The organism is Mucilaginibacter sp. UYCu711, from assembly GCF_050433825.1.
Classification (GTDB): domain Bacteria; phylum Bacteroidota; class Bacteroidia; order Sphingobacteriales; family Sphingobacteriaceae; genus Mucilaginibacter.
In genome coordinates this window covers 173,015-288,357 of record NZ_JBNPWM010000005.1, presented here as the reverse complement: position 1 = coordinate 288,357, position 115,343 = coordinate 173,015, and the positions used below count along the sequence as shown (strand labels likewise).

The following is a 115,343-nucleotide window of genomic DNA, read 5'->3' as shown; positions in this document are numbered from 1 at the left end:
GTCTTACAAAATCTATATATCGCTGTTCTGCATTGTCGAATTGAAAGCTTTCAATTCTTTGTTGCTGCTTTTTTAATGTTTCTTCTGCAATTAATCGTCCTGTCCGCTCAAAGATTGGATACATTTTATATCCATTTTGTATATACGAATATGGTATTGTAATAATAATTGTAGGCTCCAGGCACTGAAAATAATATCTGCTGGGTTTTTGTGTAATAAGAGATAAATAATCTGTAGCAAATTCCTGCTCTTTAACAAACCTGATCGTAATATCGGCACCTTGGTCATTGATATAATAGGCCCTTAAAAGCCCTTTTGTCAAAAAACCAAGCTGATGATTTCTTTTGCCAGATTCAATAAAAAAATCGCCTGAATTAAATATTTGAACGATAAGGGCACTTTGGAAATAATCCCATTCTTCATATGTAATAGATGGATTAAGCCGTGTGATTATTTCCCGATAAATCTCAAATTCTTTTCGCATACGTTGTTTATCGGCAAATGTGGTCTTAAAGCTGTTGCTGATGAATAGACTATGATAAATATACTAATCTTGAATTAGAATAAGAATTAATCATAACTTTGAATTAATTAGGAATGTTAAACTATTTATTTTTTAATAATGACTGGCGTTGGCTAAGTGTATGTTGGAGTTTATCATACGGCAGATATTTTTGCGATTGCAATGATCACTATTCCAGTTACCTTAGTTTTGCCTCGGTTGCTCAACCAGGCATTAACTTATTGCTTGCTATTTTTTTCGAAGGTAAGTTATCATTTTTAAAATAGACTGATCTTTTTTGCTGTACAATGATCATTCGACTAATTTATAAATGTTATGGAGTAGGCCTATAATTAATAACCATTTTACGGGTGGAATAAGTATATCAGCAGTCAGATTAAATGCAAAACGACTGTCGGTTATAAATTAAAAAGTATATCTCAAGTAAGGAACAGGTAATAAACCCTGTTGATATTGTAGGTTCACTGTATTAGTTCTCCTGTTATAGATTTGGCTGGCTATATTTTTATTAGCAGTTATATTTTGAATATCTAAGCCATACTCCAACGTCGATTTGCTGCGGTTGGCGCGGTAGCCGATCTTGAAATCTGTCCTGAAATAAGCTTTCTGTTGTAAACTATACGGGCTGTTTATTTCATCATACCTGGTATCGTTGTAAGCTTTCGATGCAGCGATATCAACCGGAGATGTATGTTTACCACCTACCGTTGAAAGTTTTAAATTTAAAGTTAGAACATCTTTCTTCTGTGCATTCACCGTAAAGTCTTTTCCGGCAAGCAAGTTCACTACATACCTGCTGTTATATGCAGTGTTTCGCTGAATACCATCACTGCCTTTATATTTTGAATCGAAAAGACTAGTGGTAAATAAGAAATAGGTTCCATGATTGTAATATTTTTCAAGGGTGAACTCCACGCCGTAATTGGTACCCGTTCCATTATTGATTAGGTTACTTTTTCGGTCTGTTCCGAAAGTATCCCCTGAATTCAGTACCGAATAACCACTCGATATGATTTCCACCGGAACGTTGGTAAGCGCCTGGTAATAAACTTCGGTTTTAAAATGAAGGCTGCTATTAATATTGTAATCATATCCTGCCACAAGTTGCTGGCTCTTAGTAAAACCAAGATTTTTATTAGTATAGTCAATATTCCCATTAACACCTGTCTGTTGGTTAAAATACACTAGTAGGTTTTGAGCTTGGGAATATACGCCATAACCCAGAGAAAGCGAGTTGCCGTCATTTAGTTTATACTTTAAACCTAACCGTGGTTCAATAACGCTTGAATGATTAAGCGTCAAAAACTGTGCGTGAACACCTGCATTAATATAAAAGGAGTTATTAAACTTATGTTTTAACTCTGCATAACCCTGAGATAAAACTGTATTACCGGATTGATCGATGTTGGTTTTTTCATCTGTGCCACTGTTAAAAATGCGCTTGCTGTAGAGAGTGAAAGAGTATAAGTTATTGTCGACACCAACTGTTAAATTATTTTGAGCGTCGAACTTGAGCATCAATTTATATACCAACGAGAAAGTATTGGTGGTGTAATCAGTTGTCATGCTTGGATAGGCAATGTGGTTGGCCGAACTGATGGAATCTGCACTTACTTTTTCGGATGTATTGCTATATCCAACACTTAGCTTGCCGAATGTCTTGTCATCAAAATTAGTTTCAAGTGTCGTTCCCAATATAGCTTTAAAATATTTGGTGCGGAGATTCCGGTTTTCAGAACCATCAGTGGTTTTATGGTTTGTGGTATCCACGTCATTACCCAAAAAATCGATGCTGCTTGGTCCGACTAATCCGAAAACTGCTACCTTGTTTTTCGCTGATAAAGGCATAGATACCCTAAAGTTAAGGTCCTGGTATCGTGGTACACCTGTTCCTGTACCCAATTTAAATCCCAGCGTTTTAAATAGGGCAAGGGACGAATAGCGGTAATTTGCAACATAAGATCCGCCTTTCTTACCCAGCGGCCCTTCTGCGCCTAATTCCAACCCATTAAAACTTATCTGACTTAAAAATTCATTTTTGTCCGTATTTCCATCGCGCAAACGTAGGTCAAACACGCTCGATATTGCGTTACCAAATTGTGCAGGGAACGCACCGGTTAAAAAATCAGATTTACCGAGATTGTTGACATTTAACAGCGTTACCGCACCTCCTGTAGAACTTAAAGATCCATAATGATTAGGATTTGGGATATCAATACCTTCCAGTTGCCACAGCACACCGGCAGGGGAATTGCCTCGAACGATGATGTCGTTTCGCCCGTCATTAGCGCTGGATACGCCTGCAAAACTGGATACCATCCTGGACGGATCGCCTAGGGCACCAGCATAGCGTTTGGTATCATCAATATTAAAGGAACGTCCGCTGACGGTGATCATATCATTATTGGTAGCACGCTTACTTGGTGCTGAAATTATTATTTCTTTTAGAGATCCTATTTTTTCCGTCATCAAAATACTAAGCACAGTTTCTTTACCACCTGTAACGAGTATTTCGTTAATGAGCTGCGGTTCATAACCTGTAAAGGTAATTCGTAAACTTTGCTGGCCAACCGGAACTTTGGACAATGTAAACGAACCGTTCATATCTGAGGATGTAGCAACAGAGGGCTTAGATCCCAAGATGTAAATGGTGGCACCTATGATCGGTGCATGGGTAATGTCGTCGACAATTTGTCCCCTTATTGTTTGTGTTGCATTGTCTTGAGCTTTTCCTGAAGAAATGCTTAACAAAAAAGTGCTGATGGATAGTATGATAAAATTTTTCATCGTCTATATTTAAACAAAATTACCATTTCAGAAAATACAGCGCCTGAAACATTTGTTACATAAATACAAGCCAAAAAAATCTTGTGCGGATTAACGATGGTTAATATAATTTCAGTAAGCTCAGTAAAAACGAATAAAAAAGGGTTATTTATATTAGGTCTTATTTTCTTAATTTATTCTTAAATCTGCATGTATAACTTGAAGCAGGTCGCAAAATCGGTTAAATATAATTTCTTGAAAAAGCATGATGCAAAAGGTTTATATCTATCCTCCATAATTGGTAGGCTAATTAGGAGCGTATTTACTGACTTGCTCGTTGAATAAATTGAGCTGATTGACATTTAATACTCAGTTTTTATCCATATAATTCTTTTAAAGCCTTATTAAGGCTGGCGTATTTAAATGTATAATTTTCCTGTAGCAAACCCTGAGGTAATGCATTGGTACTATTCAAAACAAGAGAACTCATTTCCCCATAATCATTTTAATCACAAATTCAGGTATAGCAGTGCAAAAGAAGCCCTTAACATCGGGAGGCGATTTTGGTCTGTAGTTATGGAAAAAGGATTTGTTCTATATCAATCACCTGAATTAATATTACCAGCCCATCAGGAATAACTACGGAGATATTATTGGAAAGAGCAAAGTTCAATTGGGAAAGGTGGGGTTAAACAGGGCAATTAGTTTTAGGAGGCGCAGAGTTGTAGTTGTTGCAAACATCCGTTGTTCAAAGAATGAAAGCAAATCACAACTTAATACCTGTTGAGCATTCGCAACCCTCAGTTGTTGCAAATACCAGTTGTTCAAAGAATGAAAGCAAATCACAACTTGCAAGTGGCGTGGTTGGATCAGGGAGTGTAATGATCCGACGCCCCGACCATTATCTCTCTGAAAGATTAAAGATTATCGTCCGATGCCTCTTCGTTTTCTTCTTCTTAAAGCATCATCCTCGTCATCCGCAATTTGAACAGCAAAAGGAGGAATATAGCGATTACCCCAATTATCAAGAAGAGTCCTATCATTATCGTTAGTATGATCAGCTGTTTCCAGTCCGCTTTCTGCTGTGTTACTGTTGTTTCCATCTGGTTCATTCTCCGCCATATTTTTTCCTGGGTGTTCGCTATCTCGTTCATCCGTTTGGCATTGTTCATTGAATTCTGTTGCATCAGGTAAAGCAGATTCACCATCGTTTCTTCTTCCGAGTTCTGCGCGTTCGCTTGCTGGTCCGTGTTGTCGATATACTGTTCTTGTGCTATTGTTTGCTTCGCTAATTGCTTTGCTGTCTCTAATTTGTTCATAATCTGCTTTTTTAATAATTTCCGCCCATTTGAACTGATTTCCTAATGCCTGACCCTTTATCTTAAAATTTTCATGAAAATAAGTGATCCCAGTTATTCTCCCGGTAGAGGCCTGGTTGAATAAAAAGTGAATGCCTTCCTTTTTACCCAATTTTAGCATATCGGTAATAGTCAGGTTCGTTTTGGTCAGCAATGTTTTCATTTTTTCCTGTAATAGCATTTTGTCTGAGGGCTTACCGGTACGAATGACCATTTCCAGTTCGCCCTTTTTGACTGCTTTTATTTCAGCCTGTTGACTATTCAGTACTCGTATCAGTCCATACTTTATTTCAAGCTTACGCAGAATCGATTCACTATTTTTATAGTTATTGCTGTCGGATACGACAGTTCCATCAAAACCGATTCGATTGACCAGTAAATGGATATGCGGATGATCCGCATCATGGTGCCGGAAAACGATATACTGATTGTTGGTGTAGCCGCTTTCTTTCAGATAGTCGTGGGCAATTGCTAGCAGCTTAGTATTATCAACGTTATCTTCCTTGGAAAAATTAATACTGGTATGATAAACATACCTGCTCAGGTTAGGCTTCATACTTGTCACCATTTCCACTTCCTGTTTGATGATAGCAGGATCAATATCGGCAAAATTGGTTGCCAGCAGTTCTGCTCTCGTCTCGGGGTCGGGATGATTGAGCTTCTTCAGGTTGTAATTTAATGCGCCCATAAAGCTTTTACCTATTTTCTGGCTTGCTATCATCTAACAACAATTTTATCATGAGGTTAAGCTGTTCGACTAACTGCTTCAGAATAGTAGGCATTCCGACAAGCATTCTACCTGCATTGGCGTGTTTTGCCAGCTGATTTACATTTACGCCGATCCGCTTTAATTCGAGGTAGGTGTCCAGGTCAAGCTTTGCTTTTTTCGGTTCCGGGAAACGTCCCTTAAAAAGCTTTTCACGGATCAATACTCCCGGCACCTGCCCCGTAATTTCAGACAAACGGAACAGCTTTTTTTGTTCTTCTTCAGTCAGGCGAAACGTAAAGTTTACTGACCTTTTTTCTTCTTTTGTTAATGGTGGTTTTCCCATAAGATATGCTGAACGGAGTGAAGTATATCGGGTCCGGGGTATCCCCGGCAAGCCGTATCCGCAAGGCGGATACATGGCTTGCTTTAAACAGTGGCGATATATATGTATATCTGTTTATACTTCTGAACCTTTTTAATTTTCTTCAATAATTGTTTGCTATTTTGACTATAATATTAGGTTTAGGAATGCAAAAGCATCGACAATATTTCGTTTGAACCTTTACAACTTTCACTTGCATAGAATCACCTATTCGCTCATATCTTCCTTTTATTATTTAGATGCAAACCAGAATTCATGATATCAGATCTTTTGAAATACACTCTGGAATTGATGACCTGATACTTAAGCAAGCCCATATCACGCCAGTTTTTTATTGTGGTTCGCGACCGGCCCAATAATTTCATGACTTGATGAGTTTGCATCAGTTCTTCCCGCTCTCTTGTCTTTGTTTCAACAAGCTGAAGCTTAGAAATAACGGCATCCGCTATCTCATTAATGAGTTCATCTTTTTCAATGGGTGATAGAATAATATTGTTCATAACTGTACCTATTAGTTGTTAATGGCACAATAATGAGCAAATCACATAAGGGGTAGTTAGCGTGGGTAGTACCCTGATTTACATAACCATACTTATATATTTATAATATAGCTGACCGTCAACTATTTATTTAACATCGCCTACCATAGTTTATGTAACCTCCACTTAATGTGTCTGATCTGTATTAGGTAAACACTAGTTATTATATGTTTATCAGTTAAGATATTTCTTAAACAAATTTGTTTTTTTCAACTGGGTGTGTATATTTGTAACTAAATTTTAGTTACAAAGTATTGAGTAAACTTGATAAATTAGTTACCCGCTTTTTGACCAAGCCAAAGGATTTGACTTGGGATGAACTGATTTCAGTATTGGGTTATTATGGTTATACCGAAATTCCAACAGGAAAAACAGGTGGCTCAAGGAGAAAGTTTAGCGATACAGATAAGGTAATTATTAGTTTACATAAGCCACACCCGAAGCCTATTGTGAAATCCTATGTGATTGAACAGGTATTGGATCACTTAAAAGAGAAAGGGAAATTGAAATGATTGATTCTTTAAAATATCAGGATTATACTGCTACTATTCATTATAGTGCGGACGATGAAGTATTTTTTGGTAAAGTGATCGGAATTAATGATCTGATCACATTCGAAGGAATCTCCGTAGCAGAACTTAAATATGCTTTTAAGGAAGCAATGGAAGATTATATAGAAACCTGTAAAAGTATCGGTAAATCACCCGACAAAACCTACAAAGGGGTGTTTAACGTTCGGGTTCCGGCAGGCCTGCACAAGAAAGCTGCTATATTCGCCTTGCAGCATCGTATCACCTTGAACGATTTTGTCAAAACGGCATTGGTTTATGCTGTTAAACATGAAAAAGATATCAGCGCTGAATTATCTAACATAGACAGTGGCTATGCCCTCAAGGCTTAATTGATAAATAGCATACCAATCATAAGTACAATTAATTTGGTAGCTGATATTATGATTGATAATCCTTTATCACCTTATCTACCTCATTAGCGAGCAAGGGAAGATTTGCATCTGCGAATATGGATTTTACGGCTAAGAGTTGTTTTATCCTTGCAGGAGACGGAACTGTGCTTCTGATTATAAGCAGGTCTTTTTCAATCATAGATTTTATGTTATCGCTGGAAGCCCCCAGTATTTTGCCGATAACTTTATAAATGCCTGCTTTGGTTAACTTATTATCAGAATTTGCTTGAAGTTTATTGATAAGTTCCTGCATTGCTCCAGGAGAACCGAAAATAAAATCAAGGGTCAATAGTCTGACAGTCTTATCCAAAACATTATCCACTTCACTATTAACAACATGCACATCTTCCTTTTTGAGTAACTGCTTATATAATACCCCAGCTGATTCATAATCATTTATATTCAGGCTTTCAAAATATGCAAAATTAGCCTTCTTCTTTTCAGGATCAACAAACGCCAAGAACTCTTTAGTCTGCATCCCGTTGTTTGAAGCTCTGTTCAAAAGATAATGTCTGATCCACAAGAGTGTGCTAATAAATCCTAAAGCGAAAATAAAAACTATCCAATTGATCTGATGTCTAAATACTATGAGCAAAATAACGATCGCTCCTATAAGAATATAGAAGGGTACGTTCAGCAAATAGTTCTTAACCCGGATCCTACTATTTAAAAAAGCGGCATATTGATTAAATGATTTGCTATTAGTAAAGAATATATGCCAGCCTAAACGATAAAAAAGGATTCTCTCAACTCCTGTATGCTCATCATAAAGTGCCAAATATTCAGCAAGCTTGTAATTGTTTAATGAAATATCGTAACTAAGCTCTTTCATATTCAAGCGTTATTATAAAACCATTACTATTAATACTTAGTGAGCCGCTAAATCTGGCGTTCCCCAGGCTTTGTGCATTTCATTACGCTTCCTTTCTTCTGTAACCTTAATGTATCTTTGAAAGCTCTTATAATCGGTATGTCCAGTAATACCCATGACCGTCTCAGCCGGTATGCCTTTTTCAAGCGACAGGGTAGCAAATGTTTTTCTTCCGGTATGAGCACTGATCAATTCATATTTTGGATACAATTTGGCAATCTTTTCAGGGCCCTTGTAACGAATGATCTCTGTAGGTTCATCGATTTCCGCCAGCTTACCTATCTCTTTAATATATTTATTGAAATTATTGTTAGCTATGATAGGCAATGGTCGGGTTTTGTCCAGGTATTTATTTAAGATCACAACCGAATAACCGTTTAGCGGCACTATTAACGGTTCTTTTGTTTTTTTGACTGTGATACGAATTTCTCCTGGAAAGATGTGTCCTCTTTGTAATTGAACCATATCCGAATATCTGAACCCAGTAGCACAGCTAAAGCAAAACACATCACGTACTTGCGCCAATCGCTTATTTTTCTCTAAGTCTAACGCAAATATTTTTAAGAATTCAGTATTAGTAAGTGCGATGACTTCCAGCTTCTGCCTTTTGATTTTGAAGTTTTTATAGCCTTCGGCTACTGTAATGCCGTTTTTAATAGCATATCCAAGAAAAGTCTTAAGCGTACTAAGTTGCTTGGCTATAGTTATGTTATTGATGGCGCGGTACTTGATCAGAAAATTTTGGAACGATTGAAAAAAAGCATAGTTTATTTCAGAGAATCTCACTTTCGTCCTCGTATGTTTTTGATAGGCCTCTAAGTGACGTTTTAATGATTTGTATACACCCATGCTTCCCTTTTCCCTGCTGGGTTCGTTGACGGTTATGTATTTGTCAATAAAATCAAACACCAGGTTATTTGGTTCTGTTCTTTTCGTCTTCGGAGACGTTAGTAATTTATATTGATCTAACAGCATATCCGCGCTATAGGTCAAACCATCCAGCTCAAACCGGGCGGCAATAGCTTCAATTCCACTGTTTAGCTCTTCTAAAGACAAATTTGATCGTTTAATGTCAGCATTTGCCATCAACTCCATTTCAGGATATGTCTTTAGGAGTTCCTTTTGAATTTTTCCCGTTATTAATTGTATCCTCTGTGTGTGATTGTCCCATAATTCCGGGACAACGGTAACGCCGGTGGCAAGTTTCCGCCGCTGGGATGATACCCTCAATATTAGTGTTACCGGGTGTTCGCCCTTCTTATTTAATGTATCTTTCCTAAGTTCGAATCTTGATGTTAAGTTCATATCTTAAACTACTTAAATTGTAATTTAAAGTTAGGAAAATAAACATTCATAACCAATTTTGTGGGGCTATTTGTGGGGCTAAATTTCCTTACATAAGTGTTCAAAACTGTTTTTAACTTGTCATTAAAATAACATAACTATTTGTTTTATAGACAAATAAGTCAAAATAGGAATAGCAAAGGGTACTAATCCCAATCCCTCCGGCTCCACTAAGTTCAATGTTAAAACAGACTAAAAGCCTGCAAATCAAATGATTGCAGGCTTTTGTTTTTTAGTCAAAAGGCTAAATTATTCACCGATTCGCGATAAAAAGGGGCGTAATTCGGTGAGTAACTTTTTAAAAATTCTAACTCACCAAATCGTGTTATCAATTTGATAATCAAGCTATTCAATAATTGAACATCTTGTACAGACCCAATTGCAAGCTTAATTTTGTTTCACTTTTTAATGCTTTAAACATTATGAAAACTACTTTCAGCTTGCTTTTTTATTTAAAAAAGCCAAAAAACTATCTAAGCGGCTTAGTGCCGATTTATCTGCGTATCACAGTGAATGGTCAACGTTCCGAAACGACGACAGGACGAGAATGTGAACCCGGTACTTGGAATAGTATTGCCGGGCGATTAAAAGGAACTAAGGAGGATACAAAATCCATTAACTCGTATTTAGACAACCTGCAAAAACAAGTATACGAGGCACACAGTAGATTAACCGAAACCAAAAGCAACATTACTGCTGAAGCTTTGAAAAATGAATTTTTAGGTAAAAGTGAAAAGGCACGAATGCTAATTGATATTTTTAAAGACCATAATAAAAAAATTGCTGCATTAATTGGAAAAGAATATGCCGTGGGTACATACGTCCGTTATCAAACCTCTTTAAAGCATACTCAAAATTATTTGCAATGGAAATACAAAATATCTGATATTGATATTAAGAAAATCGACCATGAATTTATTACTAATTATGAATTTTATCTGCGTTCGGAGCGCAATTGTGCCAATAATTCGGCCTTTAAATACATTAAAAACTTTAAAAAAATTATAGGTATTTGTTTATCAAGCGGTTGGTTAGATAAAGACCCATTTAGTAGTTACAAAATAAGAATTAAACAGGTTGATAGAGTTTTTCTCAATGAGGGCGATTTACAAGCCATGGCAGACAAAGTTTTTTTAACCGAGCGCCTCAATCAAGTAAGAGACATTTTTTTATTTTGTTGTTTTACGGGTCTAGCTTATGCTGATGTAAACAAGCTCAAACGAAACGAGATAATTAAAGGCCATGATGGAGAAATGTGGATATTTACTAAACGAAAAAAAAACCGATACCCCAAGTCGTATTCCATTATTACAAACACCTTTGACCATCCTTAATAAGTATGACGATCACCCGATTTGTTGCAATTTAGGCAAAGCCCTTCCAGTAAGTACCAACCAAAAAATGAACGCCTATTTAAAAGAGATAGCTGGAATATGCGGTATAGAAAAACCTCTTACCTCACATTGCCCGACACCCTTTTGCAACGACTGTAACACTATCTAATGGCGTTCCTATTGAAAGTGTAAGTAAAATGCTGGGGCACACCAACATTAAAACCACCCAACACTATGCTAAAATACTAGACCTGAAGGTTGGCCAGGACATGGCTTTACTTAAACAGAAATACGCAAAATCATAACTACACCATAATCTTTTTTTAAATTTTAATTATATTTGTATGAGAACACACCAAAGTATGAGCAGCACTACTACAAGCCATTTACATTCTGTTTCGATCTTCGATTTATCGCAAGATGAGTTGCGGGAACGACTGCGTCCAACCTCTGCAGCAGTGAAACTTAAAAAGTTTGCAAAGGGCGGCTACTTCAGCTATTATGATCGGTTAATCTGTCCGACCAGTGCCCATACTATACACGAATATAGGGATAGGAAGGAACTGATGAGTATTGATGAAAACGGAAAAGAACACTTTGTAAAAACACTTTGATCATATGTCAAATAACCCGCAGCTATTATTTGTCGCGGGGCCGAATGGCGCAGGGAAATCGACTTATTCTAAAGATCTGTCGGAACCGGGTGCTATTATTTTTGATGTGGACAAAGTTATTGCCCGCATAGAGGCCCAATCACCTAATATGCCTAAAAAACAAGTGTATGACTCAGCGACCCAAGAGTTTTTTAAACAAGCTAACGAAGCTGTACGACATAAGCAGCACTTTACCTTAGAGACTAATTTCAGAGATAAGGAATTGGTGGATATCGCCAACGAATTCAAGCGATATGGTTATACCGCAAACTTAGTCTATTTGACCTTAGAAAATATTGACCAATCTACTTCCAGAGTGAACGAAAGAGTTTTAGACGGCGGTATTTTGTAGATCGTAAAAATATCCTGCTAAATTATAATGAAGGCTTACAATACCTTGAACTGTTTGCGGACCGCTTTGATATGCTTGAAATCATTGATGCTTCAAAGGGTCTCGGTGAATTAGTATTATTACTGAAAATAAAACAACAACAGCTTGTTTACCTGAACGCTGATTTACCTATTGGCGTGGAGCAGACTATTATCGATATTGCTAATAAGTATAGAGATAATTCCAGGGATGAAGATAACGATGAAGAACGTGGCTGGGATTTTAACAGAGGAAGGTAAAGAGCTTATCAGGAAAAGCCGTTTCCCATTCCGCCATACTACATGGTGGAAACAGCTTTTCCTTTCCCGCGAAAGGACGTTGCTCGCTCCCTCCCAACAACCTTTCAGAACCCACTCGTTTAATCCATATTCACCAGTTCGCGAACGTAGGCCAATACGCAAAAGAACGGCAGTTTGCAGGAACGGGTGGAAATGAATACGTTTGAAATGGAAGTGTCTAATTCTACGGATAGCTTGCCGAAGGAAGAAAACATAACCCAGCAAGCTGCTGATACCAGAGAGTCGTATTCCCCATTAAGAGAACATATTCATCTTAATATAACCGATGATGTGGATGATGAAGCAGTATATGGCAGACATCGCCACCAGCGTCGTGGAAGGTAACCGCATGTGATGTGCAAATAATCGCTTAATTTACTTGTATAGGCTACGTCGCCGACGGTCGGTATTCAAATACAGAATAACAGATGCGAAATTAGAGATCAAATGATTCAAATCACTTTCAAATCTGTTTATAGTCATCACCGGATAAATTTGTAGTAACGAAATTTGCTGTCATTAAAAGGAAGGTATAGTTCCCTATAAATTGATTATTGCATTGAACGGGCGGTAATTTGTTATATTTGAAATACTTTCTTTTTTTTTAATCATACTCCACTTAACGCGGCGGTAATCGCCAATAAAACCTTACAACGGTGCAAAACGGTAAAAGATCAGTCAGGTTGGTGCCCAAAGGATTTTCGGCAAACGACGCACAAACAGCCGTTCTTGAAGCCGCAGGACTGTGCGGCGTTTGCACTGATCAGCAGCTTACCGTGGTGAAAGCTTTTGGGAATACTGCCGACTACCTGAAAAATGAGAACTTTAATTTTAACCTGGGCGAATTACTGCCAGAGGGGGTAGCGATTATAGTTAAAGCTGCTGCGTACCAGGCCTTGAAATTACAGCAGCTGGCAACGCTGAGCGATCTGGATTTTGGTGTTAAAAATTCGGTAAACATGGTCATCAGCCCGTTTTTAAGCGACGGGCTTGAGGCCAGGCAGTTGCTCATCCTGTTTACCAGTAATAAACGAAAACCGAAGAACAGGTCGCTAATTGCAGCCGGAGACATCAGGCAAGTAACCCTGGCCCACGTGGTCAGTTTGGAACAGGAACTTGCAGAGACAAAAAGCAGCCTGCAAGCAGCGAACGAATTGATCGACGCATTTAATGAAAATATACAATCTTTTCACGAAGAATTGCAATCTGCTAACGAGGAGATGCACAGCGCCAATGAGGAACTGCAATCTGTCAACGAAGAATTACAGACCATCAACAAGGAACAGCAGGAAACCAATGCAGAGCTGACAGATTCAAATGATGATCTGAATAACTATTTCCGGAGCAATACCAATGGACAGTTATTTGTTGACCATAACCTGTTATTAAAAAAATATTCGCCAGGCGCGGTCAAACATATCAATCTGCGGGAAAGCGACATCGGCAGGCCATTGGCGGATATCACCACAAATATTAAATTTGAAACGCTGGTTGCCGATATTCAGCAGGTTATGCAGGACGGCCACACTATTACCAGGGAGGCTGAATCTTCCGAAGGGAAAACATACCAGGTTATGACCATGCCGTACATCCGGCAAAACACCGGTAATACAGATGGTGCAATTATCAGCTTTTATGACATTACCGAACTGAACAAAATACTGGCTGCGCTGGGTATCAGCAATAAAAGCCTGATAGATTCTGTTACAGCGATCGAATTGAGCAGTGAAATAATTAGCAAATCCCTCGAAAAGGAAAAACACCTGAATATGCTAAAAAGCCGTTTTGTGTCTATGGCATCGCATGAATTCAAAACGCCACTTACAGCCATTCAGTTGTCTGCTGATTTGATCGGTAGGCTTGCAGTTGAATTTGACCACCCGGCTGTTAAAAAGTACACGGAGACTATTAAAAACGCGATCAAAAACCTGACCAATATCTTAAACGATTTTTTATCCCTTGAACTGCTGGAAACAGGTAAGATCAACCCGATACTTAGCGAATTTGATGTCGTAAAATTTGCGGAAGATATTACAGAAGACATGCAGTCTCTTGCGAAACAAGAACAACGAATTGTATACCAACATACCGGCCGGGGCCGGATGGCTACACTAAATCCCTCATTGCTTAAAAACAGTGTCATTAACCTGATCAGCAATGCGATCAAATACTCGGGACCTGCTTCTCTGATCGAATTTATTACTACCATAACCAAAACTGAATTGATCATTGTGGTTAGGGATAATGGCATTGGCATACCGGAAGATGACCAGCAGCATTTATTCGAAGCATTCTTCCGGGCACATAATACCGGCAATATACCCGGAACCGGATTAGGCTTAAATATTGTTAGCCGCTACACAGAACTGATGAACGGAACGATATCGTTTGAAAGCAAGGTTAACGAAGGTACTGTTTTCACGATCACATTCCCGGTAAAACCAGTCCCTATCAAGGTGTAAATACCTGAAAATAAATAAATTAATATTTAATAATAGCGTTACATTTACACGCTTACACCTTGCAGGTGTAAAAAACAACCTCAATAACCATGGCTAAAATTGTCGATCAACAGTACATTATAGCCATCGGCGCGTCTGCCGGCGGTTTGGAAGCTATCTCTGCCTTCTTTGATTACACACCGTTAGACTCCGTGTCTTATATCCTGATACAACATCTTTCAGCCGACTTTAAAAGCCAGATGGTTCAAATATTGGCACAACACAGCAAACTACAGGTTGTTGAAGCTATTGAAAACGTGGATATCAAAGCCAATACCGTTTACCTGATCCCAAGTAATAAATTCATGATCGTTAAAAATGGCAGGCTGATCCTTTCGGACAAAAAGGATCAGCCGCGACCACACATGACGATCGACTATTTTTTTAACTCGCTGGCTGAGGAACGTGGTAATAAGGCTATTGGCATTATTTTATCAGGTACCGGTGACGATGGGTCGAAGGGCATCCAGGCAATAAAAAAAGCTGGTGGTATCGTACTGGTACAAGATCCAAATACCGCGGGCTTTAACGGTATGCCGCTGGCCGCGATCGCTACGGATTGCGCGGATAAAATACTTTCCCCCGAAGCTATGCCCCAGGTTATCGAAGAATATGTTAATGATGGCCTGTTGGAATTACTAACCGATGAACCTGCGGGCCACATCAGCGAGGAAGAACTTGGAGAGATATTTAGCCTCATCAAAGGCAACCAGCCGTTGGATTTTAGCGATTACAAGCGACCAACCATCATCCGGCGTATCAAACGGCGGATGGTTGCAAATAATTTTAATAAGGTTAGCACTTACCGGGATTTTTTAACAAATAATACTGCTGAAATAAACTTGCTGACAAATGACTTCCTGATCAGTGTGACGTCTTTTTTCCGTGATCCCGAAGCCTTCAAGATCATCGAGGAAATTGTTATACCCGATATCATTAAAAAGAACAATGGTGATGCCTTGAAAATATGGGTGGCTGGTTGTGCCACGGGCGAGGAAGCTTACTCTATAGCTATTCTGATTAAAGAGTATTTAAACAACACTCCAAAAAATATCGAGGTTAAAATTTTTGCCTCTGATATTAGCAAAGCTGCGCTGGATACCGCTTCCAAAGGCATTTACCCGGAAAGCATTACTAAAACCGTTTCGAAAGCGAGGCTGCAGCAATTTTTTACGAAAGAAGGTACGGCCTATAAAATCAAACATGAAATCCGAAAAATGCTGATCTTCGCCCAGCATGACCTGACGAAGAACCCTCCCTATTGTAACATCGATCTGATCAGTTGCCGTAACTTGCTAATTTATCTCAATACGGCTTTACAGCAAAAAGTATTTGCATTGATACATTTCGGGCTTAAAAAAGGCGGATACCTTTTTTTGGGGCCAAGCGAGAGCGCGTCTGTGATTAAAGATGGCTTTGTAGAGATCAGCGGCAAATGGAACGTCCTGAAAAGCAATAAAACAGGAAAAGCCATCCGGTTAGATGCCTTTTCATCCCATATGATAGGCGACATAAAGACAACGACTGTAGAAGTAAATAAAAAAGACATTGTACCTGTGTCGAAATCCGAACTCACAGACCAGGTCAATTCGGCACTGCTCAAGGAGTCCGGATTTAATGGTGTTTGTACCGACGAAAATCTATCGGTCGTTCAGTCATTTGGTAATACAAAAAACTACTTAAAAAATATCAACTTCAATCATAACCTGAACGACCTGTTACCGGATCATGTTTCTATAGTGTTGAAAGCGGCTGCCCACAAGGCGCTAAAACTGGATGAGAGAGTAGTGCTCGACAGTCTTAACTTCGAAGTTTCCGATAAAGCGAAAATCAAACTGATCAATATAATAATCAGCCCCTTTTACTTAAACGGATCGGAAGAAAGGCTATTGCTGGTTTTGTTTACGGACAGCCAAACAAAAATACCGGAGAAAAACGTGATCCACATAGCGGATATTAACGAAGTTACCAAAGAGCATGTGATCAGTCTGGAGCAGGAGGTGGCCCAGCTTAAACATACGCTGGATGTAGCGCATGAACGCATCGCCTCCTCAAACGAAAATATGCAATCTTTTAACGAAGAGTTGCAATCCGCCAACGAAGAAATGCAGTCGGCAAATGAAGAAATGCAAAGCACGAACGAAGAGTTGCAATCAGTAAACGAAGAACTCCAAACGGTTAATAAGGACCACCAACTGACTATTGACGAGTTAACCGACCTGAATGATGACCTGAACAATTATTTTCGCAGCAATACTAACGGCCAATTATTTGTTGACCGGGATCTACTGCTAAAGAGATATTCGCCAGGGGCAGTGAAGCATATTAATATCCGCGAGGGCGATATTGGCCGGCCGCTCAGCAATATCACGACGAATATAAAATTTGAAACGCTGATCGATGATGTCAGGAAAGTTATTGATGATGAGGAGTCCATCACCCGCGAGGCTGAAGCAAGGGACGGAAAGATCTACCAGGTCATGACCATGCCTTATCTGAAGAAAAACAGCAAAAAAGCAGATGGGGCCATTATCAGTTTTTACGACATTACAGAACTGAAAAAGCTGTTAAAGGAACTTGACATCAGCAACCGGAGCTTAGATAACGGTAATAAAAGCCTGCTCCGGATCAATGCCGACTTAAATAATTTCGTATTTGGTGCTTCACATGATCTGAACGCGCCAATTGTGAATATAGAAATGCTGCTGGAGATACTCAATGATAAACTGGACACTAAAGATCCTGAAGTGATGGAATTATCAGGTTTAATGAATAAAGCGGTAACTAATTTTAAAGCGATCATCAGCGACCTTGCCAGGGTAGGATATATCGAATCGGAAGATACGGATGATACCCACGAAAGCTTCCCGGCAATTTTTGAAGAGATCAAAGAAATACTGTCCGAAAAGATCAAGGTTTCGAAAGCCGTTTTTCATACCGATTTCAAAATAAAAGACGTTCGGTTCGCTAAAAAGAATTTGAGAAGTATAATTCTTAACCTTATTACGAACGCTTTGAAGTTTAGCTCTCCTGACCGTATACCCGAGATAAGAATCCAAACCGAAAAAAAGGATGAGTTCATCGTATTAATGATCACAGATAACGGTATCGGCATTCCCAAAGACCAAGTAGATCAGATATTTAAGAAATACAAGCGGGTTAGTGAGACGAGCGAAGGAACGGGCATTGGATTATATTTGATTCGAAAGATAGTTAATGCTTCAGGTGGTAAAATTGAGGTGGATTGCGAAATGGGCAAAGGATGCGTTTTTAAGGTATTTTTTAAAATATAACCGTCATGCCCCCCTAATAGTTAAACGCTAAACTATCTTTTAGCAGTTAACCATATCACAAAAAGATCGGATTCCAAATAATTTACCGACCTCTCTTTTTATAATCGAAACTTATTACATTAAATATGCTTACTATAATACATGAATAATGCATTATACCCCTTAAAATTCGAACCAATCTATCAATACCGCCTTTGGGGAGGCAGAAAATTAGCGAACTTACTTTCCAAACCGCTCCCTGATGATGAACCCATAGGTGAAGCTTGGATATTGAGCGACAGGAAAGATCATGCCAGTAAGGTCATTGAAGGTGCCTTGAAGGGGTATTCCATCACTCAATTGATGAAAGAATATCCCAATGAACTCATGGGCAAACTTGCTGGCAAATTTGATTATTTTCCTCTTTTGTTGAAATTCTTGGATTGTAAGGAAGTTTTATCCGTACAGGTTCATCCTTCAGACGATCAAAAAAGCTATTTGCCTAAAGGTGACACTGGAAAAACGGAAGCCTGGGTGGTTTTAGAGACAGATAAAGATAGCCGTATATATGCCGGGCTAAAGAAAGGTACCGATCAGCAAAATTTGCGTCAGGCTATTCAAACCCATAGTGTAGCTGACAAACTTCATAGTTTTATACCAAAACCCGGGGATGCTGTATTTATTCATTCCGGCACGGTACATACGCTTGGCGGAACCGTAGTTTTTGAAGTGCAGGAAAACAGCGACGTTACTTTCCGCCTTTACGATTGGGATCGAACCGACTCTAAAACCGGAAAACCACGCGATCTCCAGGTAGATGAAGCGATGGCCTGCATTGATTTTGACCAGGTTGATATTGGGCCGGTAAAGCCGGTTACAGAAACTCATCATACGAACACCGAAAAATTATTCGATAACGAGCATTTTATATTATGGCGCATGAAATACAAGTCGCCTTTAAAGGTTGGTTTCAAAAATGAGCCGACCATTTTAGTTTGTTTGGAGGGGTCCGCAAAGGTTGTTTCAAATGCCAAACATTACCCGATCAGTAAAGGTGACGTGGTTCTGCTGCCGGCTGCTATAGGAGAATGCGACGTTCAACCCGATAACCAAATTAGTTTATTGCAAATAACCATACCTGGCAAGGATAATAACAAAAGATCATGAACCCATTCCAGCTACAACGCATCGGCACCATAATGGAGCCCGAACCGGGCAATGAATTGGAAACCGAAGGGGTACTTAACCCGGCAGCAACCCGTGGCCCGGATGGCGCCCTTTACCTTTTCCCGCGTTTGGTGGCAAAAAACAATTATTCCCGTATAGGTATAGCGAGAGTGAAATTTAATAAAACCGGGGAGCCTACTGGCGTAGAATGTTTGGGTATAGCGTTACAACCTGAAGCCGAATACGAAAAACGCCCCAACGGTGGAGGTGGCTGCGAAGATGCACGGGTAACTTATGTAGAACCTTTAGCGCATTACATCATGACCTATACCGCCTTCGGGCCGGATGGGCCGCGCATTGCTGTGGCCAGGTCAAAAGACCTTTTTAATTGGGAACGCTTAGGGCTGGTAAAGTACCTTTCATATAAGCACGTTGACTTTAATGGTATTAATAATAAAGATGCCAGCATTTTCCCTGTCGTTATTCCCAGCCCTCACGGACACCCGTCTATAGGTATGTTGCACCGCCCGCTTTTTCCAGGCACAACTCCCGAGGAAACCGTTAAACATAAGAACCGGGAAATAGATTCACATAAGGAGAGTATTTGGATCTCCTATTATAATTTAGGAGAAGACACTACCATACAATATGCCAAATTCACATCCAACCACCGTCTGGCTATACCGGTAGAACCATGGGAAAACTTGAAGATAGGTGCAGGAGCTCCCCCTTTATTAACCAAACATGGATGGCTTATTATTTATCATGGTGTACATGAGTTGGAGGGATCAACGGCTGACAAACCAAAATTGTGCTATTCTGCCGGGGTAATGGTCCTTTCGGAAAAAGATCCACAAAAAATATTGTATCGTTCGCCTAAACCTATATTAATTCCCGAATTACCAGAGGAAACGATTGGAACGATCGCCAACGTGGTGTTCCCGACCGGTATAGATCGTCGCGACGATATTGGACAACCTAACCGCATAGATGTTTACTATGGGATGGCTGATAATCGGATCGGCGTAGCCAAAATGACAATTCCCGATACTCTGCCTGGTATTATATAATAAATAGAAGGTTCAGCCTGTCAATAAACAATTAAATTATAATCAAGATGAAAGCTTTCGGAAAATTATCCTACGCCGAACAACAGGAATTCCTGAAGTTCCCTATTTATATTTCTTTACTGGCAGCTAATGAATATGGTCCGACGGACAAAGTAGATATTAAAACAGCCGTCGAATTTGATCACATGAAAACTTATACCTGCGTTCCACTGCTCAGCGGGTTTTATGCGAAAGCCGACGAGCTATTTAAAGACAATTTCACTAACCTGGATGCAGAATTGCCAAAAGGTAAGTTAGCCCGCACAGAGGCGATTAAAGCCAAGTTGGCGGAATTGGAAATATTGTTGTTAAAATTTGACAAAGACTATGCTGCCGCCATGCATCAAAGTATGAAATCATTTAAGGATCATGTGTCGTCAGCACACTGGAATGTTTTGGACAGCTTTTTATTCCCCATCCCGATAAAGGGAATTTCATCTTAGCCTATATGGAAACCTTGATTCTAAGACGTCATCTAACTTTGAATACATCAACGAACTTGCAAAGTTGGTCATAACCAATGCCGGACTTCGCCGTTACACAACCTAATAATCAATTTCAACGCTGGTAAATAATCTGTTTGGCGTTAAAATTAATTATTAAAGCTTTTGACAATTACCTGTTTTCAAATCGTCCGGTTTTTTTACTTACTACGATCTTGTAAATAATCAATTCAACAGTAGTCCCGATATCACCTTCTTTATCAACGAAGCCGTGTTCACGGGTAATTGAATCATCCATTATGTACGGTGTAATTCTGTCTGTCAACTTTTGGAGAACTTTTTGTTTTTCTTCCATTTCCGTGATCTCTTCAAACTTTCCCCAGGCGATGACACTTTCCCAGTTGGTAATTTCTTTGATGTTATCCACTTCAAAACAAACTAATGGATTCTCGCGCATCATTTCAATCTTCATCCCCTTAACAGAATGACAATAAATATCTGTACCGTCATATACATAATTTACCGGAACAATGTAGGTAACGCCAGCTGCGTGGCACCCGATTCGACCGACCAATTGATCTTTCAACAAGGCCTCTATTTGATAATCATTTAATTCTCTTAACATCTTCTCTTTTTTAGTTGTTTACTTTATTTACATGGAAAAGTTTATTACTCGCATTTTGCCTTAAGAAAATCACTTAAATGACCTTGTAGTAATGCTGAGTCATAATCGATATTATCTTCATTTTTTTCAAGTGATACCTCATCAACGGAGACGATAACGGTAAAGGCGATACCTGTTATAACTTCGGGAAATGAAATATTGATCACGTCATAAACATGCGCATATTCAATAGTTAAACCCGAATCCAGTTTTGAATTGATGTAAGGGGCAAATTCCTTTTTTAGCAGGTCGAAAAGTTCTTCTGCACTTAATGGTTTGATGTTTTTAATTGTGGTCATATCGTTGTTTGATAATAATGATTTATGTTATTGATGTTCTTTCTTTAAAGCTTCAAATCCGGAAACCACGTCAAAAAGCTCTTCGTCGATCATGCTTTGGCGCAAACTCTGGAATTTCTTCCCCAGGCTTTCCAGCATATCACTTATGCTTTTTTCCGCCCGCTGCATCGCTTCCAGGCGACTGGCATTTTCTGCCGCTAATGACTCAGTACTTGCTCTAAATACCGAAACGAACAGATAGGCATTGATAAGTGCGCTTAGAGTTGTCACCGTATTGCCAATAACTTCGGGTATAGTATTTGTCGGCCATTGTATAGCCATCAGATCCTGCATCCATTTTTCGTCAAGCGGCAATAACCTTTGCAAAACCGGCTCATAGCTCGACCCTCTTTCGGGCTGATTATGAAATACATAAAACTGCTTTATATGCCTGGTTTCACGAATTTCCTCAATTTCGATCAAAAGACTTTGAATTAACGGCGTAACGGCATCAATAGAAACAGGAACAGCGTAAGACTTCGTAATATTAAGCCCTGCGTCTGCTAAAAGCGCCTGGATACGTTCGCCGATCACCCAAATTTCCTTTTTACCGGTAATAACATTCAAAGATTGTTGCACGAAACCGGATAGCAGGTCATTGAACTGGCCTACCAGCCCAAGATCCGATCCGAAGACAATAACACAAACTGTTCGATCTTCATCTTTTCCGGCTCCCGGCTTTTCAATTACCGTTTGTATTTTTTCCGCTTTTAAATAAGCCTTAATACCCAGTGTAACGGTATGATAGTAATCGCCAAGTGAAGCTACCGCCGCCTCATATTGTGAAATATTGGCAGCAGCCATCGCCTTCATGGCTTTAACAACAGATTTGATATCTTTTGCACCATCCAATTTCCGGTTCAGATCTTCCAGCGTATCCATTACTTCGAGGGTTTATCAGGTTCTGGTTTATCCGGCTCTGGTTTATCCGCTTCCGGCTTTTCGTTAAAAGGAGCAAGAAGTTCGCCGGCGATTTTCAGGATCGTATCATGGTCTGCGTCGTTTAAAGGTTTGTCATCAAAAAGCCGTTTGAACATCTCCGCAGGAAATCGTCCCATATCTTTAAGAATAACCGCTTCGGCATCGGCGATCTTATCTACGGGTATAGCATCAAAAAGCCCATTCGTTAAAGCCAATAATATGACTATTTGTTCTGAAACTGTTAAGGGATGCAATTCGTTTTGTTTGAGGCAACTTCGGATACGCAGGCCATGATCGATCACTTTTTTAGTATTTTTATCCAGACGGGTGCCAAAGCGAGAAAAGTTTTCCAGCTCTTCAAATTGCGCGTATTGTAATTTCAAGCTGACAATAGATTTGTAAGCGGGTAACTGCGCAGCAGACCCGACACGGGAAACTGATTTACCAACATCAACTGCCGGTAAATTCCCGGCTTCAAATAGTTTGGGCGATAGATAGATCTGTCCATCGGTAATAGAGATCAGATTGGTTGGGATATAGGCGGAGATATTTTGCGCTTCAGTTTCGATAATAGGTAAGGCCGTCAGCGATCCGCCTTTTAATTGAGCACTAAGGTGCGTAGCCCGTTCCAGCAACCTGGAGTGAATATAAAAAATATCACCCGGAAATGCTTCTCGTCCGGGTGGTCTGCGTAACAGCAGCGAAAGTTCACGATAGGCCCGCGCGTGATGCGTCAGATCATCATATACAATGAGTACGTTACGGCCTTCTTCCATAAAATATTCGGCTATGCTGGTTGCCGCGTAAGGAGCAATATATTTCAATCCCGCAGCATGGTTACCTTCGGCCACCATAACTACGGTATAATCCATAGCACCTTTTTGTTCCAGGTTGGCGATAACCTTGGCGACGGCGGCAGCGCGTTGCCCAATAGCACAGTATATGCAAACCACATCTTTTCCTTGCTGGTTAAGTATGGTATCAATTGCTATTTGTGTTTTGCCGGTTTGCCGGTCGCCCACGATCAGTTCACGCTGGCCACGGCCAATTGGAATTAGTGCGTCAATAACTTTTACTCCGGTTTGTAAAGGCGCATTTACGGCTGTTCGGTCCATGATAGCGTGCGAAGGCCGTTCAATGGGTAACCTTTTGTTGGTTGCGATATTGCCTTTCCCATCAATGGGTATCCCCATGGGATCAATTACCCGGCCGATCAAATGGTCGCCTACAGGGATGTCCATTACCCGTCCGGTACGCTCTACTTCGTCTCCGGCATTCAATAAGGTATCTTCACCAAGCAGGATAACGCCGATCTCATCTTCATCCAAATTATAGGCAATGCCGTACAGGTCTTCCGAAAATTTAAGCAGTTCTTCAAAGCCGGCACCTTCAAGTCCCGAAATTTTTACAATACCCGTGGCCACGCTGGTCACATAGCCAACCTCGCGGGGTGCGAATGCGAATACGTGCTCCGCCAAACCCTTATCCAGCTGGTGGAAAGTGTCGGTTATACTATTTTTTAAAGTACTTGAAGGCATATTGTTATTACTTTACAGCTTGATGAGTTTTGTTTATTGTCGTCGCTACACTCTTTTCCAGTGAATTAACATACGCGGCTAAACTCCAGGATAGTTTGTACCCATTAGCTGCCAGTTCGATCCCGCTGATCATTTTAGGATCCGTCTTAAACTTATATTTAACTTCATCTCCAAGTATATCCGCAATTGCGGATCGTATGCTTTTGTGATCCTTTTCAGCTAAGTCATAAGCACTTTTAATCGTTATCGGGGCCGAATCCGAATGGAAAGCGTCGATGAACTGTTTTTTATCTTTGTCAGTGATCGCTTTTATCTTCTTGATAAAAACATGAACGGATTGTTCTTCAAGGTCAGTTGAAGCCAATTCGGCGAGGGCTTTTTTTGCGATAGCGAAAACCTCATCCTGTGTTTTCTTTGAGATCTCATCGCTCAAATTTTCTTGTAATTCCTTTGATGCTGCTTCCAGTTTTTCTTTTACACCCGCAGCTTCCTCTTTTGCAGCATCCAAAAGCTTTTCCCGTTCCTTATCAGCATCTGATGTTGCCTGGTCCACTAGCTTTTTTTTGTGCTTATCAAAATCGTTGTTTTTTTGTTTAAACTCATCCTGTTCTTTCTGTGCCTCAGTCATTTTGCTTTTGGCGTCCGCAAGCTCAGCAGCTATCTTTTTTTCGCGCTCATCAATAGCCGCCAGAATAGGCTTATAGAGATATTTTTTCATAAGCCAAACCAGCACCAGGAAATTGACGATCTGCGCGATTACCGTAAACCAATTAATTTGCATGGTGTGTTATTTAGCAATAATGTGTGTCCAGAATGGGTTTGCAAAGATCAGGATCATGGAAACCACGAAACAATAAATAGCCGTGGATTCGATCATGGCCAGGCCAACAAACAGGGTCCTGGTTATGGTGGGCGCCGCGTCCGGCTGTTGCGCTATGGAACTTAAAGCGGTTGCTACCGCCTTACCTTCACTTAATGCCGGGAACATACAACCGATGCCTGTTGTAAGGCCGGCTGTAATAATTGATGCTACTGCTATTACTGATACATTATCCATTTTTATCTATTTAATTGGTGCTTTTATTTACTAATTTTTTCTTTTTGATGCTTTCCTGTACCGCTGCCGCGATATAAACCGTAGCCAGGATACTAAAGATATAGGCCTGTACCATCCCGGTAAGGAGGCCAAGGGCCTTCATGACAATAGGAATAAATAAAGGAGATATGCTTAACAAAATGGCGATGATCATTCCACCGCTCATAATATTCCCAAATAACCTGATGGCCAGTGCCAGCGTTCTTGATAATTCGCTAATGATATTGAAAGGCAACATGATGAAAGTCGGCTTAATGTAGGTCTTCAGAAAGGCGAAGAAGCCGCTCTTTTGAATGCCAAAAAAAGGCACGGCCAAAAACACGGCGATCGCCAATGCGGCAGTGGTGGAAAGGGAACCTGTCGGCGGCTGATACCAGGGTAAAACGATCCAGAAGTTACACATGGCAATGAATAGAAAAAGTGTACCGATAAAGCCAATGTATTGTTCGGGGTTTTCGAGCCCGACTTCTTTGATCTGTTCATTGATGCCCGTTACGATCATTTCGAGGATACACTGCCATCGGGAAATTTTATGCGTAGTTTTCAACTTGCGCGTAATCAGTATGGCACCGATCACCATAAATAACATAACACCCCACGTAGTGACGATGGTGAGGTTGATGGTGATAAAACCATTGCTCCAAAATATGGTCTGATCTGGCGTTAAATTCATAATGGGCTGCTTTCTGTTACGATAACTTGCTTTTGCTCGATCTGCCTGGTGAGCCTTAAAATTAAAAGGCGGCCCGCAATAAACCCGGCGACACTTACCAGTAATCGTAACAAACTGCCCTGGGCCATGAAATAAAACCCGGTTAATACAATACCCGTTCTTATCAGTGAGCTTCCCAAAAGCCATAATGCAACGTATGGCGAACCTAAAGTTCTTTTTACAGTCAGCCATAAACCGCCAAAAAACAGGATGCCTAATATCAATCCGCCTATTAATGCTACTACTATCATCATCAAATTATTTTATACTATTTATCTTCTTTTATTACCCAATTCCAGGCGATAATACAACCTACCACCAAGCCTGTTATCAGGCAGGTTACTGTCCATGAGAAGGATTGGGGATAATTTTTATCCAGCCAAATTCCGCCCATTGTGCTCAAAAAAGTTGGCGCGGTAACCGACCAGCCAACCATACCGAACATGCCGAAACCAAACCACTCCGCTCTTTTTTTTTCGTCGAGGGCCTTTAATTTTCTTTTTTCCTTAGTCGAGATCATCCGGCCAAAAAAGTCGGCCTCATTTTCCGGTTGTGCCATTTTATAGCTGTTGAAATTTCTTTAGCCTGGAAAGAAACCCACTTTCCAGTTGTGAGGCCATATGCCGAACTTTTTCTTCATTTTCATCTGCATTCTTAAACTCATTTTTTACCGTTTCGGCTAATTTTCCTAACTCAACGCCGCCAACCGCATGTCTAACGGAAACCAGTACCTGCGACCCGGCTTTTACAAAAAGGCCTTCGTCCACGGCTAAATAATGTACCTTGTCTGTTTTGTAACTGAAAATACCAGGGACTAGTATCGCAACGCAATCCAGTCTTTGCGGCAGAAAGCCGACCGACCCCTCGATTGTCTCTGCAACGATGTTACTGACGTTTTTTACGTCGGCAAAAACTTTATAGGGAAGTAATATCTTAAGGTCCATATTTTTCGTTTCTATTTGATCACAGGTTTTGCGGCAACCGGGCCGTCCTTATTGACGTCTTTATTCTTTATAGCTTCGTCTATATTTCCGATCATGTAAAAAGCATTTTCAGGCAAGTCTTTAAATTCGTCTGCCAAAATACGTTCACAACCGTCGAGCGCATCTTTCAAGCTAACCACTTCTCCTTTTACGCCACTAAATTGTTCGGTAGCAAAAAAGGGTTGTGTTAAAAACCGCTCCAGCCGTCTGGCGCGGTTTACAACGAGCCTGTCGCCTGTTGACAATTGCTCCATACCCAGCATAGAAATAATATCCTTCAGGTCTTCATATTGTGCCAGCGTTTGCCGGATCTGCTGGGCGAGCTGGTAATGCCGGTCGCCAATAATTCCCGGCGTAGCCATTTTTGAATTAGATTGCAGAAAATCAATAGATGGATAAAGGCCTTCGCTGGCCCTTTCGCGCGAAAGCACAATAGTTGCCGAAAGGTGCGAAAACGCATGAACGGCAGCCGGATCAGTTAGGTCATCGGCCGGTACATATACCGCCTGTATAGAAGTAATTGCCCCGGCATCTGTATTAGCTATCCTTTCCTCAAGGGCCGATAATTCCGTCTCCAGCGTAGGCTGATAACCCAAACGCGACGGCATTTGCCCCATTAAGCCTGAGACTTCCATGCCCGCCTGGATAAACCGGAAGATATTATCGATCAATAATAAAACATCTTTATGCTCATCATCCCGAAAATATTCGGCCATTGTTAAAGCTGCATGGCCAACCCGGAAACGGGCGCCTGGCGGCTCGTTCATCTGCCCAAACATCATGATCATATTTTTAAGCAGCCCGGCATCTTTCATTGCTTCGTATAGCTCATTACCTTCACGGCAGCGTTCGCCTATACCGCAAAACATGCTAACTCCTTTATTCTGGCCCACCATATTGTGGATCATCTCTGTTAATAAAACTGTTTTGCCTACGCCTGCTCCGCCGAATAAACCGGCTTTGCCGCCACGTTCCAACGGTATCAATACATCTATCGCCTTAATACCTGTTTCAAAAACCTGCGAATTTGTCGCCCTTTTATCTAACGGTGGGGGGGATTGGTGGATATTCCGTTTTTCGCCTTTTGCCAATGGTTTTAAATGGTCGATGGTGTTTCCGAACACATCGAACATCCTGCCAAGCGTACGTTCACCAACAGGAACCATCAATTCGTTTCCGTCAGTTTCTATTTGCATACCCCGCGCAAGGCCCTGGGTAGGTGTTAGCGCTATTCCCCTTACGGTATGCTCATCCAATTGTGAAAGCACTTCGATGGCAATTTCCCGTTGTTCGCCTGCATGGAGCAGGGCATAAACGGCAGGTAACGGATGCTCAAAGCGGGCATCTATAACGCTGCCCCGTACCGAAACAATTTTTCCGCAATTCAATTTATCATCCGTATGTTTTAGAATAGCCTTCATTTTTTGGGTTGGGATTATTGGAATAGCTTTTCCTTTATATTTTTAGGCGTGGCCGGATAAACAAAGTCACAAGCGTGTGATAAAGCCTTGCCATCTTTGTGCTTATAATCGCAACGCTTCAGTAAATGCGTGATCAGGTTGATATGGGTGTCGTCTTTATCATCAGCACTAACGATAAACCAGGGGGCATGTTTAAAATCGGTTTTGAGCAGCATTTCATCCCTCGCATCGGAGTAATTTTTCCAATGTTTGGTCGCAGCCTCGTCAATCGGGCTTATTTTCCACTGTTTAAGCGGGTCTTTTTCACGTTCATCAAACCTCTTTTCCTGTTCTTTCTTACTGATATCGAGGTAGTATTTCACAATAATAAAACCGGCGTTAACCAGCATTTCCTCGAATAATTCAACTTCTTTAAAAAATGATTTATATTGTTGATGAGTGCAAAACTTCATTACCTTTTCTACTCCTGCACGGTTATACCAACTTCTGTTGAACAGAACCAATTCTCCTGAGGCAGGCAAATGCGCGATGTATCGCTGAAAATACCAATCCTTTTCCTGATGGTCAGACGGTTTTCCTAATGCCACCACGATCGTTTCGCGCGGGCTTAAATGCTTAACGATCCTTTTGATCGTACCGTCCTTCCCGGCTGCATCTCTTCCTTCTAAAATGACAAGTAATTTAAGTCCGGACGCGATGATCTCCTTTTGCAACTTGACCAATTCGACGTAAAGGCCGTGCAATATATCTTTATCCTTCATTAATTGACTGTTTGAACTTGCGGGTAATCGGCCTCTTTAAAAAGAATGCTTTTGTCAACAACAGAGGAGGTTATATCAAGGTGTATTTTATTTTCGCTCCAATTTATTTCTTTAACGTGTGCTACCGGGATCAATACTTTTTTGCCTCCGAACCAGTTATGAGTATCTATAACGATAAATTTAATTTGCCAGGTTTGATCATCAACGATAAAATCAATGATATGGCCGATCTCTCCGTTGGTCGTATGAATATGGTAGCCTATTATGCTTCCCGTGCTGCGTAAATGGATGTCGTCGTCAGTATGTTTATCCTGTTTGTCGGCTTCAATTAAAACCTTTTGATCTAAAACCGGGAACGGCATACTCACTCCTAGGGAACCGCCACCGTAAAAGCCGCTTCCCCAATAGCTTTCCCATTGGTAATGGCCATATAGTTCTATTTCCTGCTGACGCGATACCGGTTTATCGGTATCAATATCCGGGCTGTTTTCGATCTGTTTCTTTGCTAAATTAACTGGGAAGAAACCATCTTGCCAGGGTTGTTTAAGAAGGACATGCGGCGCGATCAATACCTTTCGTCCGGATAGCCAGTTACCGGTTTTAACAACCAGGTATCGTATTTTCCAGCTTTTATCATCAAAGTAAAATTCTTCCACTTCGCCGACTATACAATCGGTTGCCGCGAGGTTATAATTTATTATGCTTTTAATATTGCGTTGCATGTTTTTTGATTTATGTATGCCGATAGTCAAATTTCAAGTTACCACTTAGATAATAAATGATAGCAGAGGTCTGAAAAAGTGAGTTTAATCAGTTTATCCGACTTCCCTGGTTTTAAAAGTCAGTTACCACTAATCATTTTTTTCTTTTCCTGGTATTCGTCATTACTGATTAGACCAGAAGCAAAACGTTTGTTCAGTATATCTAGAGGAGAGTCTTTTCTTGTCCGCTGGCCGGGAATGTTGTAAGGTGTTGCGAATATCCAAAGGATCATGACCATCCAGATGATCCACCAAACGAAGTTCATACCACCAAAGTTGTTATAAAACATAATTTTAAATGTGAGTCAATAAATACAATGCAAAGGTGGGGGCTAGAGATTGTAGAGGGTTACGCAATTCTTAGAATAAGTTACATCATTCACACCTTTGATGTTAAAGCTGATAATTGGTGTGAATGATGTAACTTTTAAGGCAAGTTATGTAACTGCTATGAATTGAAAATCTGAAACTTTGCACATGCATTTAAATGCTGCACTGCGAACACTAATACATATTCCATGATCGAAAATCTTATTCCTCCAATATACCGTTCCGAAAAAACGCTTAAAAGATCGATTGCAAAAACGTTCAGTTACAGGGTGATCGTAGTTGTACTAGATTTTATCGCTGTTTACCTGTTTACCGGAAAATTAAAAACCGCATTGGGCTTCACCATTGTTAGCAACATCTATACTACCATTATTTATTTCTTTCACGAACGGATTTGGGACAAAATAAAGTGGGGCAAAAAAGTATATGTAAAACCTATTGAACAATAATTAGCACTGTACGTGCTAAACGGTCTTTACTTTTAGCAAACTGGCATTTACGGCAACTACAACGGTACTTACTGTCATTAAAATTGCACCTACTGCCGGGCTTAATACTACACCCTGGTTATAAAGTACCCCCGCGGCCAGCGGTAGGGCAATAACATTGTATCCTGTGGCCCAAACCAAATTTTGGATCATTTTACGATAAGTAGCCTTGCCGAATAGAATAAGATTGACAACATCATCAGGATTGCTGTTCACAAGGACGATTCCGGCAGTGTTTGCCGCGATATCACTTCCCGAACCAACCGCGATACCAATGTCTGCCTGAGCAAGTGCCGGGGCATCGTTTATCCCGTCACCTGTCATGGCGACAAATTCTCCCTTTGACTGTAATTCTTTGATCTTCGCCAATTTTTGATCCGGCAAAACACCGGCTAAAAAACTATCCATTCCTAAAGTTTTACTCACACTCTCCGCTACTTTAGTGTTATCGCCTGTAAGCAAGATGGATCTGATGTTGTTTTCCTTTAACTTTTTAATGGCTCCGGCAGATTCAGGTCTGACTTCATCGGATAAAGCAATATAGCCTACAAGTTTTTTATCAATGATCACAAAAACGACTGTCTCCGTATCATTGGATTTAAACCCCTCGGGTACATCGATATGTTTTTCTTTCAGATAACCGGGACTAACAACCAGTACCTTTTTGCCTTCAACCATCGCTTCAACACCTTGCCCGGTAATAGCTTTAAAGTTTTCGGCCGATGGGGCAGTTAATTTAAGGTCAACTGCTTTTTGCAAAATCCCTGTCGCAATAGGGTGTTCTGATTTTTGCTCCAGCGCCGCCGACAGCCGGATGATATCATTTTCCTTAAGCTCTTTATTTAAGGACACTACTTTCGATACTTCAAATTTTCCGATAGTCAGTGTGCCGGTTTTATCAAATACCACAGTAGTGATTTTCCTTGAATTTTCAAATGCTGTCCGGTCTTTGATCAACAGGCCATTTTTGGCAGATAAGGCGGTTGATTTGGCAACCAATAATGGCACAGCCAGCCCTAACGCATGGGGACAGCATATCACAATAACCGTCACCATCCTTTCCATCGCAAATGCTAATGGATGTCCCGTCAGATACCAAAACAAGAACGTGGTAATACCAGTCCCTAAAGCGATAAATGTCAACCATTTGGCGGCAGTATCTGCCATTAATTGCGTTTTAGATTTTGAATTTTGGGCATCATCGACCAATTTGACCACCTGTGACAAATAAGAATCCTTTGCCGCGTGTGATACCGTAACTTTAAAGGAACCATTGCCGTTAATTGATCCGGCAATAACTTTATCGCCTTTGAGTTTTTTAACCGGTTTTGACTCCCCGGTGAGCATCGATTCATTAACATAACTTTCACCTTCGGCGATGATGCCGTCAGCCGCCACTTTTTCTCCGGGCTTAATAACAATAACATCTCCTTCTTTCAGCGTATCTGTTGTCACATCGTGTACCTTTCCGTCTTTTTCAAGGTGTGCATCGGCAGGCATTAACTGTATTAACAATTCCAGGTCTTTTGATGCACCCATTATAGAGCGCATTTCAATCCAATGTCCTAAAAGCATGATCAGGATAAGCGTATCCAACTCCCAGAAAAAATCCATCCCTTTTAGTCCAAAGACAATGGCTACGCTATAGGCATAAGCAACGGTGATTGCAAAGCCTACCAAAAACATCATGCCCGGATTTTTACTCTTTATTTCTTCTACAAGGCCTTTGAAAAAAGGCCAGCCTCCATAAACAAAAACAATTGTAGCGAGTACAAATAAAATATAAGAAGACCCATTGAACGACCAGTTTACCCCGATGAAGTGCTGGATCATTGTGGATAAAAGCATGATGGGCAGGGTAAGAACCAGCACTACGTAAAAGCGTTTCTTAAAATCTGCTATCATCATCGCATGGTGATCATGCCCGTTCATCTGCATGTGAGGATCCGCCTTACCGGGTTGTTTATCTGCTGAATGTTGATGTTCCATATTTTATAAAGGAGTGATTGTTAAACTATGTTTTCCATTGCATTGTTATAATTACCCGCACAAGCCGCCCGGTTACAGTTGGCACGATGGTTTAATGCTTCTTGAGCCGCCGGGATGTTTGAATTATCCCCACGCCAGATTTCTAAAGCTGGTTGCTGCAAAGCACGGCCAAACGAAAACGTAAGCGCCCAGGGAAGAACTGCCTTGTATTGCTTATTCATCTGATCAAGGCGGACCGATGCGAGTTCTGCAGATTGTCCGCCTGATAAAAATGCGATGCCCGGGACTGCCGCAGGTACAGCCCCTAACATAAATTTCACAGTATTTTCAGCAACTACCTTTTCAAGATCTTGAACCTTTGCCGCTAACCCTGGCAATATCATGTTAGGTTTAAGCAACATTCCTTCGAGGGAAACATGCTGTTTATAAAGTTGGTCAAAAACGGTGTAGAGTACTTCTTTTGTTACAGCAAGGCATTGTTGTAGGGAATGTGCGCCATCCATCAGCACTTCAGGCTCCACTATAGGAACCAATCCCGCTTCCTGGCATATTGCAGCATATCGGGCCAGTGCATGTGCATTGGCTTCGATGCACCCACGACTGGGGATCCCATTGCCAATCGCCATCACCGCCCGCCATTTGGCAAAACGTACACCTATTGCCCTATATTCAGCAATGCGCGCACGCAAGCCGTCGAGCCCTTCGGTTACTTTCTCGCCGGGAAAACCAGCCAGCGGTTTGGACCCCATGTCTACTTTGATGCCAGGAATAATGCCCCCATCTAATAGGACTTTAATAAATGGGGTTCCATCTGTTTTTTGCTGCCTGATGGTCTCATCAAACAAGATAGCCCCACTGATGCTTTCGCCAAGGCCCGGCGTAGTTACGATCATTTCACGGTAGCTGCGCCGCATTTCAATTGTTTGCGGTATGCCGAGTGCTGCAAAACGTTTATTGCAGGTTCCCACGCTTTCATCCATAGCCAGCAGGCCCTTGTTGTTTGCAACAAGGGCCCGGGCAGTATTTATCAATTGTTCAGTAATCATTGGCTATTATTACTATTCCATTTCCAATTGAGGATCTCTGGCATGTCCATGCCGTGCGCGTCGATAAAGTGCTTATGTTGTATCAACTTATCCTTCATCATTTGTTTCAGGTAATCGCCTTTGGCACCCAGGTTGGGTACTCGGTCAACAACGTCCTGTACCAGGTGAAACCTGTCCAGGTCATTCTGTACCCGCATATCAAAAGGTGTGGTTATCGTGCCCTCTTCCTTATATCCCCGTACATGCAAATTACGGTTGGTACGGCGGTAAGTTAAACGGTGTACCAGCCATGGATAACCATGAAAGCCGAAAACAATATGCTTATCCTTAGTGAATAACGAATCATAATCCTGATCGCTTAAACCATGCGGGTGTTCACTTGCCGATTGCATTTTCATCAAATCGACAACATTAACCACCCGTATTTTTAAATCAGGCAAATGCTCGCGCAGAATGGAAACAGCGGCCAATATTTCCAGTGTCGGCGTGTCGCCGCAACAGCCCATCACCACATCCGGTTCCGATTCCTGGTCATTACTGGCCCATTGCCATATACCAATACCTTCGGTACAGTGGATCACTGCCTCATCGATAGTTAACCATTGCGGCAATGCATGTTTACCCGCGACAACGACGTTTACATAATCCCTGCTGCGGAGGCAATGATCAAAAACAGACAAAAGACAGTTAGCATCGGCCGGTAAATAAACACGAACGATATCTGCTTTTTTATTGATCACATGATCCAAAAACCCCGGGTCTTGGTGCGTAAACCCATTATGATCCTGCTGCCACACATGTGAGGCAAGCAGATAATTCAAAGAAGCGATACTCCGGCGCCACGGAAGCTCCTTAGTTACCTTCAGCCATTTGGCATGCTGGCTGAACATGGAATCGACAATACGGATAAATGCCTCGTAACTATTAAAAAGGCCGTGCCTGCCGGTAAGCAGATAGCCTTCCAGCCAGCCCTCGCATTGATGTTCACTAAGCTGCGAATCTACAATCCGCCCTTCCGGTGCCAAAAACTCATCATATTCAGCTTCCCTTGCATCCCATTGCCGGTTACTGACTTCAAAAACCGCGCTTAATAAGTTTGATAATGTTTCATCCGGGCCAAAAACACGGAAGTTATCCTGGTTAAGTTCTATGACATCCCGCAGAAATTTTCCTAATACCGTGGTGTCTCCAAGTTGTACAGCGCCCGGCGAAACTACATTCACAGCGTGCAAACGAAAATCGGGCATAAGGAGATCTTTTAACAAAAGACCGCCATTGGCGTGAGGGTTCGCACCCATTCTACGATCCCCTTTCGGAGCGAGTTCTGCCAGTTCAGCCATCAACGCACCGTTTTCATCAAACAACTCCTCCGGTTTGTAGCTTTTCATCCAACTTTCCAACTGTGCTACATGATCCGGATGTGCTGCATCTACCAATAGCGGAACCTGGTGAGAGCGAAACGTTCCTTCCACATGTAAACCATCAACCATTTTTGGGCCGGTCCAACCTTTAGGTGATCTCAGGACGATCATTGGCCAGCGTGGCCGGGTGGTATCATTGTTTTCTCTGGCGTTATGTTGGTAGGTTTTAATATCTTCGACTGCCCTATCCAATATCCCAGCCATTAGCTGGTGCATGGTTTCAGGATCGTCGCCTTCTACAAAGTAAGGCGTCCAGCCACAACCTTGCAGGAACTTTTCTAATTCCTCATGTTCAATTCTGGCAAGCAGGGTTGGATTACTAATTTTATACCCATTTAAATGAAGAATAGGCAATACAGCACCGTCGGTGATCGGGTTAAGGAATTTATTTGATTGCCACGCTGTGGCAAGCGGACCTGTCTCAGCCTCTCCGTCGCCAATCACACAGGCTACTATCAAATCGGGATTATCAAAAGCTGCACCAAAAGCGTGGCTAAGTGAATAACCTAACTCGCCCCCTTCATGGATAGATCCCGGTGTAGTGGGTGCAACATGGCTGGAAATACCACCCGGAAAGGAAAACTGGGTGAAGAATTTCTTCAATCCGGCTTCATCTTTGGTAATAGCCGGATAAACTTCGCTCCAGGTGCCTTCCAGGAAAACATTGCCCACGATGGCAGGGCCGCCATGTCCCGGGCCGGCAACATAAAACATATCCAGATCGTATTTATTGATGACGCGGTTTAAATGCACATAAATAAAATTTTGACCGGGGGTTGTTCCCCAATGCCCAACAACAAGTGGCTTTACATGCGCTAATTTTAAAGGCTCCCTCAACAGCGGGTTATCATATAAATAAATTTGTCCGACAGAAAGATAATTGGCTGCCCTCCAATAGGCATTCATCTTTTGCAATAATTCAGTCGATAATGTATCAACCTCGGGGTTGTTTAATACTGATTCCATTTTATTTATGTTTAATGTTGTAATTCAAAGTAGTACATACTGACCTCGCGATCATTAATTCTTCGTTGGTTTTGATCACCTTGACCAATACCTTGCTGGCATCGGTTGAAAGTACCTTATCGTTATTTGTATTTTTTTTCTCATCCAGCTCAATACCAAAAAATTGGAGCCCCCTGCATATTCGCTCCCTTATCTCGGGTGCGTGTTCGCCAATACCGCCCGAAAATATCAGCGTATCTAAACCGCCAAGCACAGCAGTAAACGCACCTATCCATTTGATACACTGGTAGCAAAAAAAATCAATGGCCTTAGCAGCACGTTTATCTTGATGTTGTATTTGAAGTAATCGCTGCATGTTGGCCGTAGTTTCCGAAATCCCTATTAAACCTGATTCATGATTGACCAGATGGTTAAATTGCCCGGGAGTAAGCTTTTCAAATTTTTGTAAATACCAAGCTACGCCCGGATCAAGGTCGCCGGTACGGGTGCTCATCGTTAAGCCCGATGCGGGTGTAAAACCCATGCTGGTATCCACGCTTTTGCCATTCTTTACTGCGACAAGACTTGCACCGCTGCCTAAATGGGCAATAATGATCTTCCCTTTTGCTTTTTCTGCTCCTTCGGTCCGTTTAAATTCTTCAATAAGGTAGGAATAAGATAGACCATGGAATCCATATCGCTTTATTCCCTTATCCCTGTATTTTATCGGGATGGGTATCAATTTGGCAATATCTGGCATTGATGCGTGGAAAGAAGTGTCGAAGCAAGCTACCTGGTGAATATCAGGGTAGTGTTTTCTAAATACTTCGATCAACTTGATTTCGGCAGGCAAATGTTCAGGGTCATAAGGGCTTATGGCCTTGAGTTCTTTCAATAACCTGTCGGTGATCTTTTCTGGTGCAGTATGTTCCATACCCTGTACTATGCGGTGCCCTATTGCCTTCACCCTTATAAATTCTGTTTCCTTTTCCAGCCAGTTGCTCAGCCAACGTCCAGCCGCAGTGTGGTCGGCAACAGGGATGTCAACATGATGCTTAATACGACTTTTTAAGTGTATAAAACTGAGCTTGGCTTTACCACTTCCAATGCCTTCCATTTCGCCGGATAGTAATTGATCAAGCGTATCCTTAATTTCATATAAAGCATATTTTATACTTGAGGAACCTCCATTTATGGTAAGGAGGCAGTCTTTAGTAAGCTTATTCATTAGCACGGAAATAAGGCTTAGTGAGCAAAATGCTGCCGATGTCAAGAAATAAGATATTGATATGATTTTCTTTTTTCATAGGGTATGTCTAATATTAGTTTAGCGCAGCTTAGCTCCAAAGTTATACGCGGCCTGTCGATAAAAATTTGATGATCAATACATTATTTGATGATCTTGGTCATATAAACTTATTCATAACCACTTTTAATTATCGTTTGGATCATTTTGAAACGCCCGTTGGGTTTAATAAAATGAGAAAGATGTGCCGGAAGAATCATACCCTGTCCTGTATTCAAAAGATTGGAAACACCGTCAATAACAAACTCTGCCTCACCCTCAATTATTTGCACAAAAGCATCAAATGGCGAGGTTTTTTCAGTCAACCCCTCGCCGCTATCGAACGACATCATACTAATATTGCCTGTGGATTTTTTGATGATCGTTTTAATCACTACAGCATTGGGCACATATTCGATGATCTCGACAATGATGTGCGACTTAGCCTTTTCAATCTCTGTGCTTTCAGGATTATATTCAATGCGTTTTTTGTTCATGGTCAAGCATATTATGGTGCTTTGTGAAGCACCTATCAAGCCCTAATAGTTAAAATCAATAAAACAGGTCAATTGCAGTTCTATTAAGCATGGTAAAGGTGAGGTTATGTCTTTCAGAAGAGTTACATAACTCACCGAATAAGTTACATTATTCACACCTCCACATTAACTTTCTCGTATTCTCACAACCTATAGCGATATTTAACTTTTCAAAATGAAACATTAAGCTATGTTTCTGCTTCTACTCATGTGATCGGTACAAAACAGCTTTATCAAGTAGCTGAATTCTCTCTTCATTATCTTAGTCAGATAACTATCTAACCGGCTCAAATAATCAACAGGTAATATCATGAAGCTCTACGTTAGGAATATGGTATGCATTCGTTGCAAAATGATTGTCAGGCAAGAGCTTAAAAAACTTTCCCTACATTGTGTTATTGTGGAGTTAGGGGAAATAGAAATACTGGGGAATATTTCTAAGATTCAAATTGATAAACTTAATGCAGCCCTTTTAAAATATGGCTTAGAGTTAATGGATAGCAGAAAAAGCATCCTGATAGAGAAGATTAAAAAAGTAATAGTGGAGCTTATCCATTACACTGATGAGCCGGAAAAGATAAATTTCTCTGATCACTTAAGCGAAAAGTTAAACCATAACTATACCTACCTGGCTAACTTATTTTCAGAAACAGTAGGTATAAACATTGAGCACTATATCATAACCCACAAAATTGAGCGTGTAAAAGAATTGTTAGTTTATGATGAGTTGTCTCTTACAGAGATTTCTTATAAACTACATTATAGCAGCGTAGCGCATTTATCTAATCAATTTAAAAAGATAACCGGTTTAACCCCGTCGCACTTTAAAAAGTTAAAGGTACACAGGTGTAAAGGCATTGTAAACCCAGGCTGATTGATATTCAATATCAATTGATGTGCGTATCGTTAAATCCAGTATAATTACTGAAAAATAATATAACTACTTAAATACAAGATTTAAATAAGTTTTTCAAGTACCGCTAATTAAATTGTCTATTCATTAATTGCATGATTATTCTAAAAGTTGTATCTTTATCTTTATAAGATTTGCAATTAATCTGTACTCAAAAAAAGTGGTGAGTGTTTCGGTGAGTAAGAAAATAAGCCATTGTAAAATATTGAATATCAGCGCGGTACAAGGGTAATACAAATCCCTCCGGCTCCACGATTACAGCCTCAAAACAGGCCAAAACGCTATAAAACCCGGTTTTATAGCGTTTTTTTATGAATTATACCTCAAAAGAAGTCAAAAATGCTCTACGTTCTGGCAGCGCCCCGGGCGGCAAATCCAGCCAATAGCATCCAGGCAAAAATCATTTTGATTAACCTTTTCATGATCATCAATTTATTACTCAAAGTTGAGTTGAATATGGTTAATAAATAATAACGGAGATCACGTCAATTATTAATACCGGGCATACTTAGTCGTGTTCAAAGAGCCATCTAAATGGTTTCACTTTATTTTGAGGTTTTAATCCATACTGTTTAATACTCTTTGTTAAAATAAGCTGTACCGCCTCATCAATATCATCCGTTACTAAATAAAGGCGCGTATCATTCTCGCTGATAGTACCGTTATTTTTCATCGTTTCTATATAATTGATAAGGTTCTGGTGGTATTTTTTGCCAAATATAATAACAGGGAAATCTTTTATTGTATGGGTTTGGATAAGTGTTAATGCCTCAAAATATTCGTCCATAGTACCATAGCCGCCCGGCATCACCACAAACGCAAACGAATATTTAACCAATAATACTTTCCGCAGGAAAAAGTGTCGCATATAAACCCATTTATCCAGGTAAGCGTTGGGCTGTTGCTCAACCGGTAATTGTATATTGCATCCTACTGATCGCCCACCAACATCTTTTGCACCCCGGTTGGCCGCTTCCATTAATCCAGGACCACCGCCCGTTAATATGGTAAAGCCTAATTTGGCAAAGGCGGCTGCCGCCTTTCGGGTTAATTCGTAATAAGGGTGATCCTCCTTAAATCTGGCCGAACCAAATACGGTAATACATGGCCCAATAAAATGCAGCGCTCTAAGGCCCTGCATTAAATCAATTATGGTTTTAAATGTAAACTTCAGTTCTTTTAGCCGGGATTGCGGACCGTCTAAAAACTGTATATCAGAACCATCTGCCATAATTTTAGTTAGGTTTGGCAATTTCTAAAACAACACGTCCCTCAATTTCTCCTTTTTTCATTTGGTCAAATACTTCGTTAATGTTTTCCAGTTTTGTGGGGTGTACAGTCGCTTTAACTTTACCTTCTACCGCAAACTCTATTGCTTCCTGCATATCCTTTCTTGTCCCTACTATTGATCCCCTAACGGTGAATCTATTCAGCACAGTTTCAAATATGGGCAAGTCAAAGCTCCCTTTAGGCAAACCATTTAATGCGATAGTACCTTTTCGCCTTAAAACTGATAAGCCTTGTTTAAACGCAATTGGAGATGGCGCGGTAACCAATACCCCGTGCATGCCACCTGTTTCTTTCTTTAAAAACTCTCCGGGGTCTTGTTCCCTGGCGTTTACCACCAATTCTGCCCCCAAGCTCTTAGCAAGGTTCAGTTTATCGTCAGATACATCAATAGCGGCTATGTGCAGCCCCATTGCTTTGGCGTATTGTACAGCCAGATGGCCCAAGCCGCCAATGCCTGATATAGCAACCCATTCGCCAGGTTTTGCTTCTGTTTCTTTTAAGCCTTTATATACGGTTACACCGGCACAGATAATTGGTGCCATTGCTGTAAAGTCTATACTTTGCGGGAAATGAGCAACGTATCTTGAGTCGGCCACTACATATTCTGCAAACCCGCCATCTACACTGTAACCTCCATTTTGTTGCGTATCGCACAGTGTTTCCCAACCGGTTATGCAAAACTCGCAACAGCCGCAGGCGCTGTATAACCAGGGGACCCCTACTATATCACCTTCTTTAACATTTTTAACGCCACGGCCCAATGCAACAACATAACCCAGCGCTTCATGACCCGGTATCAAAGGCATTTTTGCCTGTACCGGCCAATCACCCTCACAAGCATGCAAATCGGTATGGCATACCCCGCAAGCAATTACTTTAACCAATATTTGATTTTCGCCGGGCTCTTTAACCGGCATTTCTTCTATTTGCAATGGTGCACCAAACTGTTGTATCACAGCTGCTTTCATTTTTTTAGGTATCATGGCATTAATGATTTATGTAATGCAACAAAGATTGCCAGATCAACTAACCTAAAAAATGACAGCAATCATATAAATAAATGATTGGCCGACCCGTAATATGGTCATAATTAAAAAATGATCATCGTCACTTTTTCAATTGAAAAATATTATATTTTCTGTGACACACATTGTTGATATTTGTGACAACTATCATATATCAGGATATATTTAACTATGGAAAATGCCGCGCTTTTAAATGCTATTATCCAAAACGCTATTGATGGCATTATTACCATTGATGAAAGAGGAAAAATAGAGACTATTAACCCGGCAGCTTGCAAACTATTTTTATATGCCCCCCAGGAAGTAATAGGCAACAATGTATCTATGTTGATGCCCCCCCCTGATAGAGATCAACATGATGAATATATTAACCGTTACCAACGTACGCATAAACCTCATATAATCGGAACCGGCCGTGAAGTAACCGGCCTTCGGAAAGACGGCACGCGTTTTCCGTTTAGGTTGGCTGTCAGTGAAGTACAGTATTCAGGCCGTAAAATTTTCACGGGTTTTATTCATGACCTTAGCTTACAAAAAGAAGCCGAAGAGCAACTTAAAGAATACGCTATACATTTGGAGGAACTGGTAGAAGAACGTACCTTATCGTTACGCCACTCGCTTGAAGAGTTGCAACATGCAAAAGAAGAGGTCAGTCAGTCTTTAGAAAAAGAAAAAGAGCTGGGTCAGTTAAAAAGCAGGTTTGTATCTATGGCATCGCACGAGTTTAGAACACCTTTAAGTGCAGTGCAGCTATCGGCCTCATTGATTGATAAATATGCTGCCCCGTTTGACAGCCCCAATATTACCAAACACGTGGCACGAATAAAAAGTGCCGTAGGAAACCTTACGACTATATTAAACGACTTCCTGTCTTTAGAAAAATTAGAAGCCGGCAAGGTTGAACCGGCATTTAATAGTTTTGATCTGGTTAAGCTATCCGAAGAGATAACCGAAGAAATGCAAATGGTTGCCAAGCAAAACCAAAACATTATATACCAGCACACCGGGATAAACAGCATCATCACGCTTGATCAAAACCTCTTAAAAAATTGCATACTCAATCTAATTGCCAATGCAATAAAATACTCGGGCGAAAACACCTTTATTGAGTTTAACACAGAAGTAAATGATGATAGCTGTATCATAACCGTAAGGGACAATGGTATAGGTATCCCGGAAACAGATCAAAAACATTTATTTGAAGCATTTTTCCGTGCGCACAACACCGGTAATATCCCTGGCACCGGGTTAGGCCTTAATATAGTTGCCCGTTATGCCGATTTAATGAATGGCAAAGTGGATTTTAAAAGTGATGTTAACCAAGGGACAATATTTACCATATCATTTCCAATATTATGAGTAAAAAAGTACTGATTATTGAAGATAATAACGAGATCCGCGAAAACATAGTTGAAATACTTGAGTTAGCCGGATATGAAGTTTTTGCCGCACACAACGGCAAAATTGGCGTAGACCTGGCTATCAAAAATTTGCCTGATATTATATTATGCGATATTATGATGCCCGAACTGGATGGTTACGGCGTTTTATATATGCTTAATAAATCGCCGGAAGCCGCAGCCATACCGTTTATATTTTTAACAGCAAAGGCCGAGCGTGTTGATTTACGAAAAGCGATGGAAATGGGTGCGGATGACTACCTGACCAAGCCCTTTGACGATATGGAACTATTAAATGCCATTGAAAGCCGCTTGAAAAAGAAGGAGGCGCAACAAGCGTTCTATAGCAAATCATTAGACAACTTAGGTATGCTTATAGCCAAAAATGACGGGCTTACTGAATTGAAAAAAATAATCCAGGAACGCAAGATAAGGCAGTTTAAGAAAAACCAGGTTATTTATTACGAAGGTGATAAAGGTAACGGCCTTTACCTGCTAATAAATGGGAGTGTTAAAACCATTAAACTGGCTGAAGACGGACGCGAACTAATGACCGGCATGTACGGGCCGGATGCATATCTGGGCATAAACGCTATGTTAGCCAATGAAGACTATGCTGATACTGCAACAGCTTTAGAGGATAGTTTACTTTGCCTTATTCCAAAAGACCAACTGGAGCAACTATTAAATATGTACCCGGCTGTTGCCCGCGAGTTTATAAAACTCTTATCAAATGATATCCGCGAGAAAGAGGAGCAGTTGTTACAACTAGCTTATCACTCCGTCAGAAAACGGATGGCAGAAGCTATGGTTCGTTTATCGCGGCAGCATGTTACCGAGGGCGGTGCTTTCAAAATATCAAGAGAAGACCTGGCTGCTATGGCTGGCATGGCTACAGAAACGGTTAGCCGTACATTATCTGATTTTAAGGATGAGGGTTTGATCGATAAAAAGGGTAGCGCTATAACCATACTCGACATTAATCGTCTTGCCAAAATGAAAAACTGACAAAGGTCATTTTTCTTACTGACGCTTCTCATACTATACTCGGGGCAATAGCCATAGTTTTGCCGGATAAAACATATAGCTGATGAAAGCGGTTGCATACAATATAAAGCATTTCGAAAAGGAATTCTTGGCGAAAGCGAACCAAAAAAAACATGATATAACGCTTATAGCTAATCCTTTAGGCATTAACACGGCAATTTATGCAGAAGGCAAAGACGCTGTAATCGTGTTTGCTGACGATGACGTATCGGCGTTGGTAATTGAAAAACTGGCCGGCCTGGGTATAAAATATATAGTTACCCGATCTGCGGGGACGGGACACATAGACACCAAAGCAGCGGCAGCTAAGGGCATTAAGGTGGCAAACATTCCCTTATATCCCACGCAGGAAAACACCACGCTACAGGAATTACAGGATGCTGCAATCCAAACTATTACCAACCTTGACTTATGGCAGGCCAACAAATGTGTCGGCGATGCCTGTGCTTGTGCAAATAACTGCCGGATATTGCCAACAAGTAAAGGTCCGAAGCAATAACTTATATCATGCTTAACTATCTTACAGAAAAGTATAATGTGCCGGCACCGCGCTATACCAGTTACCCCACTATGCCTTATTGGGATACTGAGGCATTTAATTTATCCGGCTGGATAAACAGTGTACAATGGGCCTTTGCAGAATGTAACGACACCGACGGTATCAGCCTGTATATCCATTTGCCATTTTGTGAAGACCTATGTACGTATTGCGGCTGCAATACGCGCATTACAAAAAACCATGGGGTTGAAGTACCTTATATTGCGGCACTGCTGAAAGAGTGGGCCATGTATTGTAAAATGATGGATGGCAAACCAGTTATCCGCGAGATCCATTTGGGCGGTGGTACACCTACATTTTTTAGCGCAAAAAATCTGGAGCTGCTTATTTCCGAAATACTGGAAAATGCAAAAGTACATGCAAAGGCCGAGTTTAGCTTTGAAGCACACCCCGGCAATACAACCGTACAGCACCTGGAAACGCTATACAACCTTGGTTTTAAAAGGATAAGCTTAGGCATACAGGATTTTGACCCCAAAGTGCAATTGATCATTAACCGAAAACAAAGCTTTGAACAGGTAAAAAATGTAACTATTGAGGCCCGGCGAATAGGCTATACTTCTGTTAATTATGACCTGATATACGGACTGCCCCTGCAAACACTTGATGGTTTGGTAAACACCATGAGTATGGTTGCCGGGCTTAAACCTGACAGGATTGCATTTTATAGCTACGCGCATGTACCGTGGATAAAACCCGGGCAACGCAAATTTACAGAGCTTGATCTTCCCAACCCCAAACTAAAAACCAAATTGCATGAAATTGGCCGCAGTTTGTTAAAGGGTTATGGGTACCAGGAAATAGGCATGGACCATTTTGCCATGCCCGGCGACGCCCTTTTAGTAGCACAGGCAAAAGGTAGCCTGCACCGCAACTTTATGGGCTACACTACTCAAAACACGCAATTGCTAATAGGCTTGGGAGTATCGGCAATTAGTGATGCCTGCTATGCCTATGCCCAAAATGTAAAAACGGTTGAAGAATATTTAAAGCTGATAAATGAAGACAAACTACCTGTTGTTAAAGGACATTTATTAACCGGCGATGACCTGATTATACGTAAGCACATTCTGAATATTATGTGCAAAGGCTACACCATCTGGAACCACCATACAGAGCCATGCCCATCACTATTTGATTGTATTGAAAGGCTGCAGCCACTTGCAGACGATGGATTAATTGAGTTAACCTCCTTGGGTGTAAAAGTAACTGAACCGGGTAAGCCGTTTTTACGTAATATTTGTATGGCCCTTGACACTCGCCTATGGATTAATAAACCCGAAACCCAACTATTTAGCATGGCAGTATAAGATACTGCTTATAAACGCACAAAGTCCCGTTGAATAAATTATTCAACGGGACTTTTAATTAGGAGAAAAGGAAATTTATAAAGCAAATATGGCCAGCATTATTAAGTGAGCCAAAAAGCTAACAGCAAATAAATTTAATATGGTGCGTATGCCAGAGCCGCTCATACCGGTTATAATATTGGCGAAAAACAGGCTTAGCGTTACCGCCAATATCAATGTTGGTGCATTAAAATAATAAATAAGCACCGCAGGTAATGGTAAAAATAGTACGCCCTGAAATATAAGCGAAACCATGAACCATAAAGTTTTTCTTTCAGCCTGGCCATCAGTCAATTTCAACCATTTGGCCCAAGTGCCATTGGTTGTTTGATGTGCTGTTTCAGTTGTCCAGTTGTGTTGTGATGATATTTTTATAGTTGCCATAATTAATAATTTTAATACACAAAGATGATGCTTTAGCTACTTTTACGGCATGATTTCAGGCAATATCAAAAGTGATCTTTATCACTAATTGGTAACCACTTTTTTTGCCTATGATAAAATCGTCTGTAATACCGCGTTATCACTATCCGAAATATATCATACATCAACGTATAAAAAAGAATGATAAGCGGTAGAAAGAAAGCGTAGAAATGATAATACCTAAACATATAAGCCCCCGCTAAAGCACCGGTCATAAAGAAAAGGATAATGGCAACCCTTAGTTTTATCTTTGATATTAAAGCGATATTTTCCTGATGTGTATGTTGTAGTAATTGAGCCAACTCAATACCCAAGTCAGTAAAAGTACCGGTAAGATGTGTAGCTCTGACCACCGAGCCCGATACCAGTGAGACCAACGAATTTTGCAGCCCCATTGCAAACAACAAACTGCCTGCAAATATTTCTTTGCCCACTAAACTATTGTCATATTTAAACCCTAAGGTGGCTACGCCCAATAAAATAACCATCTCAATGATGAGAGGGATAGCGTACGAGAAACGCTGGTTACGACCGATCTTCGAAACTATTAGCCCGGAAATAAAAGCCCCCGCCAAAAACAAAAACATCCAAAGGGCAACCACCCTGGCTGTTTTCAGTCCTGCATCGCAATACGCTCTGCAAACAGTGCAGCGTGGCCGGTAACATTGGTCGTTAAAACCGAGAACCCCAAAAAGCCGGCTGAATTTACAAAACCAGCTGTCAAGCCAAGCAATGAAGCTATTTAACATTGTGAGCGTAGGTTCGTTTTGTGCCAAGATGCCTTAACATGATTTTATTTACATATTGTTACTCCTGATTGTTGCTTTGCAGGACTTAAATAAGAGATATTTAAATTCATTCCCCGCAACACAAACCAAAAGCCCAGGCATATCATTAAGTAAGGCATTGCTTTGTTTACTCTTCGCCTAACCAGCGGGCCAATAAAACCCGAACTGATGGTAGCTAATAACATCAAAGGGAAAGTACCGAACCCAAAAAACAGCATAAACATTGCCGCGCTTAATGGCGATGGTGTATTTACCGCGCCTATTAAAGCAATATAAACAAACCCGCACGGTAAAAAGCCATTTAACACACCCACGATAAAATGGCCGGCCTTGTGCCGTAAAGCATAACTCAATATTTTGTTTACAGGTTTAAATAAATCAGAAAAAGCACTATTATGAGCAAGCCGTATTTTTAATAGCCTGGTTATGGCTGCCATAATTACAAGTATACCGGTTAGTATACTCACCCACTGCTGCAAGCCCAATAACCATAGTTGCTTACCTATTAAACCAATCAATAATCCTAAAAGCGAATAGGTGATTATGCGGCCGCTGTTATAAAGCAATTTATCGGCAACTATCAGCCACCAGCGAGTATGGAAAGTGGGTATTGCAAACGCCAGCGGGCCGCACATGCCTATGCAATGTACGCTGCCAAACAGGCCTATGAAAAAACCTATCCAATTAGCACTCATTTTATATAAATATCTTGTTGATACAGGTAGGCTTTATGGTTGCTTATCCAGTCGATAACTAATTTCCATTTGCCTTTTTCTATTGATTTTAGGGGAAGGTAAACCAGCGCATCCGCATGGCTGTCTATTTTAAAAATCTTATCCTGGTATTTGTTTGAAGCACGTACAAATTTTATAGTGCCTACTACCGGATTAGTAAAAGCCATGCACATTATTCCTCTTTTTATAATGATTACCGGCTGTGCATGGTCACTAACAACCTGCTTTTCTTTATTGTAATCCTTGTTAAAAGACAACCCTTTCTCGTAGTACTCATGATCATAATCATCCTCAGGCAGCAAAAACATATATACACACATGCTAACAATAAACAGCATAAATATTAGCATGCCACCTATAATTCCTTTTCCCCAGTTCATAATTTAATCGTTTACGGGCCCAACAAAAGTTGTGCTTATGGTTTGTATAATTTTGCTGCCGGTTACCAGCTGCAGTTTTACGTCGGTTTTAAATGCGTGTATTTTTGTTGCCGGTATCATTATAAAAAAAACAGTGTTAGTTTCGTCGCCTTTATTAATAGCGCCGGGCGCTTGTATGTATTTAACCCTTATAGCAGGGTCTTCGGCTTTGATGACTATTTTTTGGATCGTATTGGTTTTGTTGATTACCTCGGCTGTATAAATATTGCTAATGTAACCGCCTGGCTGCGCCTGGTAAAGCGTCCCTGCACTACGCATTACCGTCATGTTTAAATCTGTACGGCTAAATATAAAATAGCATAAAACACTTATCAGTACTATAATTACAGCCGCATATCCTTTCATCCTACCAGTAAAGGATGCCTTAGTCTGCGCATGTATCATATTCTCAGAAAAGTAGCCGATAAGGTTCCTGGGTTTATTTATCTTGTCCATTACGTGGTCGCAGGCATCAATACACATCGTACAGTTTATACATTCGATCTGGGTACCGTTGCGGATATCTATCCCGGTAGGACAAACGGAGACGCATAGGCCACAGTCTACACAATCGCCTTTTGGTATAAACGGATCCGCAACCCGCATTAGCTTTCCGCGCGGCTCTCCCCTTACATCGTTATAAGCCACCACCAGGGTATCCTTATCAATTAAAACGCTTTGTAGCCTGCCATAAGGGCAAATAACGGTGCAAACCAACTCGCGTACCTGGCTATATACTAAATAAAATATAATTGTAAAAACCCAAATGCTTGCAAAGCCCACCCAATGGCGCCATACCGGCTCAGTAATTATTTTGATCAAGTTTTCGCTTCCGGTAAGGTAGGCCAGGAAAGTGTTGGCGATCAAAAATGAAACTATAAGAAAAAGTACATGCTTTGCAGTCTTTTTAAACAGTTTATCGTTTGTCCATGGCCCGGCATCCAGCTTTTTACGTTTGTTGGCATCCCCCTCTATCCAAATCTCTATTTTACGAAAAACCATCTCCATAAAAATGGTTTGCGGGCAAATCCAGCCGCAAAAGATCCGGCCAAAGGCTAACGTAAACAGTACAACGCATACTATAAACACCAGCGAGGCCAGCATAAACAGGAATATATCCTGCGGCCAAAACGCCTGCCCCAATATTACAAAATGCTTGTTAACAAAATCAAGCAGTAAAAATGGCTGTCCACCTATCCGCAAAAAAGGCCCGGTAAAAAAGAAGATTAAATAGGCGTAACTAAGCCAATTACGCCATTTGTAATATATACCTTTACGTATAAGCGGGTATTGCCATTTCCTCTCCCCCGATCCGCTCCCTGCAATTAACCCGCTCATATTTTTTTACTTTGATGCCAGTTTATCATCTGTTTCTTTAGCACCCTGCGGCTCTTTGGCTCCGGCAGGGTTAGTATCATGCAGTGATTTTACATAGTTGGAAACATCAGCTATTTGTTTGGGCGACAACACTTTCTCCCAGGTAGGCATACCTTTAGCTGCCACCCCATATTTTATTGTTTTAAACAGATCGTTTATTTTGTTGCCGTGTAACCAGTAATCATCCGTTAAATTAGGACCAACCACACCTTGCGCATGTTCGCCATGGCAGGCGGCGCAATTGGCTTTAAATATACCCTGGCCAGCAGCAATAACTGCGGGATCTGAAACCAGCTTTACCGTATTTTCATCAACCCGGTTAGCGCTTTTACTTAAAAATGCCTGTTTAGCTATATCGGCTTGTTTTACTTCTGTTTGATACTCCTGGTACTGTAACTGGCCGGTGTGAAACACATGGTAATTAAGCAGGTAACCGACGGCAAAAATTATAGTGCCGTAAAAAAGGTACATGAACCAAGCCGGGGTTGGGTTATCCAATTCCTGGATGCCGTCATATTCATGCTCCATTATCATATCTTTTTCTTCGGATAACGGGCGCAATGACATTAGTTTTGTCCAAACCTCACCTTTTGGTCTTTTGGTTACCGTTTGCAGTGTAGGCTTAATTTCTGCCTCAGGTGTCGTATAACCTTCATACTTTAAAATTATCCGTGCCAGCATTTTGGTGGTTTTTAACAATACCAGCAAAACAACAGTTAAAATCAACAACATAAATGCGATAGCCCCATAACCAATATAGTTCATTGCATCGGCAGCTATAAGGCCATCACCAGCAGCGTAACTGGGTACCGCCATACAGATGGATAGAAATAATAAAATAACGACGCGATATTTCATTGTTGTGAGGTTTTAGATGGATCAATCAGGTTATCATTTAAAGGCATTTGGCTCATATGATCTACATGCGGTTTACGTATGCGGATAAGCATAATGGCGACCACAATAAAGAATAATAAAAATATACAGAGTGAGAAAAGCAGGTAAGCTTGGTTACCCGAGATGTTTTCTGTGAATTGTTTAAACATGGTGTGAATTATTTAGTGGTTTTATTAGCTTTTATATCCATGCCTAACCTTTGCAGGTAAGCTACTATGGCTATAACTTCTTTATTACTTTTTACTTTGATGTGGTCTTTTGCCAGGTCTGCAGCAATACCTTTTGCCTGTTTATCCAGGTCGGCATTTGCCTGATTTTCATATCCGGCAGGATACGGAACACCCAACGTACGCATTGCATTTATTTTAGCCTTTGTAGTAGTGGTATCAAGCGATTGTGTTAACAACCAGCTATACTCAGGCATAATACTTCCAGGTGACATTAAGCGAGGATCCATTAAGTGATTATAATGCCAGGCGTTACCATACTTACCGCCTATCCGCGCCAGATCCGGCCCGGTACGTTTTGAGCCCCACAAGAACGGGTGGTCATAAACAAACTCGCCGGCTTTACTGTACTCGCCGTAACGCTCTGTTTCAGACCTGAACGGCCTAACCGTTTGCGAATGGCAGTTAGAGCAGCCTTCTCTTATATACAAATCACGCCCCTGCAACTCAAGCGATGTATAAGGTTTTACGCTGGCTATAGTGGGGATATTGGATGATATTGTTAGCGTAGGCATCAGCTCAATAAAAGTTCCAATCAATATCACAAACAGTGCTGCCACCATTAGCTGTATAGGTTTGCGCTCCAACCTACGATGCCAGGCAGATTCTCTTGCGATTGTATGTAGTGGCTCAAGCGGCATGGCTTGTGCGGCTTCATTAGCAACCAAACTGCCCTGACTGGCTGTTTTTAAAAGGTTATAAGCCATTACAATTACGCCTAATAAATACATTGCACCACCAACCGATCGCATGACATGCATTGGCAGTATCTGCAAAGTAGTTTCCAGGAAGTTGGGATATTTCAACATCCCCTCAGGCGTAAATTCTTTCAGCATCAGGCTTTGGGTAAACCCGGCCCAATACATTGGCACGGCATAAAAAATTATACCAAGGGTACCAATCCAAAAGTGGAACGATGCCAGTTTTTTGGAGAAAAGTTCCGTTTTATAAATTCGTGGTATCAGCCAGTATAAAACCGCAAAGGTTAAAAAGCCGTTCCAGCCCAAAGCGCCTACGTGTACGTGGGCAACTATCCAGTCGCTAAAATGGGCAATGCTGTTTATTTGTTTTAACGATAACATTGGCCCTTCAAAAGTGGCCATACCATAGGCGGTTAATGCTACTACCATAAACTTAAGGATAACATCATCCCTAACTTTATCCCAGGCGCCACGTAAGGTTAAAAGGCCGTTTATCATACCGCCCCAGCTTGGTGCTATCAGCATGATAGAAAACGCCACACCTAATGATTGTGCCCAACCCGGTAAAGTGGTGTATAACAAATGATGAGGGCCGGCCCAGATATATATAAATATCAACGCCCAAAAGTGTAGGATACTTAACTTATAAGAGTATACGGGCCTGTTTGCCATTTTAGGCAGGAAGTAATACATCATACCTAAATATGGTGTGGTCAGGAAAAAAGCTACCGCGTTATGCCCATACCACCATTGTACCAATGCATCCTGCACCCCGGCGTAAACCATATAGCTTTTAAATGCGGATACCGGCAGCTCGAACGAATTAACAATATGCAATACAGCAATAGTTACAAACGTGGCTATGTAAAACCATATGGCCACATATAAGTGGCGCTCGCGGCGCTTAAATATAGTACCGAACATATTGATACCAAACACTACCCATATGATGGTGATAGCTATATCTATGGGCCATTCAAGCTCTGCATATTCATGCGAGGTTGTTAAGCCCAATGGCAAGGTAATTACTGCCGAAACAATGATAAGCTGCCAGCCCCAAAAATGTATTTTACTCAAAGCATCGCTAAACATCCGGGCCTTAAGCAGCCGTTGAAGGGAGTAATATACCCCCATAAAAATTGCGTTGCCCACAAATGCGAAAACTACTGCATTGGTATGCAGCGGCCGAATACGGCCAAAGGTGGTGTACTGGTTGTGCATATTGGCATCGGGATGATAAAGTTGTATGGCCGCGATTAACCCCACAGTCATACCAATAATACCCCATAACACGGTAGCTATACCAAAGTCACGGACGATTTTGTTGTCGTAATAAAATTTTTCAGGCTGCATATTAAAGTGTCTTTTTATAGGCGTAAAATTATTATGGTTGCCGGTGTGACAGAATGATGACAGTTAGGCAAAAAAATGATTGGCGTCACTTTTGAACAGGGGGCTCCTTGTCGTCTGGCTTCTCTTCATCATCTTCTATAAGCATACGCATAGAGGGGGTAAACAGGTCATCATTTTGCCCGTTACCTTGTGCCCAAAAAAAAGCGCCTAAAAAGCCAAGCGCAAGTATAACGCTGCACCCTATCAGGAAGTAAAGTATATTCATATCAATTGTCGTTTTTTTGCGGCGAAACGCGTTGCCAGGCTGGTAAATGAAATAATGGTAGCGGTGCTTAACGGCATTAATATAGCGGCCATTAATGCCGATAAATTACCTGTTACAGCATAACTTAAGCCAACCAGGTTGTAGGTTAAGGATATAAAAAAGGAGAAGTGAATAATGGCGATGGTATCCTTAGCAAAACTTAAAAACACCGGCAGTTTATCAAACGATTTCCCGTCAAGTATAGCATCGCTGCCGGGCGAAAAGTTGTTTACATTATCTGTAACCGCAATACCCAGATCGCTTTGCTTTAAAGCTCCCGAATCATTAAGCCCGTCACCTATCATCATTACCTTGCTGCCGTTTTTTTGCAGCGCCTGTACAAAGTCTAACTTGCTTTGTGGCGACCGGTTAAAGAACATGCTGTTTGATTTGGGGAAAAATTTTTGTAGCTCTCCCCGTTCATGATCCTGATCACCGGAAAGCAAGTATTTATCATAACTGCCTGCTAACGCTGCTATATTTTTCATACCATCGCGGTAGCTGAGCGAGAATGTAAAATAGCCCATATACTTATTATCGATAGCAATATGAACCATGGTATGAGCAGGGAAATTATCGCTGCACCCCAATATAAAATCGGCACTGCCTGCTACTATAAAGTGTCCGTCAATATGGCCTTGCACCCCTTTGCCTGCAACCTCTTTATATCCGCTTACAGCAAGCTTATCCATATTACCCAGATAGCGGCAAATTATCCGGCTTAATGGGTGACTTGAATTACCACAAAGACTATAAACCAGTTGTTTTTGTTCATCTGTTAAAATTGCTTCTAATTGTATGTTGTTAGCCGTACCTGTAGTTATGGTACCGGTTTTATCCATAACAATGGTATCAATTGCTGCTAATTGTTCAACAACTGCTACATTTTTTAAATAAAAATGATTGCGATCAAAAATGCTTAGCGCTGCCGACATGGTAAAAGGTGTGCTTAATGCCAGTGCACAAGGGCAAGCCACAATTAATATGGCTGTAAATGCGGCAAACCCGCGCCTTACATCTGTGGGTATCCAAAAAACAAGCGTGGCAAAAGCTATTGATAGTAACACTATGGTAAAGTACTTGCTTACTTTCTCATTAAAAGTTTGCATGCGTTTATCCTGTTTGCGGGTAAATGCTTCATTATTCCACAATTGGGTAAGATAGCTTTGCGATACAGGTTTAACTACTTCCAGTTCAATAGCCTCGCCGGTTTGGCGGCCGCCTGCATAAATGATCTCGCCCAGGGTTTTATTTATCGGGATGGCTTCGCCAGTTACGAAGCTAAAATCAACTAAGGCATCTCCTTTTAATAATATGGCATCCGCGGGGATGATCTCGTTGTTACGGATCACCATCCGGTTACCTATACCCAACTGCCCAAGTGGCACGGGTTTTTCTATCCCGTTTTCAATAATATGCACCGCTACAGGGAAAAACGACCGGTAATCGCGTTCGAACGAGATATGGTGGTAGGTTTTTTTCTGAACGAATTTACCAACCAGTAAGAAAAACACCAACCCGCAAAGTGTATCGGCAAAGCCTGCGCCGGTATGGGTAACAATCTCTAAAACCGTACGGGCAAATAAAACGGCAATACCAAGCGCCAGCGGGAAGTCAATACTTAATACCCGGTTCTTTAAATTTTGCCAGGCCGAAACAAAATACCCGGTGCCGCTATATAGCACTATAGGTAACGAAAATAAAATATTTATCCAGCCAAAAAAGTGTTTAAATGTTTGTTCGAAACCCGATAAACCAAAATATTCGGGAAAGCTTAACAGCATAACGTTACCGAAGCAAAAACCGGCTACAGCTATTTTTGATACAAGATTATCCTTGTCGTCGGTGTTTTGTTTTTTAATAACATCCTGCAGGCTTATCAGCGGCTCATAGCCTATGTTGTCCAAAAGCTCAACCAATTGTTGCAGGTTTATTTTTTCGTGATCATAACGTACGTTAAGTTGTTTTTTTAGGAAATCAACCCGGCAATAGTGGATAGCAGGATTGATCTTATTTAGTTTCTCCAACAACCATAAACAAGAGCTGCAATGGATCTGCGGGATGTAAAAGGTTACAATTGAAATACGGGCGTCTTGGTAATCTATTAGTTCGGCGGCAATTATTGGGTCGCTTAAATAACCAAAGCGCTTATTGGTTTGTTTACGGGTTGCGCCGGGATGTTCATTATAGCTGTAGTAGTTGCAAAGGTCGTCGGCCGATAATATTTCATAAACACTTTTGCACCCATGGCAGCAAAAATGTTTGTCGTCAACAACATATTCTATGGTTGTACAAGCATCACCGCAATGGTAGCAGGTTGTTTTTTCAAGAACAGAACTTTTTATCATTGGAAATTATTTTATCCAAAACTGCCCCGATATTTGGAATTAAAGAATGATGAATGGCGATGAAAAATGTGATGTTCGTCAATTTTACATTAGTTAACCGCCCTCATTTTTAAATGGAAAGCAACACTTAACTTATCATTAGTTTTTATCATACCGCCCAGTTTCCGTGGCGGAATGAGGTTAAAATCAGAAAAATTAACATCCCGCGATCCCAAAAGGTGAATGTTTTTTTGTGCATCTATTGATACCTGGTAATTTACCTGAAACCGTTTAGTCGCTCCCGCAAGTTCAATATCTACCAAACCGGTTATTATTGCAGGCTTGGCTGTTAGTTCGGGGAAATCGCTTAATGATAAAAACCTGATATGTAGGCGCGGGAACTCTTTTTCTCTTAATGTTTTTCGCAGATCATGCGTCATGATTGAATTATGGCAATCAAAACTTTGTACTTTAAGCCTGATGTCGCCTGATAACATAATTTCTTTACTTCCTCTGGTCAGCGTTAAGGTATCTGTCTGGTCGTAAGCAGGGATATCACAGGCAAACTTATTGATGTTTGTTGTGCCGTTTACAGACAAGCTGCTACTTTCACTGATGAGCCACTTTTTTGTTTCAACCGGCTTTACAAAAGCCGTTATCAAAACAAGTATCGTCCCTAAAATATTCCTATAAAGCATGGCTATCAGGCAATTAGGGATTAAGTTTTGCAAATACCATCCCAGCTACGGTGGCCTGTATCAGCCCATAAAAAAACCAACTTGATACCATCGCGACCGTAATGTCCAGGGCGCTGAATGAGATCCACATCACCGGTAACAGGGCGATCACTGAATACACCAGCCCAAACTCTATCCCGCGTAAAATAAATGTACCTTTAAACAAGGTTTTAAACCTGTCCCAAAACCATGATAGCGCGAAACTGAAGATGAATGCATGCAGGTAAAAAAGCACATCGCGGCTACCATCCGAATTAAAAAGCGGGTTAAAATATTCTGTAAACAGCCACGGAAAATACTTTACTGCCAGGTATAAACCGCCATAGCTAACCACAAATAGTATGCAGCCGGTAATAAAACCCGAAACAATTATTTTTTTCATATCACTCTTGATTTTAAAAGAGATTAAAAACAAGGCCCCTCGCTTCGCAGTCAAGGGGCCTTATCCCAATAGTCACTTTGGATATTAAAATGATATAGCAGCCTGCAGCACTAAACCGCTAAACTTGCCACCATTTAGGATGTTGGTAGCGTCATAATCTTTGTATTGTTGGCTAACCCATTCGCCTTTCATCATAATGTTTTTAGTTAAAAACCAGCCTGCTGACGCTGCAGAACGGTTAACAGTTACATCAGTAGTGTTGCCTACAATTGTTGCAGATACCGTGTTGTAACGATAGCCAACCCAAAAGTTTTCGGTTTCGGCAGGGAATCTGTAGATGATATCACCGGCATATTGTTTTGCACCGCGGCTTGAAGTTTCGGTAATTGTCCTGCCTTTTGCACTTTCTATTGTTCCAAATAATTCAAGGCCTCTGTATTTCAAAAACAAGTTGCCCATAAAACTATGGTTCTCCTGGCTAAAGCCGGGGTTAAAACGTCCTGAGAAAGCATTATAGTCAACCGCCTGGGTAAGTGTTGAACCCGCGGCGGTAGTAGGGTTTGACATTACGTTATAATAGTTAGAGCCGGTACGGTCGCCACCAAATAAGGTGTTACTATTAGCGCTGCTTATAGAGTATACTGAGCCTGTTACTCTTAACCTGAAATCAGGAGTAAGTTGTTTGTCGAAACCTAATTTACCAATATATGCAGGTGGAAATTTATTTGGTTGCCCGGTTTTTGCATCAATTTTGGTTGGCGCAATTGTAACTGCATTCAGCTCACCATCTGTAATAGCACCCATAGCAAAAAGGCCGGTTTTTTCGCATTTGTAATAAGCATGGAAACCAATTTCGGTAGCAAACTCATCCATAATGTAGTTTTCAACAAAAGGATTGTAGATGGTGTTACCACCGTCTGATCTCCTGAAGTGTGAATCGCCATAATCAACATCAGATTGCCCGATAACAAAGGTCACATTCTCCATTATTTTATCAACTAGCGGGCTTTTCAGGAACGGCATTTTATCTATCTGCAAGTAACCACCTTTTACCCAACTATCTTCGTGGTGCCTTGCTGAAAGGTAGGTAGTAAGGTTTAAACGGATACCATCTGCTAACTGGATATCAAAAGCCATGTTAGCCATTGGCAAGTTAAAGCCATTATAGATCGGCGTAATAGCATTTACGTTCCCGGTTGACGTACCTACGGTTTTTGTTACCGGTGTAGCCGTGTTTGAAGCTTTTAGTGTTTGATAAGCAAGTGTAAAGCCACCGCCTATTTTAACTTTTAAGCCGGTAAACTTTACCGAATCTTTTTTACTGGTTTCAAACACGTTTATGCCTTGTTTATTATTAGGGCGATAGTATTGAATTTGTCCCTCCTGTGCATTTGCTGTTAAAGGAACCACACCCATCACGCCGAGGGCCAATGAGCTTATCAGAGTAAAAATTTTAGTTTTCATGATATTATTTATTTAAGGATTTTGGTTAATGGTTGATTATTTTTTGTAGGTAAGATTAAACTGAATAGTAAGGTCATTTTTTACTTTCATTGCTCCCAGCATAAAACTTGGCGGGTCAATTTTATAATCGGTTAGTTTAAGGGCTTCAGATCCGGTACAGGTGATGGTGTTATCAGTATTGGTAACCGCATAAATTGTCATCACAATAGTTTGCGTTACGCCGGCTATGCTAAGTTCGCCTGTTGCCTTGATCGTATATTTACCTTTCTGGGCAGGGGTTACAGTTGCTGAGCCAAGCTTATAAGTAACTTTTGGATATTGATCGGCCTTCATAGTTTTATAGGTCCGGTTATCCATAGATTCATGCTCACTTTTAAGGCTCTTTGCATTTAATGATAAAGTGAATGAAGAAAGGCCGCGAAGCTGGTCGTCGCCATCAACTTTAAACTCGCCCTGGCTTTCAATCGCTGCGGATGTTAATGCCCAATCATGCACATTTGATTTGCCTAATACTTTAATGCTTGCATCTTTGCCGGGCGTTAATCTGTACATAGTTTGTGCAGTTGCTTTTTGAAAGATCCCGCCAATTATAACCGCTGCGATTATCATGGTAGCTGCTACTATTTTTCTGTTTAAATGTTTCATTTTATTTGGTGTTTGATTATGACCAAAAGTACCCCGCCTAACCTGGGTGGCGAATGACGTGAAGGGCTTATTAAAGTGATGCATATCACTTTTTAAGTGAAGCATTTACAAGGTTTTATAGTAAATCGTTAATAAAAAATGCCCGTGACCAATTTGGCCACAGGCACACTATCAACACACACTTCTATCACAATATTGGCACACTGCCACGTTCGTATGAGCTTGGAAAAATCAACATGGGTTTGGCAAATTTATTGGCCAGTTTTTTTGTAACACTTGGCTCGAATATCTTCTGTATCAAATTACGTTTATGGTGTACTAAAACTAAAAGATCAATGTCGTCATGCTCTGCCAGCCATTGCAAGCCGGCAGTAATACTTTTGTTTTTCACAGACCTGTATTGAATTTTTGGATATTGGCTTACCCCTATTTCCTGACATAGAAAACGCCTGGTTATATAATCTTCTGTTACTTTAGCAAGTTTTACCATGCCAACGTGGGTAACCAAAACTTCCGAATCAAAATATTTGGTGATATGATACAAGCTATGCAAAACATCAGTGCCTTTGTGTGCCAAATCAGTAGCAAAAACTATCTTGTTAAACCCGTTAAATGATAATTGATACGGTAAAACTAAAACGGGGCAGTTGGCATTTTCAATGATCTCGTTAGCATGGTTCCCGTTTAAAAAAGCCATAAAATCGTCGCTGCTGTGGGTTGCAATAACTGCAAACAATATTTGCCTGCTGGCCACTATATAGTTAATAGCTGCGGTTAAGGGCCCGGCCATACTGCAAAAATCCACAACCGGCTTAAATTCGTCGTTGCAAGTTTTATCTAATTGCTTGTTTAAACGGTTGGCCAGTTCGGCCAGGTCATTTAAACTATCCTGTTCAAAAGTTTCGCTTTCATTACCATTCCAAAAAGTATGGGTTGATGCAGTAACGATGGCTGGCTGCGGGTACACATTACACAATAATAAATTTGCCTGTATTTTCTGTGCCAGTTTTAAGGCATAATGCGCTGCATGATCTGCCTTAATTGAAAAATCTGTTAGTACCAGTATAGTTTTCATGATCTTAATTATTAAAGGTTTATACTTTTTCAAATCGGTTATAAAAAGCCTCCTCCAAAGTCCCGCGATGATCCGGGTGCGCTATTTCAATTAATGATTGGGCACGTTGTTTAAGGCTTTTACCAAACAGGTTAACCAGTCCATATTCGGTAACTACCCAGTGTACATGGCCGCGGGTTGTTACCACGCCGGCTCCTTCTTTTAAAAAAGGCACAATGCGGCTTATCCCCTTATTGGTTTGCGAAGGCAACGCTATAATCGGCTTCCCGCCTTCAGACAATGAGGCACCATGGATAAAATCCATCTGCCCGCCGATGCCTGAATACTGGAAAGTACCTATCGAGTCTGAACAAATTTGGCCGGTTAAATCAATTTCGATAGCGCTGTTAATAGCCGCTACCCTGGGGTTTTGCCTTATTATACTGGTGTCGTTAACATAACTTATGTCCATCACCCGCACGCCCGGATTATCATTCACAAAATCATACAACTTGCGGGTTCCGGTGATAAATGAGGTTACAGAGCGGCCCGTATTTAATTTCTTTAGGCTGTTGTTAATAATGCCGCGTTCTATAAGTGGTATCACGCCGTCTGATAACATTTCGGTATGCAAGCCAAGGTTTTTATGAGTTGTTAGGTTTTTAAGCACCTGGTCTGGTATGCTACCGATGCCTAATTGCAGTGTTGCGCCATCTTCCACTAATGAAGCCACATTAAAGCCAATTTTTTCAACCGCATCGCTTACTTCGGCCGAATAGTCTACTTCCGGCAATTCGGCTTTGTGCCAAACCATGGCATCTAATTTTTCTATGTGGACATATCCGTCGCCATGCGTGCGCGGCATTAAAGGATTAACTTGTGCTATTACATATTTTGCCATTTCAACTGCTGCTCTTGCAACATCAACGGATGTCCCTAACGAGCAAAAGCCATGGGCATCGGGAGGCGAAACTTGTATCAAGGCAACATCTATTGTTAAAATATTTTTTCGGAAAAGCTGCGGTATCTGGCTTAAAAAAATGGGGACGTAATCGCCGTCTTCGCTATTGGCCACGGCCCGGGTAGCTGCCGATACAAAAAGCGAATTAAAAAAGAACGACTTGCGGTATTCTGGTTTGTCGAAATTTACATCACCCAGGGTGGTAATACTTACCAGTTCGATATTATAAAGCTCGTGGCATCTTTGCTGCATTGCTTTAACCAGGTGTGAAGGAGTTGCCGCCCCGCCATGTATAAAAACCCGGTTGCCTGGTTGTATATAATTTACCGCTTCGTCGGCACTTGTGTAATTTATGTCGATCATAATTTATATTTTAATGGTAATGGCTTTTTGTTTGTGAATACGGCCTGGCAATTTTTTTTTGAATTAATTATTTTTTCAAGAAATAAGAAAACAAGCCTTTTAACTAATAAAATATAATTTGTAATAGATTTTATAGCTGTGTCTAACTCGTTAAATTTTTCCAGCAAATCCAATCCAAACACTTTTTTTGAATGATTAACTATCGGCCCCATCAATTCCAAAAATCCAGAGATTTTAGCTTCTGCACTTTGTACTTTTGTTCCTTCGTGTTCGACAATTTTTTTAAATTGAATGATCTTGGTTAAATCAACACCCTCAACACCTGTTTGGTATTTATTGAGCATGTTTTTCATAAACCTTATTTCGTCTTTTACAAATTCTATATCGGTTTTCCAGTGGCTGCTTATCATGTACATTTCCTGTAATTCGCAATCAAGTTGAGTGTTGTCTATCAATAGTTCCATGTGCTTAAAATTTGATAGTGTAAAACTGGGTAATAAACCCTGCCCGTTAAATGATAGTAATGCGCGTGAAAAATGATCCGCGTCATTAAATCTGTAGTAATAAATAATTTGAAATGTGACCATCGTCAATTTTCGTAGTTTTTAAAGGTTGTACTTTTGGGCACATAAATTATTACTATGAGCCATACATTTCATATCCCCGTATTAGGATTAGGTTACTCTATTGATACGCCCTTAAAAGTTGGCCGGTACGGCATTTCATCTGCGATCTCTATTGTTGATGATGAGTTGGTTGAGCGTATAAGAGAGTATCATACCAAACAAAATGATATGGAATACATTGCCATTCCAAAAGCGGCTGATAACGCCCGGGCAATACGTATTACAGCCTATTTAAATCTGATTGAGCTTTTGGTTAACCAACAAATTACCGAGCTTAAAAAACTGCCTTTTGTGGAAGGTAATGATCTGTGCAGGTATTTTGAATTGCTGCCGGATGATTCTCAATTAAAACAAGGTTATGAGTTGATGATGGAGTATCCGGATGGCGAGCGTAAAACAATATTCCAAAACATATTGCGCCGTAATATTAAGGCTGGATCTATCGATGTTAACATAATGGCTAAGGTAGATAAGATGAATTTTAACGCCGACGGTGAATATTTAGGCGACGAAAACACAGATGCCCTTGCCGCCTTACGCGGTTTTGCCGAAAGCGATCTTAAATCGTCGGTAGTATTATCGGCCGGAATGAACCCGCGTTTATACAGTTACCTTGAAAATTTTGATTGCTTTTTGCCCGACAGGGAAGGCAGATTTAGCAAGAAAATAATTTTAAAGGTGAGTGATTTTCGATCGGCCTTGATACAAGCTAAGTTTTTAGCTAAAAAGGGGCTATGGGTGTCAGAGTTTCGGGTAGAATCCGGTTTAAATTGCGGAGGCCATGCCTTTGCAACCGAAGGTTATTTATTAGGCCCTATACTGGAAGAGTTTAAGCAAAAAAGAGAAGTAATGGTCGATGAGCTTTTCGAGCTTTATAAGCCCGCTGCGTCACAAAAGGGACCCGGATTATTAACTCCGCCCACTCAGCGCATAAGCGTGCAGGGCGGCATAGGTACTGCCGAGGAAAATAATTTCATGATGGATTATTACCAGCTTGATGGAACCGGCTGGGGAAGCCCTTTTTTATTAGTTCCCGAAGTAACTAATGTTGATGACCAAACTTTAACCCAATTAACCAACGCCACCGAAGATGATTTTTATTTAAGCGGTGCGTCCCCATTAGGCATATTGTTTAATAATTTTAAGCAAAGCAGTGCCGAAACTCAACGATTAGAACGCCTTGAAAAAAACAGGCCCGGCAGCCCTTGCACAAAAAAATATTTATGTACTAACACCGAATTTACTGAGCAGCCCATTTGTACAGCCTCAAGAGAATATCAAAACCTAAAAATAAAGCAAATACAGGCTTTGGCTTTACCAAAGGAGGAATATGACGAACAACTTAATACCATAACCGAAAAAATATGCCTGTGCGAGGGCTTATGCTCATCAACTTACATTAAGTACGATATGGTAAAACGCAAAGAAAACAAGGCAGTTGCCATATGCCCCGGCCCTAACCTGGCCTATTTTACCCGTTCTTACTCGCTCGAGGAAATGGCAATGCACATTTATGGCAAAATAGATCTGTTAAAAACGGTGCAGCGCCCAAACATGTTTGTCAAAGAAATAGATCTTTATATAGACTATTTGAAAACAGATATCCAAAACCATATTAAAGACCTTACCGAAAAGAAAAAACGGAGCCTGCATAAATTTAAATCGCAATTGCAGGAAGGACTAAATTACTACAAAGGCTTGTTTGAGCAATTGCCATGGCAGGCAACAGCTAATGTGGAAGATTTATTCTTAGCTTTAACTACGTCTGAAAACAAACTCAATACGATAGTTATAGCCGATTAACTTTAAATGGTAAAAAAAACAAAACTGCCGGTCAGGTTAAAGAATATTTTTAAAACGCTTGGCCCTGGTTTGGTTACCGGAGCCAGCGATGACGACCCTTCGGGCATTGCTACCTATTCGCAAGCAGGCGCGCAGTTTGGACTGGCAACACTTTGGACGGCATTAATTACCTTCCCTTTAATGGCTGCCATGCAGGAAATGTGCGCACGCATTGGCTTGGTTACACAAAAAGGCTTAACCAGTACAATTAAAGATCATTACCCTAAATGGGTTTTATGGGTAATGGTAGGCGTTTCCTTTCCGGCAATTACCCTAAATATTGGTGCCGATATTGCTGGTATGGGTGCCGCGGCTAATCTATTAGTGCCGGCTATACCGGCATTTGCTTTTAGCATACTGTTTACAATCGCTATTTTATTAGCTGTTATTTTTTATTCGTACCGTAAACTGGCGGCAATACTTAAATGGACCTGCATTGTTCTATTGGTTTATATACTGGTACCATTTTCTACTACAATAAACTGGCTGGCCGTAATTAAGGCTGCAGTGGTGCCAACTATACAGTTTAACAAAGCTTATGTTGCCATACTGGTTGGTATACTGGGCACTACCATATCGCCTTATTTGTTTTTTTGGCAAACAACAATGGAAGCTGAAGACATTAAACAAAATTCCAAAACACTGATAATTAATAAGAAAATTATTCGTGATATGCGAAAAGATGTTGATGTTGGCATGCTATTTTCAAATCTTGTAATGTTCTTTATTATATTAACCTGTGGAAGTGTTTTATATACTCACGGGCAACGAGACATTAACACTGTAGAACAAGCGGCAACAGCATTAAAACCAATTGCCGGTAATCTGGCTTACTTATTATTTTCAGTTGGGATAATAGGTACCGGTTTCCTGGCTATCCCGGTTTTAAGCGGTTCTCTCTCATATATGTTTGCCGAGGCTTTTAACTGGGACGAAGGACTGGATAAAAAGTTTTTTGAGGCGAGGCCATTTTATAGCGTTGTCATCATTTCGCTGATAGTAGGTCTATCGCTAAATTTTATAGGGATAAGCCCCATACAGGGGCTTATTTATTCAGCAGTGCTATATGGTTTAACGTCGCCAATAATCATCTTTATAGTTTTGCATATCAGTAACAATAAAACAATAATGGGTACAAACACCAATAGCTTAACGGCAAACATATTAGGTGGGTTATCATTTTTATTAATGATAGTTGCTGCTGTAACGCTTGTATATATGCAATTCAAATAGTTCAATTAGTGTTGCCAAAACATTTCCTCAATGTCATATCGTATTTCGGCTGGAAGAGATTTATCTATAATATGAACACTAACCAGGTTACCCCCTGTTATTCTCACACACTTCATGATGTTAGTGCTGTTTTTTTCAAAATAACAGGTATGCTTTTTTTGAACTGCCTTTAGGTAAGCTATCGCAAACTCCAGGCCGGTCATAAATCAATTATTTGTTTCAGGAAACACCAACAGCGGGATAGTAATATGACCAGCCATTTTTTTTGTGTAGCTTGTGTTTAATAGGCTATCCAAAAAACTATGTTTATGATGCAACATCACCAGCAAATCAACCTGTCCATGCTCGCATAACCAATCAAGTCCGCTTTCAGGTCCCCGGCTTTTTATCAGCCTGTAATAAATGTTGGGGTAATCGGCTTTGTTAGACAGATCAGTCAACACATTATCCAGCCATTTTTTAAATGCGGCAGACTGGTGGGTTTCGTCAACTACATGGGTGAGCAAGATCTCTGCGTTTAGTTGTTTAGCAAAGGGTAGTAGTTTATATATGGTTAACAAATCATTTTCAGGGTGTTTAAAATCGGTAGCGTAAGCTATTTTTTTTAATGGCTTAACAACAGCCTTAAAAGGCACTAATAATAGTGGCGTTTTTGACTCGTCAATCATCTTCCGGCTATGATTTCCAAGCATAATTGTGCTTAACCCAGTGTTTCCATGGGTGCCCATAATTATTAAATCAACAGTATGATTATCAACAATGTCATCAATTACATCATTTAAAGCGGCCATTTCATTAACCAGACTTATTACAGGTGTATAACCCGAGTGATATTTACTTTCCAGGTCGGTCTTTAGTTCCTTCAACTGATCAGCGCTTGCTTTAATTATTGTGTCATATTCTTCCATAGGCCATACAATTACACCGGCCTGTGGCATTTCGGCCGGTACAGTAAACGCATTACAAAGCATTACATTAGCTTTTATTTGTTTAGCCAAGGCATATCCATACTCTGCAGCGTGTGTGGCATTTCCAGAAAAATCGGTAGAGATAAGCAGCTTTTTCATGATGTTGACATTTTGTTTTTACGAAGTAAAAGTCGCTATCCAATCTTGTCAAAATAATGACTACAGTCACGTTACCACATGATCTTAATTTCCTTGTAAGCAAGGAGGTCATCTAAATTTGTGATTTCAATGAAAGTGATGATTAATTTTTTAAAGTTTTTGCCATTAAGGAAACAATATAACAACGCTATTACTGGAGAGCTAAGCAAAGTCACATCGAGTGCTAAAAATAAACATCGACCCATATCAGCATTGCCTCCCGCGCTTAAGAATTATCTGGAACACTGTGGTTACAGTGATGCCGATGCATACGAATATTGCTTTGTAAAATGGAAATCAGCCCATTTAAAAATGGCACCCGGTAAAGGTTGGACAAGGATATCTTGCGATCAGGTAAATTTTATCGATCATCCTGCAAGAGTTGTTTACATGAAAGCAAAGCTATGGGGATTATTCTCATTTGATGCAATAGATAAATTTCAAAATGGGAAAGGTCGCCTGATAGTCAAACTGCTAAAATATTTCACCATCACCAACGCTAAAGGGCCGAAAATGGATGCGGCAGAATTAGTAACCATTTTGGCCGAAGCAATGTTAATACCGGCATATTTTTTTCAGCCTTACATTACCTGGACCGAAATTAACACCTTCACTGTAAAAGGAACCATCAAATATGAAAATATAGAGGCTAGCGGCATTTTTTATTTTAACGATCACTACGAGCTTTTACGGTTTGAAACTAATGACCGGTATTACACCCATAACAAAAAATTGGAGCATTATAAGTGGACGGCTTACGCGTGGAATTATAAAACCGGTGGCAATTACAAATATGCTTCAAATTTTATGGCAACGTGGAATTTACCAACGGGTGAGTATACTTATTTTAAGGGTAGGCTGGATAAGTTAATTTATTCTTAACATTCATCGAAAGCTATACACATTAACAATTCATATATTCTTATATGAAAAGTATTTAGTAAAAAGACCCAAGCCATTTTCTCATAACACGCTCAAATTGAACATCCCCTTCCATTTTAAACCGATATTTTAACCTTCCGGCCATAAGTATACCGGCCTTCTTTACCGTTCCAGTGACCAAAATCATAAACAACAAATAATTCATTATTCTTTGAGGTTTCTTCAACACACATATAGTGCGTAGTATCAATCCCTGTGGTAAGCCGGGTTACGTGGCTCCAGGTATCGCCATGATCAAGGCTAAAGGCAAGGTAATTGCCGTTCCACGGATGTGTTGGGATTGTCCAGCATAGCTTTGCTGAAATGCGTACACCAAAAGCGGCAACCAGTATGCCACTGCGTGTTTCTATCAGGTCGGGGTCTACAACTGCACCGATCAATTCTGGCGAATCCGGGGTAACCAGCACACCTTTGCGTTTAACGTCTTTGAACATAGCCGCCCAATCGCTGGTTTTATAAACATCAAGATTAGCGTATACTAGTGGTTTAGCTTTTGTCCAGGTTTTGCCGCCATCGTCAGAATGATTGCTGTATAGTTCATACCCGGTACGCATCTGGCAAATTAAGCGACCTGCTTTTGGCCCTTTTGAAACGCGTGCAATAACCGGTTCGCCGAAACCTTCCGTACCTACTTTTTTATCAACGGCTACGGTCGACACAAAATTCCAATGTTTGCCTTTGTTTTTTGATTTAAACAGCATTACCCTGCTTTTTTTCATTTTTGGCTGATAAGGGCAGGGCTCATCATCGCCTTTCTGAAAACCATAAATAGTAGTAAGAAGATCGCCGTTAGGCAATTCCAAAATACGGCGGTGCAAGCGCATAGCTATGTGCGGGCGTCCGCCGTCGTCTGCTGAACCATAAAACTCGGCATTAGGGATATCAAAGGTAATATCAAACGGTCCTTGCAGCGTTTTATATTCATCAGTAGATGTATACATTAAACCGGCACCGGTATCGGGTTTATCTCCTGGGGTAACATAGGTTTCAAGCGCGATGATTGTACCATCTTTTAATTGGGTAATACCACCTTCAATATCCACCCCGTTATCTCCTTCTTTTAAAGGAAAATCATTCCATGTTTCTCCCCCATCGCGCGATACCACTGTTGACATAGCAAACGGATAAAAGATCCTTGCTTGCGGTAATGGCTTGTTGTGATTTTGCGACTGAACGATTAATGTTCCTTTGCGGGTGCATAACATTGATGGTTGTAAGCCGTCATTTAAAACCATTACCTCCTTACTAAAATCAAGCTTTATCCGGCGGTCGGCCAATACGGTTTGGGGTACGTTATTTGGTAATACAGGCCCCTGGTAATTAAACGGAGGGGCGGCAAAGCCTTTCATCCGCATTAATGGAATGCCAGCAAGCAATAGTGACGAGTTTTGCAGGAACTTTCTGCGTGATGTATTATTATGATTATTCATAGTGTTTCTTTTTAAAATGTTTTTATTTTCCTTTTAAACTGGCCGGCGTAAGCTCATTTAATAAATGCCGGCCATTGTGCATTCTTTCAATATTCTGCATAAAAATATCCCATACCCTTTCCAAAAATTTCGGACTTAAACTTGAGCCTGATATATGAGGGGTTAATATCACGTTAGGCATCTTCCATAAAGGGTGATCTGCCGGCATTGGGTAATAATAATGCGTATCTAAGGCCGCACCGGCTATCCAATTTTTTTCCAGAGCTTTTATAAGCGCCTGCTCTTCTATGAGCGGGCCACGTGCAGGATTAAGTAAATAAGCGGTTGATTTTAGCATTTTCAGCTCCGCCTCGCCTATTATGCCAGCATTGGTATCTGTTTGCGGCATGGCTATGATGAGGAAATCCAGTCCTTTCAAAAAAGCTTCTTTTTCTTCCATTAAGAAAACTTTATCGGGCAGTACCCCTTCCGGGTCGCCGGTGCCGGCTACGTTATATATATCTTCGCGGGGTTTTACACCGCTACGGCTTAAAACATGCACTTGCATACCCAACGCTTTTACCAGCCGGGCAGTTTCGCGCCCAATGCCGCCATAGCCCCAAATACCTACTACGCCGCCCCTGATCTCATGCTGGAAACGTGCCGACCGATCCCAAATAGCCGCATCCTGGTTATGCATCACGCCACGCATATCGCGCGCCAGGTTTATCATCATCGCCATATTCCACTCGCCGATAGGCACATCAAAAACGCCAAGTGCATTGCAGGCTTTGACATGCCGTTCATCAAAGCCCTTCCCTATTAACTGCGTATACCCTGCTGAACTGATCTGGATAAACTTTAACTGCGCCATATCCCGGTGGTTTTCGGGTGGGAAGGTGCAAAAAAGTGCATCGCAATCTGCTATCAGTTCTTTTGATAGCGGCCTTACGCGTTCCTCCGGCGAGTCTGTTAATTTTACATTTATCCCTGGCATATCCCTTAACTTTTTTAAAGCTGGGGCATAAACGGGCATATCAATTAAAATATTCATGAGGGCTAAATCAGGTAGTTAAAATTTTACCAGGCACGCTGTTAAATTCTCCCGAACCGCGCTGAAATGGATAGCGTTTAATGGTAGCCTCGGTAAGTTCAATGCCTAAGCCGGGTTTTTCGGGTGGCAGAGCATAACCATCTTTCATTTGCAGGCTATCGCCTATCACCTCGCTGTGTAAAGGACCATAAGCCGGGGCTACTTCCAATATAATGGTATTTGGGCTTGCAAAACCACAATGGATATTTTGCATTTGCGATGCACCTGCACCCCAGGCATGCGGTGCTATTTTACGACCACGCTGATGCAGGCTGGCCGCTACTTTCATAAACTCATTTAAGCCGGCTGTGAAAGAAGCATCGGGCTGGCCAATGTTGAAGCTATCCTGTTCAAGGAACGTTTGCCACTCGCAAAAGGCGGTTAGGCACTCTCCGCCGGCAATTGGGGTAGTAGTGTTTTTGCATAATTCGCTGTATAAATCCGGGCGGGTATAATGCAACGGTTCTTCTAAAAAGAAGAGTTTGTACGGCTCCATCGCTTTGGCTACAGCCATCGCGGTATCAAGTCCCCAGGTAGTGGTTGAACTGTTGCCCATGTGCGCGTCCATCATTAACCACAAATCATCACTAAACTGCTCACGGATATAAGCCATCTTCGCCGATTCAAGATCAGCAGCTTCATGTGGATCGGAAGGGATATGGAAACCTTTATCTTTGTAATAAGCGCCCGCTCCTATTTTTGCGCCCTTAAAACCAAGCGAGTTATAAAATGCTATTTTGCCTGCCAGTTTATTTAACGGATAATTGCTGGGTCCGCCGGTGGCATAGCAGGGTAGTTTGTCGTGGTAACTGCCTTTGGTAGCTGATAAGCCAAAATCGGCCCGCCATTTTTCCTGTAGTAGTTTCCATACAGGTATATTTTCCTGTTTGCCTTTTAAATCCCACAGCGCCGCTTCTATACCGCAAAGTACGATAGCGCCTAAACCAACTCTGCACCAAAAGTTACCGCAATTGTACATTTTTGCCCACAGGCCGGGGATATCATCAACGTTATTACCTAACAGGATGGGTTTAAAAAACTCGACTATCTCCGGCACCATCTCGGGGCAGAAATAGCCTGCATAGGTTTCGCCAATGCCAATCAGCCCGCTGTCAGTTTTTATCTGTATAAAGGCCGCGCTTCGCAATTTTCGCGCTTCAGAAAGATAGGGGTCTAAAGTGCAGGGGCCTGTAAGTAAAATGGTTTTAACATCGGTGATCTTCATCTTATTGATTTACCCTTAAAATGGCTGGTTAATACGGGGTCAAACCAAAGTTAAAGTAATGCGTACCCCTTAAGTAATACTTTCATTTATATTGATAGTATTTTCTTTTATTTATCCAAGTCATCAATTAATGGCCTATTAATTTCAGTGCCTGCTATTAATTTTCAATATCGCATAAGCAGCGGCGGCGCGCATATCAGCACCTTCGTCGCTGGCCGGGTCGTATATCCCTGCGCTATCCTTATCTTTCATTAAATCTATCAATAATGGCAAATGTATTTTTGTACCTTTTTCGGCCAGGGCCTGTGCTATTTCCGTGCGTTCGCCTACAGTAAAGCTATGTACATCTTTGGTCAGCAATTCATCAACTTGTGCCAGTTTTTTACTATCGGCTTTTGCCGGTGCTGTAACCAGGGCAGTAGTTAAAAGAGCTACATATAACTCGTCTGTTTTATGTGCTGCAAGTGCCGCGGCAGTTATTTTATCCCATTGTTGTGTGCTTAGCTCCTGTTCTTTACGTAAAACATAAGCGCTAATCCGCCTGATGATAGCATTTGTATCGGTTAATACTCTATGCAAAAGCTCTTCGCGGTTAACTTTCATCCTTATTTCCGAACCATAAGAACTGGCCCAAACGGCATAAGTTTGTAAATTTCTATCATCTGATACTAAAGTTTTTGAAGTTACCTCCGGGAATAAATTGGCAACAGGTTGCTGTAGTTTAGCCAATGCTTCTGTAGCATGGGTCCGGTCGGGGCCGTTCAAATCTTTATAGGCATCATACATTTTGTTGAGCCACATTTTCTTGCGTTCCGGGTCATGCTCAGCTTGTACTAATATTCGCCATATCACTACCCTGTATTTGGGTTCGGTTCCATGTAGTTTTTCTTCTTTTAAAAATTCTTTTAAAGCTACATCCGCGTGGCCTGTCCATATCAGATATTCGGCCGCGTGCGCCTTTATAAATTTCTGGCGATTCGCTATTATTAATTTCAGTTCGGCCAGGGCTTGTTTTTGAGGCGTAGTTGGAGTAGGGTTTTGCATGGATAATATATTAATTGCACTAAGCATACCTATTAAAAGATGTAACATCATGTTATTTAAATGTTATGTTATTTCAAATGTATCTTTTGACGGGACAAGTTGATGCTACTTTATTTTACAATACTGATACTATTTCATCTACCGTTAATGTATTTTATATTAACGTGCTGTATATAAGCTTAAACTCACTTTTTGGCGCTTCGCACACAGGGCATGAGTAAGCATTAAGTAATTCAAAATCAATACCTTTCTTAATACCATTTACAGCATCACCGTATTGCTTGTCATAGCGGGTAAGGCAGTTGCTGCACTGGTAAACAGACAGATTATCTGGTAGCGCAATGGTTTCTTCTGACAAAACTAAAGTATCCGATAAGTGCGGGTCAGCCTGCTGGCTATAAAACTCTTTACATAAAGCAATTAGTTTTTTACTTAAAAACCGGGGCTTTATTTTTTGGGCGTAGATTACTTCGTCTCTTGAGTTTGGGTTAAAATCCCGTGTGTGCAATATATCATAGTCGCCGGGCTTGTTTTTTCGCAGTATAACAGCGCCCTGCAAACCCGTTTTGGGTTGCGTTTTAATGGCAAAGCTAAGCTGGTGAGTCCGCAAATCCGCTTCTTCAAATTGCCGCACCAACTGTTTTTTTAGTTCAAGACCTTCGCTGCACATGTCTTCAATTTGCCAATTTAACTCGTTCGCAGCATGGCGCACATTGAGGTGATACTTGCTTAATATTAGTCCCCACTGGTTTCTGTCTGCCTGTTCAATGCCTTTTATAATAATAGTTTTCCAGGGGGTGGTATAAATTTGTCCAATTCTGCTTTTCAGGCATAGTAAACACACATCTTTTAAAAATCCAATCAGAAAAAGTTCATTACGACGATAAATACCCAACCAGTATTTATTGCTATATCTATTAAAACCCTCGTAGTAAGGTAGCTGAAAATCAGGCAATTTTAGCGGTTCAATTACCGGCCTAAAGGCAACGCTTATTTTTTTAAGCAGGGTTTTATAAAACAGTTCCTCATCTATATCGACCCGATTGTAAAACAGATCTTTTTTTTGCAGGATAATATCTTCGGCTGCTTTGGTTAAAGTGGGTATATCTTCTGAATATACCAATGAAGGTAAACAAAACAATCTATCCGTTTTTGGGAACCTGATATAAGTAAACCAATAGTTGTTAACGTTAGATGCAATGAAGTTTATATTGCCACTAAAAAACGGCACAAAGGTTTGGTGATCATCAACCAGGTTCACCTTTAATTTAGGCTGATGCTCAAACCTGTCGAAAATATCCTTGTATACACCCTCGCGCAGCCAGCCCTCATGATGATTAAATATAGTATCAGCTACGTAGGAACTTATGATATTGGGATAGACCTCGTCATCTATCTCATAGCTGATCTCGGCTTTCAGCATATCCAGTTCCATATCTTCCAGCTTATCTGCCTTAACCGTAAAATAAAGTTGTTGCCGGTTTCCAAAACGGACATCGGTTGCGCCGGCATTTTCGGCAATCAATAACATCTCATACAAATCGCCAGCCGATATAAAGCCCCCAGGTAAGTTTATTTTGATGAGGTGACCCATATTAAACCGCTTTAACTAATAACATATCTTCAAGAGCCTCATCCAGTAACCGTTTAACCTCGGGCCTGCATGAACCACAACCTGCACCGGCTCCTGTTCCGGCACAAACGTCCTTTAGCGTATGGCAACCTTCATCAATTTTTTTGCGGATATTTTCGCTGCCCACGTTATTACAACTGCAAACCAGTTTACCCAATACCGGATCGGCTTTATTGCCGCTACGGAGCAATTGCAGCCGCTTTTCGCTCAGCTCTGTTTTATTGGCTATCAAGTCTCTAAATTCAAGAAACTCACTCTTATCGCCAATTAAAATGGCTCCTACCAGCCTATCCTGGTGGATGATACATTTTTTATAATAGCGCTTGGCTTTATCCGTAAATATCACTTCTTCGTAATTAATATCATCCGGACACTCTGGCAAGCCTATACTGCACAGGTCAAATCCATGGATCTTAATAATATTCATAAATAAGCTACCTTTATAATAACTGGCAACATCACCATTCATATAGCCTGCAACCACCTGTGCCTGTTGCTCGGCAGCTGCAGTGATGCCATATAGCGTTCCGTTAAACTCGGCTATTTCGCCTATGGCATAAACATCAGGGTCGCTGGTTTGCAGGCGTTCATTTACGATAACACCACGACGACACTCTAACCCACATTCTTTAGCAAGTTCAAAATTTGGCGTTGTACCAATTGCCAGTATCATGGCATCGCAATTGATCTTGCGGCCGCTTTTTAAGCCTATTCCAGTTAGTTTTGAGCGACCGTAAAATAACTGGATCTCATCATCATAATAAATATCACAGCCCTGGTCGGCCATTTCTTCATGCAGTAACTGGCTGCCTAATGCGTCCAACTGTCGGTTTAAAAACCGCGAAGTACGCTGTATAATGGTTATTTTTATACCGATCTCTCTCAACGACGCGGCCATCTCTAACCCCAACAAACCACCACCAACAATAACCACATGGCCGCCCGGTGGCACATGTTTTTTAAAACTATCGGCATCGTTACGGTTGCGCATAGTAAAAATACCAGGGAGCGAGGGCACGTTCCGGGGGACCGCCGCCCTGCTGCCCGTGGCAATCAACAACACGTCGTATGGGGTTTTTATTCCCCTGGAGTCTAATACATATTTATTGGCGCGGTCTATCCGCTCAATGCTTACCCCGCGCAAAAGGTTAATGTTGTATTCGGGCTCTTCCTCGTCCTTCATTTTTACCAGTTGCTCCCATTGCTGTTCGCCGCTTATATAATCGGGCAGCATAACCCTGTTGTAGAACGGGTAATTTTCTTTACTGAAGATGGTGATCTGATCATCCTTGTTTAATTCCCGATATGACTTTACAAATCCATGTGATCCTGCCCCTGCCCCAATAACTATAATGCGCTGAAAAGGCTTTTTAAACTTAGCCACGTTTACCGCGCAAAATTTAAAATCGGGTTCTTTTGATATGGGGTCAACCTTATCGCTTGTTAAGTTATTGGCACGGTTTAGATCATTGCCTAATATCTTGCCCCAATGCATTGGCAAAAACACAACGCCTTGTTTTATTTGGGCTGATATTTTAGCTTTAACCTGTACCACGCCGCGTTTTGACGTTATAACCGTAATATCACCTTCGCTGATATTTAACTGTTCAGCGTCATCGGGATGTATCTCCAGGAATGATTGCGGGTAATGCTGATTTAGCTTGTTTACCTTACCAGTTTTGCTCATTGTATGCCACTGATCGCGGATACGACCGGTTGTTAAAATAAAAGGGAAATCTGCATCGGGCAATTCACTGGTTAGTGTATCAGCCACCGGATGGATAATAGCCTTTTGCGATTTGGTATAAAATTTCTTGTCGGTAAATAACCGCGGCGTGCCCTTGGGTGGGCTCTTCTTTTTATATGGCCATTGAACGGTTTTTCGCTCTTTTAGTATCTCATAACTTAAGCCGCTTATATCGATATTGGTTTTTGCGGTAAGGCGTGCATGTTCTGCATAAATAGCGGCTGAATTTTCAAAGTCGAAACCTTTATAACCCATTTTTCTTGCAAAGCGACAAATGATCTCCGCATCAGGCAGTGCTTCGCCGGGTGCATCAATTACTTTATTCAGATAACTTATTCGGCGCTCGGAGTTGGTCATGGTACCTTCCTTTTCGGCCCAGGCAGCGGCGGGAAATATAACATCAGCAAAATCCAAACTTTCTGATTTATTAGTAATTTCTTGCACCACTACAAATTTGGCCTTTTTTAAAGCCTCTTCAACCAAACGCGCATTAGGCATGCTGGCTATAGGGTTGGTACACATTATCCAGATTGCTTTTAAGCGTCCATCTTTCAGCGCATCAAACATCTCTGTTGCTGATAGGCCTGGATTAGGATTAATAGGTGCACCGCCCCAAAACTTCTCTACCTCTTCACGGTGCAGTGCGTTGCCCAGATCGCGGTGAGCGGGAAGTAAATTGGATAAGCCACCAACCTCTCGTCCACCCATAGCATTAGGCTGCCCGGTTAATGACATTGGCCCCGAACCCGGTTTACCAATATGCCCTGTTATCAGGTTAAGGTTGATCAGACTCAGATTTTTATTTACACCGATAGCGCTTTGATTAAGGCCCATCGTCCACATAGCGATGTAGCCTTTTGCTTCACCTATATACTGTGCTGCCAAACGGATATCAGCCTCGCTAACCCCGCATATTAATGCCGATTCGCTCACCGTCCGTTCAAAAACCAGTTTACTATAGACCTCAAAGCCTTCGGCATGGTTGGTAATAAAATCAAGATCTATATCTCCGTTTTCTATTAGTACGCGGCCTATGGCATGGTTTAATGTAATATCTGTACCGGGATTTAATTGCAGGTGTAAGTCCGCAATGCTGCAGGTATCGGTGACCCTGGGGTCAACAACAATTATTTTAACGTGCGGATTGGCCGCTTTATGCGCTTCTACCCGTCGCCATAAAATTGGATGGCACCAGGCTGGGTTAGCACCTGTTACATAAAAGCAATCAGCCAGTTCAATATCATCATAGCATACCGGTACGCTGTCCTCGCCCAGGGCCAGTTTATATGCTGCTACTGCGCTGCTCATGCATAACCGCGAGTTAGTGTCGATATTATTACTGCCGATAAAGCCTTTAATGAGTTTATTAACTACATAATATTCCTCGGTTAAACATTGCCCGGAGGCATAAAAGGCTACCGAATCGGGACCATATTTTTCTATAAGTGTTTTAAAAACAGCTGCGGTACGGTCAAGCGCTTCGTCCCAGCTAACGCGTTGGATTGGCATGCTTTTACTGTAGCGCATTTGCGGGTATAGTAACCTGTCGCTTTTGTCATTAACCGTGTGGTGCAGGTTTATGCCTTTGCTGCAAAGCGCGCCTTTGTTTACAGGGTGATCTTTATCGCCCTCTAAACTAACCGAACCATTTTTTTCTTTATTTAAAAGCACACCACAGCCAACCCCGCAATAACAGCAGGTGGTACTTAGTTGGTTTGTGGTGTGCCTTGATTTTTGCATAATAAATTATAATGCGCCTGCTAACTGACTTTTTTCAGTTTTCTCGTCAGCTACAGTTTGTTTTTGAAAGCGTGTAATCAGTACAATTACGGACACCCCAATTACGGTATAGCCTATGTAGGTAAAAGCTTCGACATAAGTAATAGAAGTTGATTTAAACAGGAAGCCAAACAGCATACCGCCTAAATTGCCGCCTGCACCAACAATACCGCTTACCAGGCCAACATTTTTTTCGTTAACAAAAGGCACAATACCATAAGTGGCTCCGTTTGACATTTTAAGGAACATTGCAAAAGTTAACATGGACGTAATTGCTATTAACAATGACCCAGACTGCGCAAAAAGTATCAGTCCGCAACCTTCTAACAACAGTACTCCGGCAAGTAATAAGCCTTTACCGCGCATACCAAATTTTTTACCCACTTTATCAGAGGCAATACCGCCCAATGCACGGGCAAATAGGTTCATAAAACCAAATATGCCCGCCCAAAATCCGGCAGCGCTTTGGGTAAGATGGAAGGTATCCACAAAGTGAAGGGATGCCACGTTATCAAATGTAAGCTCCATACCAAAGCACATGGCATAGGCCAATGTTAACGCCCAAATGCGCCAGTCGGCAAGTATTGACCAATCTGTTTTGGTTGATTTGGTTTTAATATAACCCACCTCGTCATAATTACCTTCAGGAGTATCTTTGGTGTACTTGTTATATAAAAAAGCGATGATCAGCATCATCACACCGGGCACAATCATTGCATATCGCCACGCCTCAGCGCTGGTATAGCCGAAACCAACTATGGCTGCAAATATTAACGGCATTACCATATTGGTTACACCACCGCCCAGGTTACCCCAGCCGCCGGTAACCGCGTTTGCCGTACCTTTTATGTTAGGTGCAAACATCATAGAAGTGTGGAACTGCGTAATAACAAACGATGCCCCTATTACGCCAATTGCCAGGCGAAACAGCAAAAACGAAGTATAATCATGAGCCAATCCGACAAAGAATACCGGGATCGAACCAATCAATAATAACCTTACCGCCGTTTTGCGTGGTCCCCAGGTATCACATAGCTTACCTATTAGCAAACGGGCTATAATAGTAGCCGCTACCGATGCGATAATTGTATTACCTACCTGCGCCTTGGTTAAATGTAATTCAGCACGGATGGTGGGCATTAAAGGTGCCAGCCCAAACCAGCCAAAAAAGCATACAAAAAACATTAACCACGTGGTATGGAACGTGCGCATTTGCACGCCCTTCAAAGAAAATATATTGAGTTTAGTGAGTTGATTTTTCATGTCCGTTGAATAATTATTTGTTTAAAAATTCTGGTTTAATATTGATCTGTAAAAACGCCCAAACAGGCTTAAGGCTTGCAGTTGATGGGGTGATACTTTTGGCGTACTCCATGCTGCGGGTTGCAGCCATGTATGATATGCCTACATCTATATTGGTAAACTTATTGAGTTTGTAACCGGCGGTAAGATCAAGCTCGGTACCAAGGTGTTTGCCAATGACGGCGCCGTTAATATCCTTTTGGTTATCGGCCAATGAGAAATAGTGCCCGGCAAGTTCTGCAGTAAGCCTGCTGTTGGCTGATGTGTATTTTATCTTTAAATACGGATCACTTAAACCACCCAATGGTGACCCGCTTACAGCATAGAAATAATCCATATATCCCCAAAACTTATGCGGAGTGCCATATAGCGGATCAAAACGATGGTTAACTGTTGATGTTGAAAGTGCGTCATTGCCGGATAAGACATCTAACCCTACGGTATAACTAAATTTGGCCGGTTTGTATGATAGCGCCAATGTATAAGTATAAGCGTTCAGTTCTAACCCGTCCTTATCATGGCCGCCCTGGTAATAGTAACCACCATTAAATGCCCATTCGTTTTTATTGCCAAATACCGGGTTAATTAATATACCTGTAGTGATGCGGGTGTTTACCCCGGGCTGGTTAAAGTGTTTACCGTATAGATAGCCAATATCTGTACCCGCGGTATTTTTAACCGAATCAAGTATATATTTTCCAAACTGGTCGGCCAAAAACAAACCCGACACTTTGGTTTTTCCGAACTTTTTGGCAGCGTATAAATATTGTAATGCTTTATAATTCTGATTAAGTCCATTGCTGCCCGGAGGGTTAAGAAAAGCGGGAGCACCATTTTTTGCGCTAACGCCTGCCGTATTTATCAGTGGGATAAAGCCTGCCGGAGTATTCATTACATTACCTTTGCTGTCTTTTACAGTTGCAGGTACATTGGCAGGTGTATAATAGGTGCCGTTATAGTTTACAGCATCTGTATTTTGGTTAAATGCTGCGCCAAGGTCAACCTGCCAGCCTTTTTGCAGTAGTTTAAAAACTACTGCGTCATGCCGCCTTGCCTGAGTTGCCCAATCTAATGAGCCTAATAAACGTTCGTCGTCATAAGCCAGTTCCTGACGGCCGATCTTGATAGCAAAATAATCAACAGGAGATAATTTAAATTCGGGGTCTTTCTTGTTAGCCAGGATAATTTCGGCCCAGGCTTCGTGGATAGCTAATTTGGAGCCATCGGCAGTTGTAGTGGTTGAAGCATCCTGTCCCCATATGCGTACATCCTGAACAGAGGCCTGGAAAATAACCCAGCTTGATTTGTAGTTAAAAGTAAGCCGGGTGCGTTGTGCTATGTTTGCTGCTGCTTTACTGCCAATGGGCGCTAATGTTGCGTAACCATCGCGCAGCTCGCCCCGCGTTCGCAGCTGGCCAGTTAAGGAAAGCTGTGCTATGGCGGATTGGGTAAAAAAGCATGACGAAAACAATAGAATTAACGCAAGACTGCGGTGGTTTAATTCATTTTTGTACATTTGGTTGGTTTTTTTTGTTAAAGCGATTAAAACTATTTGCCCTGTCTGGGAATGCGACCTCCCGACGGGGTTTTTTATTGGGTATATTTTTTATTCTCGTTACGCTCCTTTCTTTCTTAATATCAGTGTACTTATGAATTAAAGCGCAATAAATACCCTATCATCCTCAACCCTCACCGCGTAGGTCTTTATTGAAAGTTCTTCGTTTGTTAAACATTGCCCGCTTAAAAGCGAGAATGTGTTTTTATGAAACGGACAGGCAACCTTTGGCTCACAATTATCGCCGGTGCTACCAATCATGCCTCTTGATAATACCATTTGTTGTTTATGCGGACATAAGTTCTGGGTGGCAAACCACTGGCCACGTCGGCTGAAATTGAAGATCGCTATTTGTTCATCTCCCAACTTTACACAGGCTCCGCCATTTTGCGGTATATCATTAACACGGCAGGCTAATACCCAGTTATCTGTTATAGTTTCCATTTCTTTGCTTTTTAATAGGTTAATTACCATTGTGCCTTTATCTGCTCGCGCATAGGCTCAAACTTAACTGTAGGATCTTTTTCTTCGGGTGCGTTTACAAAATGTGTGAAACGTTTACGTAGTTCGGGGTTCTCAACAACTTCCTTCCACTCACAGTGATACGTGTTTATTAAAAGCTGCATTTCTTCTTCCAGAAGGTCACAAATCCCCAGGCTATCATTTATCACTACATTTTTAAGATAGCTTAACCCTCCATCCATTTTATTTAACCAGGTTGCTGTACGCGATAATGGTTCGGCTGTTTTTATGTAAAACATCAGGAACCTGTCGAGGTATTTAATCAATGTTTCCTTGTCAATATCTGCCGCAAACAATTCGGCGTGCTGCGGTTTTGATCCGCCATTACCACATACATATAAGTTCCACCCTTTCTCGGTAGCTATAATACCAAAGTCTTTTGATTTTGCCTCGGCACACTCACGGATACAACCACTAACTCCACCTTTCAACTTATGTGGTGCACGGATCCCTTTATATCTATCTTCGATCTCGATAGCAAAAGAAACACTGTCATGCAATCCAAATCGACACCAGGTGCTGCCTACGCAACTTTTTACCGTACGCAAGGCCTTACCGTAAGCATGGCCGCTTTCAAAACCTGCATCTATTAACTCTTCCCATATAGCAGGAAGATCGTTAAGATGCGCGCCAAACAGATCAATACGCTGGCCGCCTGTTATTTTGGTATATAGTCCATATTGTTTGGCTACCTGCCCTAATACGATCAATTTATCCGGCGTAATTTCACCGCCCGGTATACGAGGTACAACTGAATAGGTGCCTCCTTTTTGGATGTTTGCTAAAAACCTATCATTACTATCCTGTATAGTATCCTGCTTTACAACTACATCGTTCCATAAGCTTGATAATATGCTTGCAACAGCAGGTTTACAAACTTCACAACCATCGCCTTTACCAAAATGATCAAGTACTAAGTCGTAATTTTTAAGTTGATTTATTTTTACCAGGTCAAACAGTTCCTGGCGCGAGTAATCAAAATGTTCGCACAACACATTTTTTACATATTGCCCGTTAGCTTTCATAGTGCCTGCTATCAGGTCCTTAACCAATGGGATGCATCCGCCACAGCCAGTTCCGGCTTTAGTGCATTTTTTTATGCCATCAATAGAAGTGATACCCAGATCAGTAATCGATGAACAGATCATAGCTTTATCAACCGCCTCACACGAACAGATCAGCGCGTCATCAGGGAGATTCATCACACCCGCCCCCTCACTTTCGGCACCACCCCGCGAACCTAATATCAAATCCTCCGGGTTTGGCGGAAGCACCAACTTGTTATTAACGGTTTGCAATAACATATTATAAGTGCCTGCATCGCCAATTAAAATGCCACCTAACAAATATTTGCCATCGGTAGTAATGTTGATGCGTTTATATATGCCTTTGTGTGTGTCTTCAAAAACAATCGTACGGCAGTCGGGCTCGGTAATAAAAGCATCACCAAAACTGGCAACATCAACACCTATCAGCTTAAGCTTGGTGCTCATGTCATAGCTATAAAATAGCTTATTACCATCCATTAATTGTGACACTACAATTTCGGCCATCTCATAACCCGGTGCTACCAGGCCATAAATCATTCCTTCATATAAAGCGCACTCGCCTATAGCAAAAATGGCTTCGTCGCTGGTTTGCATTTTATCATTAACCATTATACCGCCACGGGTACCAACCTGTAGCCCTGCCAGTTTAGCCAATTCATCGCGCGGACGTATACCTGCCGATATTACCAGCATATCAATAGGCAGTACGCTTTCATCGTTAAAATGCAAAGCATCCGCTTCATGCGCGCCACCTATATAAGAGGTGCTTTTATTTAGATGAACAGTAAGGCCTAATTCCTTCAATTTAGATTGCAGCATAGCACTACCCGCCGAGTCAATTTGCCGTGGCATTAAACGTGGGGCAAATTCAATTACATGGGTTTCATTAATGCCGAGATCCATTAATGCCTTTGCTGCTTCTAAGCCAAGCAAACCACCGCCCATAACCGCACCAGTTTTAGCAGTAGCTGCATAGGCTTTTATTAATTCAAGATCCTCAATTGTACGGTAAACAAACACCCCCTCTTTTTCGATGCCGGGTATATCTGGCACAAATGCTGATGAACCAGTAGCCAAAACCAGGTAATCATATTTTAGGGTGAGGCCTTTTAAAGAATGTACAGTTTTATCTATGCGGTTTATTTCCTGCACAGGGTCGCCCAGATGAAGGGTTATACCATTCTCTTCATACCATTCCCGGCTTGACAGGGAAAGATCATCTGCCGATTTTCCGTTAAAATATTCGCTAAGGTGAACGCGATCATAAGCCTGGCGCGGCTCTTCGCCAAATACGATGATATTGAACCCGGATGATTTAGTTACAAGTTTTTCGCAAAACTTGTAACCAACCATACCATTGCCAATCACTATGACTGTTGATTTTATCATATCGATTTTTGTTTGTTAAAGCGTTTTATTGATAAATACAATTAAAGTGCGACCTAAAATGCATTTACAATAGCAATTTTAATTAAAAAAAATCTTAAATCAAATAAATAGTATTAATTTGGTCATGTTAAATTGATAACAATAGCAGTTTATTGTAATTATAAGGTGATATAAAACAGATTTTATTAAATATTTTTAATAAAATCTACTAAATCATTAAAAATTAAATTTATTTCACCCAGTAAATTGGGCATTTTTTAACAAATCACTAAAAATAACAACAGATAAGTAAATATTACTAACGACAACGTGTTTAAAAATAGACTAATGGCAAATAATTATTATTAATGACGAGAACAAGCAGCTAATTTTTCTATTAAATTGCATAACATGTAACTGTGCCAGGTGTACCAGGTGTGCCATGTGTCTCACCTGTACCTGGCACAGTACACCAATAATACTATTATGAAAATCAGGATTAAAGGAAATTCGTTACGTTACCGGTTAACTAAAACAGATGTTGAACAGTTTTCACAAACCGGCTATATAGAAGAAACTATAAATTTTGGCAGCCAGACCCTTATCTACTCGGTGGAGCGACGTGAACTTGGTAGCTTAATGGCAACCTTCGATCACAATAAAATAACCCTGTTAATGCCTGTAAAAATGGCTACCGAATGGGAAACAACTGACAGAGTTGGTTTTGAAGGTTTTGATAATAACCTGTTTCTTTTAATTGAAAAGGATTTTAAATGCCTGGATAATGTAGCCGAAGATCAGAGTGATAATTACCCTAATCCGTTGGCTAAGCTATAGCTTACCGGCTCCTCTTAACTTAAACTTTAATTAAAGAACAACTCATCTACCCATACGGAGGCTGTTTTTTGCGGTGGGAACCATGACTGTGGCTTAACCGGTTTTACCCTTATCTGGAAATATTTGAGTGGAGCGGCAGTTGTCAGCTTAGCCTCAAACAGGCTCCTCTTATCCGGATCATCCTTTAAGGGTTTTGCTGGTTTTATGCTACCAACAAGGGTCAGTTTACGTTTATCATTGCCTCCTAATATTTCTATACCGGCAGGGAAAAGTATTTGTTGCCCGTTAAGGCGCAAACAACCCATGCCAATGGTTTTTAAGCTGACGGGGTTTATAAAAGTTATATGAATCACCATCTCAAATGGTACGCCTACCCATTTACCATCAAAGGGCCTGAAAGAGCCCAGCTCTTTATCAATCATCATTTTGCCCCCATTATTATTATCAATGATGGAAGTGTCTGGTGTATAAGTATTCCTGTTATAATTTATGGTGACGATATCACTGCCATACCAGCCTGCTTTATAGGCACGGACCTTTATCGTTACATCGCTGCTGATGATCATTCCGGGCGTATAAACCGGCGATTTGATACTATCAGGATCACTGCCATCTGTAGTATAACGAATGATCGCGCCTTTAATCGGGTGACTGATAACCAACTCAAATGGTTTTGAGAAAACCACTGTTGAGCTTTTAATTTGAGGCACATTCAGTTTCAATGGCACCCCATCGTCTTTAAATCCGGTAACAAAATTAACTTGTTTATGGCGCTGCTTTAATTGTTGGATTTCTGTATCCTTGATACCAGTATCCCATATTACCAATTCGGTAAGGGTTTTAATCGATAACAGTGGTTCAAGTTCCTGAACTTTAAGTTGGATACCTGCTAATGATAGTTCCTTTAAATTTTTAAGGTTAGACAGTTCACTCAATTGCTTCCCAGAGATGTCGGTAAAATTCAGGTTCAAACGACGCAGGTTGGTAAATTTTGAGATGGTTTTTAGTTCGGCATCTTTTACCGGTAGTTTATTCAGGCTTAGCGACACAACCTGTTTTTTAACCGGCTCCAATTCCTCAACCGCCTTCGGCGTATAATTACTTTTACTGTAGATACTTACTGATAGTGCCGGTGATTCCTTGGCTATTTGCTGCACCACACGGTAATTGTTATTTAACTCTTTTACCTTTTTTTCATCCGCTGCCGAAAAATCATAAATTTCGGTAGTATTTGTAGGGGGGCTTAACCTTGAAGCAGCCAATAGCCTTAACGAATCATTAACCGGCAGCGCTAAAACCTTTTGGGTGAAATTTGGCTTACCTTTTATCCAAAGGTACAGCAGGGCTATTTCATCATCGGTTAGTTGGGGTTTGCCTGCCGGCGGCATATGCTTATCGTCAGCTAAGGGCAAATGCAAACGCTGCAATAACAAACTCAGCTGAGGGCTGCCTGCAACAAATAATTTACCACTTTTACCACCTTTTAAAACGCCCTCCATATCAGTAAGTAACAAGCGGCCTTTTAGTTTATCATCATTATGGCAGCTAACGCACTTGCTTTCAAATATAGGTTGGATAACATCCTGGTAAACTAATGCCTTATCAACAGGCACCGCTCCCGAACGATGTATAACTGGCCCCAGCACAAAGTTTTCGCCATGGGTAATGTCAGCACCATAATGCCCCGCAAATACAAGGCACACAAACGCAACAACGGCACCCGCCTTAGCTACCCATGTTTTATACCACGGGTAATTGCGGCACCAATAAATAGCAGAGCTTAGAAATACAAGGCTTGCGCCCGTCCATTTATGCCACTGTAAAACATTACCCGTGTAACCGGCTTCTTTTGATAAGAAAAGCCCCATAATGGCTGTAACGGCCGCTAACAAGCTTCCAAGCAGTAAGAGTACTGTAGTGAAATTTTGATAGAGTGCTTCTTCCTTAAATGTTGATCGAAAACGAAAAAACTCAAACAAGATCCCCATCATCAGTATCACTATAGGGAAGTGTAACAGTAACGGATGCATGCGACCAACCGGTTGCAACCACTGTGGAATAACCAAATGACTACCGAAGATCAATAAAAAAACCAGTAACGTATTAAGTACAAATAGTAAGGTTTCAGCAAAAGTTTGGTGACTTTGTTTAATCATTTAGTAGCCCAATAAATTAAACACGGGTGAATTTATACGGGTACACTTTACCCGATGCCCATTGCGTCACATACAGGTTATCATCCCTATCAACACAAACATCATGCGGATGAACAAAGATCTTTTCGGCCTGGTTCATTGGTTGTAACACCCCAGCCTGGTAAACCGGCTCGGTACCACCGATATTAGAGACTACTTTATTATGTTTATCAAGTATAGTGGTAAATCCGCTGGCTGGGTGGTTCATATCTATCGATCTCAACACCGCGGCATACAAATGCTGGTCTTTTATTACCGGCCTGCACACACAGGCTCCGGGCAGTTTTATTATCTCTTGTAATTTACCATCTAAGCTAAAACGTTTAAAACAGTTACGGGTACGGTCAGTAATTAATAGTGAAGGTTTCTTTTGGCGGCGATCTATTACAATTCCATGCGCATTATCAAAATGGTCGTCACCATCACCCCGGCCACCGAAATGGTTCAACAGTTTACCGTTGCTGTCATAATGGGTGATGTATTGCGCACCATAGCCATCAGCAATAAAAATATCGCCGTTGGTATCAATAATAGTTTCGGTAGGGACAAACTCCTCGGCTTTTTTGTAGACTCCTGTTTCCAGCGGTACATTAATCGTCATTAATATCCGGCCATCCATTGTAGTTTTATAAACCTGGTGCTTAACGGTATCGGTAATAAACAAAAACTCTGTTCCGTTTTCATTAACCAACGTTAAGCCGTGCCCTCCGGGGAAATCATGCCCCCAAAAATCAAGCAGCTTACCAGCGGTATCATATATAAGTATATTATTCTTGGTCTCATTGGTTAGCAGTATTAGGCGGCCATTTGAGTCCTGCACCATTTCATGGCAATCATTTACAGGATGATTTTGCGGGTCGAGCTTGCCCCAGGTATTATCCATACGGTATTTCATACCGTTATGGCCATATACCGGTCCGTCGTTTTTGGCCATCAAATCCTTCGCAATAAAAAAGCTTGCTGTAAAAACAGTGCTTTGTTGTATAAATTTCCTTCTTTCCATTATCTTATCTAATCATTAGGTTATAATTCCGCGCACTACCTTACCTGCTACATCAGTAAGCCTATATCTGCGTCCCTGACTTTTAAAAGTAAGTTTTTCATGATCGATGCCTAACTGGTTAAGCACGGTTGCGTGGAAATCATTCACATGCACGCCATCTTTAACAATGTTGTAACCAAAATCATCGGTTTCGCCATATACCATTCCCGGTCTGATACCACCGCCGGCCATCCAGATACTAAAGCAGCGCGGATGATGGTCGCGGCCATAATTTTTAACATCTAATTTGCCCTGGCTATAATTGGTTCGTCCAAATTCGCCGCCCCAAATCACTAATGTTTCATCTAACAGCCCGCGTTGTTTCAAATCAGTAATCAATGCGGCAGACGCCTGGTCGACATCTTTAGCCTGCATGGCCATCTGGTTAGGCAAATCACCGTGCTGATCCCAACCCTGGTGGTATAGTTGTACAAAGCGCACCCCGTTCTCAGACAGTTTGCGCGCCAGCAAGCAATTTGCAGCGTAAGTGCCCGGCACCAGGCAATCAGGACCGTACATTTTTACTGTAGCATCTGATTCCCTGGAAAGATCCATAATATCAGGCACCTCGGTTTGCATACGATAAGCCATTTCGTATTGCTGCACCTTAGTATTGATCTCCGGGTCGCCAAATTCTTTGTAGGACATATCATTTAACTCTGCCAGCTTATCCAACATTTTACGACGCTCATCCCGACTCATGCCATCCGGATCCTTCAAGTAAAGAACCGGGTCTTCACTGCTGCTAAATTGAATGCCCTGGTGAATAGAATCCAAAAAGCCATTGCTCCAGAGTTTTGAATATACTCCCTGCCCATTACCCCTGCCTTTTGATAACAATACCGTAAAGGCTGGTAGGTTTTTATTCTCGCTACCTAACCCATAGCTCACCCATGAACCCATACTTGGCCGGTTACCTTGTTGTGCACCAGTTTGGAAAAATGTCAGCGCCGGGTCATGGTTTATCGCTTCGGTATGTATGGTTTTAATGATGCAAATATCATCGGCTATTTTGGCAATATGAGGGAATAGGTCGCTTATCCAGGCACGCCCCTGACCATACTGTTTGAAATCGTAAAACGATCCTACTAACGGAAAAGATGCCTGCTTGGCAGTCATTCCTGTAAGTATCTGGTTACCACGAACCGATGGCGGCAACTCCTGCCCCATCATTTCGCGCAGCTTGGGTTTATAGTCGAACGACTCCAGTTGTGACGGTGCACCGTTTTGGAAAAGGTAAATTACCCGTTTTGCCTTAGGCGCGAAATTAGGCATACCCGGTATAAAATCTGCTCCACTATCCCCACTGCTAAAAAGATCAGGAATAAGCAATGAGCCGAGAGCGACACTACCTAACCCAAGGCTTAGCCGTGATAAAAACTTTCGACGGTTTAAATTAAGATGGTGTTCTAAAATATCTTTTTCCATAACCTTAAGTTTTTACGATAGTTTCTTCCAAATTATACAGTGCAGCCATAACCTTCATTAATACTGCAAGCCTAACTTTATCAATATTTTCCGGTATAGGGTACTCGCCAACATTCAGCAATTTATTAGCTGCCTTGCTGTCGGTGGTTTTAAGCTCATCCTGGTAATATCCGGTTAGCAAAGCTAATTCCTTATCATTGGGCCGTCGGCAAACCACCAGCCTAAACGCTTTGTATATTTTATCCTTTACCTGTGTATTCTCATTTAATAAGTTAGCTGCCAGCACCCTTGCCGCTTCTAACACAGTTGGGTCGTTCATCATCACCAGGGCCTGGTTAGGCGTATTGGTGCGCAAGCGGCGCACTTCGCATTGGTCGCGGTTACTTGCATCAAATATTGCCAATGATGCAGGTGGAACAGTACGTTTTATCAACGTATACATACCACGACGATAAAGCCCTGCGCCATGTACCTGTTTGTAGGTTGCCAACTGCCCTCTGCCCGAACTGGCCATTTCCCATAAACCGGGCGGCTGATACGGATTGACACTTGGCCCGCCAATGGTTTTGGTTAGCAAGCCACTGCTGGCTAAAACCACATCACGTACCAATTCGGCAGGCAGACGTGACCGCGAACTATAGGAGAGTAATTCATTATCCGGGTCAAGTTTTAGTTTTTCGGGACTGATCACTGCAGACTGGCGATAGGTCGCCGACATGACCATTTGTTTAACTAATCGTTTGATGTTCCAGCCATGCTCCTGTAAATCGACTGCCAGCCAATCTAATAATGCAGCATTTTTTGGCAGATCACCCTGCATACCAAAATCGCCCGAGCTTTTTACAATACCGCGGCCAAAAAACTCCTGCCATTGTTGGTTTACAAATGACCGAGCAGTAAGTGGGTTTTGTTTATTAAACATCCACATAGCAAGCCCCAACCTATTTTTTGGGTAGTTAGCCGGGAAAGGTAATATCGCTTTGGGGGTTCCGGGCTCTACCTCATCGCCTGGGGCATCATAATTACCCCGTTTAAGGATAAAGGTTTTACGCACCGTATCACCCATTACCGATACGATGAGCTTATTGGTATCCTGTTTATTTACAAAATTCAAGATACCCTTCACATCATCATTGGTGATCTGTATCATTGGTTTTTTGGCATACGTTTCGGGCCCGCCGACGACAGATGTTATTCCTTTTTCATTAACCTGGTTAAAAAAAGCAAACAACTGGTAATATTCCTTTTGTGAAAATGGGTCGTATTTATGATCATGGCAGTGCGCGCACTCCATGGTGACGCTTAACAAGCCCTTACCAAAAGTATTAGTACGGTCGGTTACATAACTTATGCGGTATTCCTCGTCTATCACCCCGCCTTCTTCGGTTATTTTATGGTTACGGTTAAAACCTGTAGCTAACAATTGTTCTTTGGTTGAATTCGGCATCAAGTCACCGGCCATTTGCCAGGTAATAAATTTATCGTAAGGCAGGTTCTCATTAAATGCATGGATCACCCAATCGCGCCACGGCCATTGGCTGCGGTAATTATCATCCTGGTATCCATGCGAATCGGCGTAGCGTGCAACATCCAGCCAATGCAAAGCCATCTTTTCGCCGTAAGCAGGGCTTTGTAGTAACTTATCTACAATCTTTTCATATGCATTCGGGCTGTTATCCGCCAAAAAGCTATCCATTAGTTGCAGGCTTGGCGGTAACCCGGTAATATCAAGGCTAACCCTTTTTAGCAAACGTTCTTTATCCGCTTCGGGGTTAGGTGTTAGGTTTCTTTTCTCCAGTTTGGTAAGTATAAAGTAGTCAATCTCATTTTTTGGCCAGGCTTTATCTTTTACTGTTGGTATGGGCGATTTTTTTGGTACGACAAAGGCCCAATGTTTTTCATATTTGGCGCCTTGCTTAATCCACTTTTTTATGAGATCTGTTTCGTGTTCAGTCAATCGTTTTAGATTCGACGCCGGCGGTGGCATCATCATAGTCGAATCTGACGAGGTGATCCTTAAATACACTTCGGATGCCGACGGATCTCCCGCTACAAAAGCATGAGCTTTGGGGTTATCCTGTAAAGCTTTAAACGCTTCTTCAGGCAGATCTAATCGTAAGCCTGCCTGTCGCTTGTTGGCATCAGGGCCATGGCATTTAAAACATTTATCAGATAGTATAGGACGTATGTTAAAATTATAGCTTACCGTATCGGGTATTTCTGCCTCAGCCTCCTGGTTACTTATAGGACGATTGCAGGCAATTACCCCGACTAAAATAAAGCCGGTACAAATAAGGAATAAAAGATAGGCATCTCTCTTCATATTTAATTCAGGAACAGTAATAAATCGGTTTTATTGGAACAATCTAAGATAGGAGCAATTATTCAATCATGCAAGGGTTTGTACATACAAACTTCTAAAATAACCGAATCAACACATTATACAGCTTCGTTAATTTTGTGTTATATTCGTTTTAAATTAAAAATTGTGAGCGCTATTCATTTACTTGATGATGATCAATTGACCGGGCTGTTGCGGACCGGAAATGAATTAGCCTTTACTGAAATCTATAACCGCTACTGGGACAAGCTCTACTATATCGCGCATAAATTATTAAAAGACACCGATGCAGCGGAAGAGATTGTACAGGATGTCTTTTTTATTTTATGGAAAAAAAGAGAAACCTTAACCATTAAATCATTGCCGGCTTACCTGGCTTCTATGGCCCGTTATTCCGTTTATCGTGCCCTGTCTAAAGAAAAAAATTCCAGGAAACAGGAAGATATCATTGGCCGTTTAGGATTAAAAACTGCCGAAATAAATATTGACGACAAATTGTTGTTGGAGATAATTACTGAATTATCCAACAAGCTGCCTGAAAAATGCCGTTTAGTATTCCAATATAATAAACTGCAGGATCGCTCACTGGCCGACGTTGCCGAGCAACTCAATATATCGCAAAAAACTGCCGAAGGTCACCTAACCAAGGCGTTAAAGGTTATTAGGGCCAATATGGGCGATATGATGACTTTTTTCCTGTAACCTCCTTTTAATTTTAAAAAAATTCATTTTAGACCAAGGGTATTTTGCGTTTGAGTCACTCTATGCTATAAAATAGGGTAATAAAAATCCGGAATGAGCACAAATGAGTTAAAACGCCTGGCCGAAAAATATTTTGAAGGCACGGCATCTGAGCAAGAAAAACAACAACTACATCAATGGTATGATACTACTAACGATGGCTGGGTTGAAGTTGTAAATACAGCATCGCCCGAAGATGAAGAACAGGTTAAACAACGCATCTATAAAAACCTGCAAAAAAGAATACAACTGGAAAAAGAAATGCAGCCTGCCCAGGTAAGGCCAATTTCTTTAAGACGGATCTTATTACCGGTTGCATCTATTGCGGCAATTTTACTGGCAGGTATTTTTATTTTCAGATCAGCTGATCAACAGGTAATACCAATTGAGAAACATGTTGTTAAAGCTCCGTCTAATAAAGTAATCCAAATTTTATTGGCCGATGGTTCCAAAGTCTGGCTGAACGCGGGCTCTATATTTAAATATCCTAAAACCTTTAACGGAAAAGTGCGCGAGGTAGAATTAATTGAAGGGCGCGCCTTCTTCGATATTAAGCATATGACGAATCATCCTTTCCTGGTTAAAACACACAATTTAAATGTCACAGTCCTGGGAACATCTTTCGATGTACGCTCCTACCAGCGCGAGGGGAAAACCAAAGTAAGTGTGGTTACAGGTAAAGTGGGTATTACTTTACTTAATGAGCCGAAAAAGCCTGCAATAATGTTACTTGCTAAAGAAGAAATTGTATTGAATACAACCACGAAACATGTTGCTAAAGCACAAACTAAAGAAGCTGTAGTAAACCTTTGGTGTAAAGACGTGCTTGTGTTTGAACAGGAGGATCTGAGCAATGTATTTAAAGCGATAGAGAAGAAATATAATACAAAAATAACAGTAACAGATAAGGACCTGTTAAAGGAACGGATATCCATCACCCTGGGCAACCAGCGCCTGGATACCATAATGGAAATATTAAGCTTTACCAAACACTTTAACTATAAAATGGCCAATGACAGTACAGTAGTTGTTAAATAAGACAATTTGTTTCTTAGTAGCTAAGAAACAAAAAACCGGGAACATAAATGCCCCCGGAATAAGATTAGCCGGCTGTAAACATGCTTGAGACCCATAAACAGCATAGGCTCAGTTTAATATTAATATTTAAACCATTACAAATATGAAGAATTTTTACGGCAAATTATTGCCTATACTTCGAAAATGCATGCGCATTACTACAATTATCATTGGAATTCAGTTATGCTGTGCCGCGATGTTGGCCGCTAAAGGCACACGTGCACAGGAAATGAACTTAAATGTTGACAACGCCGATGTTAAACAAGTGTTTAAACGCATTGAGCAACAGGCAAATGTAACTTTTGTGTATGATGCACAGGTGATCAATAAATTACCCGGCCTTACCCTGCATATTACCAAACAACCACTTAGTGATGTGTTGACAGAACTACACAATAAAACCCAATTGCAATTTAAACTGGTTGGCAATTTTATAGGGGTTGCGCAAAACTTAGGTAGTATGCCCGTGCTTACTCCGGTTAATATTGATGCCAACGCAACTATAAAAATTACCGGCTCGGTAAGGGATGCCAGCGGACAGCCGTTAATTGGTGTGAGCGTTTTGATAAAAGGCACCGCCGGCGGCACAACAACTAATGTTAACGGTCAGTTTGGCATTGATGCTAATATCGGCGACGTGTTAGTGTTTAGTTATGTTGGTTATATCAAAAAAGAAGTTACTATTTCATCGCCGGCGCCGCTAAGTGTGTTACTGGACGAAGATGCCAAGCAACTAAGCGAGGTTGTAGTAACTGCCTTAGGTATCAAAAAAGAAAGAAAAGCTTTAGGTTACTCTATTACCGAGATCAAAGGCGAACAATTGACCGAGGCACGCGAGCCAAACGTAATGAACAGCCTTGAGGGAAAAGTTGCAGGCTTAAACATAAGCCCGACAGCGGGTGGCCCCGGCTCGTCATCAAACGTTATTATACGTGGTAAATCAAGCTTATCGCAAATCTATCAACCTTTATATGTGATTAATGGTGTGCCGATGGACAACACCCCTAACAGTGCGCCCGGAAGCCAATATGATAACCAACCGGACATGGGCGACGCAATTGGCAACATCAATCCTGATGACATCGAGACTATCTCTGTATTAAAAGGTGCTGCGGCATCAGCATTATATGGTTATCGTGGTAAGGCGGGTGTTATTTTAATTACTACCAAAAGCGGTAAGGGTAATAGTGTAGAGTTCAATTCTAACTTTCTTGCCGAATCTGTTGTAAATTCAACCAAATGGCAATATGTATACGGTCAGGGTGCAAATGGCATCAAACCTGCAGATGCTACTACTGCCTTCCAATCAGGCCAATCAAGTTGGGGAGGAAAACTGGACGGCAGCAATGTTGTACAATTTGACGGCGTTTTACGCCCTTACACTGCACAAAAAACCAATATCCAAAACTTTTATCGCACTGGTACCACAGCTACCAACACTATAGCTCTTAACCGTAGTTTTGATGGTGGTTCGATGCGTTTTTCGGCCAGCGATCTTACCAACAAAGCTATTACGCCAAACTCTGGTTTAGGAAGACAAACATTTAACTTTACCGGTAACTATAACCTGTCAAAAAATCTAACTGCCGACATCCGCGCAAATTACATATTGGAGCAGGCGCATAACAGGCCTTTTCTGAGCGACGGTGCTGGTAACTCAAATTATAATGTTACACTATTGCCTACAAGCTTAGATGTAAATACTTTAAAAACGACATTGAAGGCTGATGGCAGCGAGTATGGGTATTCTGGTAATACTTTTGCCACTAACCCATGGTTCGCAGCAAATAAATTTATCAACGACACTAAACGTCAACGCTTAATTGCATCCGCAAATTTGCGTTATACTTTTGATGCCGGATATTTTATACAGGGCCGTGCCGGCCGCGATTTTTATAATGATCGCTATAAAGCCGTTGTGCCAACAGGTACAGCTTACCGCCCGTTGGGTACCATATCAGAAACAAGTACCAATTTCTCTGACCTTAATACAGATGTGTTAATGGGTAAAACATTCAAAGTAAGCGACCTTACAATAACACCAAATATCGGAGGCAGCTACCGTCGCACCAAGTCTGAGTCGTTTATAGTTAGCGGGAATAATTTTATCGTCCCTAACTTTTATGTGATTAACAACGTGGCGCAGCCAAATCCAACAAAATACAATCCGTCGGATAACGAAGTATTCTCGGCATACGGAACTTTGGAATTTGATTACAAAAACTACCTTTATTTAACCGGTTCGGCGCGTAACGACTGGTATTCGACCTTAGCTACCCCGGGCGTAAAAAACCCGTTAAACAAGTTCTATCCTTCCGTTAACGCGTCATTTATATTTTCTGAATTTGTACATAACGATTGGTTGAGCTTTGGTAAACTACGTGCGGGTTTTGCACAAGTTGGCCAGGCAACTACGCCATACAATACGCAACTAGCGTATGATTTTAACGGGTCTATTAATGGCAGCGCTATCGGTATCATATCCAACACCGCTGTGCCTAACAGAAGCTTAGTGGCATCATTAGCTACCGAGTTAGAAATTGGTACGGAATTACGCTTTTTCCAGGATCGTTTAAGTTTAGATGTTACCTGGTACAACAAAAAATCGACTAATGAGATATTAACCGCACCTGCGTCAATTACATCAGGCTATAGCGGGGCTGTATTAAACATTGGTAAATTACAAAACAAAGGTATAGAGGTCTTGATCTCAGGCTCGCCTGTTAAGACAACCTCATTCCGTTGGACAACATCATTCAATGGTTCGATAAACGACAATAAAGTAATTTCATTGGCCGACGGGCAATCATCTATCGGTGTTTCAACCTCAAGATCTGGTAATGGTTTTACCCAAAATATTGTTGGTTTACCTACAGACCAGGTGATGGCTTTTGATTACAAACGCGACGCTACGGGTAACATTGTAAAAGACGCTTCAGGCATACCTGTACAAGGCGATCTTAAAGCTTATGGATCTGCCTATGGCAAATGGATAGCCGGTTGGAATAACGAATTCACTTATAAAAAATTAAGCCTGTCGGTTTTAATTGACGGTAAATTTGGTGGCAAACTATTCTCGGCTACTGATTATTACGCTTATGTACTTGGTCTACACCAAGCTACTTTGGACAATCGCGAAAGTTTGGGCACTAATGCCTCAACCTACTACTCAACACTGGCCAACAACGTTTCAAGCTTATTTGTCCAGAATGCATCGTTCATCAAATTACGCCAGGCCACACTTAGTTATGCCCTGCCTGCTAACATGTTTAATGGCACCATAAAAACGGCATCAATAAGCCTGGTGGCGCGCAACCTGTTCTACCTGTTAAAGCGGACGGATAATATCGACCCCGAGTCTGACTACAGTTACAATGCGCAAGGCCTTGAACTGGGTGGTGTACCATCTACCCGCAGTTATGGCTTAAATCTGAATGTTAAATTCTAATATTAACTAACACTGATTTTTTATTAAGATGAAAAAGATATTTAAATATACAGCGTTAGCTTTAACAGGCGTAATGCTTTCAACCGGTTGCAGGAAGAACTTTGAGGAGATCAATACTAACCCGGCAACCTATAGTCCAAGTACTTTTGATCCTAATTATGTACTTACAGATGCCCAATTAGGTTATTCGGGCAGTGCTGATTTTAGCTATGATACCTGGCGTGCAAACCTGATCTACTGCTCAACTATGATGCAGGGTCTGTCAACTGTTATCAGCTATTGGGCCGGCGATAAATATATGCTGAATGCCGGTTACACAGCAGCTTACTGGGGTTTTGCGGGCGGCCCGCCAACAGGCGGCGATGGTGCCTATCCTGAACAGGTAAAACCAATTGTTGACGTAGTAAAATCTACCGAAGGTATAGCCAAATACAAGAACCTGCACCAGATTGCAAGGATAATGAGGGCGTTAATTTTTGAACGTATAACAGATCTTTATGGGGATGTTCCTTATTCGCAGGCAGGTTTGGGTTATTACACCAGCTCTTATTTCCCGGTATATGATAAGCAACAAGCCATATATATCGATCTGTTAAAGGAGATATCAGAAGCGACAGCAGCCTTAGATCCGGCCGGCGATAAACCTATCGGCGATATGTATTATAAAGGCGATATTACTAAATGGAAAAAATTTGGTAATACGTTATTGTTACGTGTAGCAATGCGCTTAAGCAAGGTTGATGCTGCAACTGCTAAAACCTATGTACAAAAAGCTATTGGTAATACTATGACCAGCAATGCTGATGACGCTTTCTTTTTAGGCGATGCCGGTGGTGGCCGTACCACTGTTAACCGCAACAGCCAGATATTATTGGGAGATGGTGGCCAGGAAAACTTTTATACCCGTTGGTCAAAAACATTTATTGATTTTTTGAAAACAAACAATGATCCCCGCCTTACAAAAATAGCGGTAACAAACCTGTATGTTAACGAGAATACCAAGGCCCAAAACGCCGGTGCTAATGCCAGTTTCGCATCGCAAAAAGGTATGCCTAACGGTAAAGACCTTAGCGGCGTAGCTGCGCAGGATGTACGCCAGGATGCAAGCTTTACAGCTTTTACGGATTACTCCTCGCCTGCCCCGGCTTTAATAAAAAGAAACGGGCCAACATTTGTACTTACCTACGCCGAGTCCGAATTATTATTAGCAGATGCTGCAGAGCGTTTTGGCATAGCTGGAAGTGCGGTAGTGCATTATCATGATGGCGTTGTAGCCGCCATGACTTATTTAGGCGAGTATGACCCATCGGCAGCCGTTACTGCTGCCGATGCAGAAATATATTTATTGGCACATCCTTATGTATCGGCCACCGGGTTACAACAAATAAATACCCAGTATTGGGCGTTGACCAATACCATGCTTGATTTTTATGAGTCGTGGGCAAACTGGCGGAGAAGTGGTTTTCCTGTTTTAGTACCTGTGAATTATCCGGGCAACAATACCGGTGGAGTTATTCCGCGCCGTTTTCCTTATCCTATTTCTGAAGCTGGCAGTAACACTGCCAATTATAATGCAGCGCACAACGCCGTAGCTGGGGGCGATGTTTTAACTTCCCGCGTATGGTGGGACCAGTAGTAAATTGATTGGTTGGCCCCTGCTGGTCGGCAGGGGCCTTTTTTTTATTTTTAATGTGTACACTATCATGGCAAGATTAAATCTGCTGGAGGAGACCCGTTTTGAAAAATTATCGGTGAGCGTCTACCCCGATCAGCATACCGCATCCATACAAGTAGCTAAACGGATAGCTCAAATCATCATAAAAAAACAAGAAAACAGCGAACCAGCCGTTTTAGGCCTGGCAACCGGCGTGACCCCTATAGGCGTATATGCCGAGTTGGTACGCATGCACCGCGAAGAAGGCTTAAGCTTTAAAAATGTCGTTAGCTTTAATTTAGATGAATATTATCCCATGAAGCCTACCGCCGCGCAAAGCTATGTGACCTTTATGAACGAAAACTTATTTAACCATATAGATATTGATAAAGCGAATATCCATATCCCGGATGGCACACTGGAACAATACCAGATAGCGCAATATTGCCTTGAATATGAGCAAAAAATAACGGCACTGGACGGGATCGATATCCAGATCCTTGGGATAGGCCGAACCGGCCACATTGGCTTTAATGAACCCGGATCTGCCCCTAATTCGGGCACACGACTGGTTACCCTGGATGACCTGACACGTAACGATGCCGCACGTGATTTTGGCGGCAAGGAAAATGTACCGGAAAAAGCAATCACCATGGGTATCGGTACCATATTTAAAGCGCGCGAAATTATATTAATGGCCTGGAATGAAAAAAAGGCTGATATCATTAAGAAGGCCGTGGAAGGTGAAATTTCAGGCGAGGTGCCAGCTACCTATTTGCAACTGTCAGACCAGGTAGAATTTATTTTGGATGAAGGCGCGGCGTCTACATTAACGCGTTTTGATACCCCCTGGCTGGTTAAAGATTGTATATGGACAAAAACGCTAAAAAAGAAAGCGATAATTTGGTTAGCCAACGCGCTTAACAAACCTGTCCTAAAATTAACCGAAGAAGATTATAATAATAATGGCATGGCGCAGTTAGCCATACAACAGGGCCCTGTCTACGATATCAACATTGATGTTTTTAATAAACTGCAACATACCATTACCGGCTGGCCGGGTGGTAAACCCAATGCCGATGATTCGCAGCGGCCGGAAAGGGCCAAACCCGCTTTAAAACGCGTGCTTATATTCTCACCCCATCCGGACGATGATGTCATATCAATGGGTGGCACTTTTATCCGCCTGGTCGACCAGGGGCATGACGTACATGTTGCTTATCAAACTTCAGGCAATACCGCGGTTTGGGATGACGATGTGCTGCGTTATATGGAGTTTGCTATTGATTTTAATAAAAGTATTACCGAAGACAATACGCGACTTAAAAATATTTACGCTGATATGCGCCAGTTCTTTATCCGCAAACAGCCAAATCAAATTGATACCGCCGAAGTGCGCGACGTTAAAGGGTTTATCCGCAAAAGTGAAGCGATATCTGCTGCACGGTATGCCGGCCTGGAAGATGACCATATTCACTTTATGGCTCTGCCTTTTTACGAAACCGGCAAAACCAGGAAAAACACTGTAGGCGAAGATGATATTAACTTAACCATAAAGCTACTACAACAGGTAAAGCCACACCAAATATTTGCAGCGGGTGATTTTGCCGATCCGCATGGTACACATGTGGTTTGTTTCAATATTATATTGGCTGCGCTGGATCGTTTAAAAACAACTGAAGACTGGATAAACGATTGTTGGTTATGGATGTACCGGGGAGCCTGGCATGAATTTGCCACTCATGAAATTGAAATGGCTGTACCCCTCTCTCCACAGGAGGTGTTAGGCAAACGTAATGCTATTTTCAAACACCAGTCGCAAAAAGACCGCCCGGTTTTCCCGGGCGAAGATGCCCGTGAATTTTGGGTGAGAGCCGAGGACCGCAACCGCGATACTGCCCGCTGTTATGATGAGCTTGGCCTGGCAGAATACGAAGCGATGGAAGCATTTGTGCGCTATAAATTTTAATACTTACTTTAGCTGTAACGGCGGCATTGCCTATATGAGGTGGGGGTGTTTGCCGTTATCAGCTATAAATTATTGTTATGAAATATCTTTTTTCTGTTTTGCTTGCAGGTTTACTATTTGTTAACGCGTTTGCGCAGCAAAAATCTAACACAAATATTGACCTGCATTTAAAGTGGGAGATCATTGAAAACAATCACCAGGGTCAACAGCAATCACTTGCGGCATTAACTTTAACTACCGGTAAGCAATTTACATTACCTGCTAAGGGCTGGAAGTTATATTTTAACTTTTTAAGGCCTGTTATAGCTGGGTCAGTAACGGGTGGGCTGGATATTACCCATATAAATGGCGATTTCCATTACCTGGCACCAAAGGCGCGCTTTAATGGTATCGCAAAAAACAGTTCACTTAAAGCACAACTATTAACCATGTATTGGCTAATAAATAAAACCGATTCGCCGCGCGGTTTTTATTTGGTTTGGGATAATGCTCCAAATAAATTTTACCCGCTAAGTGATCCTGAGTTAATACCCTCAACCCAACCGAAACAGTTTGCGCGTTCGCTTAATGATAATATTGCGAAAACTACACCACAATTCATTTATGAACAAAATAAAACTATCCGCGATATACCGGCTGATAGTCTTATCAAAATATTTCCGACACCACAAAGTTATCGGCCTACAGTCGATAAATTCATACTCACAGCTGGCACTAAAATAGTTAATGATGCTGCGTTTAATAGAGAATCAGCCTATTTAAAAAATGAGCTCGACAAGCTATTATTACCTGCAAAAACGTTACCGGGAGGATCGATCAACCTTGTAAAAAAACAAATGCCTGAAGAGGCCTATGAGTTAAGCGTAACCAACACCCAAGTTACTATTTCAGCATCGTCAGCCTCGGGAATTTTTTATGGCATCCAATCTCTTAAAACATTAATTCAACCGAGCGCCTATGGAAAAAAACAGGCTACCGTTTTAATACCGGGTGTAAACGTTACAGATGGGCCAAGGTTTGGTTATCGTGCTTTTATGCTGGATGTTGCGCGCAATTTTCAACCAAAAAAAGAAATATTGAAGCTGCTTGACCTGATGAGCCTTTATAAATTAAATGTATTTCATTTTCACTTAACTGATGATGAGGGTTGGCGATTGCAAATACCTGCCCTGCCTGAACTAACTACAGTTGGGGGAAAACGGGGGCATACGCTTGATAACAGCAGGAACATACAGCCATCTTACGGCTCAGGGCCATTTGCAAGTAATACCACGTTTTATACTAAGGCAGATTTTATTGAGATATTAAAATACGCTGCAGACAGGCATATTACTATAATCCCTGAAATTGAAACACCGGGACATGCGCGTGCCGCTTTAAAAGCTATGGATGCACGGTATAGAAATTTCATCAGTCAGAATAAACCACTGCAGGCTCAACAGTATCTCCTGCGTGACCTGTCCGATAGTTCTAAATACACATCGGTACAATACTTTAATGATAATGTAATTGATGTTTCGCTGCCATCAACTTATCAGTTTATAGAAACCATTGTTAGCGAGGTTAAACAAATGTATATCGAAGCCGGTACCCGTTTACAAACTATACATTTTGGTGGTGACGAAGTACCTGCAGGTGTTTGGGAAAAATCACCGGCATTTTTTAGCCTGATGAAACGGGATACCACGATAAAAAGTAGCGATGATCTCTGGGCCTATTATTACGGTAGAGTAAATCAAATTTTAAAAGCAAACAACTTATATCTTACAGCCTGGGAAGAAGTGGGCACATATAAAGTGATGCAAAACGGTAAAAAGGCAACCGTTATAAACCCGGCATTGGCTAATGTTGGTATTCATTTAGAGGTTTGGAACAATGTATTAGGCTGGGGATCTGAAGACCTGGCTTATAAGCTGGCTAACAGCGGTTATAAGGTTATACTTTCTAATGTCACCAATCTTTATTTTGATATGGCCTACAACAAAAGCTTCCAGGAGCCGGGTTATTATTGGGGTAGTTATGCTGACGAATCCGCTTCTTTTAGTTTTATACCTTATGACTATTTTAAAAACGTCACGGTTGATAGGTTAGGCAATGTAATAAGTGCGGCTACTTTGTTAAATAAAGAAAAATTGACAGATAAAGGCAAACAAAACATCATAGGCTTACAAGGAGCTCTTTGGGGAGAAAACCTGCAAAACACCGGCAAACTGGAATATGTGCTATTGCCTAAACTATTAGGCTTTGCCGAACGCGCCTGGGCCGCTGACCCTGACTGGGCAATAGAAACTAAAATTGTGAAAAGCCGGGAACTCTATCAGGCAGCATGGTCAAAATTTGTCAATATCCTGGGCAAGCGCGAACTCCCCCGTCTTACTTATTATGCAGGTGGCTTCCAGTATCGTATTCCTGAAGTGGGCATAATTAAGGCAAATAAACTGGTTACCGCTAATTCTGGGTTACCCGGTTTCGACATTCATTATACGACCGACGGCAAAAAACCTGTTGCAACCAGCCCTGTCTACACGCGGCCGTTGTCAGCATCGAAATTAAAATTCGGCCTGATCAATATTGCCGGCAGATCGGGTCGGGTAACTACCGTGGAAAACAAATAACTTGTTTGTGTAGCCTGAACGCCTATTCGTAGTTTAAATACGTAATAATAGATTTATTAAAAAACATAAAAAAAAGAATAAAAAGCTTCTTCCTATTTCTATTTTTACACCATAGTGGAATTTTTAATCACTATTAATTACCCATGTTCCTAAATAAGATCAAATCCGGCGAATCCGGAATTTTACTTTACGGCATTACCCCTCCAAAAGAGGAAACAATTCCTGAAAGAGTTGCTGAGATTGCTGAAAAGACCATTGCACGATTAATCCCTCTGGATCTTGATGCACTTATTGTGTATGATGTCCAGGATGAATCTGCCCGTACTTCAGAGGAAAGACCATTTCCTTTTCTGAAAGCTTTGGATCCTTTTATGTTTGCAAGCAGCTATCTGCAAGATCTGCACATCCCTAAAATAATATACCGTCCCGCCGGTAAGTTCGCTAAAGAAGAATTATCAGATTGGCTGGATGCCCTTCACAAAAATAACTTCTACCCGGTTTTTGTAGGAGTGCCTGCACCAGATTTTCCTGTTAAAACAAGTTTGCCGGAAGCCTATAAGATCTGGAGCAAGAATGAAAGCACTTCAGTAATAGGTGCCGTAACCATACCTGAAAGGCATGATATATTAAAAGACGAGGATAAACGAATTATTGAAAAAACAAACTGTGGGGTATCTTATTTCATTTCTCAATGTGTTTTTAATATCGCCTTTGCGAAACAGGTTATAGAAGATCTTAGTTGTACCTGCAAAAAAGAAAACATAAAGTTTCCAACCATCATTTTTACGCTTACAGCCTGTGGCTCAGCCAAGACACTGAATTTCATGGAATGGCTGGGTATTCATGTTCCTGATGATCTTAAGGAAGATCTTAAGAATTCTAAAAACATTCTTGAAAAATCTGTTAATGTTTGTCTTGATATTGCTTCAGAGCTTGCTGATTTTTGTACAGAACGTTCAATTCCTTTTGGGTTTAATATTGAAAGTGTTGCAATCAGAAAAGAAGAAATAGAAGCATCGATTTATATGGTGAATAAAATTGCAGAGATGCTTGATAAAAAAGGTATCAGGAAGATGAAGATTGTGTCAATATAACGATCCGATGGGTTCTACAAATAGGAAATCCTGCAAGTCTAATCCTTGCAGGATTTCTTGTTTACCGCGTCTTCGATCGGAATCAAGTAGGTTACACAGATTTAGCAAGCCAACTCACTTAACAACAGACTCGTTAAATTTTACGGAATGTAGATTTGCATATTAAGATTGTGCTAAAACCAGTTTCAAATGCATATTGGCGCCAAAATGTTCGGCATCCAGTTCAAGCACTTCTGTAAACGCCTGTTTTGCTTCGACTAACTTTTGCAAGCCCAGGTGTCCTAACCCTTGTATATAAAGGCAATGTGCCTGGTTACGGATATTAAGGTCGTCATCAAAAATTAACAGGTTTGGCAGGGATACTGCGAAGTAATCAATCTTTACCTCATCATTTAAATGCTGTTGACCAAATTGCACCAGTTTGTTAAATATGATGGTAGCTTTAGTTCCTTCACCTAATTTTTGCCAGGCCAGGCCTTGGTAAAAGATCTTGTCGGGCTGCTGATCGTTATAAAATATGGCAGCTGATGGCTCAGCCAAACCCTGGGTGGCTTTGCGGAAATATTGTTGGGCCTGCGCAACATCGTTCAATCCCTCATAAGCACAGCCCAACCAATAAAATATGTCATTTTCGGCAGCGCCAAAAAGTTTGCCCTCGCCCAGGTTATGCGGGTACGCTTGTGCACGCGTTAACAACGTTATAGCCGCATTATAATCTTTGTTATTTAGTTTGTGCCGTGCAAGCTCTACAAGGCTATAGATATATTGACCGGATGCCTTACCCTCTCCCCCTTCCCATGGGTGAAACTGTCGTTGACTGATAAACGCTAAAGCTTTTTCATTATCACCTAAAAAGTTGTAGATAGCGGCTCGTTCCAGATATATGTCGTCACGTTCTAAGGTAGTGGTTAGGTTATCTTCCAGTAATTGCAATCTATCGGCAGGGGCTTTGTTTAACCGTTTATATAGTTGATCTAACTCCATCAGGATGCGGGCATCAGTTTTATCCAGGTTAAAAGCCCTTTCAAAATAAATAAGGGCTTTAGGGTGTTCATTTCGTTTATTAAAATATGCAATAGCCAAATTGCGTAAAACCGTTGGGAATGTATTATCCAGTTTAGCCGATGCTTCCCAGGCGGTTATTGCTTCATCATACTGACGTTTATCATACCATAAATTGCCAAGGTAGTATGGCGCTTTCGCATCGGCCGGGTTTAATTGCGATGCGATTTGCAGAACGGCAATATCTTCCAATCTATCCGGGAAACAAAGATAGGGATCGGCCGCAGCAGCTTGTTTTAACAAGTCTAAAGCTTCAGTAATGTTACCTGATTGTTGCTGAAAATATCCCAGGTAATAATATACCATCGGGTTAGTTTTTTCGCCGTTAACAGCATGTTGCAGCAGATCGTAGGCCTCCGTATATAATCCTGCCGCAGCATAGTCAAGGGCATATTCTATAAAGTTTTGGTACCATCCCCTTGATAGTTGTAGCAGTGTATCTAAATGTATTTGCCCTTCACCGGATGACTGCTTGGACAGGTACAATTCAAACAAAGCGCCCAAATTAAAAGCATCGCGGGTTAAGGCATATTGGGCTGTCGTGATAGCATAATCTAGCTTACCCAACATACGATTGGCCGCCGACTTTAACACATAAGCCTTGCTGTTATTAGCATTACGATCAATGGCCGACTGAATATGATCCAGCGCCAGTTCATAATCACTATTCATCAAATCCAGCTGCGCTACCATAAAATAACCATTATCCTTCCAGGCATTGCTCCAGGTGGCTTTGTAAAACGCCTGGTAAGCATTTTCATTCTTTCCCTGGAACTTCAGTGTCAATCCAAGATTATAATAAGGCTCACTATCGTACGGGTTTGGATTACGTTGTATACTTGTCTCTACTGCTTTACGGAAGTAAGGCTCGCCTTTAGCAAACTGCCCACGGCGCAGGTACCATAACCCCAAAGCATTGTTACTACGGATATCCCCGGCGTCACGGCGCAGGGCCTCCTCATAATAAGTCACCGGGCTATAAGTAGCGTGCCGGTATTGCTCCAAGTGCTGACCAGTTAAAAACAACTGTTCTATATGTTCTATCTCGTGCGGCAACAAAGCAGGCTTTGCCGCCTCGGGTGTATTATTTAACTTATTACTTGCAGGATCATAACGCAATAACTCTTTGCCTTGGGGCGATGTAACGGTTAGTAGCAACCGGGTCTCGTCAATATCAGCAACGTTGATGTTTTTAACATAGACCTGCTCAGGCACTATATCGGTTACCTCCTCTAACAGCGTTTTATCGCCATAACTCAATTTTATATTTAATCCTGGTTGGTCGCCGGTAACATATACCTTGAGATCGATAATACCCTCGGCATAATTAAACGCTACTAAAACATCTTTGCTTGCATTTTTAATAACACCCAATTCGCGGTAAGGCATAAAATATTGGGTAAAATGCTTTTCCTCGTTGGGCATTAACCAGCTAAAATCTGGCTGGTTGTCGGTGAACATACCGGTCATCAGCTCTATATAAGGGCCATCTTCATCAGTAAGGTTCCTGTCCCAGGCCTGGCCAAAATCACTGTGGCCCCAGGTCCATTGCTTTTTACCGGGCGATACATGATGATTAGCCACATGCAGCAAACCTGCCTGGGTATCATGTTCATAACCGCCTACAAAATCATAATCAGAATTGATGGCCATGTATGATGTTGGCACCGGGATATTTTTATACCGCGAAATATCTGTACCCGGTGAATAATCTACCTTGTAATAAGTACCGGTAGCAATTGGGAACGTTGATACATCACGTTTACCATGATCAAACACCGCGTTAACATCAGGCGGGAATACAGATTGGTAATCATCATTTACCTTAACAGCCGGATTAGCCCACCATAAAAAGGTTTGCGGCAGTACTGAGCGATTAAACAGTTTGGCTTTTATTTCGATATAAGCTTTATCCGGATACAGCGTAAAACCGGTCATCCCCTTAGTGTGGAACATGCGCTCCAACTCGTTCGTCCAGATGGTTTTACTACCGTCAGGGTTCTCTTCTATTTTATAGTCGATAGGCTCAAATGTGCTTGGCCTGTGGTGCTGCGGCCAGTTAAACTCAATACCACCCGAGATCCACGGACCTGTTAACCCCACCAGCGCGGGTTTTATTACCTGGTTATAATATACAAAATGCCGCTCGCGGACCTTGTCATAAGCCATTTGGATACGGCCGCCCAGCTCGGGCAGGATCATTATTTTAATGTACTTGTTTTCGAGGAACAGGCCTATATACTCCTTGTCCGCTTTTTCATCATAGATCTTTTCAATAACGGGGTTCGGGTAAACCTTGCCGCTGCTGCCCTGGTACACCCGTTTCTCAAAAAACATGGGGTTTTTATCGGGTTTGCCAATGCCGTAGGTGGGGATGATTACTTTTTCTTCCCAGATGTTTACATATTTATCGCTCATGTATATTATGCTAAGAACCCTCTCCTTTGGAGAGGCTCTAATGTCTTATTAAATTATCTTCCAGCTCTTCCAAAGTCTGGCCCTTGGTTTCTTTAACTTTTGTTTTGATAAATAAAAATCCGCAGAAACAAATAACCGCGTACAGGTAAAACGGACCGTAAGTGCCCAATATCTTAGCCAGTATAGGGAACGTAAATACCAGTATAAAATAAGCCCCCCATAGCGATACCACTGCTACGGTTGAAGCCTCGCTACGGATTTTGTTAGGAAATATCTCTGATATTAATACCCACGTAATTGGGGCGATAGATGTAGCATATACACTAATTGCCAGTAATACCAATATGGAAATTATTCCGGCCGCTACGTGACTCTGCAATGAAAATGCTAACGCGATATAAAGTACCGAAAGCCCCAACGAACCGATCAGCATCAATGGCCGGCGGCCCAGCTTATCCACCTGCCACATAGCCAATAGCGTAAACAGCAGGTTTACAATACCTATGGATACTGTTTCAAACAATTGCTGGTTAAGGCTTGACCCTACCGAAGCGAAGATGGTTGAGGTATAATTAAACACCACATTTATTCCGCAAAATTGTTGGAACACCGCCAGCGTAATACCTACCAACACGGCCGGGCGCACACTTTTTTCGAACACAGCTTTATAACTTAACTTGGTAGTGCCGGTTAATGATTTTTCTATGGCTTTTAGCGTGGCATCAACAAAAGCCGGCGCACCTATTTTGCTTAAAACCTGTTTGGCTTTTTCGGGCTGACCAGCTTTCATCAACCAACGCGGACTTTCGGGCAACCACAGTACCCCTACCAAAAATATTACTGATGGAATAACGCCCAGGCCAAACATCCATCGCCAGGCATCAACGCCGGTATCGGCCAGGAAGTAGTTGCAGAGGTTGGTTATCAAAATACCCAACACAACCGTTAACTGGTTAATAGCAACGTTGCGGCCGCGCACGGCTGCCGGCGAGATCTCTGCAATATACATGGGGCACAGCATGGATGCCATACCCACGCCAATACCTGCCGCGAAGCGCATAATAACAAAATATAGCAGCCCCTGTGATAGCGCTATGCCTAATGACGAGATGGCGAAAATTAATGCCGCCACCATAAGTCCTGGCCTGCGGCCGTACTTTTCGGCAATTTTGCCTGCAATTAAACAGCCTGCTATACAACCCAATGCTAATGAGCCGGTAAGGAAGCCCTCCCATACGGGGTCGAGCAAAAACTCTTTGCGCAAAAAGGGTAATGCGCCCGATATCACCGCAAAATCAAACCCGAACAGGTAACCGCCCAGTGCTGATATAAAAGAAATGCCGATGATGTAAAGGTTGTTAAAAGGTTTGGTTTGATCCATCAGTTTGATAAATAATTTGGTTTATAAATGTCTGGCCTTGTCATATCAGCCCGAATTTTAAATTGATATACTCGCTATATACTTCATGCTTTAGCAATAGTGCCGACGGAAATTCAGGCCGGTTCATAGCGTCGGGATAAAGCTGGCACTCCAGGCAAAGGCCTTCAAACGGTTGGCAATAGCGGTTATTAAGATTAAGGTGTTTACTATGGAGATAATCGCCGGTATATAAAAATATCCCTGGGTAAGAGGTGGTTATGGTCAGCGTTCTGCCCGATGATGATTCGGTTAATAGGGCAGCGTAATTATTGGCAGCTAATTTGCCCTTATCCAAAATATAGTACGAGTTTATGCCTTTGTTAAGGTCTAAAACAATTGGTTCAGCGGGTGTAATTTCTCCTGTCGGGATGTAGTCATTACCGGTAGTAATAATGGTTTTTGCGCTGATATCAAGTTGATGATCTGAAATTGTTAAATCGCCGTTGGATAAATTTAAATAGGCATGGTTGGTAAAATTTGCAAAAGTGTCTTTATCACTTACTGCTTTGTAGTGAATGGATAGCTCGTTGTCCTCACTCCAAGTATAAGTAACCCGTAAGCTTAAATTACCGGGATAACCGCCTTCCTCATCATTACTATGCAGCACAAATACCAATTCATCGTCGTTAATTTCAAATCCGAATACTTTACTGTTAAACCCGCTGGATGCACTGTGATTAGCGTTTACGCCATCGTTAGCTTCTAATTGATAGGTAATATCATCCAAAATAAATTGCGCGTTACTGACGCGATTGGCATAACGGCCAATGGTTGACCCAATGTAGCAGGTATCATCCAAATAGCTTTCTAAAGTAGGGAAGCCGATAATTACGTTACCCAGCCGTCCCTCTTTATCGGGCACATTTATGCTCACCAGTGTGGCGCCGTAATTGGTTAGCTCTACAAACGCTCCGGCGCTGTTTTCAAGTTTGAACAAGAAAACTTCCTGCTTATGCGCGGTTCCCCAGGCTTTACGGGTGATGATTGTACTCATAAATGATTGTATGCAGCTGTTTATAATTGGTAAATAAAAGTAGGTGTGGCTGCAAATTATAAAAATGGACAAACTTTGTTATTAAATGGACAATATTACCATGATATTAAAAGATTAATTATCTAAAATGTACATTTGATACAGCATCCACCGATGAGACTCCTGCCATAATGAACAATATTACCAAAAGCAATAAGAAAATAAAAGAGGGGTTTGTGGGGCAGCGCATGATAGTTTTGCCACCCAACATCAAACGGTTGGTAGCTAATAATACCATCATCAAAAACTTTTATTTAACAGCTATCGGTTATTATCCCAAAGCCATTTACCACGAGCGCGAGCGCAAAACCGGTAGTAACCAGTACATCCTGTTATACTGTGTGGATGGCGAGGGCCAGGTTTATATAAATGACCAGGTTTATACGCTCAAACCCAATACCTATATCATTATCCCGAAAAATACGGGGCACCGCTATACCAGTTCGAACACTAACCCGTGGAGTATTTATTGGGTGCACTTTAGTGGTTTAACTGCCGAAGCTATTTACAACCGCTTTGCTGCCCAGGACGAGCTACCCGTGCGCACCATCCCTTATGATGAAGGGCGCATCAATTTATTTGAGCAGGTTTACGCTATGCTTGAACATAGTTTTCATGAAAAAGAAATGGAAGTAACCAACCTGTACCTGCAGCATTTTGTAACATCACTGGTATATTATAAGGAGTTGAACCCGATAGCTTACGAAACAGACTCGGTAAGCCTGTCCATAGCTTATATGAAAAAGAATATCCGGGAGAAATTGTCAATAACTGATCTGGCGGCACAACGGGGACTGTCGGTATCGCATTACTCAAGGTTATTTCATCAAAAAACCGGGTCGTCGCCTATCAACTATTTCAATTTGCTCAAGATCCAGGTTTCCTGCCAGCACCTGTATTTTACCGATAGCAATATAAAGAAAATAGCGGCTGCCATAGGGTTTGATGATCAGTATTATTTTTCGCGCCTGTTTAGTAAGCTGATAGGTATGTCCCCATTAAAATATCGCAAAACGCATAAAATCAAATAACCACCCGAAAGGTTAAGTTAACCCGGGCTTTCATAGGTTTAGTAGATTTGGCTATGCGGTGCTCCCAATGTTCCTGTAAGCCGGCTTTCATTAACAGGAATGAACCATGCGCTAACCTGACAGCGTATTTTTCGCTATGGTCATATTTGTTGCGAATATCAAAACTTCTCACCTGCCCAAAGCTGACTGAAACTATTATAGGGTTCTTACCTAAAGTGCTTTCCCTATCACTATGCCACGCTACCGAATCATTGCCATCCCGGTAATAATTTAGCAGCACGCTATTAAACTTAACTCCGGCCAACGGTTCTACCAAACTTTTGATATACAGCAATTCAGGTGTCCAGGTATTGGGCTTGCTTTTATTCAACGCCTCGTAATCGTAGATCTCCGGGTCGCTGTACCAGGCGGTTAACCTTGGCGTAAGCACATGCTTATCGTACATTTTTTGGATACGCTGCTGCCAGGGCGATTCGCTGATAAACTTATTTAAAAGAAAATCACTTTCGGCCGGGCCGATCAACTCAGGCGTGTATTCCAATAGTTCATTTGGTAATCCACTGCTCTGTCCTGTCTCTGCAAAAAAGCTCAACTGTTCCACATCACCTCCATATGATTAATAATGAATCTGCCCAACTGCTCCTGTTCATTAACCGTTAGCTCCTCGCCATCATAGATCCAGTAACCATCGGCATCAAATAAAACCCGCCCCAAATAATCCCCGCCATAAGCCAGGTATAAATTGAAGCTTAACACGGCGTCTTTAGCTTCAATATCGGGACTTATGCTAACAACCTCATCAGGTCCATGTTTTCGTTTTAGCCAGGCATTCATAGTACAAATCTAAAACATTTTCACAAAATACTAAAAATATTAGCAATATTTATTATGTAATTAATACCGATTAATCCTACGTTTTTTTGCTGATTGTAATATAGTATCAGCAATGTAAAAAAAAGTAGTAATCGTTGCGTTAACAAACGGTTAAATTTGGAGTTACAGTCCCTAAAACACAAGTTGTTATCGATAAAACAATTAAAATTGTATTAATGGCAATAATATTTAATTACCAATCATAACAAATTATTCACTACAGGTAGTAAATGGAACCCAAAGCGGAAACAAACATCATCCTTTTACTTGAGCAGCTTAAACAAGGCAGCGAGCAGGCTTTTAATGAGCTGTATAAATTGCACAGCAAGGTATTGCTAAGCAATATCCGTAACCTGGTAAAGGACAATGAAGTTGCCAAAGAAATGCTCCAGGACCTGTATCTGAAAGTTTGGGATAACCGCGAAAATATTGATACCGAAAAATCTTTCAAATCGTTTTTGTTTACCATGGCCCGCAATATGGTTTATGATTTTTTCCGTAAAGCCTCATTGGATAGACGGGTAAGACTTAAACTGATAACAAATGCTTTTGAGTTTTATACGCATATTGAAGAAGCCCTTGATTTTAAAGAGCGTACAGAGATTTTAAATACCGCGGTGGGTATGTTGCCCGTTCAGTGCAGGGCTGTGTATAAGCTAAACAAGCTTGACGGTAAAAGTCACCAGGAAATAAGCCGCCAGTTAGATATCTCCATATCTACAGTAAATAACCATATGGTAAAAGCTAATAAACAAGTAAGGGCTTTTGTCGCTCATTATGGTAATGCAATTCTCCTGATCATATCAGGCTTATTTTTATACAGGTAACCCGCAATTCCACTCCTTTTTAAATTAATTTAATATTTATTGAAAATTAAGTAGTTGTTAATTCTTTGCCGTGCGTATTAACTTATAAATACCGTTGCAATGGATAGAATAGAACATCTTTTTAATAAGTACAAAAATAACAACTGCACACCCGAGGAATTTGAGGAACTGCTTGCGTATTATAAGATTGCCGACCAGGAAGACGTGTTAAAAAACCACATTGAAACGGTATTGCATGAAAAGGCAGAAGATGATGCCGACCTGCAAGACGACACAAATGAAATTTATAGCCAACTACAGGCACATATTTTAAATGAGCAAGGCCGCTCTAAAAAACCATTGTACTTTAAGCTGGCCATGGCGGCATCTGTCTTATTATGCTTATCATTTGGTGCTTATTTTGTTATACACCCCAGGCAAGAACAACAACAATTTACCCAGGTGACAAAACACGACCTGTTACCGGGTGCTGAAAAGGCCATACTCACGGTAGCAAATGGAAAAAAAATAGATCTAAGCGGTGCCGGCGAGGGAAGGATTGCCGTACAGGGTGATATAGCTGTTAATAAAACAGCCAATGGCAGTATTATATATCAACACGCCGACCAGCCTACAGCAGCAAATACACCCATTTATAATACCATGACTACGCCACGTGGCGGCCAATACCCGCTTACGCTATCAGACGGCACCAGGGTTTGGTTGGATGCTGCGTCGTCAATCACATTCCCGGTTGTTTTCATCGGTAATGAAAGGTCTGTTGCAATTACGGGGCAGGTTTATTTTGAGGTTGCACATAATGCTGCCAAACCCTTCAAGGTAACCGCCAATGGCCAAACTGTTGAGGTTTTAGGTACACATTTTAATATTAATGCCTATACTGACGAACCCGACATGAAGACAACGCTGCTGGAAGGTAGTGTAAGGATCACTAAGAACGGCCAATCAGCAATGTTAATGCCCGGCCAGCAAGCAATTGTACCATTTAGTAAGGCCGGGGCCATTACAACCAAAGATGCAGATACAGACGAAGCTATTGCCTGGCATATGGGGCTATTTAAATTTAACAATGCCAATATACAAACAGTAATGCGCCAGCTGGCCCGCTGGTATGATGTGGATATTAGCTATGAAGGCGACATTCCCGACCGAAGATTTTCGGGAGAGATCTACAGGAACGTAAACGCTTCAAAAATAGCTGATATATTAAGTTACAAACAAATACACTTCCGTATAGACGGGAAAAAGATAACTGTACTGCCTTAAACTATTATTAACTATTTATTAACCGCTAACCCTAATTAGACATGAAAAAAACCTTACGACAGCAGCGCTGAGCACGCACCCGGGGTAAAAAGAAAAAACTGCAGAAGTGGGTCGAAACACTTCCGCAGAAAATATCTGGGTTATCCCTTCCCGAAAATATCGGGATAAAAACAATTGGTGAACTATTTCTACTTACTTAACCCAAACACTACAAAAGTAATGAATTTTAATATTAATACTGCTTTTTGCCGGGACGGCAGAAGGCTGATACACAAATATTTGCTGGTTATGAAGCTAACTGTATTAATGTTGATCATAACCCTGGTACAAGTTAGTGCCAAAGGTTACAGCCAAAAAATTACATTGGATGAAAAGAACGCGCCTTTAGAAAAGCTTTTGCAAGACATTAAAGCACAATCTGGCTATGTATTTTTTTACGATGCCAAAGATGTTAAGCAAAAAGTTACGGTGCATGTTAGTAACGCGTCTATAGACGATGCGCTGGCGGCATGCCTGGCCAATTTGCCCTTATCATACAAAATTGTTGACAAAACAATATTACTTCAAAAACAAGAACAGCCCGGTATTGAAAAGCTTAAACCGGCGTTAATTGCACCCATAGCTAAACCTATTAGTGGTGTGGTTAAAGATGAAAAGGGACTGCCCTTACCCGGTGTAAGTGTGCAGGTGAAAAATAAAACTACCGGCATTGCTACCGACGTTGAAGGTAAATTTAGCCTTAACGTTCCGGATGGCGGCGAAACGCTTGTTGTAAGCTCAATTGGTTATAAAACACAGGAAGTACCGATAAACTTTAACCAGCCAATGACCATTATATTGATTGAGGATGCCTCAAAACTTAATGAGATTGTGGTAGTTGGTTACGGCTCGCAAAAAAAGGCAAACCTTACAGGTGCGGTAGATCAAATTGGTACAGAATATTTTGATGACCGCCCGGTGCCAAACGTATCACGGGCTTTACAAGGTGCCATACCAAATTTAAACTTAAGAATGACGGATGGTAAGCCTACCCGAAACCCAAGCTACAACGTACGGGGAGCTACATCAATAGGTGCCGGCGGAGATGCATTGGTGTTAATTGACGGTGTACAAGGCGACCCCTTAAATTTGAACGCCAACGATATTGAAAGCGTAACGGTATTAAAGGATGCTGCGTCGGCCGCCATATACGGTTCGCGTGGTGTATTTGGTGTGATATTGATTACCACAAAAAGCCCAAACCATAAAAAGAATACGATAACCTACTCGTCAAACTATTCTCTTAATGATCGTACCACCAAACCACAATGGGTTAGCGATGGCTACCTGTGGGCCAAAATGTTTAACGAGTCGTGGTCAGCATGGTATGATTATGCGCAAACGCCGCCTACGGTTAATACTTTCTTTCCGTTTTCGCCGGGATATCTTGATGAGCTGAAAAACCGGTCAGAAAATCCAGGTCAGCCTGCAATTACCATCAACCCATCAAATGGTAATTATGTTTATTACGGCAATACCGATTGGCTTAGCGAATTATATGCTAAAAATATGCCGGCAATGGAGCAGGCAATTAGCGTATCAGGTGGTGATAATAAGGTAGACTACCTTGTTTCTGGTAAATTTTATCAGCAGGATGGGATCTTTAAATATAATCCCGATAAGTTTAATAAATATAATTTGAGGTTTAAGGGCGGGATACAGGCCAACAAATGGCTGCGCATTACAACTAATTCGGCATTTTCAACCTTTAAATACAATTACCCCCTACAGTCTATCAACCAGTATGATGTATGGACAAACCTTAAGTTGTACGGCATCCCCATGGCTGTGTTACTTAACCCTGATGGCACGCTTACCCAATCGGCAGCTAATAATGGCCTGGGTGATCTGTATACCGGTAAAAGCCGCTCTAACTTAACTCAAACTTTAGTACAAAACACAATTGGCTTTGAAGCAAAAGCGATGAAAGAGCTGAATATTAAAGGCGATTTCACTTATCAGTTAACCAATGTTACTGATATAAGACGCCTCGCTCCAATAAGCTACAGCACCAAACCAGGTGTAATTACATCAGCCGGCCAAAACTGGCTGGACAATAATTCAAACAAAACAGATTATTACGCAGCCAATTTATATGCCGATTACTCGCATAGCTTTGGCAAACATAATTTTAAGGCATTAATTGGCGGTAATTATGAGAGATATAATTACAGTAGCCTTGAGATACAGCGCGATGGGCTTATTATAGATAATCTGCCTAACTTTAACCTTGCCGCCGGCCAAAATTACAAACTACTTTCAAGCTCGAACCAATGGGCTACATTAGGTGGTTTTTACCGGGTAAACTATAATTACGATAATAAATATCTTGTTGAGTTTGATGGGCGTTATGATGGCACTTCAAAGTTCCCGTCGTACTCGCAATATGGATTTTTCCCGTCGGTATCAGCAGGATGGAATATCGCCCAGGAAAAATTTATGGCAAGCACTGCCAACTGGCTTGATGAATTTAAACTAAGAGCATCTTACGGCTCATTAGGTAACAGCCAGATAAGCCCTTATCAATATGAGAAAACTATAAAAGCAGTTCAATCAGGGTTGATTTTAAACGGCTCCTTCCCTACCTACCTGCAACAGCCTGCAGTTTTGGCTGATAACTTTACCTGGGAAACCGCAACCACTTTAAACCTTGGTCTTGATCTTTCTTTTTTCAAAAATCAGCTTAGCTTCACCGGCGATATTTATCAGCGTAAAACCACCAACATGATAACTGTTGGGCAACCGTTACCTGCAGTGTTCGGTGCAGCTGTGCCAAAAGGCAACTTCGCTGATTTAACTACCAAAGGTTTTGAGATATCAGTAAACTGGAACAGTCAAATAAAAACCAGTTCGTCTCCTGTTAAATATGGCGTGCGTTTA

The 115,343-nt window shown here is 41.3% G+C and carries 100 protein-coding genes (2 of these 100 running past the window's edge); 34 read left to right on the top strand and 66 right to left on the bottom strand.

The features are described from left to right. The 6 genes from ABIB50_RS12835 to ABIB50_RS12810 all read right to left on the bottom strand — a co-directional run. A protein-coding gene (locus ABIB50_RS12835; RefSeq protein WP_429380128.1) for a Crp/Fnr family transcriptional regulator crosses the window boundary here: on the bottom strand, positions 1 to 484 show its 5' portion. It extends 107 nt beyond the left edge of the window; only the first 484 of its 591 coding nucleotides appear in the window; the start codon lies at positions 482 to 484; the stop codon falls past the left edge of the window. Positions 485 to 928: 444 nt separating this feature from the next. Next, the gene (locus ABIB50_RS12830; RefSeq protein ID WP_429380127.1) at positions 929 to 3,310 is read right to left on the bottom strand and encodes a TonB-dependent receptor; all 2,382 of its coding nucleotides are present in this window, start codon (positions 3,308 to 3,310) and stop codon (positions 929 to 931) included. A 355-nt stretch (positions 3,311 to 3,665) separates the two neighbouring features. Beyond that, complete coding sequence (locus tag ABIB50_RS12825; protein WP_429380126.1) at positions 3,666 to 3,779, bottom strand: DUF1731 domain-containing protein; 114 nt, start codon at positions 3,777 to 3,779, stop codon at positions 3,666 to 3,668. A 434-nt stretch (positions 3,780 to 4,213) separates the two neighbouring features. Beyond that, positions 4,214 to 5,368 (bottom strand): relaxase/mobilization nuclease domain-containing protein, encoded by a 1,155-nt coding sequence (locus tag ABIB50_RS12820; RefSeq protein WP_429380125.1) that lies wholly within the window; start codon positions 5,366 to 5,368, stop codon positions 4,214 to 4,216. Continuing rightward, a complete protein-coding gene (locus ABIB50_RS12815) occupies positions 5,343 to 5,699 on the bottom strand; it encodes a plasmid mobilization protein (RefSeq protein ID WP_429380124.1) in 357 nt (118 codons plus the stop codon). Before ABIB50_RS12815 ends, ABIB50_RS12820 begins: the two co-directional genes overlap by 26 nt. A 254-nt stretch (positions 5,700 to 5,953) precedes the next feature. Continuing rightward, entirely contained in the window at positions 5,954 to 6,238 is a 285-nt protein-coding gene (locus ABIB50_RS12810) for a helix-turn-helix domain-containing protein (RefSeq protein WP_429380123.1), read from the bottom strand. 293 nt (positions 6,239 to 6,531) lie between these two features. Between ABIB50_RS12810 and ABIB50_RS12805 the strand changes: the two genes are divergently transcribed. Both ABIB50_RS12805 and ABIB50_RS12800 read left to right on the top strand, forming a co-directional pair. Then, positions 6,532 to 6,789: a type II toxin-antitoxin system HicA family toxin gene (locus tag ABIB50_RS12805; RefSeq protein WP_429380122.1), complete on the top strand. Its 258-nt coding sequence runs from the start codon at positions 6,532 to 6,534 to the stop codon at positions 6,787 to 6,789. Continuing rightward, entirely contained in the window at positions 6,786 to 7,178 is a 393-nt protein-coding gene (locus ABIB50_RS12800) for a type II toxin-antitoxin system HicB family antitoxin (protein ID WP_429380121.1), read from the top strand. The genes ABIB50_RS12805 and ABIB50_RS12800 overlap by 4 nt, the downstream gene beginning before the upstream one ends. Positions 7,179 to 7,227: 49 nt before the next feature. Here ABIB50_RS12800 and ABIB50_RS12795 read toward each other — a convergent pair whose 3' ends face one another. Both ABIB50_RS12795 and ABIB50_RS12790 read right to left on the bottom strand, forming a co-directional pair. Next, positions 7,228 to 8,073: a hypothetical protein gene (locus tag ABIB50_RS12795; RefSeq protein WP_429380120.1), complete on the bottom strand. Its 846-nt coding sequence runs from the start codon at positions 8,071 to 8,073 to the stop codon at positions 7,228 to 7,230. Positions 8,074 to 8,109: 36 nt separating this feature from the next. Continuing rightward, a complete protein-coding gene (locus ABIB50_RS12790) occupies positions 8,110 to 9,417 on the bottom strand; it encodes a site-specific integrase (protein ID WP_429380119.1) in 1,308 nt (435 codons plus the stop codon). 461 nt (positions 9,418 to 9,878) lie between these two features. On the opposite strand from ABIB50_RS12790, the gene ABIB50_RS12785 reads away from it, so the two are divergent. From ABIB50_RS12785 to ABIB50_RS12735, 11 genes are all read left to right on the top strand, one after another. Then, complete coding sequence (locus ABIB50_RS12785) at positions 9,879 to 10,790, top strand: phage integrase SAM-like domain-containing protein (RefSeq protein ID WP_429380118.1); 912 nt, start codon at positions 9,879 to 9,881, stop codon at positions 10,788 to 10,790. Between the two features lie 128 nt (positions 10,791 to 10,918). Continuing rightward, positions 10,919 to 11,095, top strand: a complete 177-nt coding sequence (locus ABIB50_RS12780; RefSeq protein ID WP_429380246.1) for a tyrosine-type recombinase/integrase — start codon at positions 10,919 to 10,921, stop codon at positions 11,093 to 11,095. 39 nt (positions 11,096 to 11,134) lie between these two features. Beyond that, positions 11,135 to 11,404 (top strand): hypothetical protein, encoded by a 270-nt coding sequence (locus tag ABIB50_RS12775; RefSeq protein WP_429380117.1) that lies wholly within the window; start codon positions 11,135 to 11,137, stop codon positions 11,402 to 11,404. Between the two features lie 4 nt (positions 11,405 to 11,408). After that, on the top strand, positions 11,409 to 11,795 hold the full coding sequence (locus ABIB50_RS12770) for an AAA family ATPase (RefSeq protein WP_429380116.1): 387 nt from the start codon (positions 11,409 to 11,411) through the stop codon (positions 11,793 to 11,795). A gap of 71 nt (positions 11,796 to 11,866) precedes the next feature. Next, entirely contained in the window at positions 11,867 to 12,073 is a 207-nt protein-coding gene (locus ABIB50_RS12765; protein WP_429380115.1) for a hypothetical protein, read from the top strand. A 213-nt stretch (positions 12,074 to 12,286) separates the two neighbouring features. Then, positions 12,287 to 12,457: a hypothetical protein gene (locus tag ABIB50_RS12760; protein ID WP_429380114.1), complete on the top strand. Its 171-nt coding sequence runs from the start codon at positions 12,287 to 12,289 to the stop codon at positions 12,455 to 12,457. A 311-nt stretch (positions 12,458 to 12,768) separates the two neighbouring features. Then, the gene (locus tag ABIB50_RS12755; protein WP_429380113.1) at positions 12,769 to 14,574 is read left to right on the top strand and encodes an ATP-binding protein; all 1,806 of its coding nucleotides are present in this window, start codon (positions 12,769 to 12,771) and stop codon (positions 14,572 to 14,574) included. 89 nt (positions 14,575 to 14,663) lie between these two features. Continuing rightward, complete coding sequence (locus tag ABIB50_RS12750) at positions 14,664 to 17,906, top strand: chemotaxis protein CheB (protein WP_429380112.1); 3,243 nt, start codon at positions 14,664 to 14,666, stop codon at positions 17,904 to 17,906. Between the two features lie 141 nt (positions 17,907 to 18,047). Then, positions 18,048 to 19,052, top strand: a complete 1,005-nt coding sequence (locus ABIB50_RS12745) for a type I phosphomannose isomerase catalytic subunit (RefSeq protein WP_429380111.1) — start codon at positions 18,048 to 18,050, stop codon at positions 19,050 to 19,052. Continuing rightward, positions 19,049 to 20,122, top strand: a complete 1,074-nt coding sequence (locus ABIB50_RS12740; protein WP_429380110.1) for a glycoside hydrolase family 130 protein — start codon at positions 19,049 to 19,051, stop codon at positions 20,120 to 20,122. The genes ABIB50_RS12745 and ABIB50_RS12740 overlap by 4 nt, the downstream gene beginning before the upstream one ends. A 47-nt stretch (positions 20,123 to 20,169) precedes the next feature. Further along, positions 20,170 to 20,604, top strand: a complete 435-nt coding sequence (locus ABIB50_RS12735) for a hypothetical protein (RefSeq protein WP_429380109.1) — start codon at positions 20,170 to 20,172, stop codon at positions 20,602 to 20,604. Positions 20,605 to 20,776: 172 nt separating this feature from the next. Here ABIB50_RS12735 and ABIB50_RS12730 read toward each other — a convergent pair whose 3' ends face one another. From ABIB50_RS12730 to ABIB50_RS12665, 14 genes are all read right to left on the bottom strand, one after another. Continuing rightward, positions 20,777 to 21,229, bottom strand: coding sequence for a pyridoxamine 5'-phosphate oxidase family protein (locus ABIB50_RS12730; protein WP_429380108.1), 453 nt, complete (start codon positions 21,227 to 21,229; stop codon positions 20,777 to 20,779). 44 nt (positions 21,230 to 21,273) lie between these two features. Further along, positions 21,274 to 21,567: a hypothetical protein gene (locus tag ABIB50_RS12725; protein WP_429380107.1), complete on the bottom strand. Its 294-nt coding sequence runs from the start codon at positions 21,565 to 21,567 to the stop codon at positions 21,274 to 21,276. A 27-nt stretch (positions 21,568 to 21,594) separates the two neighbouring features. Then, positions 21,595 to 22,488: a F0F1 ATP synthase subunit gamma gene (locus ABIB50_RS12720; protein ID WP_429380106.1), complete on the bottom strand. Its 894-nt coding sequence runs from the start codon at positions 22,486 to 22,488 to the stop codon at positions 21,595 to 21,597. Continuing rightward, the gene (locus tag ABIB50_RS12715) at positions 22,488 to 24,065 is read right to left on the bottom strand and encodes an alternate F1F0 ATPase, F1 subunit alpha (protein WP_429380105.1); all 1,578 of its coding nucleotides are present in this window, start codon (positions 24,063 to 24,065) and stop codon (positions 22,488 to 22,490) included. The genes ABIB50_RS12720 and ABIB50_RS12715 overlap by 1 nt, the downstream gene beginning before the upstream one ends. Before the next feature lie 7 nt (positions 24,066 to 24,072). After that, positions 24,073 to 24,846, bottom strand: coding sequence for a F0F1 ATP synthase subunit B (locus ABIB50_RS12710; RefSeq protein ID WP_429380104.1), 774 nt, complete (start codon positions 24,844 to 24,846; stop codon positions 24,073 to 24,075). Between the two features lie 6 nt (positions 24,847 to 24,852). After that, entirely contained in the window at positions 24,853 to 25,122 is a 270-nt protein-coding gene (locus tag ABIB50_RS12705; RefSeq protein WP_128532102.1) for a F0F1 ATP synthase subunit C, read from the bottom strand. Between the two features lie 10 nt (positions 25,123 to 25,132). Next, positions 25,133 to 25,834, bottom strand: coding sequence for a F0F1 ATP synthase subunit A (locus ABIB50_RS12700; RefSeq protein ID WP_429380103.1), 702 nt, complete (start codon positions 25,832 to 25,834; stop codon positions 25,133 to 25,135). After that, positions 25,831 to 26,127, bottom strand: a complete 297-nt coding sequence (locus ABIB50_RS12695; RefSeq protein ID WP_429380102.1) for an ATP synthase subunit I — start codon at positions 26,125 to 26,127, stop codon at positions 25,831 to 25,833. The genes ABIB50_RS12700 and ABIB50_RS12695 overlap by 4 nt, the downstream gene beginning before the upstream one ends. Positions 26,128 to 26,141: 14 nt before the next feature. Beyond that, entirely contained in the window at positions 26,142 to 26,432 is a 291-nt protein-coding gene (locus tag ABIB50_RS12690; protein WP_348080953.1) for an AtpZ/AtpI family protein, read from the bottom strand. Between the two features lies 1 nt (position 26,433). Next, positions 26,434 to 26,817, bottom strand: coding sequence for a F0F1 ATP synthase subunit epsilon (locus tag ABIB50_RS12685; RefSeq protein WP_429380101.1), 384 nt, complete (start codon positions 26,815 to 26,817; stop codon positions 26,434 to 26,436). 11 nt (positions 26,818 to 26,828) lie between these two features. Continuing rightward, positions 26,829 to 28,277, bottom strand: coding sequence for a F0F1 ATP synthase subunit beta (atpD, locus tag ABIB50_RS12680; protein WP_429380100.1), 1,449 nt, complete (start codon positions 28,275 to 28,277; stop codon positions 26,829 to 26,831). A gap of 14 nt (positions 28,278 to 28,291) precedes the next feature. Further along, a complete protein-coding gene (gene ppk2 / locus ABIB50_RS12675; protein ID WP_429380099.1) occupies positions 28,292 to 29,038 on the bottom strand; it encodes a polyphosphate kinase 2 in 747 nt (248 codons plus the stop codon). After that, positions 29,038 to 29,760: a PRC-barrel domain-containing protein gene (locus ABIB50_RS12670; RefSeq protein WP_429380098.1), complete on the bottom strand. Its 723-nt coding sequence runs from the start codon at positions 29,758 to 29,760 to the stop codon at positions 29,038 to 29,040. Before ABIB50_RS12670 ends, ppk2 begins: the two co-directional genes overlap by 1 nt. Positions 29,761 to 29,879: 119 nt before the next feature. Further along, complete coding sequence (locus tag ABIB50_RS12665; protein WP_429380245.1) at positions 29,880 to 30,032, bottom strand: SHOCT domain-containing protein; 153 nt, start codon at positions 30,030 to 30,032, stop codon at positions 29,880 to 29,882. Between the two features lie 285 nt (positions 30,033 to 30,317). Here ABIB50_RS12665 and ABIB50_RS12660 point away from each other — a divergent pair, with 285 nt between their 5' ends. Further along, positions 30,318 to 30,578 (top strand): DUF2061 domain-containing protein, encoded by a 261-nt coding sequence (locus tag ABIB50_RS12660; RefSeq protein WP_429380097.1) that lies wholly within the window; start codon positions 30,318 to 30,320, stop codon positions 30,576 to 30,578. Between the two features lie 15 nt (positions 30,579 to 30,593). On the opposite strand, the gene ABIB50_RS12655 is transcribed toward ABIB50_RS12660, so the two are convergent. From ABIB50_RS12655 to ABIB50_RS12635, 5 genes are all read right to left on the bottom strand, one after another. Further along, entirely contained in the window at positions 30,594 to 32,606 is a 2,013-nt protein-coding gene (locus ABIB50_RS12655) for a copper-translocating P-type ATPase (protein WP_429380096.1), read from the bottom strand. A 20-nt stretch (positions 32,607 to 32,626) separates the two neighbouring features. Next, positions 32,627 to 33,652 (bottom strand): class I fructose-bisphosphate aldolase, encoded by a 1,026-nt coding sequence (locus ABIB50_RS12650; protein ID WP_429380095.1) that lies wholly within the window; start codon positions 33,650 to 33,652, stop codon positions 32,627 to 32,629. After that, complete coding sequence (locus ABIB50_RS12645) at positions 33,649 to 36,039, bottom strand: phosphoketolase family protein (RefSeq protein ID WP_429380094.1); 2,391 nt, start codon at positions 36,037 to 36,039, stop codon at positions 33,649 to 33,651. The genes ABIB50_RS12650 and ABIB50_RS12645 overlap by 4 nt, the downstream gene beginning before the upstream one ends. Before the next feature lies 1 nt (position 36,040). Continuing rightward, entirely contained in the window at positions 36,041 to 37,246 is a 1,206-nt protein-coding gene (locus ABIB50_RS12640; protein WP_429380093.1) for an acetate/propionate family kinase, read from the bottom strand. A 188-nt stretch (positions 37,247 to 37,434) separates the two neighbouring features. Then, the gene (locus ABIB50_RS12635; RefSeq protein WP_429380092.1) at positions 37,435 to 37,800 is read right to left on the bottom strand and encodes a cupin domain-containing protein; all 366 of its coding nucleotides are present in this window, start codon (positions 37,798 to 37,800) and stop codon (positions 37,435 to 37,437) included. Positions 37,801 to 38,149: 349 nt separating this feature from the next. Here ABIB50_RS12635 and ABIB50_RS12630 point away from each other — a divergent pair, with 349 nt between their 5' ends. Further along, positions 38,150 to 38,713 (top strand): helix-turn-helix domain-containing protein, encoded by a 564-nt coding sequence (locus tag ABIB50_RS12630; RefSeq protein ID WP_429380091.1) that lies wholly within the window; start codon positions 38,150 to 38,152, stop codon positions 38,711 to 38,713. A gap of 547 nt (positions 38,714 to 39,260) precedes the next feature. Here the strand turns inward: ABIB50_RS12630 and ABIB50_RS12625 are convergent. Both ABIB50_RS12625 and adhP read right to left on the bottom strand, forming a co-directional pair. After that, the gene (locus ABIB50_RS12625) at positions 39,261 to 39,983 is read right to left on the bottom strand and encodes a TIGR00730 family Rossman fold protein (protein ID WP_429380090.1); all 723 of its coding nucleotides are present in this window, start codon (positions 39,981 to 39,983) and stop codon (positions 39,261 to 39,263) included. A gap of 4 nt (positions 39,984 to 39,987) precedes the next feature. Continuing rightward, positions 39,988 to 41,025, bottom strand: a complete 1,038-nt coding sequence (gene adhP, locus ABIB50_RS12620) for an alcohol dehydrogenase AdhP (protein WP_429380089.1) — start codon at positions 41,023 to 41,025, stop codon at positions 39,988 to 39,990. A 213-nt stretch (positions 41,026 to 41,238) separates the two neighbouring features. Here adhP and ABIB50_RS12615 point away from each other — a divergent pair, with 213 nt between their 5' ends. The 4 genes from ABIB50_RS12615 to hemN all read left to right on the top strand — a co-directional run bounded on the left by ABIB50_RS12615 (position 41,239) and on the right by hemN (position 45,383). Further along, positions 41,239 to 42,426, top strand: coding sequence for a PAS domain-containing sensor histidine kinase (locus ABIB50_RS12615; RefSeq protein WP_429380088.1), 1,188 nt, complete (start codon positions 41,239 to 41,241; stop codon positions 42,424 to 42,426). Continuing rightward, complete coding sequence (locus ABIB50_RS12610) at positions 42,423 to 43,475, top strand: response regulator (RefSeq protein ID WP_429380087.1); 1,053 nt, start codon at positions 42,423 to 42,425, stop codon at positions 43,473 to 43,475. The genes ABIB50_RS12615 and ABIB50_RS12610 overlap by 4 nt, the downstream gene beginning before the upstream one ends. An 82-nt stretch (positions 43,476 to 43,557) precedes the next feature. Continuing rightward, positions 43,558 to 44,013 carry a lactate dehydrogenase gene (locus tag ABIB50_RS12605; RefSeq protein WP_429380086.1) on the top strand — a complete coding sequence of 152 codons (456 nt, stop codon included), beginning with the start codon at positions 43,558 to 43,560 and terminating at the stop codon, positions 44,011 to 44,013. Between the two features lie 8 nt (positions 44,014 to 44,021). Continuing rightward, positions 44,022 to 45,383: an oxygen-independent coproporphyrinogen III oxidase gene (gene hemN / locus ABIB50_RS12600; RefSeq protein ID WP_429380085.1), complete on the top strand. Its 1,362-nt coding sequence runs from the start codon at positions 44,022 to 44,024 to the stop codon at positions 45,381 to 45,383. 75 nt (positions 45,384 to 45,458) lie between these two features. Here the strand turns inward: hemN and ABIB50_RS12595 are convergent, their stop codons facing one another. From ABIB50_RS12595 to ABIB50_RS12515, 17 genes are all read right to left on the bottom strand, one after another. Further along, positions 45,459 to 45,806: a hypothetical protein gene (locus ABIB50_RS12595; RefSeq protein WP_429380084.1), complete on the bottom strand. Its 348-nt coding sequence runs from the start codon at positions 45,804 to 45,806 to the stop codon at positions 45,459 to 45,461. 65 nt (positions 45,807 to 45,871) lie between these two features. Continuing rightward, entirely contained in the window at positions 45,872 to 46,621 is a 750-nt protein-coding gene (locus ABIB50_RS12590) for a YoaK family protein (protein WP_429380083.1), read from the bottom strand. A 17-nt stretch (positions 46,622 to 46,638) separates the two neighbouring features. After that, positions 46,639 to 47,328: a sulfite exporter TauE/SafE family protein gene (locus ABIB50_RS12585; RefSeq protein ID WP_429380082.1), complete on the bottom strand. Its 690-nt coding sequence runs from the start codon at positions 47,326 to 47,328 to the stop codon at positions 46,639 to 46,641. Beyond that, the gene (locus tag ABIB50_RS12580; RefSeq protein ID WP_429380081.1) at positions 47,325 to 47,747 is read right to left on the bottom strand and encodes a FixH family protein; all 423 of its coding nucleotides are present in this window, start codon (positions 47,745 to 47,747) and stop codon (positions 47,325 to 47,327) included. Before ABIB50_RS12580 ends, ABIB50_RS12585 begins: the two co-directional genes overlap by 4 nt. Positions 47,748 to 47,750: 3 nt before the next feature. Further along, positions 47,751 to 49,124, bottom strand: coding sequence for a cytochrome c oxidase accessory protein CcoG (gene ccoG / locus ABIB50_RS12575; protein ID WP_429380080.1), 1,374 nt, complete (start codon positions 49,122 to 49,124; stop codon positions 47,751 to 47,753). A gap of 6 nt (positions 49,125 to 49,130) precedes the next feature. Beyond that, the gene (locus ABIB50_RS12570; RefSeq protein ID WP_429380079.1) at positions 49,131 to 50,021 is read right to left on the bottom strand and encodes a cbb3-type cytochrome c oxidase N-terminal domain-containing protein; all 891 of its coding nucleotides are present in this window, start codon (positions 50,019 to 50,021) and stop codon (positions 49,131 to 49,133) included. Further along, positions 50,018 to 50,209 carry a hypothetical protein gene (locus ABIB50_RS12565; protein WP_429380078.1) on the bottom strand — a complete coding sequence of 64 codons (192 nt, stop codon included), beginning with the start codon at positions 50,207 to 50,209 and terminating at the stop codon, positions 50,018 to 50,020. The genes ABIB50_RS12570 and ABIB50_RS12565 overlap by 4 nt, the downstream gene beginning before the upstream one ends. 8 nt (positions 50,210 to 50,217) lie before the next feature. Next, positions 50,218 to 52,341, bottom strand: a complete 2,124-nt coding sequence (gene ccoN / locus ABIB50_RS12560) for a cytochrome-c oxidase, cbb3-type subunit I (protein ID WP_429380077.1) — start codon at positions 52,339 to 52,341, stop codon at positions 50,218 to 50,220. Positions 52,342 to 52,426: 85 nt separating this feature from the next. Next, complete coding sequence (gene ccoS, locus ABIB50_RS12555; RefSeq protein ID WP_429380076.1) at positions 52,427 to 52,606, bottom strand: cbb3-type cytochrome oxidase assembly protein CcoS; 180 nt, start codon at positions 52,604 to 52,606, stop codon at positions 52,427 to 52,429. After that, positions 52,603 to 54,993, bottom strand: coding sequence for a heavy metal translocating P-type ATPase (locus ABIB50_RS12550; RefSeq protein ID WP_429380075.1), 2,391 nt, complete (start codon positions 54,991 to 54,993; stop codon positions 52,603 to 52,605). Before ABIB50_RS12550 ends, ccoS begins: the two co-directional genes overlap by 4 nt. Positions 54,994 to 55,082: 89 nt before the next feature. After that, the gene (locus tag ABIB50_RS12545; RefSeq protein ID WP_429380074.1) at positions 55,083 to 55,670 is read right to left on the bottom strand and encodes a YceI family protein; all 588 of its coding nucleotides are present in this window, start codon (positions 55,668 to 55,670) and stop codon (positions 55,083 to 55,085) included. Between the two features lie 13 nt (positions 55,671 to 55,683). Further along, the gene (locus ABIB50_RS12540) at positions 55,684 to 56,091 is read right to left on the bottom strand and encodes a hypothetical protein (RefSeq protein ID WP_429380073.1); all 408 of its coding nucleotides are present in this window, start codon (positions 56,089 to 56,091) and stop codon (positions 55,684 to 55,686) included. Positions 56,092 to 56,175: 84 nt separating this feature from the next. Continuing rightward, a complete protein-coding gene (locus tag ABIB50_RS12535) occupies positions 56,176 to 57,555 on the bottom strand; it encodes a hypothetical protein (RefSeq protein ID WP_429380072.1) in 1,380 nt (459 codons plus the stop codon). Positions 57,556 to 57,591: 36 nt separating this feature from the next. Further along, positions 57,592 to 58,305, bottom strand: coding sequence for a YceI family protein (locus ABIB50_RS12530; protein WP_429380071.1), 714 nt, complete (start codon positions 58,303 to 58,305; stop codon positions 57,592 to 57,594). An 82-nt stretch (positions 58,306 to 58,387) separates the two neighbouring features. Continuing rightward, entirely contained in the window at positions 58,388 to 59,275 is an 888-nt protein-coding gene (locus tag ABIB50_RS12525) for a universal stress protein (RefSeq protein WP_429380070.1), read from the bottom strand. 19 nt (positions 59,276 to 59,294) lie between these two features. After that, entirely contained in the window at positions 59,295 to 60,578 is a 1,284-nt protein-coding gene (locus ABIB50_RS12520) for an acetyl-CoA hydrolase/transferase family protein (RefSeq protein WP_429380069.1), read from the bottom strand. Continuing rightward, a complete protein-coding gene (locus ABIB50_RS12515) occupies positions 60,575 to 61,042 on the bottom strand; it encodes a hypothetical protein (RefSeq protein WP_429380068.1) in 468 nt (155 codons plus the stop codon). Before ABIB50_RS12515 ends, ABIB50_RS12520 begins: the two co-directional genes overlap by 4 nt. Positions 61,043 to 61,219: 177 nt before the next feature. Here ABIB50_RS12515 and ABIB50_RS12510 point away from each other — a divergent pair, with 177 nt between their 5' ends. Both ABIB50_RS12510 and ABIB50_RS12505 read left to right on the top strand, forming a co-directional pair. Next, on the top strand, positions 61,220 to 63,007 hold the full coding sequence (locus ABIB50_RS12510) for a hypothetical protein (RefSeq protein WP_429380067.1): 1,788 nt from the start codon (positions 61,220 to 61,222) through the stop codon (positions 63,005 to 63,007). Between the two features lie 6 nt (positions 63,008 to 63,013). Beyond that, positions 63,014 to 64,279: an Nramp family divalent metal transporter gene (locus ABIB50_RS12505; RefSeq protein WP_429380066.1), complete on the top strand. Its 1,266-nt coding sequence runs from the start codon at positions 63,014 to 63,016 to the stop codon at positions 64,277 to 64,279. A gap of 206 nt (positions 64,280 to 64,485) precedes the next feature. Here ABIB50_RS12505 and ABIB50_RS12500 read toward each other — a convergent pair whose 3' ends face one another. After that, positions 64,486 to 65,346 carry a universal stress protein gene (locus ABIB50_RS12500; protein ID WP_429380065.1) on the bottom strand — a complete coding sequence of 287 codons (861 nt, stop codon included), beginning with the start codon at positions 65,344 to 65,346 and terminating at the stop codon, positions 64,486 to 64,488. A gap of 129 nt (positions 65,347 to 65,475) precedes the next feature. Here ABIB50_RS12500 and ABIB50_RS12495 point away from each other — a divergent pair, with 129 nt between their 5' ends. After that, positions 65,476 to 66,267 (top strand): DUF6544 family protein, encoded by a 792-nt coding sequence (locus tag ABIB50_RS12495; RefSeq protein WP_429380064.1) that lies wholly within the window; start codon positions 65,476 to 65,478, stop codon positions 66,265 to 66,267. A 116-nt stretch (positions 66,268 to 66,383) separates the two neighbouring features. On the opposite strand, the gene ABIB50_RS12490 is transcribed toward ABIB50_RS12495, so the two are convergent. The 10 genes from ABIB50_RS12490 to nirB form a co-directional block, all read right to left on the bottom strand. Next, entirely contained in the window at positions 66,384 to 67,757 is a 1,374-nt protein-coding gene (locus ABIB50_RS12490) for a sialidase family protein (protein ID WP_429380063.1), read from the bottom strand. A 22-nt stretch (positions 67,758 to 67,779) separates the two neighbouring features. Further along, on the bottom strand, positions 67,780 to 68,790 hold the full coding sequence (locus ABIB50_RS12485; RefSeq protein WP_429380062.1) for a D-2-hydroxyacid dehydrogenase: 1,011 nt from the start codon (positions 68,788 to 68,790) through the stop codon (positions 67,780 to 67,782). A gap of 10 nt (positions 68,791 to 68,800) precedes the next feature. Then, the gene (locus ABIB50_RS12480) at positions 68,801 to 70,054 is read right to left on the bottom strand and encodes a mandelate racemase/muconate lactonizing enzyme family protein (RefSeq protein ID WP_429380061.1); all 1,254 of its coding nucleotides are present in this window, start codon (positions 70,052 to 70,054) and stop codon (positions 68,801 to 68,803) included. A 144-nt stretch (positions 70,055 to 70,198) separates the two neighbouring features. Beyond that, positions 70,199 to 71,149, bottom strand: coding sequence for a hypothetical protein (locus ABIB50_RS12475; RefSeq protein ID WP_429380060.1), 951 nt, complete (start codon positions 71,147 to 71,149; stop codon positions 70,199 to 70,201). 103 nt (positions 71,150 to 71,252) lie between these two features. After that, entirely contained in the window at positions 71,253 to 72,692 is a 1,440-nt protein-coding gene (locus ABIB50_RS12470) for a rubredoxin (protein ID WP_429380059.1), read from the bottom strand. 1 nt (position 72,693) lies between these two features. Then, positions 72,694 to 76,218: a molybdopterin-dependent oxidoreductase gene (locus ABIB50_RS12465; RefSeq protein ID WP_429380058.1), complete on the bottom strand. Its 3,525-nt coding sequence runs from the start codon at positions 76,216 to 76,218 to the stop codon at positions 72,694 to 72,696. 6 nt (positions 76,219 to 76,224) lie between these two features. Next, complete coding sequence (locus tag ABIB50_RS12460; protein ID WP_429380057.1) at positions 76,225 to 77,520, bottom strand: MFS transporter; 1,296 nt, start codon at positions 77,518 to 77,520, stop codon at positions 76,225 to 76,227. Positions 77,521 to 77,533: 13 nt separating this feature from the next. Further along, positions 77,534 to 79,075, bottom strand: coding sequence for an alginate export family protein (locus tag ABIB50_RS12455; protein WP_429380056.1), 1,542 nt, complete (start codon positions 79,073 to 79,075; stop codon positions 77,534 to 77,536). Positions 79,076 to 79,213: 138 nt separating this feature from the next. Next, complete coding sequence (nirD, locus tag ABIB50_RS12450) at positions 79,214 to 79,558, bottom strand: nitrite reductase small subunit NirD (RefSeq protein ID WP_429380055.1); 345 nt, start codon at positions 79,556 to 79,558, stop codon at positions 79,214 to 79,216. A gap of 23 nt (positions 79,559 to 79,581) precedes the next feature. Beyond that, positions 79,582 to 82,074: a nitrite reductase large subunit NirB gene (nirB, locus tag ABIB50_RS12445; protein WP_429380054.1), complete on the bottom strand. Its 2,493-nt coding sequence runs from the start codon at positions 82,072 to 82,074 to the stop codon at positions 79,582 to 79,584. A 465-nt stretch (positions 82,075 to 82,539) separates the two neighbouring features. Here nirB and ABIB50_RS12440 point away from each other — a divergent pair, with 465 nt between their 5' ends. Further along, positions 82,540 to 82,890: a DUF7009 family protein gene (locus ABIB50_RS12440; RefSeq protein WP_429380053.1), complete on the top strand. Its 351-nt coding sequence runs from the start codon at positions 82,540 to 82,542 to the stop codon at positions 82,888 to 82,890. 26 nt (positions 82,891 to 82,916) lie between these two features. Here the strand turns inward: ABIB50_RS12440 and ABIB50_RS12435 are convergent, their stop codons facing one another. Genes ABIB50_RS12435 through ABIB50_RS12420 form a run of 4 tightly spaced genes read right to left on the bottom strand, consistent with a single transcriptional unit; the run spans position 82,917 to position 89,878 of the window. Next, positions 82,917 to 85,046: an FN3 associated domain-containing protein gene (locus ABIB50_RS12435; RefSeq protein ID WP_429380052.1), complete on the bottom strand. Its 2,130-nt coding sequence runs from the start codon at positions 85,044 to 85,046 to the stop codon at positions 82,917 to 82,919. Between the two features lie 16 nt (positions 85,047 to 85,062). Beyond that, the gene (locus ABIB50_RS12430; RefSeq protein WP_429380051.1) at positions 85,063 to 86,088 is read right to left on the bottom strand and encodes a 6-bladed beta-propeller; all 1,026 of its coding nucleotides are present in this window, start codon (positions 86,086 to 86,088) and stop codon (positions 85,063 to 85,065) included. 15 nt (positions 86,089 to 86,103) lie between these two features. Then, complete coding sequence (locus ABIB50_RS12425; protein WP_429380050.1) at positions 86,104 to 87,555, bottom strand: DUF1501 domain-containing protein; 1,452 nt, start codon at positions 87,553 to 87,555, stop codon at positions 86,104 to 86,106. Between the two features lie 4 nt (positions 87,556 to 87,559). Continuing rightward, complete coding sequence (locus ABIB50_RS12420; RefSeq protein ID WP_429380049.1) at positions 87,560 to 89,878, bottom strand: PSD1 and planctomycete cytochrome C domain-containing protein; 2,319 nt, start codon at positions 89,876 to 89,878, stop codon at positions 87,560 to 87,562. A gap of 165 nt (positions 89,879 to 90,043) precedes the next feature. Here ABIB50_RS12420 and ABIB50_RS12415 point away from each other — a divergent pair, with 165 nt between their 5' ends. From ABIB50_RS12415 to ABIB50_RS12385, 7 genes are all read left to right on the top strand, one after another. Next, a complete protein-coding gene (locus ABIB50_RS12415; protein ID WP_429380048.1) occupies positions 90,044 to 90,598 on the top strand; it encodes a sigma-70 family RNA polymerase sigma factor in 555 nt (184 codons plus the stop codon). 93 nt (positions 90,599 to 90,691) lie between these two features. Next, the gene (locus ABIB50_RS12410; RefSeq protein ID WP_429380047.1) at positions 90,692 to 91,675 is read left to right on the top strand and encodes a FecR family protein; all 984 of its coding nucleotides are present in this window, start codon (positions 90,692 to 90,694) and stop codon (positions 91,673 to 91,675) included. A 142-nt stretch (positions 91,676 to 91,817) separates the two neighbouring features. Beyond that, positions 91,818 to 95,162, top strand: coding sequence for a SusC/RagA family TonB-linked outer membrane protein (locus ABIB50_RS12405; protein WP_429380046.1), 3,345 nt, complete (start codon positions 91,818 to 91,820; stop codon positions 95,160 to 95,162). Positions 95,163 to 95,190: 28 nt separating this feature from the next. After that, positions 95,191 to 96,798, top strand: coding sequence for a SusD/RagB family nutrient-binding outer membrane lipoprotein (locus ABIB50_RS12400; protein WP_429380045.1), 1,608 nt, complete (start codon positions 95,191 to 95,193; stop codon positions 96,796 to 96,798). 67 nt (positions 96,799 to 96,865) lie between these two features. Continuing rightward, entirely contained in the window at positions 96,866 to 98,785 is a 1,920-nt protein-coding gene (gene nagB / locus ABIB50_RS12395) for a glucosamine-6-phosphate deaminase (RefSeq protein ID WP_429380044.1), read from the top strand. A 77-nt stretch (positions 98,786 to 98,862) separates the two neighbouring features. After that, positions 98,863 to 101,400, top strand: a complete 2,538-nt coding sequence (locus ABIB50_RS12390) for a family 20 glycosylhydrolase (RefSeq protein WP_429380043.1) — start codon at positions 98,863 to 98,865, stop codon at positions 101,398 to 101,400. A gap of 143 nt (positions 101,401 to 101,543) precedes the next feature. Next, on the top strand, positions 101,544 to 102,494 hold the full coding sequence (locus ABIB50_RS12385) for a methylenetetrahydrofolate reductase (RefSeq protein ID WP_429380042.1): 951 nt from the start codon (positions 101,544 to 101,546) through the stop codon (positions 102,492 to 102,494). 162 nt (positions 102,495 to 102,656) lie between these two features. Here the strand turns inward: ABIB50_RS12385 and ABIB50_RS12380 are convergent, their stop codons facing one another. From ABIB50_RS12380 to ABIB50_RS12370, 3 genes are read right to left on the bottom strand one after another with little or no spacing between them, the layout of a single operon-like run. After that, entirely contained in the window at positions 102,657 to 105,974 is a 3,318-nt protein-coding gene (locus tag ABIB50_RS12380; protein WP_429380041.1) for a DUF5107 domain-containing protein, read from the bottom strand. A 37-nt stretch (positions 105,975 to 106,011) separates the two neighbouring features. Beyond that, on the bottom strand, positions 106,012 to 107,355 hold the full coding sequence (locus ABIB50_RS12375) for a sugar porter family MFS transporter (RefSeq protein WP_429380040.1): 1,344 nt from the start codon (positions 107,353 to 107,355) through the stop codon (positions 106,012 to 106,014). Positions 107,356 to 107,395: 40 nt separating this feature from the next. Further along, positions 107,396 to 108,388, bottom strand: coding sequence for an aldose epimerase family protein (locus ABIB50_RS12370; protein ID WP_429380039.1), 993 nt, complete (start codon positions 108,386 to 108,388; stop codon positions 107,396 to 107,398). A 170-nt stretch (positions 108,389 to 108,558) separates the two neighbouring features. On the opposite strand from ABIB50_RS12370, the gene ABIB50_RS12365 reads away from it, so the two are divergent. Next, positions 108,559 to 109,458, top strand: coding sequence for an AraC family transcriptional regulator (locus ABIB50_RS12365; RefSeq protein WP_429380038.1), 900 nt, complete (start codon positions 108,559 to 108,561; stop codon positions 109,456 to 109,458). On the opposite strand, the gene ABIB50_RS12360 is transcribed toward ABIB50_RS12365, so the two are convergent. Both ABIB50_RS12360 and ABIB50_RS12355 read right to left on the bottom strand, forming a co-directional pair. Continuing rightward, positions 109,451 to 110,059, bottom strand: a complete 609-nt coding sequence (locus ABIB50_RS12360; protein WP_429380037.1) for an alpha-ketoglutarate-dependent dioxygenase AlkB family protein — start codon at positions 110,057 to 110,059, stop codon at positions 109,451 to 109,453. The two genes, ABIB50_RS12365 and ABIB50_RS12360, sit on opposite strands and share 8 nt — an antisense overlap. Then, a complete protein-coding gene (locus ABIB50_RS12355) occupies positions 110,047 to 110,292 on the bottom strand; it encodes a hypothetical protein (RefSeq protein ID WP_429380036.1) in 246 nt (81 codons plus the stop codon). Before ABIB50_RS12355 ends, ABIB50_RS12360 begins: the two co-directional genes overlap by 13 nt. Before the next feature lie 269 nt (positions 110,293 to 110,561). On the opposite strand from ABIB50_RS12355, the gene ABIB50_RS12350 reads away from it, so the two are divergent. The 3 genes from ABIB50_RS12350 to ABIB50_RS12340 form a co-directional block, all read left to right on the top strand. After that, positions 110,562 to 111,158 (top strand): RNA polymerase sigma factor, encoded by a 597-nt coding sequence (locus ABIB50_RS12350; RefSeq protein WP_429380035.1) that lies wholly within the window; start codon positions 110,562 to 110,564, stop codon positions 111,156 to 111,158. 99 nt (positions 111,159 to 111,257) lie between these two features. Further along, on the top strand, positions 111,258 to 112,424 hold the full coding sequence (locus ABIB50_RS12345; protein WP_429380034.1) for a FecR family protein: 1,167 nt from the start codon (positions 111,258 to 111,260) through the stop codon (positions 112,422 to 112,424). A gap of 219 nt (positions 112,425 to 112,643) precedes the next feature. After that, positions 112,644 to 115,343, top strand: the 5' portion of a protein-coding gene (locus ABIB50_RS12340) for a TonB-dependent receptor (protein ID WP_429380033.1). The gene runs 840 nt beyond the window's last position; 2,700 of the gene's 3,540 nt are visible here — the first part of the coding sequence; the start codon lies at positions 112,644 to 112,646; its stop codon lies off the right edge, out of view.

Bases quoted from the DNA above. Each gene is read 5' to 3' on its own strand.
- ABIB50_RS12505 (WP_429380066.1), top strand. From the start codon at position 63,014: ATGGTAAAAAAAACAAAACTGCCGGTCAGGTTAAAGAATATTTTTAAA.
- ABIB50_RS12540 (WP_429380073.1), bottom strand. From the start codon at position 56,091: ATGAAAAAAATAATTGTTTCGGGTTTTATTACCGGCTGCATACTATTT.
- ABIB50_RS12550 (WP_429380075.1), bottom strand. From the start codon at position 54,993: ATGATAAAAAGTTCTGTTCTTGAAAAAACAACCTGCTACCATTGCGGT.
- ABIB50_RS12745 (WP_429380111.1), top strand. From the start codon at position 18,048: ATGAATAATGCATTATACCCCTTAAAATTCGAACCAATCTATCAATAC.
- ABIB50_RS12610 (WP_429380087.1), top strand. From the start codon at position 42,423: ATGAGTAAAAAAGTACTGATTATTGAAGATAATAACGAGATCCGCGAA.
- ABIB50_RS12490 (WP_429380063.1), bottom strand. From the start codon at position 67,757: ATGAATAATCATAATAATACATCACGCAGAAAGTTCCTGCAAAACTCG.
- ABIB50_RS12365 (WP_429380038.1), top strand. From the start codon at position 108,559: ATGAACAATATTACCAAAAGCAATAAGAAAATAAAAGAGGGGTTTGTG.
- ABIB50_RS12435 (WP_429380052.1), bottom strand. From the start codon at position 85,046: ATGATTAAACAAAGTCACCAAACTTTTGCTGAAACCTTACTATTTGTA.
- atpD (WP_429380100.1), bottom strand. From the start codon at position 28,277: ATGAAGGCTATTCTAAAACATACGGATGATAAATTGAATTGCGGAAAA.
- ABIB50_RS12765 (WP_429380115.1), top strand. From the start codon at position 11,867: ATGCTTGAAATCATTGATGCTTCAAAGGGTCTCGGTGAATTAGTATTA.
- ABIB50_RS12510 (WP_429380067.1), top strand. From the start codon at position 61,220: ATGAGCCATACATTTCATATCCCCGTATTAGGATTAGGTTACTCTATT.
- ABIB50_RS12580 (WP_429380081.1), bottom strand. From the start codon at position 47,747: ATGAACTGGGGAAAAGGAATTATAGGTGGCATGCTAATATTTATGCTG.
- ABIB50_RS12685 (WP_429380101.1), bottom strand. From the start codon at position 26,817: ATGGACCTTAAGATATTACTTCCCTATAAAGTTTTTGCCGACGTAAAA.
- ABIB50_RS12700 (WP_429380103.1), bottom strand. From the start codon at position 25,834: ATGAATTTAACGCCAGATCAGACCATATTTTGGAGCAATGGTTTTATC.
- ABIB50_RS12690 (WP_348080953.1), bottom strand. From the start codon at position 26,432: ATGGCACAACCGGAAAATGAGGCCGACTTTTTTGGCCGGATGATCTCG.
- ABIB50_RS12655 (WP_429380096.1), bottom strand. From the start codon at position 32,606: ATGGAACATCAACATTCAGCAGATAAACAACCCGGTAAGGCGGATCCT.
- nagB (WP_429380044.1), top strand. From the start codon at position 96,866: ATGGCAAGATTAAATCTGCTGGAGGAGACCCGTTTTGAAAAATTATCG.
- ABIB50_RS12465 (WP_429380058.1), bottom strand. From the start codon at position 76,218: ATGCAAAAATCAAGGCACACCACAAACCAACTAAGTACCACCTGCTGT.
- ABIB50_RS12670 (WP_429380098.1), bottom strand. From the start codon at position 29,760: ATGCAACGCAATATTAAAAGCATAATAAATTATAACCTCGCGGCAACC.
- ABIB50_RS12735 (WP_429380109.1), top strand. From the start codon at position 20,170: ATGAAAGCTTTCGGAAAATTATCCTACGCCGAACAACAGGAATTCCTG.
- ABIB50_RS12390 (WP_429380043.1), top strand. From the start codon at position 98,863: ATGAAATATCTTTTTTCTGTTTTGCTTGCAGGTTTACTATTTGTTAAC.
- ABIB50_RS12520 (WP_429380069.1), bottom strand. From the start codon at position 60,578: ATGATCGACATAAATTACACAAGTGCCGACGAAGCGGTAAATTATATA.
- ABIB50_RS12640 (WP_429380093.1), bottom strand. From the start codon at position 37,246: ATGAATAAGCTTACTAAAGACTGCCTCCTTACCATAAATGGAGGTTCC.
- ABIB50_RS12495 (WP_429380064.1), top strand. From the start codon at position 65,476: ATGAAAGTGATGATTAATTTTTTAAAGTTTTTGCCATTAAGGAAACAA.
- ABIB50_RS12595 (WP_429380084.1), bottom strand. From the start codon at position 45,806: ATGGCAACTATAAAAATATCATCACAACACAACTGGACAACTGAAACA.
- ABIB50_RS12660 (WP_429380097.1), top strand. From the start codon at position 30,318: ATGATCGAAAATCTTATTCCTCCAATATACCGTTCCGAAAAAACGCTT.
- ABIB50_RS12720 (WP_429380106.1), bottom strand. From the start codon at position 22,488: ATGGATACGCTGGAAGATCTGAACCGGAAATTGGATGGTGCAAAAGAT.
- ABIB50_RS12770 (WP_429380116.1), top strand. From the start codon at position 11,409: ATGTCAAATAACCCGCAGCTATTATTTGTCGCGGGGCCGAATGGCGCA.
- ABIB50_RS12790 (WP_429380119.1), bottom strand. From the start codon at position 9,417: ATGAACTTAACATCAAGATTCGAACTTAGGAAAGATACATTAAATAAG.
- ABIB50_RS12405 (WP_429380046.1), top strand. From the start codon at position 91,818: ATGAAGAATTTTTACGGCAAATTATTGCCTATACTTCGAAAATGCATG.
- ABIB50_RS12800 (WP_429380121.1), top strand. From the start codon at position 6,786: ATGATTGATTCTTTAAAATATCAGGATTATACTGCTACTATTCATTAT.
- ABIB50_RS12355 (WP_429380036.1), bottom strand. From the start codon at position 110,292: ATGAATGCCTGGCTAAAACGAAAACATGGACCTGATGAGGTTGTTAGC.
- ABIB50_RS12370 (WP_429380039.1), bottom strand. From the start codon at position 108,388: ATGAGTACAATCATCACCCGTAAAGCCTGGGGAACCGCGCATAAGCAG.
- ABIB50_RS12480 (WP_429380061.1), bottom strand. From the start codon at position 70,054: ATGAAGATCACCGATGTTAAAACCATTTTACTTACAGGCCCCTGCACT.
- adhP (WP_429380089.1), bottom strand. From the start codon at position 41,025: ATGATACCTAAAAAAATGAAAGCAGCTGTGATACAACAGTTTGGTGCA.
- ABIB50_RS12420 (WP_429380049.1), bottom strand. From the start codon at position 89,878: ATGAAGAGAGATGCCTATCTTTTATTCCTTATTTGTACCGGCTTTATT.
- ccoN (WP_429380077.1), bottom strand. From the start codon at position 52,341: ATGCAGCCTGAAAAATTTTATTACGACAACAAAATCGTCCGTGACTTT.
- ABIB50_RS12475 (WP_429380060.1), bottom strand. From the start codon at position 71,149: ATGATGTTACATCTTTTAATAGGTATGCTTAGTGCAATTAATATATTA.
- ABIB50_RS12785 (WP_429380118.1), top strand. From the start codon at position 9,879: ATGAAAACTACTTTCAGCTTGCTTTTTTATTTAAAAAAGCCAAAAAAC.
- ABIB50_RS12695 (WP_429380102.1), bottom strand. From the start codon at position 26,127: ATGATGATAGTAGTAGCATTAATAGGCGGATTGATATTAGGCATCCTG.
- ABIB50_RS12455 (WP_429380056.1), bottom strand. From the start codon at position 79,075: ATGTACAAAAATGAATTAAACCACCGCAGTCTTGCGTTAATTCTATTG.
- ABIB50_RS12530 (WP_429380071.1), bottom strand. From the start codon at position 58,305: ATGCTTCACTTAAAAAGTGATATGCATCACTTTAATAAGCCCTTCACG.
- ABIB50_RS12500 (WP_429380065.1), bottom strand. From the start codon at position 65,346: ATGAAAAAGCTGCTTATCTCTACCGATTTTTCTGGAAATGCCACACAC.
- ABIB50_RS12565 (WP_429380078.1), bottom strand. From the start codon at position 50,209: ATGTTTAAACAATTCACAGAAAACATCTCGGGTAACCAAGCTTACCTG.
- ABIB50_RS12725 (WP_429380107.1), bottom strand. From the start codon at position 21,567: ATGACCACAATTAAAAACATCAAACCATTAAGTGCAGAAGAACTTTTC.
- ABIB50_RS12570 (WP_429380079.1), bottom strand. From the start codon at position 50,021: ATGAAATATCGCGTCGTTATTTTATTATTTCTATCCATCTGTATGGCG.
- ABIB50_RS12375 (WP_429380040.1), bottom strand. From the start codon at position 107,355: ATGGATCAAACCAAACCTTTTAACAACCTTTACATCATCGGCATTTCT.
- ccoG (WP_429380080.1), bottom strand. From the start codon at position 49,124: ATGAGCGGGTTAATTGCAGGGAGCGGATCGGGGGAGAGGAAATGGCAA.
- nirB (WP_429380054.1), bottom strand. From the start codon at position 82,074: ATGATAAAATCAACAGTCATAGTGATTGGCAATGGTATGGTTGGTTAC.
- ABIB50_RS12815 (WP_429380124.1), bottom strand. From the start codon at position 5,699: ATGGGAAAACCACCATTAACAAAAGAAGAAAAAAGGTCAGTAAACTTT.
- ccoS (WP_429380076.1), bottom strand. From the start codon at position 52,606: ATGAATATACTTTACTTCCTGATAGGGTGCAGCGTTATACTTGCGCTT.
- ABIB50_RS12625 (WP_429380090.1), bottom strand. From the start codon at position 39,983: ATGGCAGATGGTTCTGATATACAGTTTTTAGACGGTCCGCAATCCCGG.
- ABIB50_RS12440 (WP_429380053.1), top strand. From the start codon at position 82,540: ATGAAAATCAGGATTAAAGGAAATTCGTTACGTTACCGGTTAACTAAA.
- ABIB50_RS12585 (WP_429380082.1), bottom strand. From the start codon at position 47,328: ATGAGTGCTAATTGGATAGGTTTTTTCATAGGCCTGTTTGGCAGCGTA.
- ABIB50_RS12775 (WP_429380117.1), top strand. From the start codon at position 11,135: ATGAGAACACACCAAAGTATGAGCAGCACTACTACAAGCCATTTACAT.
- ABIB50_RS12535 (WP_429380072.1), bottom strand. From the start codon at position 57,555: ATGAAAACTAAAATTTTTACTCTGATAAGCTCATTGGCCCTCGGCGTG.
- ABIB50_RS12525 (WP_429380070.1), bottom strand. From the start codon at position 59,275: ATGAAAACTATACTGGTACTAACAGATTTTTCAATTAAGGCAGATCAT.
- ABIB50_RS12485 (WP_429380062.1), bottom strand. From the start codon at position 68,790: ATGAATATTTTAATTGATATGCCCGTTTATGCCCCAGCTTTAAAAAAG.
- ABIB50_RS12425 (WP_429380050.1), bottom strand. From the start codon at position 87,555: ATGGAAAAAGATATTTTAGAACACCATCTTAATTTAAACCGTCGAAAG.
- hemN (WP_429380085.1), top strand. From the start codon at position 44,022: ATGCTTAACTATCTTACAGAAAAGTATAATGTGCCGGCACCGCGCTAT.
- ABIB50_RS12710 (WP_429380104.1), bottom strand. From the start codon at position 24,846: ATGCAAATTAATTGGTTTACGGTAATCGCGCAGATCGTCAATTTCCTG.
- ABIB50_RS12385 (WP_429380042.1), top strand. From the start codon at position 101,544: ATGTTCCTAAATAAGATCAAATCCGGCGAATCCGGAATTTTACTTTAC.
- ABIB50_RS12630 (WP_429380091.1), top strand. From the start codon at position 38,150: ATGAAGCTCTACGTTAGGAATATGGTATGCATTCGTTGCAAAATGATT.
- ABIB50_RS12380 (WP_429380041.1), bottom strand. From the start codon at position 105,974: ATGAGCGATAAATATGTAAACATCTGGGAAGAAAAAGTAATCATCCCC.
- ABIB50_RS12795 (WP_429380120.1), bottom strand. From the start codon at position 8,073: ATGAAAGAGCTTAGTTACGATATTTCATTAAACAATTACAAGCTTGCT.
- nirD (WP_429380055.1), bottom strand. From the start codon at position 79,558: ATGGAAACTATAACAGATAACTGGGTATTAGCCTGCCGTGTTAATGAT.
- ABIB50_RS12410 (WP_429380047.1), top strand. From the start codon at position 90,692: ATGAGCACAAATGAGTTAAAACGCCTGGCCGAAAAATATTTTGAAGGC.
- ABIB50_RS12400 (WP_429380045.1), top strand. From the start codon at position 95,191: ATGAAAAAGATATTTAAATATACAGCGTTAGCTTTAACAGGCGTAATG.
- ABIB50_RS12730 (WP_429380108.1), bottom strand. From the start codon at position 21,229: ATGTTAAGAGAATTAAATGATTATCAAATAGAGGCCTTGTTGAAAGAT.
- ABIB50_RS12810 (WP_429380123.1), bottom strand. From the start codon at position 6,238: ATGAACAATATTATTCTATCACCCATTGAAAAAGATGAACTCATTAAT.
- ABIB50_RS12645 (WP_429380094.1), bottom strand. From the start codon at position 36,039: ATGGAATCAGTATTAAACAACCCCGAGGTTGATACATTATCGACTGAA.
- ABIB50_RS12715 (WP_429380105.1), bottom strand. From the start codon at position 24,065: ATGCCTTCAAGTACTTTAAAAAATAGTATAACCGACACTTTCCACCAG.
- ABIB50_RS12545 (WP_429380074.1), bottom strand. From the start codon at position 55,670: ATGCTTTATAGGAATATTTTAGGGACGATACTTGTTTTGATAACGGCT.
- ABIB50_RS12615 (WP_429380088.1), top strand. From the start codon at position 41,239: ATGGAAAATGCCGCGCTTTTAAATGCTATTATCCAAAACGCTATTGAT.
- ABIB50_RS12470 (WP_429380059.1), bottom strand. From the start codon at position 72,692: ATGGGTCACCTCATCAAAATAAACTTACCTGGGGGCTTTATATCGGCT.
- ABIB50_RS12825 (WP_429380126.1), bottom strand. From the start codon at position 3,779: ATGAGTTCTCTTGTTTTGAATAGTACCAATGCATTACCTCAGGGTTTG.
- ABIB50_RS12605 (WP_429380086.1), top strand. From the start codon at position 43,558: ATGAAAGCGGTTGCATACAATATAAAGCATTTCGAAAAGGAATTCTTG.
- ABIB50_RS12460 (WP_429380057.1), bottom strand. From the start codon at position 77,520: ATGAAAAATCAACTCACTAAACTCAATATATTTTCTTTGAAGGGCGTG.
- ABIB50_RS12430 (WP_429380051.1), bottom strand. From the start codon at position 86,088: ATGGAAAGAAGGAAATTTATACAACAAAGCACTGTTTTTACAGCAAGC.
- ABIB50_RS12820 (WP_429380125.1), bottom strand. From the start codon at position 5,368: ATGATAGCAAGCCAGAAAATAGGTAAAAGCTTTATGGGCGCATTAAAT.
- ppk2 (WP_429380099.1), bottom strand. From the start codon at position 29,038: ATGAAGGATAAAGATATATTGCACGGCCTTTACGTCGAATTGGTCAAG.
- ABIB50_RS12515 (WP_429380068.1), bottom strand. From the start codon at position 61,042: ATGGAACTATTGATAGACAACACTCAACTTGATTGCGAATTACAGGAA.
- ABIB50_RS12705 (WP_128532102.1), bottom strand. From the start codon at position 25,122: ATGGATAATGTATCAGTAATAGCAGTAGCATCAATTATTACAGCCGGC.
- ABIB50_RS12345 (WP_429380034.1), top strand. From the start codon at position 111,258: ATGGATAGAATAGAACATCTTTTTAATAAGTACAAAAATAACAACTGC.
- ABIB50_RS12635 (WP_429380092.1), bottom strand. From the start codon at position 37,800: ATGAACAAAAAACGCATTGAATATAATCCTGAAAGCACAGAGATTGAA.
- ABIB50_RS12750 (WP_429380112.1), top strand. From the start codon at position 14,664: ATGGCTAAAATTGTCGATCAACAGTACATTATAGCCATCGGCGCGTCT.
- ABIB50_RS12830 (WP_429380127.1), bottom strand. From the start codon at position 3,310: ATGAAAAATTTTATCATACTATCCATCAGCACTTTTTTGTTAAGCATT.
- ABIB50_RS12350 (WP_429380035.1), top strand. From the start codon at position 110,562: ATGGAACCCAAAGCGGAAACAAACATCATCCTTTTACTTGAGCAGCTT.
- ABIB50_RS12665 (WP_429380245.1), bottom strand. From the start codon at position 30,032: ATGATCCTTTGGATATTCGCAACACCTTACAACATTCCCGGCCAGCGG.
- ABIB50_RS12650 (WP_429380095.1), bottom strand. From the start codon at position 33,652: ATGATTACTGAACAATTGATAAATACTGCCCGGGCCCTTGTTGCAAAC.
- ABIB50_RS12740 (WP_429380110.1), top strand. From the start codon at position 19,049: ATGAACCCATTCCAGCTACAACGCATCGGCACCATAATGGAGCCCGAA.